General features: G+C 74.5%; 82 protein-coding genes and 2 pseudogenes (1 of these 84 only partly in view). 35 read left to right on the top strand and 49 right to left on the bottom strand.

The genetic code is table 11. From position 1 onward, the window contains the following. The 5 genes from ACF089_RS31165 to ACF089_RS31145 all read right to left on the bottom strand — a co-directional run. The coding region (locus ACF089_RS31165; RefSeq protein ID WP_392033922.1) for an amino acid adenylation domain-containing protein at nucleotides 1-5,567 on the bottom strand (5,567 nt) is incomplete at its 3' end. Between the two features lie 252 nt (nucleotides 5,568-5,819). Then, a complete protein-coding gene (locus ACF089_RS31160; protein WP_392033919.1) occupies nucleotides 5,820-6,845 on the bottom strand; it encodes an ABC transporter substrate-binding protein in 1,026 nt (341 codons plus the stop codon). A 79-nt stretch (nucleotides 6,846-6,924) separates the two neighbouring features. Beyond that, nucleotides 6,925-8,289, bottom strand: coding sequence for an enterobactin transporter EntS (gene entS / locus ACF089_RS31155; RefSeq protein WP_392033916.1), 1,365 nt, complete (start codon nucleotides 8,287-8,289; stop codon nucleotides 6,925-6,927). Further along, nucleotides 8,276-9,130, bottom strand: a complete 855-nt coding sequence (locus tag ACF089_RS31150) for an ABC transporter ATP-binding protein (RefSeq protein ID WP_392033913.1) — start codon at nucleotides 9,128-9,130, stop codon at nucleotides 8,276-8,278. The genes entS and ACF089_RS31150 overlap by 14 nt, the downstream gene beginning before the upstream one ends. Nucleotides 9,131-9,283: 153 nt before the next feature. Then, on the bottom strand, nucleotides 9,284-9,574 hold the full coding sequence (locus ACF089_RS31145) for a phosphopantetheine-binding protein (RefSeq protein ID WP_392033910.1): 291 nt from the start codon (nucleotides 9,572-9,574) through the stop codon (nucleotides 9,284-9,286). Between the two features lie 288 nt (nucleotides 9,575-9,862). On the opposite strand from ACF089_RS31145, the gene ACF089_RS31140 reads away from it, so the two are divergent. Then, a complete protein-coding gene (locus ACF089_RS31140; RefSeq protein ID WP_392033907.1) occupies nucleotides 9,863-10,384 on the top strand; it encodes a GNAT family N-acetyltransferase in 522 nt (173 codons plus the stop codon). Nucleotides 10,385-10,575: 191 nt separating this feature from the next. Here ACF089_RS31140 and ACF089_RS31135 read toward each other — a convergent pair whose 3' ends face one another. From ACF089_RS31135 to argC, 7 genes and pseudogenes are all read right to left on the bottom strand, one after another. Beyond that, the gene (locus tag ACF089_RS31135) at nucleotides 10,576-10,785 is read right to left on the bottom strand and encodes an MbtH family protein (RefSeq protein ID WP_392033905.1); all 210 of its coding nucleotides are present in this window, start codon (nucleotides 10,783-10,785) and stop codon (nucleotides 10,576-10,578) included. Continuing rightward, nucleotides 10,782-13,604, bottom strand: a complete 2,823-nt coding sequence (locus ACF089_RS31130; RefSeq protein ID WP_392033902.1) for a condensation domain-containing protein — start codon at nucleotides 13,602-13,604, stop codon at nucleotides 10,782-10,784. The genes ACF089_RS31135 and ACF089_RS31130 overlap by 4 nt, the downstream gene beginning before the upstream one ends. A gap of 13 nt (nucleotides 13,605-13,617) precedes the next feature. Beyond that, nucleotides 13,618-15,015 carry a lysine N(6)-hydroxylase/L-ornithine N(5)-oxygenase family protein gene (locus tag ACF089_RS31125; RefSeq protein WP_392033899.1) on the bottom strand — a complete coding sequence of 466 codons (1,398 nt, stop codon included), beginning with the start codon at nucleotides 15,013-15,015 and terminating at the stop codon, nucleotides 13,618-13,620. Nucleotides 15,016-15,092: 77 nt separating this feature from the next. Continuing rightward, the gene (locus ACF089_RS31120; RefSeq protein ID WP_392033896.1) at nucleotides 15,093-16,328 is read right to left on the bottom strand and encodes an acetylornithine transaminase; all 1,236 of its coding nucleotides are present in this window, start codon (nucleotides 16,326-16,328) and stop codon (nucleotides 15,093-15,095) included. A 263-nt stretch (nucleotides 16,329-16,591) separates the two neighbouring features. Then, nucleotides 16,592-17,431: pseudogene (argB, locus tag ACF089_RS31115) on the bottom strand (acetylglutamate kinase); the annotation flags it as partial. 101 nt (nucleotides 17,432-17,532) lie between these two features. Then, nucleotides 17,533-18,684 carry a bifunctional glutamate N-acetyltransferase/amino-acid acetyltransferase ArgJ gene (argJ, locus tag ACF089_RS31110; RefSeq protein WP_392033893.1) on the bottom strand — a complete coding sequence of 384 codons (1,152 nt, stop codon included), beginning with the start codon at nucleotides 18,682-18,684 and terminating at the stop codon, nucleotides 17,533-17,535. Beyond that, on the bottom strand, nucleotides 18,681-19,703 hold the full coding sequence (gene argC / locus ACF089_RS31105; RefSeq protein ID WP_392033890.1) for an N-acetyl-gamma-glutamyl-phosphate reductase: 1,023 nt from the start codon (nucleotides 19,701-19,703) through the stop codon (nucleotides 18,681-18,683). The genes argJ and argC overlap by 4 nt, the downstream gene beginning before the upstream one ends. Before the next feature lie 760 nt (nucleotides 19,704-20,463). Between argC and lanKC the strand changes: the two genes are divergently transcribed. From lanKC to ACF089_RS31085, 4 genes are all read left to right on the top strand, one after another. Further along, on the top strand, nucleotides 20,464-23,172 hold the full coding sequence (gene lanKC, locus ACF089_RS31100; protein ID WP_392033887.1) for a class III lanthionine synthetase LanKC: 2,709 nt from the start codon (nucleotides 20,464-20,466) through the stop codon (nucleotides 23,170-23,172). 30 nt (nucleotides 23,173-23,202) lie between these two features. Next, nucleotides 23,203-23,334 (top strand): SapB/AmfS family lanthipeptide, encoded by a 132-nt coding sequence (locus tag ACF089_RS31095; RefSeq protein WP_392033884.1) that lies wholly within the window; start codon nucleotides 23,203-23,205, stop codon nucleotides 23,332-23,334. Between the two features lie 132 nt (nucleotides 23,335-23,466). Continuing rightward, a complete protein-coding gene (locus tag ACF089_RS31090) occupies nucleotides 23,467-25,302 on the top strand; it encodes an ABC transporter ATP-binding protein (protein ID WP_392033881.1) in 1,836 nt (611 codons plus the stop codon). Then, entirely contained in the window at nucleotides 25,299-27,221 is a 1,923-nt protein-coding gene (locus ACF089_RS31085) for an ATP-binding cassette domain-containing protein (RefSeq protein ID WP_392033878.1), read from the top strand. The genes ACF089_RS31090 and ACF089_RS31085 overlap by 4 nt, the downstream gene beginning before the upstream one ends. A 209-nt stretch (nucleotides 27,222-27,430) precedes the next feature. Here the strand turns inward: ACF089_RS31085 and ACF089_RS31080 are convergent, their stop codons facing one another. The 6 genes from ACF089_RS31080 to ACF089_RS31055 form a co-directional block, all read right to left on the bottom strand. Next, on the bottom strand, nucleotides 27,431-28,030 hold the full coding sequence (locus tag ACF089_RS31080; RefSeq protein ID WP_392033875.1) for a LuxR C-terminal-related transcriptional regulator: 600 nt from the start codon (nucleotides 28,028-28,030) through the stop codon (nucleotides 27,431-27,433). Between the two features lie 422 nt (nucleotides 28,031-28,452). After that, the gene (locus ACF089_RS31075) at nucleotides 28,453-29,538 is read right to left on the bottom strand and encodes a trypsin-like serine peptidase (RefSeq protein ID WP_392033872.1); all 1,086 of its coding nucleotides are present in this window, start codon (nucleotides 29,536-29,538) and stop codon (nucleotides 28,453-28,455) included. Between the two features lie 26 nt (nucleotides 29,539-29,564). Beyond that, nucleotides 29,565-30,725 carry a trypsin-like peptidase domain-containing protein gene (locus ACF089_RS31070; RefSeq protein ID WP_392033869.1) on the bottom strand — a complete coding sequence of 387 codons (1,161 nt, stop codon included), beginning with the start codon at nucleotides 30,723-30,725 and terminating at the stop codon, nucleotides 29,565-29,567. Continuing rightward, nucleotides 30,722-33,820 carry an AAA family ATPase gene (locus ACF089_RS31065; protein ID WP_392033866.1) on the bottom strand — a complete coding sequence of 1,033 codons (3,099 nt, stop codon included), beginning with the start codon at nucleotides 33,818-33,820 and terminating at the stop codon, nucleotides 30,722-30,724. Before ACF089_RS31065 ends, ACF089_RS31070 begins: the two co-directional genes overlap by 4 nt. Continuing rightward, a complete protein-coding gene (locus tag ACF089_RS31060) occupies nucleotides 33,801-34,925 on the bottom strand; it encodes a DEAD/DEAH box helicase family protein (protein ID WP_392033863.1) in 1,125 nt (374 codons plus the stop codon). The genes ACF089_RS31065 and ACF089_RS31060 overlap by 20 nt, the downstream gene beginning before the upstream one ends. Nucleotides 34,926-34,963: 38 nt before the next feature. Continuing rightward, nucleotides 34,964-36,073, bottom strand: a complete 1,110-nt coding sequence (locus ACF089_RS31055; protein ID WP_392033860.1) for a hypothetical protein — start codon at nucleotides 36,071-36,073, stop codon at nucleotides 34,964-34,966. 284 nt (nucleotides 36,074-36,357) lie between these two features. On the opposite strand from ACF089_RS31055, the gene ACF089_RS31050 reads away from it, so the two are divergent. Further along, entirely contained in the window at nucleotides 36,358-37,158 is an 801-nt protein-coding gene (locus ACF089_RS31050) for a caspase domain-containing protein (RefSeq protein ID WP_392033857.1), read from the top strand. Between the two features lie 127 nt (nucleotides 37,159-37,285). Then, on the top strand, nucleotides 37,286-38,413 hold the full coding sequence (locus tag ACF089_RS31045) for a winged helix DNA-binding domain-containing protein (RefSeq protein ID WP_392033855.1): 1,128 nt from the start codon (nucleotides 37,286-37,288) through the stop codon (nucleotides 38,411-38,413). Between the two features lie 30 nt (nucleotides 38,414-38,443). On the opposite strand, the gene lysA is transcribed toward ACF089_RS31045, so the two are convergent. The 3 genes from lysA to ACF089_RS31030 form a co-directional block, all read right to left on the bottom strand. After that, nucleotides 38,444-39,781, bottom strand: a complete 1,338-nt coding sequence (gene lysA / locus ACF089_RS31040; RefSeq protein WP_392033853.1) for a diaminopimelate decarboxylase — start codon at nucleotides 39,779-39,781, stop codon at nucleotides 38,444-38,446. 2 nt (nucleotides 39,782-39,783) lie between these two features. Next, complete coding sequence (locus ACF089_RS31035) at nucleotides 39,784-40,146, bottom strand: SAV_915 family protein (RefSeq protein ID WP_392033850.1); 363 nt, start codon at nucleotides 40,144-40,146, stop codon at nucleotides 39,784-39,786. Nucleotides 40,147-40,311: 165 nt separating this feature from the next. Then, nucleotides 40,312-41,127 carry a response regulator transcription factor gene (locus tag ACF089_RS31030; RefSeq protein ID WP_392033937.1) on the bottom strand — a complete coding sequence of 272 codons (816 nt, stop codon included), beginning with the start codon at nucleotides 41,125-41,127 and terminating at the stop codon, nucleotides 40,312-40,314. 153 nt (nucleotides 41,128-41,280) lie between these two features. Here ACF089_RS31030 and ACF089_RS31025 point away from each other — a divergent pair, with 153 nt between their 5' ends. Together ACF089_RS31025 and ACF089_RS31020 are read left to right on the top strand one after the other, a co-directional pair. Then, nucleotides 41,281-42,957, top strand: coding sequence for an AMP-binding protein (locus tag ACF089_RS31025; RefSeq protein WP_392033848.1), 1,677 nt, complete (start codon nucleotides 41,281-41,283; stop codon nucleotides 42,955-42,957). Continuing rightward, nucleotides 42,954-44,585 (top strand): AMP-binding protein, encoded by a 1,632-nt coding sequence (locus tag ACF089_RS31020; protein ID WP_392033845.1) that lies wholly within the window; start codon nucleotides 42,954-42,956, stop codon nucleotides 44,583-44,585. Before ACF089_RS31025 ends, ACF089_RS31020 begins: the two co-directional genes overlap by 4 nt. 54 nt (nucleotides 44,586-44,639) lie before the next feature. Here ACF089_RS31020 and ACF089_RS31015 read toward each other — a convergent pair whose 3' ends face one another. Together ACF089_RS31015 and ACF089_RS31010 are read right to left on the bottom strand one after the other, a co-directional pair. Continuing rightward, nucleotides 44,640-45,221, bottom strand: a complete 582-nt coding sequence (locus tag ACF089_RS31015; protein WP_392033842.1) for a GNAT family N-acetyltransferase — start codon at nucleotides 45,219-45,221, stop codon at nucleotides 44,640-44,642. A 161-nt stretch (nucleotides 45,222-45,382) separates the two neighbouring features. Further along, nucleotides 45,383-46,177, bottom strand: coding sequence for a hypothetical protein (locus ACF089_RS31010; protein WP_392033840.1), 795 nt, complete (start codon nucleotides 46,175-46,177; stop codon nucleotides 45,383-45,385). A gap of 335 nt (nucleotides 46,178-46,512) precedes the next feature. Here ACF089_RS31010 and ACF089_RS31005 point away from each other — a divergent pair, with 335 nt between their 5' ends. The 8 genes from ACF089_RS31005 to ACF089_RS30970 all read left to right on the top strand — a co-directional run bounded on the left by ACF089_RS31005 (nucleotide 46,513) and on the right by ACF089_RS30970 (nucleotide 55,031). Further along, complete coding sequence (locus ACF089_RS31005; protein WP_392033837.1) at nucleotides 46,513-46,764, top strand: hypothetical protein; 252 nt, start codon at nucleotides 46,513-46,515, stop codon at nucleotides 46,762-46,764. Further along, nucleotides 46,761-47,138 carry a helix-turn-helix domain-containing protein gene (locus ACF089_RS31000; RefSeq protein ID WP_392033835.1) on the top strand — a complete coding sequence of 126 codons (378 nt, stop codon included), beginning with the start codon at nucleotides 46,761-46,763 and terminating at the stop codon, nucleotides 47,136-47,138. The genes ACF089_RS31005 and ACF089_RS31000 overlap by 4 nt, the downstream gene beginning before the upstream one ends. Before the next feature lie 182 nt (nucleotides 47,139-47,320). Continuing rightward, nucleotides 47,321-47,893, top strand: a complete 573-nt coding sequence (gene uraD, locus ACF089_RS30995) for a 2-oxo-4-hydroxy-4-carboxy-5-ureidoimidazoline decarboxylase (RefSeq protein WP_392033832.1) — start codon at nucleotides 47,321-47,323, stop codon at nucleotides 47,891-47,893. 37 nt (nucleotides 47,894-47,930) lie between these two features. Next, nucleotides 47,931-48,266: a hydroxyisourate hydrolase gene (locus ACF089_RS30990; RefSeq protein WP_392033829.1), complete on the top strand. Its 336-nt coding sequence runs from the start codon at nucleotides 47,931-47,933 to the stop codon at nucleotides 48,264-48,266. A 5-nt stretch (nucleotides 48,267-48,271) separates the two neighbouring features. Beyond that, entirely contained in the window at nucleotides 48,272-49,189 is a 918-nt protein-coding gene (gene pucL / locus ACF089_RS30985; protein WP_392033826.1) for a factor-independent urate hydroxylase, read from the top strand. 91 nt (nucleotides 49,190-49,280) lie between these two features. Then, nucleotides 49,281-50,657: an 8-oxoguanine deaminase gene (locus ACF089_RS30980; RefSeq protein ID WP_392033823.1), complete on the top strand. Its 1,377-nt coding sequence runs from the start codon at nucleotides 49,281-49,283 to the stop codon at nucleotides 50,655-50,657. A gap of 264 nt (nucleotides 50,658-50,921) precedes the next feature. Then, nucleotides 50,922-52,388 carry a nucleobase:cation symporter-2 family protein gene (locus tag ACF089_RS30975; RefSeq protein WP_392033820.1) on the top strand — a complete coding sequence of 489 codons (1,467 nt, stop codon included), beginning with the start codon at nucleotides 50,922-50,924 and terminating at the stop codon, nucleotides 52,386-52,388. A gap of 327 nt (nucleotides 52,389-52,715) precedes the next feature. Then, a complete protein-coding gene (locus tag ACF089_RS30970; RefSeq protein WP_392033817.1) occupies nucleotides 52,716-55,031 on the top strand; it encodes a HEAT repeat domain-containing protein in 2,316 nt (771 codons plus the stop codon). Between the two features lie 204 nt (nucleotides 55,032-55,235). Here ACF089_RS30970 and ACF089_RS30965 read toward each other — a convergent pair whose 3' ends face one another. After that, nucleotides 55,236-55,916 (bottom strand): TIGR03086 family metal-binding protein, encoded by a 681-nt coding sequence (locus ACF089_RS30965; RefSeq protein WP_392033814.1) that lies wholly within the window; start codon nucleotides 55,914-55,916, stop codon nucleotides 55,236-55,238. A 23-nt stretch (nucleotides 55,917-55,939) separates the two neighbouring features. Continuing rightward, entirely contained in the window at nucleotides 55,940-56,428 is a 489-nt protein-coding gene (locus ACF089_RS30960) for a beta-class carbonic anhydrase (RefSeq protein WP_392033934.1), read from the bottom strand. 268 nt (nucleotides 56,429-56,696) lie between these two features. Here ACF089_RS30960 and ACF089_RS30955 point away from each other — a divergent pair, with 268 nt between their 5' ends. Both ACF089_RS30955 and ACF089_RS30950 read left to right on the top strand, forming a co-directional pair. Then, entirely contained in the window at nucleotides 56,697-58,265 is a 1,569-nt protein-coding gene (locus tag ACF089_RS30955) for a YfcC family protein (protein ID WP_392033811.1), read from the top strand. A gap of 191 nt (nucleotides 58,266-58,456) precedes the next feature. Continuing rightward, nucleotides 58,457-59,404: a fibronectin type III domain-containing protein gene (locus tag ACF089_RS30950; RefSeq protein WP_392033808.1), complete on the top strand. Its 948-nt coding sequence runs from the start codon at nucleotides 58,457-58,459 to the stop codon at nucleotides 59,402-59,404. A 102-nt stretch (nucleotides 59,405-59,506) separates the two neighbouring features. Here the strand turns inward: ACF089_RS30950 and aceB are convergent, their stop codons facing one another. After that, nucleotides 59,507-61,132, bottom strand: a complete 1,626-nt coding sequence (gene aceB / locus ACF089_RS30945) for a malate synthase A (RefSeq protein WP_392033806.1) — start codon at nucleotides 61,130-61,132, stop codon at nucleotides 59,507-59,509. Nucleotides 61,133-61,377: 245 nt separating this feature from the next. Next, the gene (locus tag ACF089_RS30940) at nucleotides 61,378-61,983 is read right to left on the bottom strand and encodes an NTP transferase domain-containing protein (RefSeq protein WP_392033803.1); all 606 of its coding nucleotides are present in this window, start codon (nucleotides 61,981-61,983) and stop codon (nucleotides 61,378-61,380) included. 195 nt (nucleotides 61,984-62,178) lie between these two features. Between ACF089_RS30940 and ACF089_RS30935 the strand changes: the two genes are divergently transcribed. Continuing rightward, the gene (locus tag ACF089_RS30935; RefSeq protein WP_392033800.1) at nucleotides 62,179-62,514 is read left to right on the top strand and encodes a DUF5955 family protein; all 336 of its coding nucleotides are present in this window, start codon (nucleotides 62,179-62,181) and stop codon (nucleotides 62,512-62,514) included. 121 nt (nucleotides 62,515-62,635) lie between these two features. Further along, nucleotides 62,636-63,328, top strand: a complete 693-nt coding sequence (locus ACF089_RS30930; protein ID WP_392033797.1) for an alpha/beta hydrolase — start codon at nucleotides 62,636-62,638, stop codon at nucleotides 63,326-63,328. A gap of 93 nt (nucleotides 63,329-63,421) precedes the next feature. Here ACF089_RS30930 and ACF089_RS30925 read toward each other — a convergent pair whose 3' ends face one another. Next, nucleotides 63,422-64,231 (bottom strand): IclR family transcriptional regulator, encoded by an 810-nt coding sequence (locus ACF089_RS30925; RefSeq protein WP_392033795.1) that lies wholly within the window; start codon nucleotides 64,229-64,231, stop codon nucleotides 63,422-63,424. Nucleotides 64,232-64,791: 560 nt separating this feature from the next. Between ACF089_RS30925 and allB the strand changes: the two genes are divergently transcribed. After that, entirely contained in the window at nucleotides 64,792-66,156 is a 1,365-nt protein-coding gene (gene allB, locus ACF089_RS30920) for an allantoinase AllB (protein WP_392033792.1), read from the top strand. Nucleotide 66,157: 1 nt separating this feature from the next. Beyond that, the gene (gene alc / locus ACF089_RS30915) at nucleotides 66,158-67,360 is read left to right on the top strand and encodes an allantoicase (protein ID WP_392033789.1); all 1,203 of its coding nucleotides are present in this window, start codon (nucleotides 66,158-66,160) and stop codon (nucleotides 67,358-67,360) included. A gap of 390 nt (nucleotides 67,361-67,750) precedes the next feature. Here alc and ACF089_RS30910 read toward each other — a convergent pair whose 3' ends face one another. Further along, entirely contained in the window at nucleotides 67,751-68,479 is a 729-nt protein-coding gene (locus tag ACF089_RS30910; RefSeq protein ID WP_392033786.1) for an SDR family oxidoreductase, read from the bottom strand. Nucleotides 68,480-68,778: 299 nt separating this feature from the next. Here ACF089_RS30910 and ACF089_RS30905 point away from each other — a divergent pair, with 299 nt between their 5' ends. Further along, a complete protein-coding gene (locus tag ACF089_RS30905) occupies nucleotides 68,779-69,393 on the top strand; it encodes a dihydrofolate reductase family protein (RefSeq protein ID WP_392033784.1) in 615 nt (204 codons plus the stop codon). A gap of 12 nt (nucleotides 69,394-69,405) precedes the next feature. Here ACF089_RS30905 and ACF089_RS30900 read toward each other — a convergent pair whose 3' ends face one another. Beyond that, a complete protein-coding gene (locus ACF089_RS30900; protein WP_392033781.1) occupies nucleotides 69,406-69,618 on the bottom strand; it encodes a hypothetical protein in 213 nt (70 codons plus the stop codon). A 144-nt stretch (nucleotides 69,619-69,762) separates the two neighbouring features. On the opposite strand from ACF089_RS30900, the gene ACF089_RS30895 reads away from it, so the two are divergent. Together ACF089_RS30895 and ACF089_RS30890 are read left to right on the top strand one after the other, a co-directional pair. Then, on the top strand, nucleotides 69,763-71,022 hold the full coding sequence (locus ACF089_RS30895; protein WP_392033779.1) for a sensor histidine kinase: 1,260 nt from the start codon (nucleotides 69,763-69,765) through the stop codon (nucleotides 71,020-71,022). Beyond that, on the top strand, nucleotides 71,019-71,696 hold the full coding sequence (locus ACF089_RS30890) for a response regulator (protein ID WP_392033776.1): 678 nt from the start codon (nucleotides 71,019-71,021) through the stop codon (nucleotides 71,694-71,696). Before ACF089_RS30895 ends, ACF089_RS30890 begins: the two co-directional genes overlap by 4 nt. Nucleotides 71,697-71,764: 68 nt before the next feature. Here ACF089_RS30890 and ACF089_RS30885 read toward each other — a convergent pair whose 3' ends face one another. Further along, nucleotides 71,765-72,769 carry a Gfo/Idh/MocA family oxidoreductase gene (locus ACF089_RS30885; RefSeq protein WP_392033773.1) on the bottom strand — a complete coding sequence of 335 codons (1,005 nt, stop codon included), beginning with the start codon at nucleotides 72,767-72,769 and terminating at the stop codon, nucleotides 71,765-71,767. A 102-nt stretch (nucleotides 72,770-72,871) separates the two neighbouring features. Here ACF089_RS30885 and ACF089_RS30880 point away from each other — a divergent pair, with 102 nt between their 5' ends. The 4 genes from ACF089_RS30880 (at nucleotide 72,872) to ACF089_RS30865 (ending at nucleotide 77,008) form a co-directional block, all read left to right on the top strand. Continuing rightward, nucleotides 72,872-73,645: a GntR family transcriptional regulator gene (locus ACF089_RS30880; RefSeq protein WP_392033771.1), complete on the top strand. Its 774-nt coding sequence runs from the start codon at nucleotides 72,872-72,874 to the stop codon at nucleotides 73,643-73,645. Between the two features lie 500 nt (nucleotides 73,646-74,145). Continuing rightward, complete coding sequence (locus tag ACF089_RS30875) at nucleotides 74,146-75,162, top strand: sugar ABC transporter substrate-binding protein (protein ID WP_392033768.1); 1,017 nt, start codon at nucleotides 74,146-74,148, stop codon at nucleotides 75,160-75,162. Then, nucleotides 75,159-76,196, top strand: coding sequence for an ABC transporter permease (locus ACF089_RS30870; RefSeq protein ID WP_392033765.1), 1,038 nt, complete (start codon nucleotides 75,159-75,161; stop codon nucleotides 76,194-76,196). Before ACF089_RS30875 ends, ACF089_RS30870 begins: the two co-directional genes overlap by 4 nt. Next, complete coding sequence (locus ACF089_RS30865) at nucleotides 76,193-77,008, top strand: ATP-binding cassette domain-containing protein (RefSeq protein ID WP_392033763.1); 816 nt, start codon at nucleotides 76,193-76,195, stop codon at nucleotides 77,006-77,008. Before ACF089_RS30870 ends, ACF089_RS30865 begins: the two co-directional genes overlap by 4 nt. 140 nt (nucleotides 77,009-77,148) lie before the next feature. Here the strand turns inward: ACF089_RS30865 and ACF089_RS30860 are convergent, their stop codons facing one another. From ACF089_RS30860 to ACF089_RS30840, 5 genes are all read right to left on the bottom strand, one after another. Then, nucleotides 77,149-77,607 (bottom strand): S26 family signal peptidase, encoded by a 459-nt coding sequence (locus tag ACF089_RS30860; protein ID WP_392033761.1) that lies wholly within the window; start codon nucleotides 77,605-77,607, stop codon nucleotides 77,149-77,151. Between the two features lies 1 nt (nucleotide 77,608). Next, entirely contained in the window at nucleotides 77,609-78,268 is a 660-nt protein-coding gene (locus tag ACF089_RS30855) for an ABC transporter ATP-binding protein (protein WP_392033758.1), read from the bottom strand. Further along, a complete protein-coding gene (locus tag ACF089_RS30850) occupies nucleotides 78,262-80,133 on the bottom strand; it encodes an ABC transporter ATP-binding protein (RefSeq protein WP_392033755.1) in 1,872 nt (623 codons plus the stop codon). Before ACF089_RS30850 ends, ACF089_RS30855 begins: the two co-directional genes overlap by 7 nt. Then, nucleotides 80,130-80,660 (bottom strand): TlpA family protein disulfide reductase, encoded by a 531-nt coding sequence (locus ACF089_RS30845; RefSeq protein WP_392033753.1) that lies wholly within the window; start codon nucleotides 80,658-80,660, stop codon nucleotides 80,130-80,132. Before ACF089_RS30845 ends, ACF089_RS30850 begins: the two co-directional genes overlap by 4 nt. Nucleotides 80,661-80,761: 101 nt before the next feature. Next, nucleotides 80,762-83,407: an FtsX-like permease family protein gene (locus ACF089_RS30840; RefSeq protein ID WP_392033750.1), complete on the bottom strand. Its 2,646-nt coding sequence runs from the start codon at nucleotides 83,405-83,407 to the stop codon at nucleotides 80,762-80,764. 768 nt (nucleotides 83,408-84,175) lie between these two features. Here ACF089_RS30840 and ACF089_RS30835 point away from each other — a divergent pair. From ACF089_RS30835 to ACF089_RS30825, 3 genes and pseudogenes are all read left to right on the top strand, one after another. Then, nucleotides 84,176-85,339, top strand: a complete 1,164-nt coding sequence (locus ACF089_RS30835; protein ID WP_392033748.1) for an ROK family glucokinase — start codon at nucleotides 84,176-84,178, stop codon at nucleotides 85,337-85,339. A gap of 102 nt (nucleotides 85,340-85,441) precedes the next feature. Continuing rightward, nucleotides 85,442-86,020 carry a hypothetical protein gene (locus ACF089_RS30830; RefSeq protein WP_392033745.1) on the top strand — a complete coding sequence of 193 codons (579 nt, stop codon included), beginning with the start codon at nucleotides 85,442-85,444 and terminating at the stop codon, nucleotides 86,018-86,020. Between the two features lie 752 nt (nucleotides 86,021-86,772). Continuing rightward, nucleotides 86,773-87,402, top strand: a pseudogene (locus ACF089_RS30825) (histidine phosphatase family protein); the annotation flags it as partial. 57 nt (nucleotides 87,403-87,459) lie between these two features. On the opposite strand, the gene ACF089_RS30820 reads toward ACF089_RS30825, so the two are convergent. Together ACF089_RS30820 and ACF089_RS30815 are read right to left on the bottom strand one after the other, a co-directional pair. Then, nucleotides 87,460-90,288 carry an AAA family ATPase gene (locus ACF089_RS30820; RefSeq protein ID WP_392033742.1) on the bottom strand — a complete coding sequence of 943 codons (2,829 nt, stop codon included), beginning with the start codon at nucleotides 90,286-90,288 and terminating at the stop codon, nucleotides 87,460-87,462. A 62-nt stretch (nucleotides 90,289-90,350) separates the two neighbouring features. Continuing rightward, complete coding sequence (locus ACF089_RS30815; protein ID WP_392033739.1) at nucleotides 90,351-91,010, bottom strand: TetR/AcrR family transcriptional regulator; 660 nt, start codon at nucleotides 91,008-91,010, stop codon at nucleotides 90,351-90,353. Nucleotides 91,011-91,080: 70 nt separating this feature from the next. Here ACF089_RS30815 and ACF089_RS30810 point away from each other — a divergent pair, with 70 nt between their 5' ends. Together ACF089_RS30810 and ACF089_RS30805 are read left to right on the top strand one after the other, a co-directional pair. Further along, the gene (locus ACF089_RS30810; RefSeq protein WP_392033931.1) at nucleotides 91,081-92,553 is read left to right on the top strand and encodes an MFS transporter; all 1,473 of its coding nucleotides are present in this window, start codon (nucleotides 91,081-91,083) and stop codon (nucleotides 92,551-92,553) included. Nucleotides 92,554-92,704: 151 nt separating this feature from the next. Beyond that, a complete protein-coding gene (locus ACF089_RS30805) occupies nucleotides 92,705-93,304 on the top strand; it encodes an NAD(P)H-dependent oxidoreductase (RefSeq protein WP_392033736.1) in 600 nt (199 codons plus the stop codon). Between the two features lie 314 nt (nucleotides 93,305-93,618). Here ACF089_RS30805 and ACF089_RS30800 read toward each other — a convergent pair whose 3' ends face one another. From ACF089_RS30800 to ACF089_RS30750, 11 genes are all read right to left on the bottom strand, one after another. Further along, nucleotides 93,619-94,356 carry a class I SAM-dependent methyltransferase gene (locus ACF089_RS30800; protein ID WP_392033733.1) on the bottom strand — a complete coding sequence of 246 codons (738 nt, stop codon included), beginning with the start codon at nucleotides 94,354-94,356 and terminating at the stop codon, nucleotides 93,619-93,621. Next, nucleotides 94,250-95,578, bottom strand: a complete 1,329-nt coding sequence (locus ACF089_RS30795) for a flavodoxin family protein (protein ID WP_392033730.1) — start codon at nucleotides 95,576-95,578, stop codon at nucleotides 94,250-94,252. The genes ACF089_RS30800 and ACF089_RS30795 overlap by 107 nt, the downstream gene beginning before the upstream one ends. After that, nucleotides 95,575-96,648, bottom strand: a complete 1,074-nt coding sequence (gene ribD / locus ACF089_RS30790; RefSeq protein WP_392033928.1) for a bifunctional diaminohydroxyphosphoribosylaminopyrimidine deaminase/5-amino-6-(5-phosphoribosylamino)uracil reductase RibD — start codon at nucleotides 96,646-96,648, stop codon at nucleotides 95,575-95,577. The genes ACF089_RS30795 and ribD overlap by 4 nt, the downstream gene beginning before the upstream one ends. A 50-nt stretch (nucleotides 96,649-96,698) precedes the next feature. Then, on the bottom strand, nucleotides 96,699-97,691 hold the full coding sequence (locus ACF089_RS30785) for a formylglycine-generating enzyme family protein (RefSeq protein WP_392033727.1): 993 nt from the start codon (nucleotides 97,689-97,691) through the stop codon (nucleotides 96,699-96,701). Further along, the gene (locus tag ACF089_RS30780) at nucleotides 97,688-99,070 is read right to left on the bottom strand and encodes an SGNH/GDSL hydrolase family protein (RefSeq protein WP_392033723.1); all 1,383 of its coding nucleotides are present in this window, start codon (nucleotides 99,068-99,070) and stop codon (nucleotides 97,688-97,690) included. Before ACF089_RS30780 ends, ACF089_RS30785 begins: the two co-directional genes overlap by 4 nt. Beyond that, nucleotides 99,067-99,768 (bottom strand): SAM-dependent methyltransferase, encoded by a 702-nt coding sequence (locus ACF089_RS30775; protein WP_392033720.1) that lies wholly within the window; start codon nucleotides 99,766-99,768, stop codon nucleotides 99,067-99,069. The genes ACF089_RS30780 and ACF089_RS30775 overlap by 4 nt, the downstream gene beginning before the upstream one ends. 156 nt (nucleotides 99,769-99,924) lie before the next feature. Continuing rightward, nucleotides 99,925-101,607, bottom strand: a complete 1,683-nt coding sequence (locus ACF089_RS30770) for a WD40 repeat domain-containing protein (protein ID WP_392033718.1) — start codon at nucleotides 101,605-101,607, stop codon at nucleotides 99,925-99,927. Beyond that, on the bottom strand, nucleotides 101,604-102,272 hold the full coding sequence (ribA, locus tag ACF089_RS30765) for a GTP cyclohydrolase II (RefSeq protein ID WP_392033715.1): 669 nt from the start codon (nucleotides 102,270-102,272) through the stop codon (nucleotides 101,604-101,606). The genes ACF089_RS30770 and ribA overlap by 4 nt, the downstream gene beginning before the upstream one ends. 319 nt (nucleotides 102,273-102,591) lie before the next feature. After that, nucleotides 102,592-103,995: an NAD(P)/FAD-dependent oxidoreductase gene (locus tag ACF089_RS30760; protein WP_392033712.1), complete on the bottom strand. Its 1,404-nt coding sequence runs from the start codon at nucleotides 103,993-103,995 to the stop codon at nucleotides 102,592-102,594. A 386-nt stretch (nucleotides 103,996-104,381) separates the two neighbouring features. After that, nucleotides 104,382-105,803, bottom strand: coding sequence for an FAD-dependent oxidoreductase (locus ACF089_RS30755; RefSeq protein ID WP_392033709.1), 1,422 nt, complete (start codon nucleotides 105,801-105,803; stop codon nucleotides 104,382-104,384). Next, on the bottom strand, nucleotides 105,800-106,937 hold the 3' portion of the coding sequence (locus tag ACF089_RS30750; RefSeq protein ID WP_392033706.1) for an MAB_1171c family putative transporter. 44 nt of this gene lie beyond the right edge of the window; the window shows 1,138 of its 1,182 coding nt (coding positions 45-1,182); its start codon lies off the right edge, out of view; its stop codon occupies nucleotides 105,800-105,802. Before ACF089_RS30750 ends, ACF089_RS30755 begins: the two co-directional genes overlap by 4 nt.

Genomic DNA, 106,937 nt, shown 5'->3' with positions numbered 1-106,937 from the left:
GGAGTGTCGCAGTCGTCGGTGCGTGCGACGAGGGCGTCGACGGTGAATTCGGTGGGGCCGTAGTAGTTGACGGTCTCGGTGTCGGGTATGGCGCGCAGTTCGGTCCAGAGGGCGGGGGGTACGGCTTCGCCGCCGAGGAGGAAGAGTGGGGGCTTCCAGTCGCCGGTGAGGAGTCCGGCGTCGAGGAGCTGGCGTGCGTAGGAGGGGGTGACGTCGAGGGTGTCGATGCGGTGGCGGCGGACGTGGGCGACGACGGCTTCGGCGTCGCGTCGTTCGTACTCGTCCAGGATGTGGAGTTCGTGTCCGGCGACGAGCCAGAGGAGCTGTTCCCAGGAGGAGTCGAAGGAGAAGGACGCGGTGTGCAGGGCGCGGACGCGTCGGCCGAGGCGCTGGGCGACGGGGGTGTACAGCTCGCGTTCGTGATCCCGGTAGAGATGGGTGAGCCCGGCGTGGGTGAGGACCACGCCCTTGGGACGGCCCGTGGAACCGGATGTGTAGATCACATACGCGGCATGCTCCGGATCAATCGATTCCGCGCTGAGCGGCTCGGCGGACAGCTCCGCCTCCGCGGGCTCCGCCGTCGTCTCAGGGGCGTCCATGACGAGCAGGGGGTGGTCGCCGGGGAGTTCGGGTGTGGCGGCGGTGGTGATGACGCAGGCGGGTGCGGCGTCGGTGAGCATGTACGCGAGGCGTTCGGCCGGGTGGTCGAGGTCGAGGGGGAGGTAGGCGGCGCCGGCGGTGAGGACGGCGAAGGTGGCGACGACGGCGTCGGCGGACCGGGGTATCGCCAGGGCGACGATGTCGTCGGGTCCCACCCCGCGTCGGACGAGCCGGCGGGCCAGCCGATCGGTACGGTCCCGGAGTTCGGCGAAGGTGAGCCGGACGTCTCCGGCGACGACGGCGAGGGCGTCGGGGGTGGCGGCGGCCTGATCGGCCAGGACGCGGACGATGGTGGTGTCCGGGACGGTCCGGCGGGTGTCGTTCCAGACGGCGAGCCGCGCGTGCTCGGCGCTGTCCAGCAGTTCCAGGTCGGCGACGGGCCGGGCGGGGTCGGCCACGGCCCGCTCCAGCAGCCGCAGCAGCCGCTCCGCCAGCGTCTCCACCGTCGCCCGGTCGAAGAGATCGGCGGCGTAGAAGACCTCCAGATCGAGATCCTCGCTGTGCGCCGTGTCGGAGAAGGTGATGTCCAGATCGAACTTGGCGACGCCCGGATCGACCCGGTCCACCTCGGCGGCCAGCCCGAAGAGCGTACGGATGTCCTGGGTGACCGTGCTGTGGGACACCATCGTCTGGAAGAGCGGGTGGCGGGTCGGCGAGCGCTCCGGGTTGACCGCCTCCACCACGCTGTCGAAGGGCAGATCGGTGTGGTCCAGCGCGGCGAGGTCGGTGGCGCGGATCCGCTCCAGCAGTTCGGCGAAGGTGGGGTCGCCGGAGAGGTCGGCGCGCAGTACGACGGTGTTGACGAAGAAGCCGACCAGTTCGTCGAGGGCGGTCTCGCCCCGGCCCGCGACCGGGCTGCCGAGGGGGATGTCGTCGCCCGCGCCGAGCCGGTGCAGCAGGGCCGCCACCGCCGCGTGCACCACCATGAAGACGCTGCTGCCGCTCTCGCGGGCCAGCCGCCGCACCCCGGCCGCCAGTTCGGCGGGGACCGTCCGGTGCACCATGCCGCCCGCGTCGCTCGGGACGGCCGGACGCGGCCGGTCGGCGGGGAGGCTCAGCTCCTCGGGCAGCCCGGCCAGCGCGGTGCGCCAGTGGGCTGACTGGCGGGCGGCGAGCGAGGTCTCGTCGGCCGGGTCGCCGAGCAGCACGCGCTGCCAGCGGGCGTAGTCGGCGTACTGCACCGCCGGCGTGCCGAGCCCCGGCTCCGCGCCGTCGCGATGGGCCGCGTACGCCTGCTCCAGCCCGCTCAGGAACGGTCCCATGGACCACTCGTCGCTCGCGATGTGATGAAGCAGCACGACCAGCGCGTGCGCCCCCGTCGCCGGGTCCCGCAGCACGGTCACCCGCAGCGGCGGCTCGGCGGCCAGATCGAAGAGATGGCCGAGCGCGGACTCCGCCTCCGCGTCGAAACGGCTCTCGGGGACGTCCAGGACCCGCAGCGGCACGGACGCCGCCGCCGGGTCGAGCACCCGCTGATACGGCTCCCCGTCGACCTCGCCGAAGACGGTGCGCAGCGCCTCGTGGCGGGCGACGACGGCGTCCACCGCGACCCGCAGGGCTCCGGTGTCCAGCGGTTCGGCGAACCGGGCCGTGAACGGGATGTTGTACACGGCGCTCGGTCCGTGCATCTGGTGCAGGAACCAGAGCCGCCGCTGCGCGTACGACAGGGGCGACGGCGCCCCGCCGTCGCCGTCGTCGGCGGCGGTCAGCGCGGGCCGTTCGGCGGCGGCGGAGCGGGAGCCCAGCCGGGCGGTGAGGGCGGCGACCGTGCGGGCCTCGAAGACATCGCCGATCGTGCACTCCGCGCCCAGCGCGGCGCGGACCCGGGCCACGACCCGGGCGCCGAGCAGCGAGTGCCCGCCGAGCGAGAAGAAGTCGTCGTCGGGGCCGACCGAGTCCAGCCCGAGGACGCCGGCGAAGATCCCGGCGACGATCTCCTCCCGGGCGTCGCGCGGGGCGCGGCCCCCGGCGGTGTCCGGGCCGGTGTCGGGAGCGGGCAGCGACCGGCGGTCGATCTTGCCGTTGGCGGTCAGCGGGAAGGCGTCGAGCACCACGACGACCGTCGGCACCATGTACTCGGGCACCCGGTCGGCCACGCTCTGCCGCAGCCCGGCCGGATCCAGCGCCGGCCGTGCGTCCGCCCCGGAGGGCCGTGCGCCGGCCTCGGCGGACGGCCGCACCGCCGGGGTGACATAGCCGACGAGGTGCCGCACCCCGGGGCGGTCCTCGCGGACCAGCACCACCGCCCGTCCCACGTCCTCCCGCGCGGTCAGGGCGCTCTCGATCTCGCCCAGCTCGATCCGGAACCCGCGCACCTTCACCTGGTCGTCCGCGCGGCCGATGAACTCGATCCGCCCGTCGGGGCGGCGGCGCACCAGATCGCCCGTGCGGTACATCCGCTCGCCCGCCGCCGAGAACGGGTCGGCGACGAACCGCTCGGCGGTCAGCGCGTACCGGCCCAGATACCCCCGGGCCAGCTGCGCCCCCGCGAGATACAGCTCGCCCGGCCGCCCGGCCGGGGCGGGGCGCAGCGAGCCGTCGAGCACGTACGCCCGGGTGTTCCAGAACGGTCCGCCGATGTCGGGGACGCCGGTGTGGCCGGGGTCGAGCGCGGCGGAGGTCGCCCAGACGGTGACCTCGGTGGGGCCGTACACATTGGTCACGGACTTCGCGGCGCGGGCGAGCCGTTCCGCGAGGTCGGCGGGGAGCGCCTCGCCGCCGACGAGCACGGCCGTCCCGCCGAGCGAGCGGGGGCGGCCGTCCTCCAGCAGGGCGTGCCACAGCGAGGGGGTGGCCTGCATGACGGCGGGCCGGTGGGCGTCCACGAGCGAGGCGAGCGCGGCCGGGTCGCGCACGGTGTCGCGGTCGGCGAGGACCACGGCCGCGCCGCTGATCAGCGGGGTGTGGATCTCCAGCGCGGCGATGTCGAAGGAGACGGTGGTGACGGCGAGCAGCCGGTCGCCCGGCGCGAGCCCCAGCTCGGCGCGCTGCATCTCCAGGAAGTTGGCGAGGGCCGCGTGCGGGACGACGACGCCCTTGGGGCGGCCGGTGGAGCCCGAGGTGTAGATGACGTACGCCGGGTTCGCGCCGTCGGGGGCGGCGCCGAGCGGCTCCCCGGACAGATCGGCGAGCGCGGCGAGGGTGTCCGGGGCGTCCAGGACGACGGTCTCCACCCCGCGTACGTCGGGCGCGGCGGCCGCCGAGTCCAGGGTGGTGAGGGTGCACACCGGGCGGGCGTCCGCGACCATGAACTCCAGCCGGTCGGCCGGGTAGTCCAGATCCAGCGGCAGATACGCGCCGCCCGTCTTGAGCACGGCGAGCAGCGCGACGAGCAGCTCGGCTGAGCGGGGCAGGGCGAGGCCGACGATCTTCTCGGGTCCCGCCCCCCGGGCGGCGAGCAGCCGGGCCAGCCGGCTCGCGCGGTCGTCGAGTTCGGCGTAGGAGAGGGTCCCGGCCGAGGTGATCACGGCCGGGAGGTCGCCGTGGGCGCGGGCCCGCCGTTCGAAGGCGTCGACGACGCTCTCGCCCGAGACCTCGTGCGCGGTGTCGTTCCCGTCCTGGAGCAGGGCCCGGCGGGTCTCGGCCGGCAGCAGATCGAGCCGGCCGGCCGGGGCGGCGGGACCCGCGGCGGCGGCCTCGGCGAGGAAGTGCGCGAACTCGGCGGAGCGGGCCGCCAGCGTCCCGGCGTCGTACGCGCGCGGATTGCCGTCGAACTCGAAGCGGATCCGCCCGCTGCCCGCGTCGTGGTAGAGACCGAGGGTGAGATCGTCCACCGGTCCGGCGGCGACATTGTGGACCGTGCCCGGGGAGCCGGCGAAGTCGAGGGCGTTGTCGAACGCCTTGACATTGACCATGGGGCCCAGCAGGCCCTGTTCGCGGCCGACGAGCCCGAGGTCGCGGCGGATGTCCTCGGCGCGGTAGCGCTGATGGCGGCGGAGGTCGCGAACATGGCGGGCGACGTCGGCGGTCAGCTCGGCGAGCGGGGCGCCGGGGTGGACGGCGACCCGCAGCGGCAGCACATTGACGACCATCGCGGGCACGTTCAGCGCGGCGGAGCCGAGGCGGGCCATGGCGGGCAGCGACAGCAGGACGTCGCGGCTGCCGGTGGACCGGTGGAGATAGGCGGCGAACGCGGCGGTCACCGCGTCGGCCCAGCTGGCGCGGGCGGCGCGGGCGAGCGCGAACAGCCCGGCGGTGGTCTCCGCGGAGAGGGTGACGCCCTCGCGGAGGAAGGTGTGGGAGGCGGGGAAGGAGGCCCCGCCGAGCGGCTCCGGCTCCGGCCGGTCGGCGAGCCGCTCCAGCCAGTACGCGCGGTCCTCGGCCCAGCGCTCGGACGCGCGGTAGACGCGCTCCTCCTCGACGACGGAGGCGAGCGAGCCGAAGGCGCGGGGCGCGGGCTCCGCGCCGAGCGCGAGCGCGGAGTAGATCTCGGCGGTGCGCCGCGACAGCAGCGAGAAGCTGTAGGCGTCGAAGGCGATGTGGTGGGCGCGCTGGTACCAGAGGGTGCGGCCGGGGCCGACGGTGTGCAGGGCGAAGGCGAACAGCGGCTCGGCGGCCGGGTCGGCCGCCCGGTCCATGTCGGCGCGCATCGCGGCCAGCGCGCAGGCGCGCGGGTCGGGGGCGGCGCCGTGGTCGGTGACCGAGAGCGCGGGCCCGTCGCCGAGGGGTCCGCCGGTCAGCTGGACCGGCTCGCCGTTCTCGTCCTCCTCGAACCGCACGGTGAGCGCGTCGGCCTCGGCGACGGCCCGCCGCAGCGCCCGCGCGAACAGCTCCAGGTCGAGCGGTCCGTCGACCTCGACGTACTGGCCGACGTTGTAGACCGGGGACGCCGGGTCGAGCCGCTGGCCGTACCAGACGCCCGTCTGGGCCCCGGTGAGGGGAAGACGCTGGGAAGCACGCTCGGTCATGGGATCTTGCTCCAGGGTTCGGACGCGACGGCACGGGGTGTCGGCGGGCGGGGGTCGCGGGGAGCCGGTGGGGGAGAGGCGCGGTACGGGAGCGGGGCGCCGCCCCCGTACCGCCGGTGTCGGTGACGGCGGCGGTGGACGGAGGCGGTACCCGCACGGAACGCGCCGGTCCTGGGGCCTGGCGGACGCGGCGCGCCCCGCGGTCGGGTGTCCGGCCCCGGGAAGCGCCTTCCGGGGCCGGAGGGGCGGACGCTAGGGGAGGTCCTTGAGGATCTGCTCGAACTGGTCGAGGATCTTGACGCCCTCGGGGTAGCGGCTGATGAAGAAGCCGGGCACCGGGTGCACCTGCTTCTTCTTCGCGGCGGGCAGCTCCGACCAGTTCTTCTGCTCCGTCAGCGAGACGGTCTCGGCGACCGGCGCGCCGTTCTCGCCGTCGCCGTCGACCAGGATGACGTCGGCGTCCTTCAGCTTGCCGATCTGCTCGAAGGACAGGTCGTAGGAGAACTCGCCCTCGGGCGCGCCCGCGACCGGCGCGAACTTCAGCCCGGCGTCCTTGGCGACGGCGCCGAGCCAGGAGGTCTCGGTGTAGACGGAGAACTTCCCGGCCTCACCGGAGTTGACGATGGCCCAGTCGGTACGGGCGATCTTGTCGGCGTAGTCGCTCTTGAGGCCGGCCAGCTTGTCGTCGTACGCCTTCTTGAACTCCGCGCCCTCCTCGGCCGCGCCCGCCGCGTCGAGCACGCTGAGCGAGGCGGGCAGCAGCTCGGTCGGCTTGCCGATGCCGTACGAGAGCACGGGGGCGATCGGCTTGAGCTTCTCGATGTTGAACGGGACGTGCTTGGGGGCGGAGATGACGATCAGGTCGGGCTTGAGCGAGAGGATCTTCTCGAAGTTCAGCTCGTTGCCCTCGCCGACGATCGTCATCTTCTCGACGGCGGCCTTCTGGTCGGCGCTCAGCGCACCGGAGTCGATGTCGGTGACGCCCACCATCGGCACTCCGGCGTCCAGCATCCACGCGGAGGCGTAGGAGAGGCCGATGATGCGCTGGGGGTCGGCGGGTATCTTCACCGGCCCGTCGGGCGTCTGGACGGTCCGGGTGCCCGAGGCGCCGTCCTTCTTCTTCTCGCCGCCGCCCGAGCCGTCCGTGGTCGTGGAGCAGGACGCGGTGAGGGTGACCGCGACGGCGGCGACCAGTCCGGCGGCGGCCCTGCGCAGCCGGGCGGTACGGATTCCCGGGGTACGCGCGGCGCTCGTCGCGTGCGCACGGGTTCGGAGCATGGGGGTTCTGCCTCTCTCGGTCCGCCGGGGCGGCGGACGGTGTTCTGGAACGGGGTCTCGGGGCTTGGGGCGGCCTGGATCAGGCGGTCGGGACGGGGCTCTTCTCCGGCGCGGACCCGCCGGCGGCGGGACCCGCTCCGGCGTCGTCCTCCTCCTCGTCCTCGTCGTCGTCCCAGCCCGCCGGGAGGGTCGCCTTGCGGAGCGCGGGCACCGCGACCGCGACGACGACCGCCGCCAGCGCGCAGATCGTGCCGTTGACGATGGCGGCTCCGGCCGGGCTGAACCACTTGGCGACCAGGGCCGCTTCGACGTCGCCGACGAGATCGCCGGCGGTGTCCTGGGTGGTGCTGACGCTGACGATCCGGCCGCGCAGCCGGTCGGGGGTGTTGTGCTGGATGAGCGCGTACTCGAGGATCTCGTACACCGTGCCCGCGCCGCCCGCCACCGCCAGCATGATCAGGGCGAAGCCCAGATGGCCGACGACGCCGAGGTCGAGCAGTCCGCTCACGCCGAAGCCGATGGTGGCGACGCCGCCGGTGAAGGCGGCCGTCAGCAGCACCTTGCCGGGCCGGGAGGTCCGGGTGAGCCATCCGCTGCCGGCCGAGACGATGACCGAGCCGATCGCCGGGGCCGTGTAGAGCAGTCCGAGGATCACCTCGCTGTCGCCGAACTCCTTGTCGACCATCTCGGGGAAGAGCACGACCGGCATGGTGAACAGCGCGGTCACGCCGCCGAGGGAGAGCAGTCCGCCGACGACCTTGTTGCGCCAGGCGTACTTGAAGGCGACCAGCAGCGAGCCGCTGTCCTCCTCGCCCTCGTCATCGTCGTCGTCGGCCGCGCCGGGCGGCAGCGAGCGGATGCGGGAGATGAGAAAGGTGGTGATCATGGTGGTGACGGCGGCGAGGGTGTAGACCGGGCCGGGTCCCCACAGGGCGAGCAGCACACCGCCCAGCAGCGGCGCGCCGATGGAGCCGATCTCCCCGGTGAGGGAGATCAGCGCGCCGGCGGCGGGCAGCTGGTCGGAGCGTACGAGGGTGGGGGCGACCGCCATCAGCGCGGTGACGCTGACACCGGTGGCGAGACCGTCCCAGGCGATGCAGACCAGGATCGCCCACAACTGGGGGTCCGGCTGGAAGGCGTTGACGGCGAGTCCGGCGAAGGCGAGCGCGGCGGCTCCCCGGGCGAAGACGATGATTCCGCGCCGGTCCATCCGGTCGGCCATCACCCCGCCCGCGAGCGAGCCGAGGAGCACCGTCACGCTCATGACCGTGCCGGCCACGGCGACCTGGAAGGTCGACCTGGTCAGGTCGTAGACCTGGTCGCTGAGCGCCACGGTCGCCATGCCGAGGCCCACCAGGGACACCACGCGCGCGACGAAGATGGCGCGGAAGTCCTTGCTGTCGCGCAGGGGCGATATGTCGATGAGGTGGTCACGCAGTGGCACGGGACTCCCCTGTCGTCGCTCTTCCGCCGGTCGCGGCGGGGCCGAGACCGGCCCGGGACGCGCGGGCCAGCGGCAGCACCAGCGGGGTGTCCGTCTCGGGGTCGACGATGATCCGGCAGCGCAGCCCGAAGACCTCCTCCACCAGCTCGGCGGTGACGATCTCGGAGGGCGGGCCCTGCGCCATGACCTTGCCGTCGCGCATGGCGATCAGATGGGTGGCGTAGCGGCAGGCGTGGTTGAGGTCGTGCAGCACCGCGACCACGGTCCGCCGCTGCTCCTCGCGGAGTTCGGCGCAGAGGTCGAGCACATCGACCTGGTGGGCGATGTCGAGGAAGGTGGTGGGCTCGTCCAGCAGCAGGATCGGGGTCTCCTGGGCGAGGGCCATGGCGAGCCAGACGCGCTGGCGCTGGCCGCCGGACAGCTCGTCCACCAGCCGGTGGGCGAGTTCGGCGACCCCGGTGGCGCGCATCGCCGACAGCACGGCCGTGTCGTCCTCGGCCGACCACTGGCGCAGCAGCTTCCGGTACGGGAACCGGCCGCGCGCCACCAGGTCCGCGACGGTGATGCCGTCGGGCGTGGTGGGGGACTGGGGCAGCAGTCCCAGGTGCTGGGCGAGCGTCTTCGGCGACATCGAGGCGATGGGGCGGCCGTCGAGGACGACCGCGCCCTCCTGCGGTTTGATGATCCGGGCCAGGGCGTGCAGCAAGGTGGACTTGCCGCAGGCGTTGGGGCCGACGATCACCGTCAGCGATCCGTCGGGAATGCCGATGCCGAGGTGCTCGGCCACGACGCGCCGGTCGTAGGCCAGGGTCAGGCCGTCGGCCCGCAGCCTCTCGCCCATGAGTGTCTTCCTCCGTTGATTTCTGTGCGCCGGCCGGCCGCCGGGAGCGGCTCGGGGCCCGGGGCCCGGGCGGCGGGTGCGCCGGCCGGCCGGGGGCCGCGGCCTCGGGCCGCGGCGCCGGGGCCGGGTGGCGCCGTATGCCGTACGCGGCCCTCAGGCCGGGGCGTTCAGCAGGGCCGCCCACTCCTGGAGGGTGGGCCGCTCGGCGAGTTCGACGAAGCTGATCCGGGCGCCGTCGGTGCGCCAGTTCTCCACCAGGGTCATCAGACGGATCGAGTCCAGACCCTGATCGAGGAGGCTTTCCGCCACATCGACGTCCTCGGGCTCGACATAGAGCATCTCGGCGACGTCGCGGACGAGTCGCTCCAGCGCGAAGGCGTCGTGCGTGGGGGCGTCCGGTGCGGAGCCGTCCGCCGCGGACGGCTCCTGGGCCGTTTCGGCCATCGTCTGTCTTCCTCTCCCTGACGGGACTCCCCGACTCTGTGGCGGAGATTAGGTAAGGCTCACCTAACTATCTGGGATCGCCTCACGTCAAGCCGGAGGACGGCACGCGTCCGATACCTCCCGATCCAGCCAACTTCCCCCGGTCGCCCCGATGGTGGTCCGGCGATCACCGTGTCGTACTGTAGCCCTTGATAAGGCAAGCCTTGCCTAAGTGGTGCGGTCATGCTCACCGGTGCCGCGTGCGCTCGGCGCGCCGCGCACCCAGTGGGACCGAGGAGAGGGAACCCATTGACCACGGCCGCGCCCCGTTCCGCCGTGCCGCGCCCCGCCGCACCCCCGCGCACCTCGGTGCGCCGGGCCCGGGACGACGACGCCGAGGCCCTCCACGCGCTGTCCCGGCACTTCTTCCGCTGCGGCGCGCTCCGTGAGCGCCCCCTCGCCCTGTACGCCGCCGACGCGGCCGACTTCCTCGTCGCGGAACGCGCCGGCGGCGGCCTCGCGGGCTGTCTGGGGCTGCGCGTCCACCCCCGGGGGCCCGACGGACCCCGGGGCGTGCTCTACAACTTCTGTGTCGCGCCCGACAGTCAGGGCCGCGGGGTGGGTTCGGCGCTGCTGCGGGCCGCGCTGGCGGAGGGCTCGGCGCGCTCGCTGCGGTCGGTGTTCACGGCCACCGGAGGCGGCGGGGAGCTGTTCCTGCGGCACGGATTCGCGCCCGCGGCCGCCGGGCTCGCCCCCGAGGAGTGGGCGAACGCCCTCGATCCCCGGCGCGGCTCCCGGGTGCTCGCCCGCGCCCTCACGGCCCGGGGCTGACCGCACGGGACCGGCCGGGGGCCGACCACACGGACCGGCCCGGGACCGCCTCGTGTCCGCTCCCGGGCCGGGACCGTCGCGCAACGGACCGGGAAACGCCGGGGGCCGGAAGACGCCGCGGCCGGGAAACGCCGCGGCCGGAAGACGCCGGGGGCCGGACCGGGAGACCCGGTCCGGCCCCCGGCCGTCGTTCAGGACTTGGCGATCAGACTCGCCGGACGCATATCGGTCCAGTGCGTCTCGACGTACTCCGCGCACGCCTGCCGCGAGTCCTCGCCGTGCACCACGGTCCAGCCCGCGGGGACCTCGGCGAACACCGGCCACAGAGAGTGCTGGTTCTCGGCGTTGACCAGCACGTAGTACTGGGCGTCGTCGTCCTCGAAGGGGTTGGTGGCGGTCATGGTGATGTCTCCTCTGATGTGTCGTGTCCGGTCACAAGGGTCGTGATCGTCGTGGTGATACGGGCGGTCAGCGCCCGGGCCTCGTCATCGGTGAACAGCCTGCCCGCCCAGCGCCACCGCAGAACCGGACCGCCGCGATCACCCGCGACGACGCTCAGTTCGAGCGCCCCGCACACCGGCGGCTCGGCCCCCGGCAGGGCGGCCAGCGCGGTCCGCAGCGCCGCGCGCTCCCGCGCCGGGGCCGGCGTCCAGCCCGCCGGGCCGGTCCACCGGTGCGCGGAACCGTACCGCGTGTAGCGGACGGCCGGGCGCGCCGCGGCGGCCAGGACGGACGCCGCCTGCGGATGGAGATGGCGCAACTGCTCGTGGCCCCGGCCCAGATCGGGCACGGCGAGCGCCCCCGTCGCGGCGACCCGCACGGGATGCGCGGGCGTCAGATTCCCGACCGTGCGCTCCGGCCGGGGCGCGCCCGGCAGCTCCAGCTCCACCAGCAGCCCGCCGCCGTCCGCCCGCAGCCTCGGCTCGTCCGCCGCCGCGAGCGCCAGCGCGCCGAGCACGGCCCGGTCCAGCAGCGCGGGATCGGTTCCGGCCGGCAGCGCCGCCCCGGTGACCCGCTCCGGTCCCGGCGGCCCGTACGGGACCGTCCCCGCACCGCCCGCACCGCCCAGCAGCTCCCGCCAGTAGGGCAGCTCGGCCACCCGGCCGGGGTCCTGGGCCTGGGCCGACAGCTCGGCCGCCCAGCTCCGCAGCCCGCCGGCCGCGCTCTCCTCCGGCGGCTCGCGCCCCTCGGACAGCGCGGCGACGAGCACCGCCAGCCGCTCGGTGATCAGCGGCCAGGAGGCGTCGTCCACGGCCAGCCGGTGGGCGGCGAGCAGCAGCCGGCCCGGATCGTCCGGGCCCGCGTCGAACCAGACCGCGCGCAGCACCCTGCCCGCGACCGGATCCAGCGCCCGTACCGCCGACCGGGCCGCGTGCGCGATCCGGTCGGCCAGCTCCTCGCCGCCCGTCCCGCGTACGTCCACCCGGCGCAGGGTGTCCCGGTCGACCACGGCGGGCGCCACGGCGGACGGCAGGATCTCCGTCGCCCAGACCCCGTCCAGCCGGTGCAGCCGCAGCCGCAGGGCCGCGTGCGCGCGGGCCAGCAGGGCCAGCGCCCGGCGCAGCGGCCCGGCGGAGAGTCCGGGCTCCACCGTCAGCAGCAGGGACTCCTGGAGCCGTTCGACGGGCGCGCCCGTCTCCCGCAGCCGGTGCGCGGACGGCAGCAGCGGCAGCGGTCCCTCCTCCTCACCCGCCGGTTCGAAACCGCTTCCCGCCCGGTCCGCACTGCTCCCGGCCCGGTCGAAACCGCTTCCGTCCGGCCCGGGGCCGCTCCCCGCGCCGGGCGCGGGGGCCGCCAGGGCCGCCGCGACCCCGGCCTCGTCGAGCGGCGGGAAGTCCGCGAGCGGCCGGCTGGGCTCCGCGCACAGCCGCCGCAGCAGATCCGTGTACCGCGCGGCGTGCCCGTCCAGCGTCCGGGCGTCGTAGAGCGCCGGATTGGCGTCGAAGTCGAGCCGCAGCCCGCCGTCCGGGTTCCGGACCACGGAGAGCGAGAGATCGTCCACCGGGCCCGAGGCGAGCGTCACCACATGTCCGGGCGTCCCCGCGAAGTCCAGCTCGGTGTCGAAGGGCCGCAGATTCAGCAGCGGCCCCGGCAGCCGCCGCGCCCCGCCCGGCCACAGCTCACGGGCGATCTCCTCGCCCCGGAACAGCTGGTGGGCGCGGACGGCGGCCAGCTCCCGGCCGGCCCGCCCGAGCACCTCGGCGAAGGTGTCCCGGCCCGTCACCGGCAGCCGTACGGGCAGGGTGTTCACGGCCATGCCGGGCACCCGCAGCGTGCCCGGCGCGGTGCGGGCCATCGCGTACAGCGCGAGCACCGGCTCCGCCGCGCCCGTCTCCCGGTGGAGCTGGGCGGCGAGCGCGGCGCTCACCGCCTCCGCCCAGGTGACCCGGGCGGACCGGGCCGCGCCGGCGACCGCCGCGCCCGCCCGGCGGTCCAGCACCGCCGTACGCCGCAGCGCGGTGTCCGACGGCGGGGCGGAGCCCGTCGCGAAGGAGGTGGCCGCGGGGCCGTCGGCGTAACGGGCCGCCCAGTGGGCCCGGTCGTCGGCGTACCGCGCCGAGTCGCGGTAGGCGCGCTCCGCCGCCGCCAGGACGGCCACGGGGGCGAACGGCGAGGCGGGCGCCGCGCCGCCGCGCAGTCTCGCCGTGTAGACCTCGGCGATCCGGCGGGTGAGCAGCGAGACTCCGTAGCCGTCCACGGCCAGATGGTGGAAGAACTGGAAGAGCAGATGGCGGCGCGGGCCCACCGTCACCAGCACCGCCCCGGTGAGCGGGGGCGCGGTGCCGCCGGCCGCCGGATCGCCGGACGCGAACAGCAGATCCAGCCGGGGCGGGCAGGCGAGCTGCTCGCGGACCAGCTCCACGGCGGCGGCCGTGGGATCGCCCGCGCCCGAGGTGTCCAGCCGGGGCAGCGTCCGGCGCCCGGCGTCGAAGGCGGCCGGCTCCTGGTACAGCCGCCCGCCGGCCTCCCGCACCCGGAAGTGCAGCCCGGCCGCCTCGGCGAGGGTGTGCCGTACGGCCTCTTCCAGCGCGGCGGCGTCGAGCGGACCGGTCAGCTCGATGTACTGGCCCACGTTGTAGGCGGCGTTGTCGGGCGCCGCGCGCTGGGCGGCGAGCACCTCGGCCTGGGCCGAGGTGAGTTCCGGCGGCCCGGCCGCGCCCATGCGGTCCCGGGGGTCCCGGCCGACCGGCGCGGGCCCCTGGAGGATGGCCTCTGACATCGCGTTCGCCGCCTCAGCCGCTGTGCGCGGCGACACTGTCCGCGGCGGTGTCCAGCTCGGCCTCCAGCAGGTCCAGTCCGCCCTGTCCGGCGCGGCGGAGCAGCAGCGAGTCGCGGATCTCCCCCGAGCGCACGGCGAGCGTGGACAGCAGCGACGAGGTGATCCCGTGGGTGTGCTCGGTGCCCGCGCCCTGGAGATAGACGCCCGCGCGCACCCGGTCCGACATCCGCAGCCGGTGGTCGCGGTCGATGCGCAGCCTGCCCTGGCCGTCCGTCAGACACTCGTCGGCGAGCGCGCCGAGCAGCTCGCGCGGGTCGGCGGGGCGGTAGCCGGTGGCCAGGACCACCGCGTCGGAGTCGAGGGTGACGCGCTCGCCCGTGGTGAGGGAGGCCACCACCGCGCGGGCGCCGTCGGGCAGCTCCTCGACGCCGGTCAGCGCACAGGTGTTGAGGATGCGCAGCCGCTGGGTCCCGGCCACCTTCTCCTGGTAGACCGTCCGGTAGAGCTGGGCGATGAGATCGCCGTCGACCACCGAGTAGTTGGTGTTGCCGTGGTAGTCGAGGAGGGCCCGCTTGACGTCCTCGGGGGCGTCGTAGAAGTCGTCCACGGCCGACGGGTCGAAGATCCGGTTGGCGAAGGGGCTGTCGTCCGCCGGGCTGTAGCCGTACCGGGTGAAGACGGCGCAGATCTCGGCGTCGGGGAAGGTGCGGTGGAGATAGTCGGCGGTCTCGGCCGCCGACTGGCCCGCGCCCACCACCGTGAACCTGCGGTGGGGCCGCGCCGTCAGACCGGGCGCGCGGAAGAGCAGGTCCCGGTTGTGCCAGACATGCGCCCCGGCGGTGACGCCCTCGGGGAACTGGGGGCGCAGCCCGGTGCCCAGCACCACGTCGCGGGCGCGCACCGTCCGCTCGTCGCCGGGGCCGCCGCCGGCCGGGCGGCTGACCACGTCGAGGCTCTCCACCAGCCCGTCGCGCTCGACGGGACGGACGGCGACCACGTCCCGGCCGTACGAGACCCGGTCCGCGAAGGACGCGGCGCACCAGTTCAGATAGTCGTGGAACTCGACCCGGGTGGGGAAGAAGCTCTTCTGGTTGATGAAGTCGGCGAGCCGGTCGCGGTCGTGGAGGTAGCGCAGAAAGGTGAAGCGGCTGCCCGGGTCGCGCATGGTGGCGAGATCCTTGAGGAACGACACCTGCATGGTGGCGCCCTCCAGCAGCATGCCCTGGTGCCAGCCGAAGTCGCCCTGGCGTTCCACGAACGCCGAGCGGATCGTCCGGTCGGGGGCGCACTGGCCGTTGTGCTCAGCGATGGCTATGGCCAGTGCGAGATTGGCCGGGCCGAAGCCTATGCCCACCAGATCCTCGGTGGGGATGCTCTCCTGCTGTGCGGTGCTCGCGTGCCCTGCCGACATGCTCGTCCTTACTGGTGGGGGGCTGGCTCGGGGGTGTTGAGCCAGTGGATGGTGGATGTTCCGCGGGTACGGTGGCCTCAGCCGAGGACGGCGGGCAGCGCCGCCAGGAACGCGTCGGCCTCCTCCGCGGTCACGGTGAGCGGCGGTGCGAGGCGCACCAGGTCCGGGCCGGTCGCGTTCACCAGGAATCCGGCCTGCCGGGCGGCGAGTTGGACCTCGGCGGCGACCGGTTCGGCGAGCACGACGCCGAGCAGCAGCCCCTCGCCGCGCACCGCGCTCACCCGGGGGTGGCCGATCCGCCGGACGCCGTGGGCCAGCCGGTCGCCGATCCGCCGGACATGGTCGAGCAGGCCCTCGGTCTCGATGGTGTCGAGCACCGCGAGGGCGGCGGCGCACGCCACCGGGTTGCCGCCGAAGGTGGATCCGTGCTGGCCCGGGGTCAGCAGTTCGCCCGCCGCCCCGAAGGCGACGGCGGCGCCGATCGGCAGCCCGCCGCCCAGCCCCTTGGCGAGGGTGATCACGTCGGGCGCGATCAGCGGGTCCGACCGGTGCGCGAACCAGCGGCCGGTGCGGCCGATCCCGGTCTGGACCTCGTCCAGCATCAGCAGCGCCCCGGCGGCGCGGGTGATCTCGCGGGCCGCCCGGAGATAGCCCTCGGGGGCCGGGATCACCCCCGCCTCGCCCTGGACCGGCTCGATCAGCACCGCGGCCGTCTCCTCGGTGACGGCGGCGCGCAGCGCGTCCGGGTCGCCGAACGGCACATGGACGACCTCGCCGGGCAGCGGCAGGAACGGCGCGCGTTTGGCGGGCTGTCCGGTCAGCGCCAGGGCGCCCAGGGTGCGGCCGTGGAAGCCGCCCTCGGCGGCGACGACGCGGGGCCGGCCGGTGCGCCGGGCGATCTTGAAGGCGGCCTCGTTGGCCTCCGCGCCCGAGTTGGCGAGGAAGACCCGGCCGGGCCGGTCGCCCGCGAGCCGCAGCAGCCGTTCGGCGAGGGCGATCGGGGGCTCGGCCGCGTAGAGGTTGGAGACATGGCCCAGCCGTCCGATCTGGGCGGTCACCGCGGCGACCACCGCCGGATGGGCGTGGCCCAGCGCGTTGACCGCGATGCCGCCGGTGAAGTCGAGATAGGCGGCGCCGTCCGCGTCCCACACGGTCGTGCCCTCGCCCCGGACCAGCGCCAGCGGGGGAGTGCCGTAGGAGTCCATCATCACGGCCCGCCAGCGCGCGGTCAGTTCGGCGCCGCCGCCGGTCCGGGACCCGGCGTCCTCGCCGGGGCGCGCGGCGGCCGCCGGATGTGCGGTGCTGCTGGTCATCTGCCGTCCTCTGGTTCGGGGAAGCCGACGCCGGGGGAGCCGCCCGCGGGGGTGTGCGGTACGGGGGTGTGCGGTACGGGCCCGTCGGGTGCGGGTGCGGGTGCGGGTGCGGGTGCGTCCGGTACGCGTGCGTCGGGTACGAGGGCGTTCCGTACGGGGGCGTTCGGCGCGGGCGCTTCGGGGCGGGGGGCTCGCGGGGCGGTCAGGCCGGCCGTGTCCCGGTCGTCCCGGCTGCCCGTGACCCGGTCGTCCCGGTGCGGCGGGGCGTCGGGGACCACCCGGGTGCCGGTGTGGTCGTCGGTGAAGACCTCCAGCAGCAGGGAGTGGGGCACCCGGCCGTCCAGCACATGCGCCATCCGGACCCCGCCGTCGCGCACCGCCCGCAGACAGCCCTCCATCTTGGGGACCATCCCGCTGGCCAGCCCCGGCAGCAGCTTCTCCAGCTCGCTCGCCGTCAGCCGCTCGATCACCTCGGCGCTGTGCGGCCAGTCGGCGTACAGCCCCTCGACGTCGGTGAGCATCACCAGCTTCTCCGCGTCCAGCGCCACGGCCAGCGCGGAGGCCGCCAGGTCGGCGTTGATGTTGTAGATCTGCCCGTCCTCGCCGCGCGCGACGGGGGAGACCACCGGGATCCGGCCCCGGTCGAGCAGCGCCCGCAGGGTGTGCGGATCGACCCGCACCACCTCGCCGACCAGCCCGATGTCCACCGGTTCGCCGTCCACCCACGCCGGCCGGCGCACCGCCGTCATGGTGTGCGCGTCCTCGCCGGTGAGCCCGACGGCGAACGGCCCGTGCGCGTTGATCAGTCCGACGATCTCCCGCTGCACCTGGCCCGCGAGGACCATCCGTACGACGTCCATGATCTCGGGCGTGGTCACCCGCAGCCCGGCGGCGAACCGGACCTCCAGGTCGAGCCGGCCCAGCAGGGCGCTGATCTGCGGCCCGCCGCCGTGCACGACGACCGGGCGGAGCCCCGCGTACCGCAGCGAGACCACGTCCTGGGCGAACGCCGCCTTCAGCTCCTCGTCCACCATCGCGTTGCCGCCGAACTTGATGACGACGACCCGGTCGCGGAAGGTCTCCAGCCAGGGCAGCGCCTCGATGACCGTGCGGGCGCGGTCCCGGGCCCGCGCCCCCCGGTCCCGGGAGCCGGGTGCGCGGGAGGCCGGTTTGGCCGGGTCGGCGGGGAGCGGGCGCGGCGCGCTCACGAGCTGTACGCGCTGTTCTCGTGGACGTACTCGGCCGTCAGATCGTTGGTCCAGACGACCGCGGACTCCCGGCCGGCCCGCAGATCGACGGTGAGCGTGATGTGGCGGCCGGAGAGATCGACCTTCTCGCGGGCCTCGCCCGGCGCTCCGTCCCGGCAGACCCATACGCCGTTGATCGCCACATCGAGCCGGTCGGGGTCGAAGACGGCGTCCGTGGTCCCGACGGCCGAGAGCACCCGGCCCCAGTTCGGATCCTCGCCGTGCAGCGCGCACTTGAGGAGGTTGTTCCGGGCGACCGACCGGCCGACGGCGACCGCGTCCCGCTCGGAGGCCGCGCCGACGACCTCCACCTCGATCTCCTTGGACGCGCCCTCGGCGTCGGCGACGAGCTGACGCGCCAGATCGAGGCAGACCGTGTGGACCGCCCCGGCGAAGGCGTCCGGGGCCGGGACGACGCCCGACGCTCCCGAGGCCATGAGCAGCACGGTGTCGTTGGTCGACATACAGCCGTCGGAGTCGACCCGGTCGAAGGTGGTGCGGACCGCGTCCCGCAGCGCCGTGTCCAGCGCGGCGGCGTCGACGTCGGCGTCGGTGGTGAGGACCACCAGCATGGTGGCGAGCCCGGGGGCGAGCATGCCCGCGCCCTTGGCCATCCCGCCGACCGTCCAGCCGCCGGAGGCGACCGAGGCCGTCTTGGGCGTCGAGTCGGTGGTCATGATGGCCACGGCCGCGTCGTCGCCGCCGTCCGGGGCGAGCCGGTCCGCGGCGGCGTCGACGCCCGCGGTGAGGCGGTCCATCGGCAGCCGCACCCCGATCAGCCCGGTGGAGCACACGGCCACCTCGTCGGGGCTCACGCCGGTCGCCCGGGCCGTCCGCTCGGCGGTCAGCCGGGTGTCCTCCTGGCCGGGCCGTCCCGTGCAGGCGTTGGCCCCGCCGGAGTTGAGGACGACGGCGGTGAGCCCGCCGTCCGCCAGCACCCGGCGCGACCAGCGCACGGGGGCGGCCTGGACCCGGTTGGAGGTGAACACCCCGGCCGCCGCCCGCGACGGGCCGGCGTTCACCACCAGCGCGACGTCCGGGGCGCCGGACTCCTTGATCCCGGCGGCGACCCCGCTCGCGAGGAATCCCTGGGCAGCGGTCACACTCACGGAGCCACTCCATTCATGGGAAGGCCCAGGGTCTCCGGCAGCCCCAGGGCGATGTTCATGCTCTGCACGGCGCCGCCCGCGGTGCCCTTGGTGAGGTTGTCGATCGCGCTCACGGCGACGATCCGCCGGGCGTTCTCGTCCAGCGCCACCTGCACCTGGGCGGTGTTGGAACCGAGCACGGCGGCGGTGGACGGCCACTGCCCCTCGGGGAGCAGCCGGACGAACGGCTCGTAGGCGAAGGCCTTCTCGTACGCGGCGCGAAGGTCGTGGACGCCGTCCCGGAGCCGCGCCGAGCAGGTGGCGAGGATGCCCCGGGACATGGGCGCGAGGGTCGGGGTGAAGGAGACGGTCACCGGTTCGCCCGCGGCGGCGGAGAGGTTCTGCGCCAGCTCGGGGGTGTGCCGGTGGCCGCCGCCGACCCCGTACGGCGTCATCGAGCCCATCACCTCGGAGCCGAGCAGCTGCGGTCTGAGCGAGCGGCCCGCGCCCGAGGTGCCGCTGGCGGCGACGATCACCGCCTCGGGCTCGACCAGACCGGCGGCGAACGCGGGGAAGAGGGCGAGCGTCACGGCGGTCGGATAGCAGCCGGGCACGGCGATCCGGCGCGCGCCGCGCAAGGCGTCGCGGCCGCCCGGGAGTTCGGGGAGGCCGTACGGCCAGGTCCCGGCGTGCGGCGTGCCGTAGAAGGTCTCCCACGCCGCCGCGTCCCGCAGCCGGAAGTCCGCGCCGCAGTCCACCACGAGCGTGTCCCCGCCGAGCCGCCCGGCCAGCTCCGCGGACTGCCCGTGGGGCAGCGCGAGGAACACGACGTCGTGCCCGGCCAGCGAGGCGGCGGAGGTCTCCACCAGCAAACGGTTGTGGAGGGAGCCCAGTTGGGGCTGCGCCTCGCTCAGGGGGCGGCCCGCGCTGCTGTGGGCGGTCATGGTGCCGATCTCCACCTCGGGGTGGGCCGAGAGCAGACGCAGGATCTCACCTCCGGCGTAACCACTCGCGCCCGCAACAGCCACGCCGAAGGTCATCTCAGGAATCTTCTCTTTCGATCGCTGGTGACACGCGGTGAGCACCAACCCGCCGACAGGAACTTAGCTTAGCCTAACCTAAGGCTGCCCCCCTGTCGGTGTGACCATCCCGACCCTCCACCCCCACCCCCTCGTTGCCCCACTCCCCGGTGCGCGCCTCAACCGCCGAGGGGTGACTCCGTCGTGGGGCATGGGGTGTTTCCGCCCGTCCGGCGTTTGGGGACACGCCTCCGGGCGGGGGGATTTTCAGCCTGCCCGGCGTTTGAGGACGGACCCGCGGGGCGTGGGGTCTGTCGCGGCGCGGGGGGGAAATCTCAGCCCGTCCGGCGTTTGAGGACGGACCCGCGGGTGGAGAGCGGGTCTGTCGCGGGGCGGGGGGAATTCCAGCCTGTCCGGCGTTTGAGGACGGACTTGGAGGTGGGGGCCGGGTCTGTGGCGGGTGCTCGGCTCTCGTGTGCGCCTCAATCGCCGGCGGGGCTGGAATGGGGCTCTTCGGGCCGGGCCGTTGTCGCGTGCGGCGCCCGGTGCGCGCCTCAATCGCCGGCGGGGCTGGGATGCGCGCCGGCGAAGCCGGCATGCGCGGCGGACGGGCGGGTGTGTGAGGCGTGCATGGTGAGGGGCGGTGGGACGGCGTGCGCCGGGGCGTGCGATTCGCACATGACGCCGTACACCGGAGAGGTGACAGCGACGACTGTCACCCCGCCCCGCCGCCGTGAGAGCTTCCTCCCATACCGCACCGGAACCGAGCGAGGGAGCACGGGTGAACCCTGAGTACGCCGCGTACTGCCAAGCGGACCGCGACTTCTACGACGCGCCGCACCGCTCCCCGGGCGGTGCCGCCGCCGCCGAGGACTCGCTGTACGCCGCTGCTCGCACCCCGGCCCCCGACGGCTGGGAGACCTCTCGCCGAGGCGACTGGCTCTCGTACACGCCGCTGGGCCTCACCCTCCCCCAGCAGGGCTGGAAGATCCACGTCTCGGCGGGCCTCGACAACGCCGAATCGATCCTGCGGCGCGTGCTCGACCACTGCCTCGCCCGGCGCATCCCGCTGAAGTTCGTCCCCGCCCCCACGCTCCTGCTGCTCCGCAACGCCAAGTACGCGGACCGCGCCGGCAGCGGCAAGTTCATCACGGTCTACCCGCACTCCGAGGAGATGTTCCCCGAGCTCTGCGCCGACCTGGTCGCGCTGCTCGAGGGCGAGCACGGCCCGTACATCCTCAGCGATCTGCGCTGCGGCGACGGACCGGTGCACGTACGGTACGGGGCCTTCGCCTCACGCTTCTGCACCGGCCCGGACGGACGGCTCGTCCCCGCCATCGCGGACCCGACGGGCGCCCTCGTGCCCGACCCGCGCGGCCCCTCGCTGAACATCCCCGACTGGGTGACGCCCCCCGAGATCCTCCGCCCCCATCTGGAGGCCCGCCGGTCCGTCGGCCTCAGCGACATGCCGTACGAGATCCAGGGCGCGCTCCACTTCTCCAACGGCGGCGGCGTCTACCGGGCCCGCGACACCCGCACCGGAGAGGACGTCGTCCTCAAGGAGGCCCGGCCGCACGCCGGCCTCGCCGCCGACGGGGCCGACGCCGTCGCCCGGCTGGAGCGCGAGCGCACCGCGCTCGAACAGCTCGCCGGACTCGACTGCGTACCCCGCGTCCTCGGGACCTTCGAGGTCGGCGAACACCACTTCCTGGTGCTGGAGCACATCCCCGGCACCACCCTCAACACCGTCTTCGCCCGCCGCTTCCCCCTCTCCTCCTCCGCCCCCGACGCCGCACGGCTCGCCGAGCACGCCGAGTGGGCCCGCCACATGTACGCCGAGGTGGAGCGCGCGGTGCACGCCGTGCACGAACGCGGCATCGTCATCAGCGATCTGCACATGAGCAATGTCATGGTCTCCCCCGACGAGTCGCGAATCGTGCTGCTGGACTTCGAGGCCGCCTTCCCGGCCGCCGAGGACCGCCGCCAGGTCGTCGCCAACCCGGCCTTCGTCGCCCCGCGCGACCGCCGGGGCGCCGACATCGACCGCTACGCCCTCGCCTGTCTGCGCCTGGCCCTGCTGCTCCCGCTGACCACGCTCCTCTACATCGACCGAGCGGCCGCGACCCGGCTGGCCCGGGACATCGCCCGCGTCTTCCCGGTGACGGAGGAGGAGCTGCGCCCGGCGGTGACCGAGATCCTCCGCGACATCCCCGACGGCACACGCGACCCCGACGGCACGGACAGCGCGGACGCCACGGACAGCGCGGACGGCGCAGACCGCACGGACGGCCGCCGCCCGCCCGCCACCGCCGCCCCGCGTGCCGCCGCCGACCCCGGACAGGACCCGCCCGAGCCGTCCCGGTGGCCGCTCAGCCGCGACTCCATGGCCCGCGCCATCGCCGCCTCCCTCACCCCCGAGCGCGACGACCGCTGCTTCCCGGGAGACATCGCCCAGTTCGCCTCCCCGGCCGGCGGCCAGTCCTTCGGCCACGGCGCGGCCGGAGTGCTCTACGCCCTCCACGCGACCGGCGCGCCCCCCTGCCCCGAAGCCGTCGAATGGCTCCTGACCAAGGTCAAGGAACCCGCCTCCGGCACCCCCACCGGCTTCTACGACGGCCTCGCCGGAATCGCCTGGACCCTGAATCTCCTGGGCCACACCGACCGGGCCGCCGAACTCGCCCAGCTGGTCGCCCGGCAGCCGCTCGACGGCCTCACCTCCGATCTGCACGGCGGCCACGCGGGCATCGCCCTCGCCCTCGACGATCTCGCCGCGTCCGCCGACGGCGCCGAGGCCACCGCGCTGCGCCGGGCCGCCGACCGCTGCACCGCCCTCGCGGCCCGCGCCCTCGTCTCCGGCCCGCCGTCCTCCCGCACCGGGCTGCTGCACGGCGCCACCGGACTCGCGCTCCTGTTCGTACGCCGCTACGAGACCACCGGCGACCCCGCCTTCCTCGACCTCGCCGCCACCGGGCTCCAGCGCGATCTGGCCCGCTGCCGCACCGGCGCGGAGGGCGCGCTCCTGGTCGTCGAGAACAAACGGACCATGCCCTACCTCGGCGCCGGCAGCGCCGGACTGGCGATGGTGCTGGACGACTATCTGGCCCACCGCGAGGACGCGGCCCTCGCCTCCGCGCGCGAGGCGATCCAGCCCGGCCTCCGCTCGGCCTTCTACATCCAGCCGGGACTCTTCCGGGGGGTGGCCGGGCTGATCCTCCAGCTCGCCCGAACCCCCTTCGGCGACCCCGGCGAACGACGGCGCGTCATCGACCGCCACACCGAACTCCTCGGCCGACAGGCCACCCCCTACGCGGGTGAACTGGCCTTCCCCGGAGAGCAGCTGATGCGCCGGTCCATGGACCTGGCCACCGGCACCGCCGGATGTCTGCTCGCCCTCGGCGGCGTGCGACGGCCCGACCGGGCCGCGCTGCCGTTCCTCTCGCCCCGCGAGAGCCCCCAGACCCGGCCCCAGCCAGGGGCCGTGCACCAATGAGGAAAACCGTCCCCAAGGAAGGAATTCATCATGGCTCTTCTCGACCTTCAGGCTCTGGAGACCCCCGCCGAGGAAGCGTTCGGCGACGTGGAAGGCGGCTCACAGATCAGCCTGCTCATCTGTGAGCACAGCTCGCTGAGCGTCGTCGCCTGCACCCCGTGACGCCGCGCCGGGGGGCGGGACGGTGAACAACCGCACCGGCCCGCCCCCCGGCCCCCGGCCGGTCCCGTGGCCACTCGGCCCGGGACCGGTCGTGCTGTCCGGCGCCCGGCCGACCCCGGAGGGATCGTGAGTGTGACGAGCAGCCGTCCGTCGGCGAAGTCCTCCCCGCCGCGGGCGCGCGCCCCCCGGCCGCCGGGCGCCGGGCGGCTCTCCCTCGCCGTCGTCGTCCTCTGCTCCACCGGCTCGGCCCTCGCCGCCCTCGCCCTGCCCGCCGCCCTCGGCGTCACCCTGGACGAACTGATCTCCACCCGCCGCGTCCCCCGGTCCGGCCTGCTGCTCTGCGCCGCGCTCACCGCCGCCGAAGTCGTCCTGGACGCGATCGTCGCCCTCGTCGGCGGCACCACCACCGCCCGGCTCACCGCCCGGCTGCGCACCCGCGTCCTGGAGCGCCTGATCCGCGCCGAGCCGCGCCACGGCGCCGAGACCGCCCCCGGCGACCTCACCACCCGGCTCACCGCCAACGCCGCCGAGGCCGCCGCCGTGCCCGTCACCGCCGCCAACGCCGCCGCCGTCGTCCTGCTCCCGCTCGGCGCGGCGGCCGCGCTCCTGGCCGTCGACCCGTGGTCCGCCCTCGCCCTGCTCCTCGGAGCCCCCGCCTTCGTCCTGCTGCTGCGCGCCCTCATCCGCCGCACCGCCGACGTCTCCGCCGACTACCAGCGCGAACAGGCCCTGATCGCCACCCGGCTGACCGAGACGCTGGACGGGATCGACACCGTACGGGCGGCCCACACCGCCACCCGCGAGCACGCCCGGATCACCGCCCCGCTCACCGCGCTCGCCGTCCACGGACACCGCGTCTGGGAGATCCAGGGCCGGGCCGTCGGGGGCAGCGCGGTGCTGCTGCCCCTGCTCACCATTCTGGTGCTGGCCGTCGCCGGGCTGCGGATGTCGTCCGGCGCGATCAGCGTGGGCGACCTCTTCGCCGTCTCCCGCTACGCCGTCCTCGCGGTGGGGCTCGGCGCGCTGACCGGCGCGCTCGCCGCGATCTCCCGGGGCCGCACGGCCGCCCGCCGCCTCCAGCCCCTGCTGGACCTCCCGCCCGTGCCCCACCGCTCCCTCGCCCTGCCGCCCGGCGGACCGGGCACGGTCGAGCTGCGCGGCGTCGGCGTCGTACGGGACGGGCGCCAGGTGCTGCGCGAGGTCAGCCTCACCGTGCCCGGCGGCGCCTCGATCGCGGTCGTCGGACGCTCGGGCTCGGGGAAGTCGACGCTGGCGGCCGTGGCGGGCCGGCTCACCGACCCCGACTCCGGGACCGTCACCCTGGACGGAGTGCCGCTGGACGGCGTCGACCCGGTACGGCTGCGGGACGAGGTGGCCTACGCGTTCGCCCGGCCCGCGCTGCTCGGCGACACGGTCGGGGACACCATCGCCCTCGGCGCGAGCACCCCCCCGCCCGACCGGGTGCGGGCGGCCGCCGAGGCTGCCTCCGCCGACGGGTTCGTCGCCCTGCTCCCGCTCGGCTACCGCACCCCGCTGGAGCGCGCCCCGCTCTCCGGCGGCGAGTGCCAGCGCCTCGGTCTGGCCCGGGCGTTCGCCCACGCCGGCCGGCTGCTGATCCTCGATGACGCCACCTCCAGCCTCGACACCGTCACCGAGGCCCAGGTCCAGCGGGCGCTGGCCCGCCGCGCCGGAGCCGGCACCCGGATCGTCGTCGCCCACCGCGTCTCCTCGGCCGCCGAGGCCGACCGCGTGGTGTGGCTGGAGGACGGCGCGGTCCGCGCCGTCGGCCGTCACCACGACCTCTGGTCCGATCCCTCCTACCGCGCCGTCTTCCACCCGCCGGACGACACCGGGTCGCCGCGGGACGTGCGGGACGAGCCGGATGAGAACGATGCGAACGGCACGGGCGGTACGGAACACCCGGCCGCCCCCGGGCCCTCCCCGCGCCCGGACGGGAGCCCCGCGTGACCGCCGAACCCGCGCCCGCGCCCGCCGCCGCCCCGGCCCCCGGCGACCGGACCCCGCCGCCCGGCCCGCGACCCGCGCCCGCCCCCGTACCCCCGCCGTCCGAACCGGCGGCGGAGCCGAGGACCGCGTTCGGACGCGTCGTACGGGAGGGACGGCCGTTTCTCCGCGCCCGCCGGGGCGTGATGCTGCGGCTGGGCGGCTGGTCGCTGCTGGAGTTCGCGCAGACCTTCCTCGGGGGGTTCGCCATCGCCCGCGCGATCGACCGGGGCTTCCTGGCCGGTTCGGCGGCCACCGGACTGCTCTGGCTCGCGGTGGCCGCCGTCGCCACCCTCCCCGCCGCCCTCGCCACCCGAGGCGTCTTCGGCCGGCTCGCGGATCTGGTCGAGCCGGTCCGCGACGGACTCGTGCGCCGGGCCGCCGCCCGCGCGATCGGCGCCGCGCTCGCCGGGCCCGCCGCCGCCTCCTCCCGCTCGGTCTCCCAGGTCACCCACCAGAGCGAGATCGCCCGCGACGGCTGGGCCGGACTCGTGCTCTCCCTGCGCTCCTTCGTCTTCACCGCCGCCGGGGCGCTCGCCGGAATGGCGGTCCTCTCCCCCCGGCTGCTGCTCGTGGTCCTGCCCCCGCTCCTGCTGGGCCTCGGGCTCTTCCTCGCCACGCTCTTCCCCATGGCCGCCCGCCAGCGCGCCTACCTCGGCGCCGACGAGGCGTTCGCCGCCCACGCCGGGCAGACCGCCGCCGCGCTCCGCGACATCGCGGCGGCGGGCGCGGCCGCCGGCACCGTCGCCCGCGCCGAACGGCTCGTCGGCGAACAGGCCGCGCAGGCCCGCGCCCTGGCCCGGTGGGCCGCCGTACGGGTCCTCGCGCTCGCCGTCTGCGGACGGGTGCCGCCGCTCCTCCTGCTGCTCGCCGCGCCCTGGCTGATGCGGCACGGGCTGACCAGCGGCGCGCTGGTGGGGGCGTTCACCTATCTGACGTACTCGCTCGCCCCGGCCCTGCACGCCCTGCTGAGCATGCTCGGCACCGCCGGCGGCCGGCTCGTCGTCGTCCTCGACCGCTTCACCGGCCCCGCCCCGCTCCCGCCCCCGCCCTCCGCCCACCCCGAGCACCGCCCGGAGCACCGCCCGGAGCACCTCCCCGAGCCCTCAGAGCACCGCCCCGAGCCTCGCGGGCGCGGGCGGTCCGGCCCCGGTCCCGCCGGACGCGCCGGTCACCCCACCGCCGAACTGCGCGGCGTCGCCTTCGCCTACGGGCCCGAGGCCCGGCCGGTGTTCGAGGGGCTCGATCTGCGGCTGGAGGCGGGCGGCCGGCTCGCCGTGGTCGGACCGAGCGGGAGCGGGAAGTCGACCCTGGCGGCCGTCCTCGCCGGCGTGGCCGCGCCGACGGCGGGCGAGGTCCGCTGGCTGGGGCGGCCCGCCGCCGGGCAGGAGCCGACCTCCGTACGCACCCTCCTGCCCCAGCGGGCGTATGTCTTCAGCGGCACCCTCCGCGACAACCTCCGCTATCTCCGGCCCGCTGCACGGGACCTCGAAGTGGCCGCCGCCGTCGAGGCGGTCGGCCTCCAGCGGCTGACGGAACGGCTCGGCGGACCGGACGCCCCGCTGGACCCGGGCCGGCTCACCCTGGGCGAGCGCCAGCTCATCGCGCTGGGCAGGGCCCACCTCACCACCGCGCCGCTGCTCATCCTGGACGAGGCGACCAGCCATCTGGACCCGGCCGCCGAGGCCCTCGCCGAACGCGCGCTCGCCGAGCGGGCGGGGACGCTGGTGGTCATCGCCCACCGGCTGACGTCGGCGGCGCGCGCCGAACGCGTCCTGGTGATGGACGGTACGCGGACGGAGACCGGCACCCCGTCCGAACTGCTCGCCGGGTCCGCGCTCTACCGCGATCTGGCCGGCCACTGGGCCGGTGCCCCGCGCTGACGGCCCCGGGGCGGCTAGGGTCTTTCTTTTGGATCAGGCCGGATCAGGGAGCGGGGCCTGGTGCCGTGCATCGCAAGGCGGAGGAATGAGTCCATGCGGTGGGGGTACCTCCCGCGCCGCCAGGCGCAGGGGGCCATCGGCGATTGACGACAACGCGGCGAGGTGCGGTGCCAGGGCACGCGAGCCCGGCAAGATCCGAAAGAGAGGCCCTAGAGCCAGCCGAACTCCCGGGAGAGGCGGATCGCGTCGAGGCGGTTCCGCGCCCCCGTCTTGCGGATCGCCGCGGCCAGATAGTTCCGTACGGTCCCGCTGGCCAGATGCAGTGCGCTGGCTATCGACGACACGGATTCCCCCTCCGCCGCGAGAGCCAGCACTCGTAACTCGCGAGGCGACAGCGGCACATCGCTCGCCTGGAGCAGACCGAAGGCGAGCGACTGATCGATGTGACGGCCCCCGGCCGCGACCTTCCGCACCACTTCGCTCAGATTGTCCACCGGGCCGAACTTGTCGATGTAGCCCCTGGCCCCGGCGTCGGAGGCTCTGCGCAGATCTCCCGCCCGGTCGCCGCGCGCGAGCACCACCAGGGCGGTGCCGGCCGGATGCCGTAACGACTCGATGTACGAGAGGACTTCCGCGGAATCCGGACAGTCGAGGTCGGTGACCAGTATGTCCGCCGCGCTCTCCGCCATCGCGGAGCGCACCCCGCCCTTGTCCGTGGTGCGCACATGGAGGCCCTGATCCCTGCCGAGCAGGCACGCCAACGAGGCGCGCCACAGAGCCACCGCGTGTACCAAGAGAACCGATGTCATGGGCTGCTCCTCAACTCTCTCTCACTTGCTGTCTTCACGACTTCTCTCAGGGGGCGCATGGTTCGAGTTGGTTCTGCGCGCAACTACCACTAGTTCACCGCAGACGACGTGCGTATCACTGACGAACTGCCTAATACCCGCGACGGGCGGACGCTCGGGGGGCGTGGGAGCGCACGCGGTGACCATCGGTGTGCCCCAGTTGACCAAGCTCCGCGCCCGCGCGCGGGTTTGAGCGGGGGAGCGCTCGGTGCCGCGGACGGGACGGCCGCGCCGGAGGTACGGCCGGGGATCTCCTTCCCTGCGTCCGGGGAACCAGTCGCGTCCCGGCCGGACCCGTCCGAAGGTTGTCCCCGGACGGGTCCGGGAACGCGGCCCGGGGCGGGCTCGCGCGGACCGGGCGGGGCTTCCGTTCGCCCCCCGGGTCAGACGAAGTTGACCTCGGCGCGGCGCAGCAGCGGATCGTCCACCATGCTCCACAGGGGTACCGCGTAGTTGCCCACGCCGTACCGGCCGCCGAAGTGGAGTCCGAGGACCCGGTGGTCGGTCAGGTCGATGACCGGGGAGCCGCTGTTGCCGCCCAGGGTCGAGCAGTCGTGCGTCAGCACGGACCGCTCGGGGACCAGTTCGGTCGCCGTGCCCGGCTGGAGCCGTTTGACGTTGTACACGTCCATGAAGATGCGGCTCATCGCGGCGGGCTCGTTGCGGCGGCCGTCGTACGCGGGGTAGCCGACGCAGTACACCGGGCGGCCCGGCAGATCGGCCGGGGCGTCCGCGGCGACGGCGAGCGCGGTCGGCGTCGGTTCGCCGGAGCCGGCCGGGGCGATCCTGAGCAGGGCCAGATCGGCGTCCGGGTGGATGCCGAGGATGTCGGTGACCTCGTACGCCCCGGCGGTTCCCGGCGGGGGCGGGCCGTCGTACTTCTCGGCGGTGTTCAGCCCGGCCCCCATGCCCTGCCGGAAGATCCAGCCCGCGTCCCGCTCACGGGCGAACTCCACGGCGACATGGCGGTTGGTCATCACCACGTCGGGGCCGACGGCGAAGGCGGTGCCGAGCCAGTCCAGTCCGGCGTGGCCGGAGACGACGACGCGGCCGACCCGGGCGATCGAGGCGCGGATCGCCTCGCGGTGGCCGTCGAGCACCGCCCAGTCGCCCTCCTGCGGGGGGAAGTCCTGGTTCTCGACCAGGAGCGCGGGTCTGCCCTCCAGCAGGACGATGGCCTCCATGCCGAAGGACTCGTCCTCGCCGATCTCGTCGCCCCGGCCCTCGGCCAGCTTCTCCAGTCCCGCCGCCCCGGCGAGCAGCACCCGGTCCCGCTCCTGCCGGGCGGCGCGTTCGTCGGCGGCCCGTTCGGCGGACGCCCGCTCGCCGGGGGCGTGGCCGCCCGGCGGCTCGGCCGTGGACTCGGGCAGCTCCTCCAGTCGGTCGCGGACCCGCCGCGCGACCTCGCGCGGATCGCTGAAGATCTGTTCGGGGCCGGTGGCCACCGGTGATCCGGTGCGCTCGCCCATGGCGTACTCCTCAGTCGCGTGGTGCCTCAGTCGTGCTGTGCCGCGTCGATCTCGGCGCGGACGTCCGGACTCTTCGTCTCCAGATCGCGCATGACCTGGCTGATCTGGGTGCCGACATTGACGAACGCGGTCGTGCGGCCCTGGAAGGTCACGTCCTCCACCCGGCGGGCGCCCCGGTGCAGCGCGACCACCCGCCAGTCGTCGTCGAGGACGGGGGAGCCGGAGGACCCTCCCCGGGTGTCGGTGAAGTAGCGCACATCGCGTTCGTCCGCCGCGTAGACCAGGTTGTTGCGCAGGGCGACCCGCTTGGGCCGGCCGCCGGGGTGCTGGATGATGTTGACGGCGACCGTCTCGCCGTCGGCGACGGTCAGCGGCTCCCGCGCGAGCCGGAGCGCCGGGCGGCCGGGGTCGGCGGCCAGCCGCAGGATCGCGTAGTCGAGATCGGCGTCGGCGGCGACCAGTTCGGCGGCCGGGGCGTCCCCGGCCGTCCCGGCCCCCTCGGCCTCCGCCGCCTCCGCGGCTTCTTCGTCGGAGCACTCGAAGTCGAACCGGGCCCGGGTGTGCCGGGCCTGGAGCGCCAGATCCGCCGGGTCGGCCCGCGGCCGGCGCCCGTCCGTCGCGGAACGGGCGTTGACCACGTGGTGGTTGGTGACCAGGAGGGTCGGCGCGATGAGCCAGCCCGTGCCCGCGTGCGGGAAGCCGTTCGGCGTGAGCGGCGCGCCGTCCCGGTACGGGGGGACCTTGAGGCGCGCGACCGACAGACCGGCCGTGTCGCCGCCGCGCAGGAAGCCGAAGGGGACGGTGTCGTCGCGGTGGACGATCTCCTCCTTGATCTCCCGGCCGGGGGCGAACGCCGCCACGTCGGGCTCGCCGCCCGCCGTGCGCGCCACATCGTCGAGGGCGCGCTGCAACAGCGAGAGCGGATCCGCCGCGGTGGTCTGGGCGATCGCGTTGCGCAGCCAGATCTCCAGCGGCACCGAGCCGTCCACGAGCCGCTCGACCCGGTTCATCTCATTGAGGTCGGAGTGCAGCTGCCGTCCGGGGGCCGGGATCATCGGCAGGGTGCCCCGGTATCTCGGCATGATCCCGTCGAGGAGCAGCGGCCGGACCATGGGGTCGGCGAGCCCGGTCTCCAGGGCGGCGTCCCGGATCCGGAGGATCGTCTCGGGCGGCAGATAGGCGGTCATGGCCCCGCCGGTCCGGGCCGCACCAGCCCGGTCCCGTCCTTTCCGCGATCCGGTCGCGCGACCCGGGGCCCGGGGGGCCGGGGGGCCGCGCCGGGGGCCCGTTCGGGCGGCGGCGCGGCGGGCCGGAGGCGTCCGTCGGTGCCCGCGCCCATGGCGGCGGCCACCGCCGAGGTGATCTCCCCGCTGCGGTCGGGCACCGCCAGCAGCCGCCGGGCGACGGTGTCGAGGGCGCCCCGGTCGCGGGCGAGCCGCAGAATGCCGGTGGTGCTGGAGGGGCCCGTTCCGTGCTGCGGCCGGGCGGGTCCCGCCGCGTCCCGCAGAATCCCCATGAGCGGGCCGAGGAGCGTCGGCTGCCGGCTGGCGGCGCCCTGGATCGCGGCGCCGAGGGTCTCCAGCGCCTCGTCGTCGGACGGCAGCCCCACGACCTCCACCGCGTGTTCGAGCGCGTCGGGGTCGCGCGCGTACACCTGCGAGGCCACGGCCCGCACCAGCGCGGGCTGGTCCGCGAGGACGGCGTCGGGCACCAGCCGCAGCTTGTCGGCGAGCCGGCCCGCGGCGTCCGTCCCGGAGCCCTCGGGGGTCTCCGCGCCGTGGGTGGTTCCGGCGGTCCCGGCGTTTGCGGTGCTTTCGGTGCTTTCGGTGCTTCCCGGGGGCCCGGAGCGGGCGGCGAGCCGGGCCCGGGCCAGCAGCGCGCCCATCGCCTCCAGATCCTGTCCGAGGCCGACGGCGATGTCCTCCGCCCGCCGGAGATCGCCGTCCGCGCCCGCGAGGTCGCCCGCGTCCTCCGCCAGCCGGGCGGAGAGCAGCAGCAGTTCGAGCCGGCGCCCGGCGCAGCCCGCGCTCTCCGCCGCGACGACCGCGTCGGACACCGTGCGGCGGGCCTCCCCGCTCCGCCCGAGCCGGTTCAGCGTCTCCGCCAGCAGGGCGTGCAGGGGGCCGCAGGGCTGCCAGGGCCGCCGCTCCCCGAGCCGGACGAGGGCCGCCTCGGCGAAGCCCTGGGCGAGCAGGTCCTCGATCTCGCGGGCGGCGATCCGCTCCCAGTCCTCCTGGTCGGCGCCGGTCATGACCTGGCGGGGGGCGTCGCCGCCGAGCCGTGCGGTGAGCAGCCCGGCGGCCCGGTGCGGCAGGTCCCGTTCCGCGCCGCTCAGCAGCCGGTCCACGCCGGGCAGCCAGCGCTTCTCCACGTCCCGGGGGTTCTGGTCGAGCCGGAGCCGGTGGTAGATCTCCTCCGCGCGCGCGTCGAGCCCCTCGCGGGCGGCGTAGTAGGCGACCGCGCGGCGCTCCACGGCGCGCATCGCCTCCGTGCGGTCGCCGCCCGGCAGCCGGAGCATGATGGCGCGGATGTCGCCCCGGTGCCGTACGGCGCCGGGACCGGCCGGCTCCATCAGATCGAGCCGGGACAGCTCGTCGAAGAGCCGCCGGGCCCGGGCCGTGCTCTCCACCCGCAGCCCGCAGGGCTCCGCCAGCACCTCCTTGATGATCTCGGGGGTGATGATCCGCAGCACCAGGCCCGGACGGGCGAGCCGGCGGACGTCCCGGTCGGCGATGTGGTGCAGGACGCGGTCGTACAGAATGCCCTGGACCAGCATCCGGTCCACCTCCCGGAAGAAGGCGTCCCGGCGGGCGGGCAGACTGCGGATCAGCTCGGCGGCCCCGTCCGCCTCCCCGCCGGCGAGGACGGCCGCCCGGGCGGCGAGTCTCAGGCTGAGCGGATGGCCGCCGACCCGGTCCGCGAGCACCCGGGCGACCTCGGGGTCGCGTACCCCCGAGGAGGTGAGCAGGGCGACGGCGGCGGGCTGGTCGAGTTCGGTCAGCTCGATCTCGCGGGAGGTCCGGACGCGCATGGGGTGTTCGACGCGGGCGCGCCCGGAGACGACCACCCGCAGCCGGGGGCAGACGGTCTGGAGCGAGAGGAACATCGCCCAGAGCCGGCCGAGCACCGGCGACCCTCGGTACTGGATCTCCTCGAAGGAGTCGACGACCACCAGGAACGGAGCGTCGGCCTGGCCCGCCTCCCCGGTGGCGCGCAGCAGCACCTCGGCGGTCCGCCGGATCAGCCCGGTCTCCCGCTCGGTCGCCAGCAGCTGGAACTCCTGCGACGAACCGCGCCCCAGCAGCGACCGGGTGGTCGCCAGCCGGTGCAGCTGGGTGACCCGCTCCTCGCCCTCGCGCTGGCTGCGGGCCGTCCGCCGGCACTCGTCCACCAGGGCGGTCAGCTCCTCCTGGTGGGCGGGGTACTGGATGCCGAGCTGCCGTGCCATCTCGGCGACCAGGGTGACCGGTTCGCGGATCGAGAGGGTGGGCCGCTCGAAGTCGATGTACGCGAAGGGGAAGCCGGGGTCCCGGTCCCCGATGCTGTCCAGGAGGAACTTGGCGACCAGGGTGCTCTTGCCCATGCCGCCGGGGCCGTGGATCACCAGCGGCGGGGCCGGCCCGCTCGCGCCGCCCGGGCTCCCCGGGCCGTCCTCGCCGTGCACATGGCGGCGCACCTCGGCGAGTTCGCGGGCGCGTCCCTGGAAGGGGCGGCGTACGAGCCGCTCCAGGGGCTGGAGCAGTCTGGCCCGCTCCAGGGCGTGCTGGAGGGCGGCCGGGTCGGGCAGTCCGCCGACGCCGGGCACCCGGGAGAGCCACAGCACCGCCGTGAGGGTGTCGGTCAGTTCACGCGGGCTCAGCCCCGTCGCGGGCGGCCGCTCGCCGTCGAGCAGGGAGAGACAGATCCGCTCGGGCCCGGGACCGTCCCGGACCGCGCCGAGATTGCGCTCCAGCGACCGCCGGGCGGCCCCGGGCCCGGCCAGATTCCGCAGCGTCGTCTCGCGCACCTCGGCCTTGAGGGTCCAGACGGCCCGGTCCTCCATGCCGACGGTGGTGCAGTCGTCCAGCAGTTCGAGGACCGCGCCGCCGCCGGGGCGCTCCTCGCCCTCCCGCGTCAGCAGCATCGGGTCGAAGCGGGTGAGCAGACAGGCCGCCTCCCGATAGCCCCTGCGGGCGTCCGGCACGGCGGCGGCCGGGGCCTCGTCGGCGCGCAGCTCCCGGCGGAGCCGTTCGGCGAAGTCCCTGATCCGGTCGGAGTGCCGGTCAGAGCGTCCGGTAGACACGGACCGCCCCCTCCGTCGCCGAGCAGAGCCTGCGCATGTACCCCTCGCCGCCGTCCGGGGTCCCGACCGCCCGCAGCACCTCCTCGACGGCCGCGTCCACGAGGGCGGCGAGGGTGTCCTCCTCGGGCCGGCCGGGGTCGAGGAAGGAGGGGGGCGACTCGTGGAAGTACCCGTCGAAGAAGGCCCGCAGATCGTCGGGTCCGGCGACCTCGGCCGTATCCCTCAGCAGGCTTCCTCGCAGGTCGTACGGGAGTTGGCGCATCTCGGAGCCATAGCCGAGGAGCACCAGCCGGGGGGCCTCGGGGCCGCGTACGGCGGTGTGCTCGTAGATGGCGAGGGCGAGTTGGCCGATGAAGTCCCAGACGTCCGAGCCGGGGTCGAGCCGGTCGCACTCGTCCAGGACCAGCCAGAGCCGCTCGTCCATCGCGGTCGCCCTGCCGACCACCCAGTGCACGGCGTCGTCGATCGACGGCAGGAGGTCGTTCAGCTCGGTGGGGTTGAGCGGCGCGGCCCCCGCGCGCGGATCGGCGACGAAGTCCGCGAGCCGCCGGACGACCTGCTCGGCGGTGGAGGCCCGGCACAGGGTGACGCGCGCCGGCCGGAAGCCGTGGTGCTGGCCTATGTGACGGATGAGGCTGTACGTGTACGACCTGCCGCTGCCGGGTTCGCCGTCGACCAGCAGCACCGACTTCTCGGGGTCGTCGACGAAGCGGCGCAGCGTCTCCCGCAGCCGGCGGCGGTCGATGAAGACCTCGGCGCCGTTCTTCAGGACCCGGGTCTGGAAGTTGTCCCGGGAGAGATGCGCCCGTCGGTCCTCGCGGAGCCGGCTCCGGAACTCCTCGGCCTTGACCGTCTCCGGCAGCACCGCGAGCCGGTCCTCGGCGACGAGGACCTCCACGAGCCGCAGCTGCCGGTCGATGTCCTTGCGTGAGGCCGCCACCAGGGCGCGGGCGTTCTCGGAGGCCACGGCCGTCAGCCGGAGGGCCGCGACGAACTCCGCCGGGAATCCGCACATGACCAGCCGGCTGTGCGGATCGGTGGTGTCAAGGAGGTACTCTCGCGCCCAGAGGGTGACGAGGTCCCACTCCGTTTCGGCCAATGGCATGCCGCACCCAACTCCCACTCCTCATGATTCCACCCGGCTCATTCCTCCGCAATTCCCGCCGTCAGCGCCCGGATCGGTTCCCCGACTCGTCGATTCTTCAAATACTCGACGATTCCATGGTGGTTTCCGCTGGAATTGGTCACCAGGAGATCCGTGATCCGTTCCACCGGCCGGAAATCGGGCCGCAGGGTGTGGTCCAGGGCCACCAGGTCCCGCAGGTCCGAGGCGTTGCGCCAGGACCGCACGCACGCGGGGACGGCGGGCGGCCCCGCCAGCAGCTCCTGGAACTCGGTGACCGCGAGCGGCGAGCCCACCGTGCAGAACAGCTCGACCTCGCTCTCCCGCCCGGCCAGCACCTCGTAGGCGATCACGGAGCCGAGGCTGTGCCCGACGACGGCGACCCGGGAGCCCTCCAGGCCCTGGAGCGCCTCGCGGACCACCGCGCGCATCGCCTCGCCCACGCCGCCGAAGAAGTAGGCGTGGACATCCTTGAAGGTGCGCTCGACCAGCAGCCGGAAGACGGTTCTGCGGACCGGTCCCGGCAGCGGGAGCGCCTCTTGGCCGCACTCCGCCGGTCTGCCCTCGGCACGGGCCGGTGCGTCTTCCGCCCCGGCAGGTCCGCCCTTCACGCCGGCCGGGGCGTCCCCGCCCGCCGGGTGGCTCGCGGGAGCCGAGGCGTCCGCGAGGACCGGGGTGTCCGTGAGGGCCGGGGTGTCCGTGAGGGCCGGGACGTCCGCCCCGGCCAGGGTGTCCGCGAGGAAGGTCATCTCCCGGAGCCAGCCGCCGAGCGCGCCGTCGGCGCCCTCCGGCCCGGCCGGATCCGCGCCGCCGCCCGCGTCCCGGCCCTCCGGGGGAATTCCCCCGGCCGCGTTCCGTGCGCGCGCCTCGCCGAGAACGCGCGCGATGAAAGCGTCGGCGGATTCGGCACGGCCGGGAGCGGGAATTCCCTCGTCGATTTCCGGGCCGTCCGCCGGGAATTCCGGGGAGCCGTCCGGCAGCGGCGCCGGATGCCGGAGCGGGGCCCAGTACGCCATCCGGGAGACCTCGGCCATGTCCCTTCCGAACAGCGCCGTGTCCCACTGCCGCTTCAGCGATTCGGCGCGGATCTTGTTCCCGATGCCGTGCACATAGACGACCCTGGGCTGCATCGCGCCTCCCGACACGGCACTCACGCCGGTCACTGCCAGTATCGGCCGACCGCGGGACCGCCGCCATTCGGGCCCGGAGCGGGGCGGAGCCGTGACGCGCCGCCCGTACCGGGAGCGCGGGCCGGGCGGCGGCGGACCGGGGGACGCTCCCGGCTCGCGGCGGTCCCGTGCCGGGAGCGCCGAGGGGCGGGACCGTTCAGGCGGTTGGCCCCGGCTCGGGATTGAGACCGCCGGGGCCCATGGAACGCATCCCTGCGAGCACCCCTTCCAGCACAGGAGCCCCCATGGCCACCGGCCTCTCCCTCCACATCGGACTGAACACCGTCGACCCGGCCAAGTACGGCGGCTGGGACGGCCGGCTCGTCGCCTGCGAGAACGACGCCCACGACCTGGCCCGGATCGCGGGCGACGCCGGATTCGAGACCTCGGTCGTGCTCACCGCCGACGGCACCGTCAAGAACATCACCTCGGAGCTGCGCAAGGCCGCCGAACGCCTGGTGCGCGACGACATCCTGCTGTTCACCTACTCGGGCCACGGCGGCCAGGTGCCCGACACCACCGGCCCGGACGACGAACCCGACCGCCGCGACGAGACCCTCGTCCTCTACGACCGGGAGTTCCTCGACGACGAACTCCGCCGGGAGTTCGCCCGCTTCGCCGACGGCGTGCGGATCCTGGTGTTCCTCGACTCCTGCCACAGCGGCAGCGCCGTCGAACTCGCCCCCGGCGCCGGAGCCGCGGTGCGGGCCATGCCCGACGACAAACAGCGGGAGATCTACGAACGGGACCGCGACTTCTTCCAGGGCCTCCAGCGGCGGCTCCGCGAGGACAGGGGCCGCGAGGAGCCCGCGAGCGCGCTGCTGATCTCCGCCTGCCAGGACGATCAGACCGCCTCCGACGGACCGGTCAACGGACTCTTCACGGAGACCCTGCTCAAGGTCTGGAACCACGGCGCGTTCACCGAGGACTACCGCACCTTCCACGAGGACATCGTGAACCGCATGCCGAGGAACCAGACCCCGAATCTGTACCTCCTCGGCAGCCCGGGCGAGGACTTCCTCGCCCAGCGGCCGTTCACCGTCTGACCGGCCCGCCGACGCCGACGCCCCCTCACGGCCCGGCCCGCCGCCGGGGGGATCGCCTGCGCCGGACGGCCGATCGCGGCCCGATCGAGGACAGGAACCGTCCGCGATCCTCCGTACCGTGCACACCATGGCAACCACGACCACCCCTCCCGTGCTCGGCCCCCGCGCCCTCGGCCGGGCCACCCTCGCCCGGCAGCTGCTGCTGCGCCGGACGCCCCGGAGCGAGCTGTCCGTCAAGGGAGCGGTGGAGCATCTCGTCGGACTCCAGGCGCAGAACGTCACACCCCCGTACCACGCCCTCGCCGCCCGGCTCGCGGACTTCGACCCCGGTGAGCTGTCCGCGCTGATGGCCTCCCGCGACGTCGCCCGCCTCGTCACCCTGCGCTCCACCCTCCACACCCACTCGGCCGACGACTGCCTCGCCCTGCGCCCGCTGCTCCAGCCGGGCGCGCCCGACCGCGAGCTGCGCGCCTTCCGCTCCGGGCTCACCGGCGTCGACCTCGACAGGCTGCGCGTTCGCGCCCGGGAGCTGGTCGAGGCGGAGCCGAGGACGATGAAGCAGCTCCGCGAGGAGCTGGGCGCCGCATGGCCGCACGCCGACCCGTTCGCGCTCTCCGTGGCCGCGCGCTGTGTGCTCCCGCTGGTGCAGATCACCCCGCGCGGACTGTGGGGCCGGAGCGGACAGGTCGCCCTCACCACCGCCGAGCACTGGTTCGGCCGCCCCGCCGGGCCCGCCGCCGCGCCGGAGGATCTTCTGCGCCGCTATCTGGCCGCCTTCGGACCCGCGTCCGTGAAGGATCTCCAGACCTGGTCCGGACTGACCCGGACCCGGGAGGTCTTCGAGCGCCTCCGCCCCGAACTGGCCGTCTTCCAGGACGAGCGGGGCGTCGAACTCTTCGATCTGCCCGACGCGCCGAGGCCCCCGGAGGACACCCCCGCGCCGCCGCGCCTGCTGCCCGAGTACGACAATCTGCTGCTCTCGCACGCCGACCGCTCCCGGGTGGTCGCCGACCACCGGCACCGGGCCCTCACCTGGCGCGGCAATCAGTCCTTCCCCACCCTCCTGGTCGACGGTCTGCTCGCGGGGGTCTGGCGGCTGACCGGGACCGGGGCGCGGGCGATCCTGACCGTGTCGCCCTTCGGCCCCCTGAGCCGGGCCGTGCGCGAGGAGGTGGCCGCGGAGGCCGAGCTGACGCTCACCCGGCTCTCCGCGGCCGCCTCGTACGACATCCGCTTCGGCCCGCTGCCCGAGTGACCCGAGCGAACCGGCCGCCCGGCGGCGGGATCAGAGGCCGACATCCCGCCCGAGGTGGTCCTCGAACGCCTCCCGCCGCATCAGCAGCCGCGAGCGCCCGCCGGCGACCGCCACCACCGGCGGCCGCCCGGTCAGGTTGTAGCCCGACGCCATCGACACCTGGTACGCGCCCGACGCGGGCACCGCCAGCACATCGCCCGGCCGCAGATCCTCCGGCAGCTCCACCGACTCCGCGAGCACATCGCCCGCCTCGCAGTGCCGGCCGACCACCGAGGTCGCCCGCATCGGCGCGTCCGCCGACCGGCCCACCATGCGCACCGTGTACCGGGCCCCGTACAGCGCGGGCCGGGGATTGTCGCTCATCCCGCCGTCGACGGCGGCGAAGACCCGCCCGCCGGTGCGCTTGACCGACAGCACCCGGTAGAGCGCGACCCCGGCGGCCGCGACGATCGAGCGGCCCGGCTCCACGGTCAGCCGGGGCCGCGGGAGGTCGAACTCCGCGCAGGCGCGCACCAGCGCGTCGTTAATCCGCCTGCCGTACGCGGCCGGCGCGGGCGCCGGATCGCCGGGCAGCTGGGCCGCCGCGAAGCCGCCGCCCAGATCGAGTTCGGGCAGAGTGATCCCGTAACGGTCCCGGATGCGCGCCATGAACGCGATCACCCGCCGCACCGCGCGCGTGTACGGCTCCGGGGAGGCGATCTGGGACCCCAGATGCGTGTGCAGCCCCGTCAGCTCCAGGCGCGGCTGGCCGAGGATCCGGGCCACCGCGTCCTCCGCGTCGCCCTCCGCGATGGAGAGGCCGAACTTCTGTCCCTCCGCGCCGGTACGGATCTTGCGATGGCCGCCGGCCTCGATCCCCGGCAGCACCCGCACCATCACCTGCTGGGCCTCCGGGCCCGGCACATGCGCCGCGAGCCGGGCGATCTCGCACTCCGAGTCGATGACGATCCGCCCCACGCCCAGCCGCAGCGCGGTCCGCAGATCGTGCGGCGACTTCGCGTTGCCGTGCAGCACGATCCGGTCGGCGGGAAAGCCCCGGGAGGCGGCCAGCTCCAGCTCGCCCGCCGAGCAGACGTCGAGGCCGAGGCCCTCCTCCTCCATCCAGTCCACCATGGCCCGGCACAGGAACGCCTTGGCCGCGTAGACCACCTCGGCGTCCGGCAGCGCCCGCCGCCAGGCGGCGGCCCGGGCGCGCACCTCGGCCTCGTCCACGACATAGGCCGGGGTGCCGTACCGCCCGGCGAGTTCGGTGAGCGACACCCCGCCCACCGAGACGTCGCCGCCCGGCGCGGCGACGGCGGACGCGGGCCACACCGAGGGCGCGGCCGGCACGGGGAACGACAGCGGGGTCGTCGAGAGCGCGGTCATCCTCACACCTCGGTTCGGGAGAGCCGGCGCGCGCAGGGCCGGGCCGGGGCCCCCGTGCCGCGGGCGGCGGGGGAGGGGGCGGTGAGCCGGGGGTCCACCGTCACCACGGTCACCCCCAGAGGTTCGGCGAGAGACCGCAGCGCCGGCTCCGCGAGCCTGATCCACGGCTGGCCCGCGCCCATGACGCGGACGAGACGTTCACGGCTGGTGAACCCGACGGCGGTGCGCGTCCCGAGCGGGGTGCGCAGGAAGCGCAGTCGGCGTCCTCCGGCGGAGCCGAGCCGAACCGGCACGTACAGGAGCCCCGCCGGGCGGGGTTCGTCGGGGTCGGCGGTCTCGGTGTCCTCATGGGCGAGGGTCTTCACGGTGTCCTCCGCAGGGGGGAAGCCGACGCGGGCGCCGGCCGGCGGGAGGCCCCGCCGGTCCTCCGAAAGCTATGCCCGTGCCCCGCCCCCGCGGCCCTTCCCTGACGCCCCGCTGACCGTCCCGCCCCGCTCTTTGACGCCCTCTTGTCGGCGACCGCGCCCCGCTCAGGGCAGCAGCCCCGCCCGCCGGGCCGCCACCACCGCCTCCAGACGGGTGTGCGCCCCCAGCTTCCGCATCGCCGCGCGCAGATACCCCTTCACCGTCTCGGGGCGCAGCCCCAGCCTCTCCGCCGCCGCCGCGTTGGTCGAACCCGCCGCCACACACGCCAGCACATCCACCTCGCGGGGGGCCAGCGCGACCGACCCGGCCCCGCCCGGCGCGTCCGCCGGCGCGCCCCCGCCGGCCGCCGCCAGCCGGCCGCACACCCTGAGCAACTGCTCCCGCAGCACCGCGTCGGCGATCTGCGGGGCCAGCGCCCGCAGCACCCCGTGCACCTCGCGCACCTCCTCCCACGCGCCGAGGCCCGCCACCGGCTCCCGGGCCAGCGCCAGCAGCCCCCGCACCTCGTCCCGGACCACCAGCGCCTGCTCCACGTCCCGCGCCGCCGCCACCGCCGCGTCGAAGGTCCGGTCGCCCAGCGGCACCGGCCGCCGCAGCGCCCCGTACAGCACCCCGCGCACCTTCCGGCGCACCACCACCGGCACCGCGAGCACCGAGCGCAGCCCCTCCGCCGAGACCGCCGCGTCGTACTCGTGACTGATGTGGCGCGCCTCGCTGTAGTCGGTCACCGCGCACGGCCGGGACAGCGCCATCGACTTCCCGCCGAGCCCGTTGCCCGCGCAGATCGACAGCCCGTGCAGGGCGTTGGTCCGCGCCCCGCTGATCTCGGCGATCCGCAGCCGCCGGGCGTCGTCCGACAACCCCCCGAAAGTGATCGGAATCCCGGTCGCCCGGCGCAGCCGCACCAGCGCGGCGCGCATCTCCACCGCCTCGGCAGGCTCGGACACCGCTTCCCTCCCTCCCGTACTCCCACTGCGGGCATCCCGCGGGGGGTCACCCCCCGATCGGGGGTGGTGAGACGTACGTCACTGATTACACGATGCTACTGAGTGGTGAGGCAATGAGGAGGGCACATGACCGCAAGCGGCGCTACCGAGGAGTTCCGGCAGGCCCGGGACTTCCTGCTGCGACACCGGGAGGACTACCGGCGCGCGTACGACGGATTCGTGTGGCCCCGGCCCGAGCGGTTCAACTGGGCACTCGACTGGTTCGACGCCGTCGCGGACGGAAACGACCGCACCGCGCTCCACATCGTGGAGGAGGACGGGGCCGAGACCCGGCTCTCCTTCGCCGAGCTGTCCGCCCGCTCCGACCGGGTCGCCAACTGGCTGCGCGCCCACGGCGTCCGGGCCGGGGACCGGCTCGTCGTGATGCTCGGCAATCAGCACGAGCTGTGGGAGACCGCCCTCGCCGCCATCAAGCTCCGCGCCGTCGTCATCCCCGCCACCCCGCTCCTCGGCCCTCTCGACCTGCGCGACCGCGTCGAGCGGGGCGGGGCCGCCCATGTCCTCGTACGCTCCGAGGACACGCCCAAGTTCGCGGACGTCCCCGGCGGCTACACCCGGATCGCCGTCGGCGACCCCGTCCCGGGCTGGCTGTCGTACGCCGAGACCGCCACCGCCGACAGCGGCTTCAGCCCCGACGGGATCACCCGATCCGACGACCCGCTGATGCTCTACTTCACCTCGGGCACCACCGACCGCCCCAAGCTCGTGGAGCACACCCACACGTCCTACCCCATCGGCCATCTCGCCACGATGTACTGGATCGGGCTCCGGCCGGGCGATGTGCACCTCAACATCTCCTCGCCGGGCTGGGCCAAACACGCCTGGTCCAACCTCTTCGCGCCGTGGAACGCCGAGGCCACCGTCTTCATCCACAACTACACCCGCTTCGACCCGGCCCGGCTGATGCGCGAGATGGACCGCGCCGGGGTCACCAGCTTCTGCGCACCGCCCACGGTCTGGCGGATGCTGATCCAGTCCGACCTCGCCCAGCTGCGCGTCCCGCCGCGCGAGGCGGTCGCGGCCGGCGAGCCGCTGAACCCCGAGGTCATCGAGACCGTGCGCCGCGAGTGGGGCGTCGCCATCCGGGACGGATTCGGACAGACCGAGACCGCCGTCCAGGTCGCCAACACCCCCGGCCAGCTCCTCAAGGCCGGCTCGATGGGCCGCCCCAGCCCCGGCTACCGGGTCGAACTGCTCGACCCGGTCACCGGTGAACCCGGCGCGGCGGAGGGCGAGATCGCCCTCGACCTCTCCGCCGCGCCGGTCGGACTGATGACCGGCTACCGGGGAGACCCGGAGCGCACCGCCGAGTCCATGGCGGACGGCCACTACCGCACCGGCGACATCGGCGCGCGCGACGCCGACGGATACATCACCTACATCGGCCGCTCCGACGACGTCTTCAAGGCCTCCGACTACAAGATCTCGCCGTTCGAGCTGGAGAGCGCCCTCCTCGAACACGAGGCCGTCGCGGAGGCCGCGGTGGTGCCCGCGCCGGACCCGCTGCGCCTCGCCGTGCCGAAGGCGTACATCGTGCTGGCCGACGGCTGGCGGCCGGGGCCCGAGACCGCCCGGCTGCTCTTCGCGCACTCGCGCTCCGTCCTCGCGCCCTACAAACGGGTGCGGCGCATCGAGTTCGCCGAACTCCCCAAAACCGTCTCCGGCAAGATCCGCCGGATCGAACTGCGCGAACGCACCGCGAAGGGCTCGGCCGCCGAGTACGACGAAGGGGACCTGCGATGACCACCGTGACCCGCACCCGTCTCTCCTACGACCACGGCACCGGATCCACCCCCCTCCTCGGCGACACCGTCGGGGAGAACCTCGACCGGGCGATCGCCGCCCACCCGGACCGCGACGCGCTGGTGGTGGCGGACGGCCCGCGCTACACCTACGCCGAGTTCGGAGCCGCCGTCGACCGGCTCGCCCGCGCCTTCCTCGGCATCGGCGTCGACCGGGGCGACCGGGTCGGGATCTGGGCCGTCAACTGCGCGGAATGGGTGCTGGTGCAGTACGCCACCGCCCGGATCGGCGCGATCATGGTGAACATCAACCCCGCCTACCGCGTCCACGAACTGGAGTACGTGCTCAATCAGTCCGGGGTCTCGGTGCTCTGCGCCTCCCTCGGCCACCGCACCGCCGACTACCGCGCCATGGTCGACCGGGTGCGCCCCGGCTGCCCCGCGCTGCGCTCCGTCCACTACATCGGGGACGGCTCCTGGGACGCCCTCCTGGACGCCGCCCGGCCGGTCCCCGCCGAGCGGCTCGCCGAGCGCGCGGCCCTGGTCTCCTGCGACGACCCCGTCAACATCCAGTACACCTCCGGCACCACCGGCTTCCCCAAGGGAGCCACCCTCTCCCACCACAACATCCTCAACAACGGCTACTTCGTCGGGGAACTGCTCGGCTACACCGAACGGGACCGCATATGCATACCCGTGCCCTTCTACCACTGCTTCGGCATGGTGATGGGCAATCTCGCGGCCACCTCGCACGCCGCCTGCGTGGTGGTGCCCGCGCCCTCCTTCGACCCGGCGGCCACCCTCCGCGCCGTCGCCGCCGAGCGCTGCACCTCGCTCTACGGGGTGCCCACGATGTTCATCGCCGAACTCGGCCTGCCCGACTTCGCCTCCTACGACCTCACCTCGCTGCGCACCGGCATCATGGCCGGCTCGCCCTGCCCGGAGGAGGTGATGAAACGGGTCGTCGCCGAGATGCACATGGCGGAGGTCTCGATCTGCTACGGCATGACGGAGACCTCCCCGGTCTCCACCCAGACCCGCCGCGACGACGATCTGGAGCGCCGCACCGGCACGGTCGGCCGGGTGCTCCCCCACGTCGAGATCAAGATCGTCGACCCGGCCACCGGGGTGACCCTGCCCCGGGGCTCGGCCGGTGAGCTGTGCACCCGGGGATACAGCGTGATGGCGGGGTACTGGGGCGAGCCCGAGCGGACCTCGGAGGCGGTCGACCCGGGCCGCTGGATGCACACCGGCGATCTCGCGGAGATGCGCGAGGACGGCTGTGTGCGGATCGTCGGCCGGATCAAGGACATGATCATCAGGGGCGGGGAGAACGTCTACCCGAGGGAGATCGAGGAGTTCCTCCACACCCACCCCGGGGTGTCCGACGTCCAGGTCGTCGGCGTCCCCGACCCGCGCTACGGCGAGGAGATCCTCGCCTGCGTCATCCCCCGCGACCCCGCCGATCCGCCGACCCTGGACGACATCGCCGCCTTCTGCCGCGAACGGCTCGCGCACTACAAGATCCCGCGCAGGCTGGAGATCCTCGACGCCTTCCCCATGACGGTGAGCGGGAAGGTGCGCAAGGTGGAGCTGAGGGAGCGGTACGGGGAGGCCGGGGCCCGCTGAACCGCGCGGGCGCGGCGGCCGTACGGCGGCGGTCCGCGCCGTACGGCCGCCGCCTCAGAGTTCGCGGCGCATGCAGACCCGCGGCCAGCGGTCCAGGCCGATCTCCCGCTCCGTACGTCTGATCTCCCGCAGCCCCTCGGTGAGTTCCGCCTCGCCGAGGACGCGGAAGCCCAGCCGGGCGTAGTAGGGGGCGTTCCACGGGACCTCGGCGAACGTCGTCAGCGTCAGCGCCGCGAGCCCGTCGGCGCGCGCCCGGTCGGCGAGCCGGTCGATCAGCTCCCGGCCCAGCCCCCGGCGTCCGGCCGACGGGCGGACCGAGACCTGTTCGACGTGGGCCGCGCCGTCCACCTCCTCGTGGAGCAGATACGCCAGCGGCGTGCCGGCGCCGGTGCGGGGGCCCGTTCCGGCTGCGGCCCCGGCCGCGGTCTTGTCACCGCCGGCCGGGTCCCGGTCCGGCTCCTCGTCCACGACGACCCAGGCCCCGCCCTCGGCGCGGAAACGCTCCAGCACCGTGAGCGGGGGCGGCTCGTCGTCGGCGATCTCCGCCATCCCCAGCGCCCGGAACGCCTCCCCGGCGGCCCGTTCGATGTCCTGAAGCAGTGGCAGGTCGGCGGCGGTCGCCCTTCGTACGCGCATACGGGAATTATGACCCGGCCCGGGTGAGGGCGTGCGGGCGTACCGGATGCCCAGGGGCGTGCGGGCGTACGGGCATACCGGACGCGCGTGTACCGGCCGCCCGGGTGAGGGCTTGCGGGCGTACCGGCCGCCCGGCTGGGCGCGCGCGGGCGCGCCGGCCCTCACGCCCCCGTGTCCACCAGCTCCTCCGCCGCCCCGTTCAGCGGCTGCGGGCTCCCCGTGAGGTCCATCACGAAGAGCGGCACGCGCAGATCGTCGGCCCGCGCCCGGGCGTCCCGCGCGTACCCCGCGAGGGAGAAGAACGCGGTCGACACGGACGCCGCCAGCCCGTTCAGCCACAGACACTCCACATCCCGCAGCGTCGCCGGCCGGGTCGAGGGATCCACCTGCGCGATCAGCCCCGCCGCGCGCAGATCCACGGCGGCCGAGGCGGTCCGCACCTCCGGCGGGCCCTCCGGATGAGTCCTCGGCGGGCCCTCCGGCCGGGCCTCCGCCGGATGCACCTCCTGCTGGACCACATCGTGGAACCCGAGCCACCGCAGATACAGCGCGGCCACGCTCACCGCGTCCCGCGCGGTCCTTATGGTGACCGGCCGGAAGGCGGGGCGCGCCGAGGCGTCCACGGCGCGCGGCGGCGGAACGCGCGGCGGCGGCGAGGCCGGGAGGTCCCGCCCGCCCCCGCCCCGCGCGGAATCCGTCCGCTGCACCGGCAGCCGCAGCAGCGTCCCGCACGGGCAGCCCAGCTCCGGCTGCGGCCAGTGGTCCTGCCGCCCGCACGCCCCGCAGCGCACCACCACCCAGTCCTCGGCCCAGGTGCGGCGGACGACCGGCTCGGGCGGCGCGCCGGGCAGCAGCGGGGTGGCCAGCGGAGCGCCGCACGCGCACGGGTACACCGGCGAAGCGAACAGATGGTCCCGCAGACAGGAAGGACACCGCACCGGCACCGCGTCGGCCATCGCTCACACACCCCCACACTCGGTCGGCCCCCATCGTCCACCAAGGGACCGCGATCGGGCGAGAGGATCCGGGCCCCGGCTCCGTACCGGCCGCCGAACTCCGGCGGCCGGACCGGATATCACCCGGGTGATCCACGTCGGACGTCCAGGCCCCGGCCCGGGACGCCCCCGTGCGGCCCGCCGCCCGGGGGCGTCGGCGGGCCGGGGATCCCCGGCGGGTCCGCGCATCCGCGCCGATCGCCGCGCCCGGGTCCGTTAGGGTTCGTGTCCCAGGACCGGGGCACGCCGATGCGGTGAGAGAACGCGCACGTCAGCGTGGACGCGATGGGGGCGCAGTGCGATTGCGAGTGGAGTTCACGACCGAGCCCTTCGATCTGGAGGAGCCGCCCGATCACGCGGTCGCCGCCCGTGACGCGGTCCGCGCCGCCGAGCTGGACGCCGTCGACGTCGGACCCTTCGGCACCACGGCCGAGGGCGGGGCCGACGCCGTGCTCGCCGCCGTGGACGCGCTGCTGCGCCGCTCCCTGCACGTCGGAGCCACCCGGATCACGCTCCAGGTCAATGTGGTCGAGGAGGCCGGGACATGACCGGCCCGGGGGACCATCCGCTCGCCCGCGCCGTCGGTCCGCTGATCGACGCGCTGGGAGCCGAGGTCGTCGCTCCCGGACAGGCCGGGCCCGACGACGTGGTGCTCGCCTGGGAGGGCGAGAACGTCCTCGCCGTACGGCTGCCCCAGCTCTCCGACGCGCTCGACCGGCTGCTGCTCTCGCTGGAGCGCCGGCACGGCATGCCGCTGTCCGAACTCGACCGCAGGACCAAGCAGACGGTCGTACGGAGTCTGGAGGCGCGCGGCGCGTTCTCCGTACGGCACGGGGTGGAGACGGTCGCCGGGGCGCTCGGCGTCAGCCGATTCACCATCTACAACTACCTGAACAGGGAGAACGCGGCGAACGACGGCTGAGCCGACCGGTCGTGGCGGCCGCCGTCCACCGGGGCCCGCAACTCCCGCCCAGGGAGCGGAGTTCCCGATTCTTCAACAAAGTGTTGACGCTCGGCGGGTGAGGGCGTTAGCTGTGCCCAGCCCGTTCGCATTCCGCCCGCGGCCCGTGCGCGCCGCCGCGACGAACAGCCACGGAGGCACCCGTGACGCCGAGTCCACCGCCCTCCCCGCCCAGGACCGCCGGCCCGCCCGCCGGCCTCGCCCGCTTCAACGCCTCGGCCCGGCCCGACGCCGCCGCCGCGCTCCACGAGGTGTGCGTCTGCCCGGAGTGGGCCGGCGGAGTGCTCGCCGGACGCCCCTACCCCGACGCCGAGGCCCTGCTCGCCGCGAGCGACCGCGCCGTGGCCGCGCTGACGCCGGAGCAGCTGGCCCGGGCCGTCGCCGGACACCCGCCCATCGGCCGCCCGCGCCCCGGAGATCCGGTCTCCGCCGGGGAACAGCGCGGGATGACCGGGGCCGCCGCCGGACTGCGGGCCGAGATGCTCGAACTCAACCTGGCCTACCAGCGGCGGTTCGGCCATGTCTTCCTGATCTGCGCCACCGGTCTCACGGCCGAGCGGATGCGCGACGCCGTCCGGCTGCGCATCGGCAACCCGCCCGAACGCGAACAGGAGATCGTCCGCACCGAACTGGCCGGCATCAACCGCCTCCGCCTGGCCCGGCTCCTGACCGCCGCCCCCGGCCCGGCCGGCCGCCCCCGGGAGGAGCGCGCATGAGCCCCCGGCCCGGCCCACCCCTCCGCGAGGAGCGCGCATGAGCACCCGGACCGCCGCCTCGGTCTCCACCCACGTCCTGGACACCGCCGCCGGCCGCCCCGCCGCCGGCCTCCCCGTCCGCCTCTCGGTCCGCGCCGGAACCGCCGACGCCCCCTGGGTCCCGCTCGGCGGCTCCACGACCGGCGCGGACGGACGCTGCACCGACCTGCCGCCCCTGCCCGAAGGCGCCGCGCACGCCCGCCTCGACTTCCGGCCCGACGGCCCCGCCTTCTTCCCGGAGATCTCGGTCGCCTTCACCGTCACCCCCGGCGAGCACTTCCACGTACCGCTGCTCCTGAGCCCGTTCGGCTACTCCGTATACCGAGGGAGTTAGCGCCCATGACCACCATTCTGGGACAGAACCAGTACGGCAAGGCGGAGAACCGCGTCGTCAGAATCGTCCGCGACGGCCCCACCCACCACATCAAGGACCTCCGGGTGTCGATCGCCCTCTCCGGCGACATGGACGAGGTCCACTACTCGGGCTCCAACGCCAGCGTCCTGCCGACCGACACCGCCAAGAACACGGTGTACGCGTTCGCCAAGGAGCACGGAATCGAGTCCGCCGAGCAGTTCGGCATCCTGCTCGCCCGCCACTTCGTCACCACCCAGGAACGCATCCACCGCGCGCGCGTCCGCATCGAGGAGTACGCCTGGGGGCGCATCGCGGCCACCGGCCCCGGGGCCCGTGCCGACGCCGACCACGGGCACTCGTTCGTCCGCACCGGAGGCGAGACCCGGGTCAGCCACATCCATTACGACGGGGCCCGCTGGGAGGTCGTCTCCGGGCTCACCGGCCTCACGGTGCTCAACTCGACGGATTCCGAATTCCGGGGATACGCCAAGGATCGCTACACCACCCTGGAGGAGACGCACGACCGCGTCCTCGCCACCGAGATCACCGCCCGCTGGCGCTACCGGTGGGACCGCGAGGACCTCCCCGCGCCCGACTGGGACCAGGCGTACGAGCGGGCCAGACAGAACATCCTCCAGGCCTTCGCGGACACCTACTCGCGCTCCCTCCAGCAGACGCTTTACCAGATGGGCGCACGGGTCATCGAGGACAGCGCGGAGATAGACGAGATCCGGTTCTCCCTGCCGAACAAGCATCACTTCCTGGTGGATCTGGAGCCCTTCGGCCTGCGGAACGACGACGAGGTCTATCTCGCCGCCGACCGCCCCTACGGACTCATCGAGGCCACCGTGCTCCGCGACGGGGCCCCGGCGCGCATCCCGGCCGACCCGGCCGGCTCCTGATTCCGCTTCCCGCGCCGGACCGGGATCGTGGAGGATCTTGGGGCCGACAGCCGACCGGGCGGACGCCCGCGCACCGAATGGAGGTCCCGTCATGCCGGTCTCGCGCACCGTGATAGAGAACTGCGCCGTCGCCACCGTGGACGCGAACGACACCGAGTACGCCGTCGGCCATCTCGTCCTCGCGGACCATCTGATCGAGTCCGTCGGCGCGGGACCCGCGCCCCGGGACCTGGAGCGGGTCGTCCGCCGCGTCGACGCCACCGGGCATCTCGCGACTCCCGGCCTGGTCAACACCCACCACCACTTCTACCAGTGGATCACGCGCGGACTCGCCACCGACCACAGTCTCTTCGACTGGCTCGTCGCGCTCTACCCCGTCTGGGCCAGGATCGACGAGCCGATGGTCCGCGCGGCGGCCCAGGGCTCCCTCGCGATGATGGCCCGGGGCGGCGTCACCACCGCCGTGGACCACCACTACGTCCACCCGCGCGGCTCCGGCGACCTGTCCGGCGCGATCGTCGGGGCGGCCCGCGAGACGGGCGTCCGCCTCACCCTCGCCCGGGGCTCCATGGACCTCGGGACCTCGCGCGGCGGACTGCCCCCGGACTTCGCCGTGGAGACGCTCGACGGCGCGCTCGCCGCCACCGAGGAGACCGTCGACGCCCACCACGACCCCGCGCCCGACGCCATGACCCAGGTGGCCGTCGCCCCCTGCTCGCCCTTCTCCGTCTCCACCGAACTGCTTCGCCAGGGAGCCGAACTGGCGCGCCGCAAGGGCGTACGGCTCCATACGCACGGCTCGGAGACCGTCGAGGAGGAACGGTTCTGTGAGCAGCGGTTCGGCATGGGCCCCACCGACTATCTGGCCTCCGTCGGATGGCTCGGACCCGATGTCTGGATGGCCCACTGCGTGCACATGCGGGACGAGGACATCGCCGCCTTCGCCCGCACCGGCACCGGAGTCGCGCACTGCCCCTCCTCCAACGCCCGGCTCGCGGCGGGCATCGCCCGCGTCCCCGACCTGGTGAGGGCCGGCGTCCCCGTCGGCCTCGGCGTCGACGGAACCGCCTCCAACGAATCCGGCGAACTCCACACCGAACTCCGCAACGCCCTGCTCATCAGCCGCCTCGGCCCCCACCGCCAACACGCGCTGAACGCCCGGCAGGCGCTGCGCCTGGGCACCCACGGCGGCGCCCGGGTACTGGGCCGCGCGGACCGGATCGGCTCCCTGGAACCGGGCAAACTGGCCGATCTCGTGCTCTGGAAGCTGGACACGCTCGCGCACGCCTCCATCGCCGACCCGGTGGCCGCGCTCGTCCTCGGCGCGGCCGCGCCCGTGAGCCTGTCGTTCGTCCACGGCCGGACGGTGGTCGAGGACAACCGGCTGATCACGGTGAACGAGGACGCGATCGCCCGCACCACCCGCGACCAGGCGCGGCGACTCGCGCGCATCGCCGCCGGGGACTGAACCGACCCGTACCCCGGCGGGGACCGTTCGGACCCCGCCGCACCTTCCGCACGCCCGCACGCCCGCGCGCCTGTACGTCCGTACGTCCGCACGCCCTGACGCGCGTCCGTACGCCCCGGCGCGCGCACCGCTTCGTCACGCGCACCGCCCCCGCCCGTCCGCGCGCCGTCTCGCCCGCGCGCGCACCGCTCCGTACCGCCTCCCCTCGTACCGCCCCTGACGCCTACGTCCCCCAGCGACGCGCAACCGACCGGAGGAACCGCCGTGGACGCACAGCCCGGGACCAGCCGAGACGCCGATCCGGCCGCGGGGGAGGATCCGGCCGCGAAGGAGGATCCGGCGGCGGGGGAGAAGCCGGCCGCGGGGGAGGCCCCGGCCGCCCCCGCCGCTCCGGAGCCGGCCAAACACCCCGTCGACCAGACCCTGCCGCCCCTGAAACTCCTCACCAGCGGCCTCCAGCACGTCGCCGCGATGTACGCGGGCGTGGTGGCCCCGCCCATGATCGTGGGGCCCGCCGTGGGCCTCGACGCCCGGGACACCGCCTTTCTGATGGGCGCGAGCCTGTTCACCGCGGGCATCGCCACCCTGCTCCAGACCCTCGGGCTCTGGAAGTTCGGCGCGCGGCTCCCGTTCGTCAACGGAGTCTCCTTCGCGGGCGTCACCCCGATGGTCGCCATCGGCCGGGACCGCGGCGCGGAGGGCATGGCCGTCATCTTCGGCGCGGTCATCGTCGCCGGGCTGCTGGGCCTGCTGCTCACCCCGTACTTCTCCCGGCTCGTCCGCTTCTTCCCGCCCGTGGTCACCGGCACCGTGATCACGCTCATCGGGCTCTCCCTGCTGCCGGTGGCCTTCACCTGGTCCCGGGGCGGCGCCGCCGCGGCCGGCCACGGCTCGATGAGGAACATCGGACTGGCCGCCCTCACCCTGGTCGTCGTGCTGACCCTGCGCCGGGTGCTGCGCGGCTTCCTCCGGCAGATCGCCGTACTCCTCGGACTGGCCGTCGGGACCGCCGTCGCCGCCGCCCTCGGGATGACGGACTTCGCCGCGGTGGGGGACGCGGACGCGCTCGGCTTCCCGACGCCGTTCCACTTCGGCGCACCTCAGTTCGAGCTGGCCGCGATCGTCTCGATGTGCGTGGTCATGCTGGTCTGCATGACCGAGTCCACCGCCGACATGCTCGCCCTCGGCCGGATCGTCGGCCGCCCGGCGGACGAACGCACCATCCGCGGCGGACTGAGCGCCGACACCCTCGGCAGCGCGCTCAGCCCCCTCTTCAACGGCTTCATGTGCAGCGCCTTCGCGCAGAACGTCGGCCTCGTCGCCATGACGGGCGTACGCAGCCGCTTCGTCGTCGCCGCGGGCGGCGGGATCCTGGTGCTGCTGGGGCTCATACCCGTCGCCGCCTCCGTCATCGCCCTCGTACCGCTGCCGGTCCTCGGCGGCGCGGGCATCGTCCTCTTCGGCACGGTCGCCGCCGCCGGCATCCAGACCCTGGCCGCGGCGGCGCTGGAGAAGGGCGAGAACGCGCTCATCGTCGCCGCCTCGGTCGGCGTGGGCCTGATCCCGATCGCCTCGCCCGACTTCTACCACGGCTTCCCGCAGGACACCCTGGTCGTCCTCGACTCCGGCATCTCCACCGGATGCGTCGTGGCCATCGCCCTCAACCTGGCCTTCAACCACCTCGGGGCGGGTGCGGCGGGCCGCCGGGGACCGAGGCGGGCGCGGTCGTGAGGGTGTGACGGGCGAGGCGGGGGCGTTCGGTCGCGGCGGGGGTGTCTGGGCGCGAGGGTTCGGGGCCGGTCCGGGGCGGGGCTGTGCGGTCGCGGGGGAAGGGTGTGGGGCGCGCCGGTCGCCCCAGACGGCCCGGGGCCGTCGCCCGTGTCTCCTCACGGCCGTCGGGCGGCCTGGGCGTCGGGCGGCTTGGACGTCGCTCGCGGCGGCGCGAGCAGGGGAAACCGGCGCGCGGGCGGCCGAACGAGCCTGGGAACGAAGGGGGTTCGGGAGCGGGGAGGGGTGGAGCGCGGGGCGTTGTCAGACCCTCGTGGCATGCTCTGAGGCATGGATCTTGAGCGGCTTCTCGTTGACCTCGACGGCGTGCGCTGGGCCGATGTCGACCACGCCTACGGCGAGGCGGACGATCTGCCCGGCATGCTGCGCGCGCTCGCGGGCGACGAGGAGCGGGCGCGTGAGGCCCTGGACGAGCTGTGGAGCAGCATCCTCCACCAGGGCACGGTGTACTCCGCGACGGTGACGGCCGTGCCGTTCCTCGCCCGGCTCGCCGCCGCCGGGGTGCGGAGCGACGATCTGCTGGTCCTCCTCGGCGGCATAGCCGACAGCCGGGACGAATACGGACTGCCCGCGCCGGGCGCGTGCCGTTCGGCGGTCGCCGATCAACTGCCCCTGATCCTGCCGCTGTTCGCGTCGGAGGACCCGGAGGTGCGCCGGGCCGCCGTCTGGGCCGCCGGACGCACCGGGGCGACGGCCGCGCTCCCGGCGCTGCGCCGCCACTGGGACGGCGGCCGGGAAGAGCCCGCCGTCCGGGCCGAGCTGCTCGCCGCGCTGGCCAGGATCGACCCGTCGGTCGGCGCGGAGGCGGCCGCGGGAGTGCTCGCTCCCGGGCCGGACGCTTCCGAGGGGCCGGACGCGCCGGCCGGTCCGGCAGCCGCTTCCCGTGCGGACGCCTCGGTCGAGCACACCGGGCCAGCCGGTCCCACCGCGTCCGCCGGGCGCATTGAGCCTGCCGGGCCCGCTGGTCCCACGGCGTCCGCCGGGCGCACCGGCTCCGCCGAGCCCGCCGCCGTGGTGCGGATCGTCGCCGTGCTCACCTGCCTTGACCTGGGGCTGCCGTGGACGTCGGCGCACCGCGACGCGCTGGTGTCGCTGCTGCCCGCCGGACCGAGGGTCGCGGACCTCTTCGACCCGTCGCGCGCCGAGCCGCTCCACTACGCGGTGGACGCGCTGCTGCTCCGCGACACCGGCCAGGACCGGGAGGCGGCCCATCGGCTGATCGAGGCCGCGCTGCGGCTGCCCGACCCGGAGGCGCGCCGGGAGGCGCTCTGGGCGGCCGAGCACGCGTGCGTGATCTCCCGGGGCGCGCCGCTCCGGCTGGCTCCCGCGCTGCTCGCCCTGCTGGCCGATCCGACGTTCACCGACCCCGCGCCGATGCTCCCGGTCCTCGCGGCGCTCGGCCGCCACGCCGCCCCGGCCGCCCCGGTGCTGACGGCGCTCGCCGAGTCGGCCGGCGAGCGGGCCGACCGCGCGCTCGAAGTGCTGCTGCGGATCGCCCCCGAGCAGGCCGGCCCGCTGCTCGCCCGCGATCTGGACGGCAGGCCGCGCACGCTGCGGGCGGTGACCGGGCTCCCCGGCCGCCGCCCGGCCCTCCCGGTGCCCTACGCACCCGAGCTGCTCAACGCGATCCGCATCCGGCTCAGCGGCATCGCGGGCCAGGACGACTCCCTGGCGGACTGTCCCGCCGCGCTGCTGGAGCTGTTGCTGAGCTGGGGCCCCAGGGCCTCGGCCGCCCTGCCCGAGCTGGCCGCCGCCTTCGAGCGGCGGCCCGCCCGGATCGCCCCGGCGCTCGCCGCGGTCTGCCCGCCCGAGAGCCGGGAGAGGACGGCCGGTCTGCTGCGGCGGGCGGCCGAGTCGGCGGAGGGCGACACGGCGGGCCGTTTCGCCGCCGCGCGGGCGCTGCGGACGCTCACCGGCGAGAGCGACCCGCTGGTCGGAGTCCTCCAGGAGGCCCTGACGTCGGAGGACGCGGACCCGGAGCTGCCGAGGGCGGCGGGGGAGCTGGGCTGCGACGGCGAGGTGCTGATACCCCGGCTGCGCGAGGCCCTCACCCCTCAGGGAGCCGGGCGCACCGTCGCCGATCTCCGGGCCGATCTGGAGACCGCCCTGGCCCTGTGGCGGCTGACCGGTGAGGCGGCCGAGCCGGTGAAGGTGCTCGAAGGAGTGATCGCCGAGGCTGCGGACGGCGAGTGGACCCGTCTGCCCCTCACCGAGGCGGTCCGGGCCGCCGCCCTGATCGGCCCGGCGGCGGCCGCGCTCGCCCCCGCGCTCGAAGCGCTGCTCGACCGCCCCGACCAGGCCCCGTGCGCCCTGCTCGCCCTGAGCGCCGTGGGACGGGCGGCGGACCGGACCCGGGCGGCGGAGCTGCTCCTCACCTCGGCGGAGCACGCCCTGGAGTGGTCCACCGCGCTGGACGCCCTCGCGGCCCTCGGCCCCGAGGCGCTGACCCACGAGACGACCGCCCGGCTGACCGCCCTCGCCGACGGCGACCTCAGGGTCGTCGCCTCGGGCCCCGGGCCGGATCTCATCGACGCCGACGAACGTCTGCGCGCCCGGGCCCGGGAGGTGCTGACCGCCGCCCGCTGAACCTTCCGTACGGGGCCCGGATCCGGCCGTCGGCGGTGTACGAGGGCGGGGGGCGGCCCCCGGCCGTCGGGGGCGGAGGGAGCGGGCGGCCCGGCCGCCCGGGGCGTACGGCCAGGTCTCCCGGGCGGGCGGCCGTGTTCCGGGCAGGCGGGGGTGTTTCGGGGGACCGGCGGACCGGTGTTCCGGTGTTCCGGCGGCGGTCGTTCAGTCCCCGGGCCGCCAGTCGGGTCGCCGCCCGCTGAGCCCGACCACGCGGTCGAGCAGCGGAGCGCTCCCGGGGACCTCGACCGGCGGCCCGAACAGATCCGCCCGGGCCGGTCCGTCCGCCGGGGCCAGCAGTTCGTACGAGACCTGGAGGCTCGCCGCGTCGGGCGCGTACGGCTGTCCGGTGGCGCGGGCCAGATCCCAGCCGTGGAGGAGGAGTTCGTTCAGGGCCACCTGCCCCGCGACCGCGCCGGGCAGCGGGACACCGCCGGCCCGGGTCTCCCCCTGCCACGCCTCCGGCCGCTCCCACGCCGCCGCCAGTTCGTCGAGCCGGGCCGGCAGCAGGGACCGCCAGTCGTCGTCCAGCAGGGGCAGCCGGGCCCCGGGATCGGTGCCGGTCGTGGGGCCGAGATCCTTGCGCGCCGCGTCCCGGAAGGCGGTCGCGAGCCCGACGAGATGCCCGAGCAGCTCCCGTACCGCGTAGTCGGGACAGGGCGTGGGATCGCCGAGCCGCTCGTCCCCGACGGCGTCGAGAAGCCGGGCCACACCGTCGGCGGCGGGCCGGAGGGACGGGCTTTCCGGCCCGGGCCCCGCACTCGCGGCGGACGGCGGGGGCGTCGGGCGGGGGTTCGATGAAGTGGAGTCCATGGAGTGCAGACCGTTCCGTCGTCGAGAAGTCATCGCTCACCACCCGCGCCCCGGGCTCATTTCACCTCGGTCAGCCGGCCGTCGTCCACGTCGAAGACGAATCCGCGCATCGAGCCGGTGTGCGGAATGAAGGGGTTGACCCGAATGCGGCGCATGGACTGGAGAACGTCGTCCTCCAGGTGTTTGAAGGATTCCGGGGACCATGGCGGTCGAATTTGCGTATCCTCTTCGATCTCTTGTTTGAATTCATCGTCGGTGAAAGTGAGCATTCCGCAGTCCGTGTGATGGATCAGCATGATCTTCCGGGTGCCCAGCAGACGCTGACTGATGGCCAGCGAGCGCACGGTGTCATCGGTGACCACGCCTCCCGCGTTGCGGAGGACATGCGCGTCTCCCCGGCGGAGCCCCAGGATCGCGTAGATGTCCATACGCGCGTCCATGCAGGTGACGACCGCCAGCCGGCGGGCCGGCGGCAGCGCGAGCGGCCCCGAGAATGTCGCCGCGTACGCCTCGTTGTTCGACAAATACTCTTCAGTCGTGGACATGACTACCTCACGATTGGCTTGCTCGGCCGAGTTCCCCGGGATCACTCTGCCGGAAAGGTAGCGATCGGCAATTCGAAAACGGAAGAACCAGGCCCCCGCGCGCCAGGGAGAGAGTTCCCGATCGGCCATCGGGCCCCGGCCGATGTGCGACCGCACCGCCCCTGTGATCCATTGTTCTCAGCGACACCGGCACCGATCACACCGATCACCGATCAGACCGATCACACGGACCGAACCGGCCGCGCCGGCCGCGAACGGGGGTTCAGCGATGGATCCGGGACCCAGGGACGGCGAACCGGCGGCCGCACACGGGCCCGCACACGGGCCCGCCTCCGCCTCCGACGAGCCCCCGGACCGTAAGCGCCTCGCCTTCCCCAGCGCGCTGACCGTCCTGGTCCTGGTCACCCTCGCCGTCTGGGCGCTGGCCTTCCTCATCCCGCCGGGGGCGTACGACCTCGACGAGAACGGCGCGCCCGTCGAGGGCACCTACCACCGGGTGGACAGCGGACAGAGCCTCACCGACCGCCTCAACGATCTCTTCCTCGCCCCGGTCAACGGGCTCTACGGCATCCAGGACCCGCGCACCGGCGAGGTCGGCCCCGAACTAGCCGGCGAACTCTACGGCAGCGCGGGCGTCTTCCTCTTCGTCCTCGCCATCGGCGCCTTCATCACCGTCGTCTTCGCCACCGGCGCGCTCGACCGGGGCATCGCCCGCCTCGCCCACCGGCTGCGCGACCGCGGCCCGCTGCTGATCGCCGGGGTGATGCTGGTCTTTTCCCTCCTCGGCACCGTCGAGGGCTTCGCGGAGGAGACCCTCGGCTTCTACGGGCTGATCGTGCCCCTGATGCTCGCCCTCGGCTACGACCGGATGGTGGCGACCGGCACGATCATCCTGGGCGCCGGCGTCGGCGTCCTCTGCTCGACGGTGAACCCGTTCTCCACCGGAGTGGCCTCCTCTGCGGCGGACATCTCCCTCGGCGACGGGATCGCGCTGCGCGCCGTGATGTGGGTGGTGCTGACGGCGGTGACCATCGGCTACGTCGTCCGCTACGCGCGACGCGTCCGCCGGGACCCGGACCGCTCGCTCTCCGGCTTCCTCCCCGGCGACCGGGACCACACGGTCGCCGACGCCGACGAACCCCCCGAGCTGACCGCCCTGCACCGGACGGTGCTCGCCGTCGTCACCCTGGTCTTCGCCTTCATGATCTTCTCGGTCGTCCCCTGGGCGAGCGCGCTGAGCGGCGACGCGGACGCGAAGCCGTACGGCTTCGAACTCGGCTGGTCCTTCCCCGAGCTGGCGGCGATGTTCCTGGTGGCGGCCGTGCTGGTGGGCCTGATCGCCCGCTTCGGCGAACAGCGGCTCAGCGCCACCGTGGTGCGGGGCGCGGCGGACTTCATCTCGCCCGCCCTGGTGATCGTCCTCGCCCGGGGAGTCACGGTGATCATGAACAACTCGAAGGTCACCGACACCGTGCTGCACTCCATCGAGGGCGTGGTGCGGGGCGCTTCCTCCGGTCTCTTCGCCGTCATCGTCTTCGTCGTCAATCTCCCGCTGGCCTTCCTCATCCCCTCCACCTCGGGCCACGCCACCCTGGCGATGCCGATCCTGGCCCCGCTCGCCGACTTCGCGGGGGTGTCGCGGGCGCTGGTGGTGACGGCCTGGCAGGCGGCCAGCGGCTGGATGAACCTCTGGGTGCCGACGACCGCGGTCACCATCGGCGGTGTGGCGCTCGCGAAGGTGGGCTACGACAGATATCTGCGGTTCGTCTGGCCGCTGCTGGCCCTGCTCGCGGTCCTGATCTGCGGATTCCTGGTGGTCGGCGCGGCCGTCGGCTGACCGGCGCGGCCGGCCCGCGCCAACGGGCGGGCGCGTCGCCGCCCTTGGCGCGGGGGACCGCCAAGACCCCTCGGCGGCGGGCATGTACGCCATCACACACCGGGGCAATCCCCCGTCAGGTCTTGCTGATCGCTCACACTCTGTGTCATATAGGTCTGGACCATTCTCGTCCGCTTGCGGAGGTCCCACCCGTGCAACGTCCCCCCACACTCCTCGCGCTGACCGCTCTGGCCGCGCTCACGCTCACCGCCTGCGGAGGTGACGACAAGGACACCGAGGCCCCCACCACTCCGTCCGGAGTCACCGCACAGGCGGGCAGCGCCACCTCCGTCCACGTCATGTGGGAGCCCTCCACCGACGACAAGGCCGTGACCGGCTACGAGGTCTTCCAGAAGGGCGCCAAGGTCAAGACCCTGCCCGGCACCAAGACCATGGTCGACGTCGACGGCCTCAAGCCCAGCACCGCGTACAGCTTCACCGTCCGGGCCCGCGACGCGGCCGGCAATCTCTCCGAGCCCAGCCCCGCGAAGGCGGTGACCACCCCCGCGCCCACCCCCGAGGACAAGAAGGCCCCCACACGTCCCTCCGGGCTCCGCGGCGAGGTCGAAGGGCAGCGCGCCGTCACCCTCCAGTGGCGGCCGGCCGCCGACAACACGGCGGTGACCTCCTACGACATCTACCAGGAGGACTCCCGCATCCACACCGTCACCGGCGCCGAGACCAGCGCCAAGGTCACCGGCCTGCGCCCGGGCACCGTCTACAGCTTCACCGTCCGGGCCCGCGACGCCGCCGACAACTCCTCGCCCGACAGCGAGACGGTCGACCTCACCACCCCCGCGGCCTCCGGCGAGGGCCCCAGCACCGCCCCGACCGATCTGACGGCCACCGTCCACAAGGGCAGCATCGATCTCTCCTGGTCGCCCCCGAAGGCCGACGGCGACATCGAGTCCCACGAGCTGTTCCTCAACGGCAAGCCCGCCACCACCATCGTCTGGGGCACCATGCCGACCGGGAAGGCGAAGTACACCATGACCGTCACCGACCCGCCCGGCACCCGCTACAGCATCAAACTCCGCGCCAAGCTCCCCGACGGCAAATGGGGCGACTTCTCCGCCCAGCGCACCGTCATCGTCCGCTGACCCACCCCCGTCGGCCCCCACCCGGGCCGGCGGGCCCCCGGCCGCCCGCTTACGGTCGCCACACCGCCAGGTGTCCCGGCGACCGGGCGCGGGGCCAGTCGGTCAGTCGGGCAGGTGGTCGTAGGCGGGGAGGGTGAGGAAGTCCTCGTAGGTCTCGTCGAGGGCGACTCGCAGCAGCAGGTCGTGGGCCTGCTGCCACTTGCCCGCGGTGAAGGCGGCCTCGCCGGTCTCGGCCCGGACGGCGGCGAGTTCTTCGGCGGCCGTGCGGCGGACCAGGTCGGCGGTGGCTCGTTCGCCGTTCTCGAAGACCACTCCGGCGTTGATCCACTGCCAGATCTGGGAGCGGGAGATCTCGGCGGTGGCCGCGTCCTCCATCAGATGGAAGATGGCGACCGCGCCGATCCCGCGCAGCCAGGACTCGATGTAACGGATGCCGACCTGGACCGCGTTGCGCAGCCCGGCGGAGGTCGGCGCCGCGTCCAGCGAGTCGACGGCGAGCAGTTGGGCGGCGGTGACCGAGACGTCCTCGCGCAGCCGGTCCTTCTGGTGCGGGCGGTCGCCGAGGACCGCGTCGAAGGAGGCGGCGGCGACGGGGACCAGGTCCGGGTGGGCCACCCAGGAGCCGTCGAAGCCGTCGGCCGCCTCCCGGTCCTTGTCCGCGCGCACCTTCTCGAAGGCGGCCCGGTTGACCTCGGGGTCCGTACGGGAGGGGATGAAGGCGGCCATTCCGCCGATCGCGTGCGCGCCGCGCTTGTGACAGGTGCGGACCAGGAGTTCGGTGTAGGCGCGCATGAAGGGCGCGGTCATGGTGACCGCGTTGCGGTCGGGGAGGACGAACGCGGGTCCGGCGTCGCGGAAGTTCTTGACGAGGGAGAAGAGATAGTCCCAGCGGCCGGCGTTGAGCCCGGAGGCGTGGTCGCGCAGCTCGTAGAGGATCTCCTCCATCTCGAAGGCCGCGGTGATCGTCTCGATCAGGACGGTCGCGCGGACCGTCCCGGGGGGCAGGCCCGTGTACTCCTGCGCGAAGACGAAGACGTCGTTCCAGAGGCGGGCCTCCAGATACGACTCGGTCTTGGGGAGGTAGAAGTACGGGCCCCGGCCGAGGTCCAGCAGCCGCCGGGCGTTGTGGAAGAAGTAGAGGCCGAAGTCGACGAGCGCGCCGGGCACCGCGGCGCCGTCGGGGGCCCGCAGATGGCGCTCCGGCAGATGCCAGCCGCGCGGGCGCATCACGACCGTGGCGAGTTCCGCCTCGGGCCGCAGGGCGTACGACTTTCCGGTCCGCGCGTCGGTGAAGTCGATGTCGCGGCGGTGGGCGTCGATCAGACAGAGCTGGCCGAGGACCACGTTCTCCCAGGTGGGCGCGGAGGCGTCCTCGAAGTCGGCGAGCCAGACCCGGGCCCCCGAGTTGAGCGCGTTGACCGTCATCCGCCGCTCGGCCGGGCCGGTGATCTCGACCCGGCGGTCGGTGAGCGCCGAGGGAGCGGGCGCGACCCGCCAGGAGTCGTCGGCGCGGATCGCGGCCGTCTCGGGGAGGAAGTCCAGCACGGGGGTACGGGCGATCGCGGCCCGGCGTTCGGCGCGGCGGGCGAGCAGCTCGTCGCGGCGCGGGGTGAAGCGCCGGTGGAGTTCGGCGACGAAGACGAGCGCCGCCTCGGAGAGCACCTCCTCCTGCCGGGGCAGCGGTTCGGCCGAGACGACGGCCGGCGGGGACGGCGCCGGTGCGGACATGGGCGTTCACTTCCTTCGGCGGGCGGCGGGCGGTGCGCTTGGCGGGCTCGGTGACGCGGTGGACGCTGGGCGGTGGACGCGGTGGACGCGGTGGACGCGGTGGACGCGGTGGACGGTGCCGGGCGGGCGGAAGTCGGGGCCCGGCGGGCGGCGGGGCGGACCGAGGGGAACCACTGATCGATGGATGTTAGTTTCCTCATGGTGGAAGAACAAGGCGCTCCACGGCCGGAAAGCGCTCCGCCGGACTACTCCAGAAGGCGCAGATCCGCCGCCGTGTCGATGTCATGAGCCTCGGCGACGTCCCCGCACTCCACCAGCACGAGCGAGGACGCCCGCTCCCGCAGCAGCGCGCGGGCCCCCAGATCGCCCACCGCGCCCTCCGCCGCAGCCCGCCAGTGCTCCGCGCCCAGCAGTACGGGATGCCCGCGCCCGCCGCCGTACGAGGCCGCCGCCAGCGTCCCGCGCGAGCGGTACGCGGCACGGACCCGGGCGACCGCCGCCGCCCCCACGCCCGGCTGGTCCACCAGACAGACCAGCACGGCGTCGGCCGCCGTCCCGGCGAGAGCGGCCAGCCCGGCGCGCAGGGAGGAGCCCATGCCCTCCTCCCACCCCCGGTTCTCGACCAGGACGCAGCCGGTGAGATCCGCCTCCGCCCGGACCCGGCCGGCCGCCGCGCCCAGGACCGCGTACACCGGATCACAGCCGCCCTCGCGCAGGGCCCGTACGGCGTGCTCCGCCAGCGGCGCGCCGCGGTGGCGCAGCAGGGCCTTCGGACGGCCGCCGAGCCGCCGCCCGCCGCCCGCGGCCAGCAGAAGTCCCGCGACGATCGGGGGTTGGGAAGGGGAGGTCATGGAGACACTCTGTCCGACGGCCCGCGGACGCGCCCCGCCCGGCGGCCGTCGCGCGCCGGGGCCGTCGGACGTGAATTCCGTCCGCGGAGTGGCGCGTACCGCACGTAATGGCGTTAACTTGCCCGCAACTCTGGGTGGTTGACCGTCGACTGACGGTCGTGGGGACCGGTTCCAGGGGGTGCGAGGGGGAGAGCTTTGTTGCGGAGCGTGGGGCAGACGCCGGTGACAGGGAGCGGGAAGGACCCGAGGGCGGCGGCGCTGGCCGCGGCGGTCTCCCGGCTGCGGCGCGAACTGGCCGGACACCCGGGAAAGTTTCCCGACCGGGGCATCGCGGAGGACGAGTTGGCCGCGCTCGCGGCGATGGTGACCGGCGGGCAGCCCGAGGTCGCGCGGATGCGGCGCTCGCTGCTGCTGATCGCGGGGGCGATCGGGTCGGTCAGCGCGCTCGGGGCCGCGCTGATGCAGGTGCGGCAGGCGGTGGACCTCTTCGGCGAGGGGCCCGCGCGGCCGCCGATGCGGCCGCCGGGGTAGTCGTCGGCGCTTCCGCCCAGGTCGTCCCCGTGGGGGCGGCAGCGGTGGCAGCTCCCGGACGGTCGTTTTAGCGTGGGGAGGAAAGCGTCAAAACGACCGTCGAGAACCAAGGGAAGCTCATATGGCCGACAAGCCCGCAGTCGTTCTGGTCCACGGGTTCTGGGGAGGCGCGGCCCACTGGGGGAAGGTCATCACGGAGCTGAGGAGCCGTGGATACGGCTCTCTGCACGCGGTGGAGAACCCGCTGACCTCGCTCGCCGAGGACGCCGAACGCACCCGCAAGATGGTCAAGCAGATCGACGGTCCCGTCGTGCTCGTGGGGCACTCCTACGGCGGCGCGGTCATCACCGAGGCCGGCGACCTGCCCAATGTCGTCGGACTGGTCTTCGTCGCGGCCTTCGCGCCGGACGCCGGGGAGAGCCCGGGGCAGATCAGCCAGGAGCTTCCGCCGGCGGCGTTCGAGAATCTCGCGCCCGACTCCGACGGCTATCTGTGGATCAAGCAGGACAAGTACCACTGGAGCTTCGGCCAGGATCTGAACGAGGACGAGGCGTTCGTCATGGCCGTCACCCAGAAGGCCCCGCTCGCCTCCACCTTCGGCGACAACGTCACCGCCCCGGCCTGGCGGAAGAAGCCCACCTGGTACCAGGTGTCGACCGACGACCGCATGATCCACCCGGACAACGAGCGGAAGATGGCGGCGCGGATGTCCCCGCGCAAGACCATCGAACTCGCCGCCAGTCACGCGTCGCTGGCCTCGCACCCCAAGGACATCTCCGACCTGATCGACGAGGCGGCCGCCGAGGCCGGCTGAGCGCGCGGGTCCGCCGGGGCCCCGGCTCCGGTACCCCGACCGTCCCCCGGCCGGCTGCGCAGAGCGCCGCGCCCGGGTACGTCCCCCGGCTCCTCAGCCGGGGGACGTACCGCTGCCCGCGCTGGTCAGCGTCCGGGACAGCTCCCGGGCGACCTCCTGGAGCAGCGGCACGATCCGCACCGTGGCCGCGTCCGTCACCCGGCCCGCCGGGCCGGAGATGGAGATCGCCGCCGCCGTCGGCGAGTCGGGCACCGGCACGGCGAGGCAGCGCACCCCGATCTCCTGCTCGTTGTCGTCCACCGCGTACCCGTGGTGGCGCACCAGCTCCAGCGCCTGGAGGAACGCCTCGGGCGTGGTGATCGTCCGATCGGTCGCGGCGGGCATCCCGGTCCTGCGCAGCAGCGCCCGTACGTCGTCCGGGGCCGAGCCCGCGAGCAGCGCCTTGCCGACTCCCGTGGAGTGGGGCAGCACCCGCCGCCCGACCTCGGTGAACATCCGCATGGAGTGCTTGGACGGCACCTGGGCCACATACACGATCTCGTCGCCGTCGAGCAGCGCCATGTTCGCCGTCTCGCCGGTCTCCTCGACCAGCCGGGCGAGATGGGGGCGCGCCCAGGTGCCGAGCAGCCGGGACGCCGACTCGCCGAGCCGGATCAGCCGAGGGCCCAGCGCATAGCGCCGGTTGGGCTGCTGGCGGACGTAACCGCAGGCCACCAGGGTGCGCATCAGCCGGTGGATGGTCGGCAGCGGAAGTCCGCTGCTCGCGGAGAGTTCGCTCAGCCCGACCTCGCCGCCCGCGTCGGCCATTCTTTCGAGCAGATCGAAGGCGCGCTCCAGCGACTGCACGCCGCCGCTGCTGGCGGACTTGGCGGCGTCGGATGCGCTGGCGCTGGACGTCGGCACGAGTGGCGGTCCTTTCATGCTGGCGGACAAGGGAGCAGCCTACCGGGCGGACGTCCGGCCCCTCGCGCTCCCGGCCGGGTATCGACGCCGGTCAGACGGCATCGGGCGGTCGCCGGGGGGTGTTGGGCGGGGGGTTCGGCCGAGTGCCGGGCCGCCCTCCCCGCGGGGCTCAGGGCCGCCCCTCCTGGCCGGGCGCCGCGAGGGCGGGCGTCGCGACGGCGGCGGGCGGGCGTGGTGCGCGCGCCGGCCGGACCTCGGCCGGACCTCGGCCGGACCTCGTGCGGGCTTCCGTCGGGCCTCGCACGGCGCGGGTTCGACCAATACAGGACATGCGGTACGGGACATGCGGTACGGGACGCGCGGCGCGGGTTCGACCGGTACGGGCATGTGCGGCTCGGGCATGTGCCTTCTCGGTCTCGGGCGGTACGGGTTCGGGCGTCGCGCGGGTTCGGGCGTCGCGCGGGTTCGGGCGTCGCGCACCCGCCGGGGAGCCCCCGCCTTCTTGACGGGCGGCCCGCCCGGGTGAAGACTCCTTCAACAGTTCGTTGAATTTCGCTCAGATGTGCGCGGAAGGAGAACGGGTGGCCGAAGGCGATGCGCGTCTGGTGCTGCGCTCCACCCGGGTGGTCACCCCGGAAGGGACCCGTCCGGCCTCGGTCGCCGTCACGGACGGCCGCATCGCGGCGGTGCTCCCGTACGGCTCCGGTGACGGGGACGGGCCCGGCGTCCGGGTCGAGGACGTCGGCGACGATGTCGTACTCCCCGGTCTGGTCGACACGCACGTCCATGTCAACGCCCCGGGCCGCACCGCCTGGGAGGGCTTCTGGAGCGCCACCCGGGCCGCGGCGGCGGGCGGCGTCACCACCCTCGTCGACATGCCCCTCAACTCCCTCCCGCCGACCACCACCGTCGCCGCGCTGCGGACCAAACGGTCGGCGGCGCGCCCCGAGGCGCACATCGACACCGGATTCTGGGGCGGCGCGGTGCCGGACAACGCCGCCGAGCTGCGCGCGCTGCACGAGGCCGGGGTCTTTGGCTTCAAATGCTTCCTGTCGCCGTCCGGGGTCGAGGAGTTCCCCGCGCTCGGCCCGGACGACCTGGCGCGCTCGATGGCGGAGATCGCCGGATTCGGCGGACTGCTGATCGTCCACGCGGAGGAGCCCGGTCATCTGACGCCCCAGCAGCCGAGCGGCCGGTACGCGGACTTCCTCGCCTCCCGCCCGAGGGAGGCGGAGCACTCCGCGATAGGGCGCGTGATCGCGCTGGCCCGGCGGTTCGGCTCGCGGGCGCACATCCTCCATCTCTCCTCGTGCGGCGCGCTCCCGGCGATCGCGGCGGCGAAGGCGGACGGCGTGCGGATCTCCGTCGAGACCTGTCCGCACTTCCTCGCCCTCACCGCCGAGGAAGTCCCCGACGGCGCCACCGAGTTCAAGTGCTGTCCGCCGATCCGCGAGGCCGCCAACCGGGACGCGCTGTGGGCGGGTCTCGCCGACGGCACGATCGACTGCGTCGTCTCCGACCACTCGCCCTGCACCCCCGATCTCAAGACCCCGGACTTCGCCTCCGCCTGGGGCGGCGTCTCCTCGCTCCAGCTGGGCCTGCCGGTGATCTGGACCGAGGCCCGCCGCCGCGGTCACTCCCTCGACGACGTGGCCCGCTGGATGTCCCGGGGCCCGGCCCGGCTCGCCGGACTGACGCACAAGGGCGCGATCGCGGTCGGGTACGACGCCGACTTCGCCGTCCTCGCCCCCGACGAGACCTTCACCGTCGACCCCGCCCGGCTCCACCACCGCAACCCGGTCACCGCGTACGCGGGCAGAACGCTGTACGGAGTCGTCCGCTCCACCTGGCTGCGCGGCGAGCGGATCGCCGTCGGCGGGGAGCCGGGCGCGCCGACCGGACGGCTGATCGAAAGGAACGGCTGACATGTCCCGCCCGCCGATCACGGACTCCGCCGCGGACCATCCGCCGGAGGCCCCCGCCGGTCATCCCCCCGACACGGCCGCGGACCGCCTCGCGGACACCGCCTTCACGGGGGCCGCCCGGCCGTACGCCGGAGGCGACCCGTACGCCGACTACCGCACGGCCGGCGAACCGCCCTCCCCGCACTGGGCCGACCTCGCCGACCGGCGGCTCGGGGCCTCGGTCATCGCCGCGAACGACGAGTTCTTCGCCCATCGCGAGCGGCTGCTGCTGCCGGGGCGGGCCGAGTTCCACCCCGACCGGTTCGGCCCCAAGGGCAAGATCATGGACGGCTGGGAGACCCGCCGCCGGCGGGGGGAGTCGGCCGAGCGGCCCCATCCGGCCGACGACGACCACGACTGGGCGCTGATCCGGCTCGGCGCGCCCGGAGTGGTGCGCGCGGTCCTGGTCGACACCGCGCACTTCCGCGGCAACCATCCGGCGGCGGTCTCGGTGGAGGCCGCCTCGGTGGCCGGTACGCCGTCCCCGGCCGAACTCCGGGGCCCCGGCGTCACCTGGACGACGCTGGTCCCCCGTACCGCCGTCGGCGGACACGCGGCGAACCGCTTCACCGTCCGCCGCGAGCGCCGCTTCACCCATCTCCGGCTCAACCAGCACCCGGACGGGGGCGTCGCCCGGCTGCGGGTGTACGGGGAGGTCGCGCCGGACCCGGAGTGGCTCGGGACGCTGGGCGTCTTCGACCTGGTCGCGCTGGAGAACGGCGGCCGGGTGGAGGACGCGTCCGACCTCTTCTACTCACCCGCCGTCCACACCATCGGGCCCGGCCGCCCGGGGCGGATGGACGACGGCTGGGAGACCCGCCGCCGCCGGGACCGGGGCCACGACTGGATCCGCTACCGGCTGGCGGAGCGGGCCCGGGTCCGGGCGGTGGAGATCGACACCGCGTATCTCGTGGGGAACAGCGCGGGCTGGGCGGCGGTCTCGCTGCGGGACGGCCCCGGCGCGCGGTGGACGGAGATCCTCCCGAGGACCCGGCTGCAGCCGGACACCCTCCACCGCTTCCGGCTGCCGGAGCCGGCGGCCGGGAGCGAGGCGCGTATCGACATTCACCCGGACGGGGGTATCGCCCGCCTCCGCCTCTTCGGCGAACTCACCCCGGACGGCGCGTCCCGCCTCGCGGCCCGCCACCGCGAACTGGGCGGCTGAACGGACGCCGGGGCCCGGGCCTCTCGGGTCCGGTGCCGCGGTGCCGGGCGACGAGAGGCCCCCGGGCCCAGGCGGTGCGGTGCCGCAGCGCCCGGTCAGGACCCGCTCCGGCGCGCCGGGACGATGACCCGGGCGCGGGTCCGGTGCCGGACCTGTTCGGGCACACGGGGTACGGCCGCCGGATGCCGGCGCGGGGCCGCGTGGGGACCGCGCCCCGGGCGATGCGCCGCCGCGGCCCGTCCTCCCGGACGCCGCCCCGGCGCACCCGGCGCCCGGATCCGTGCCGGATGCTCCCGCGTACCGACCCCGGCGGGATCCCGGGGCCGCCCACAGGAGCCGCCCGGACCGCCGCTCCCGGCCCGGCCCCGCCCGCCCGGCCCCGCCCCCGGTTCAGGCCGCGTGCCCCCCGTCCACCGAGAACTCGGCGCCGGTCACATACGCCGCCTCGTCCCCCGCCAGGAACGCCACCATCGCCGCGACCTCCTCCGGACGGCCGTAGCGGCCGACCGCCGTGCCCGCCCGCTGGGCGTCGGCGTGCGGGCCGTCCGCCGGGTTCATCGCGGTGTCCACGGGGCCCGGGTGGACCACGTTCGCGGTGATGCCCCGCTCGCCCAGCTCGCGGGCGAGCGCCTTCGTGAGGCCGGTCAGCGCCGACTTGCTCATCGCGTAGAGGGTCGCGCCGGGGCCGGGCACCCGCTGGGTGACGCAACTGCCGATCGAGACGATCCGGCCGCCGCGCTCCATCCGGCCCGCGGCCGCCTGCGAGGCGAGGAACACCCCCCGGACGTTCACCGCGAGCACCCGGTCCACCTCGTCGAGCGTCAGCCCGTCGAGCGGGCCGAGCACCCCGACGCCCGCGTTGTTGACCAGGACGTCCAGCCGCCCGAGGCCCTCGGCCGCGAGTCCGACGGCCTCGGCGCAGGCCGCCGCGTCCGCCGCGTCCGCGCGGAGCGCCAGGCCCCGCCGCCCGGTCGCCTCGATCTTCCGCACCACGTCCCGGGCGGCCTCCCCGTCCCGCGCGTAGGTGATCGCCACATCCGCCCCCTCCCGGGCGAGCCGGAGCGCGACCGCCGCGCCGATACCGCGGCTGCCACCGGTCACCAGAGCTGTCCTGGACATATGTCTCCCCTTGACTGAATCGGTCGGATCGCACGGGCCGACCGCGCGGCCGAAGGCGGCCGGACGACTTGCACCCGGGGTGCTTCCGCACCCGCCGCCCCGGCCCGGGCGGTGATCCCGCGAGGCCGTGCCGGGGGCGGCGGAACCAAGCAAAGCCGCCCCGGTCCGGTCATGCTGGCGGCAATCGGACAGGGAGGTCGGAGCGGACCCCGTACCGCCCGGCCGATGAGTTCCGGCCCCCGGCCGGGTCACCCCTGATGACCGCGAAAACACTCGTCCCACGGAAGCAGGCGGCCCCCATGACTCAGCTCGCCCTCACCACCTTCCTCACCCTCGACGGCGTCATGCAGGCCCCCGGCGGCCGCGACGAGGACCGCAGCGACGGCTTCGACCAGGGCGGCTGGTCCGTTCCCTACGGGGACGAGGACTTCGGCCGGTTCGTGACCGAGGCCTTCGAACGGGCCGGAGCGTTTCTGCTGGGGCGGCGGACCTACGAGATCTTCGCCGGATACTGGCCGAAGGTGACCGACCCCGACCATCTGATCGCCTCCCGGCTCAACTCCCTCCCCAAGTACGTGGCGTCGACCACGCTCACCCGCGCCGACTGGCACAACACCACCGTCATCGGCGGCGACCTGACCGAGGAGGTCACCGCGATCAAGGAGCGCACGGACGGCGAACTCCAGATCCACGGCAGCGGCCGGCTCGCCCAGTCGCTCCTGGCGCGCGATCTGATCGACACCCTGCGTCTGCTGGTCTTCCCGGTGGTCGTCGGCGAGGGCCTGCGGCTCTTCGCCGAGGGCGCGAAGCCCACCGCCTTCCGCCTCCTCGACTCCCGCACCACCGCATCCGGCGTCGCCATCCACACCTACGAGCGGGCCGGCCGCCCCGAGTACGGCACGTACGAACTCTGACGCCCGGGCGGTCTACCCGACCCGGTCCGAGATCATCAGGACCGCGAAGCCCACCACCGCGATCACGATATTGGTGAAAATCGCCCGGTCGTCCAGGAAACCGACGTTCTCCGTGAGGAAACGGGTGAACCCCAGCAGATGGAACCATCCCGTCAGTTCATGGACGATCCCGCTCCCGCCCCCGAGCACCAACAGCGCGCCGACGCCTTCGAGAATCTTCTTCATACGCCGATCCTGGAAGCCGCCGCGCCCCCGCCGCTTCGGTCCTCCGGATGGGCCGCGCGGCCGAAAGTCTCCGGTCCCGCGACTTTGGTACCCGCTTCCCCGCCGGACGGGACCCGGACCCGACGCTCTGCTTACGTTGGTCCCATGACGCGTACGGAATACCCCTGGCTGCTCCCCTCGGCCATGGCGGACCCCCACGACCCGGAGCTGCCGGCCGACCCGCCGCCCCCCGGGTCCGGCGGGACCGGCCGCCCCCGGGGCGCGAGGCCGCGGCGGACCGTGCGCGACTGGGTCATCGACACCCTGCTCTTCGTCTGCGCGGCCGCCGTGGGACTGGCCGCAGCCGAGGCCAGCCATCAGATGAACGAGAACCAGGCGCTCGTCGCCTTCGACCAGCTGCTCGGCGCGGCGGCCTGCTGCGCCCTGTGGCTGCGGCGGCGCTGGCCCGTCCGCCTCGCCGTGGCCCTGGTGTTCGTCGGGCTGCTCTCGCCGGTCGCCGGCGGGGCGTTCGTCGCCAGCCTGTTCAGCGTGGCGGTGCACCGGCCGTTCCGCCCCGTCGCCCTCATCGGCGCGCTGGCGCTGGCGTCCAGCCTCGTACAGCCCCTGCTGCGCGCCGACCCCACCAGCGGACTCCTCGTCTCGATCGTCGCCGGGATCGTCATGGTGCTGCTCGCGATGGGCTGGGGCATGCTCGTACGGGCCCGCCGGCAGCTCGTCGTCGTTCTGCGCGAGCGCGCCCACCGGGCCGAGGCCGAGGCCGAACTCCGGGCGGAGCAGGCGCAGCGGCTGGCCCGGGAGGCCATCGCCCGGGAGATGCACGATGTGCTCGCCCACCGGCTCACCCTGCTGAGCGTGCACGCGGGCGCGCTGGAGTTCCGGCCCGACGCACCGCCCGCCGAGGTCGCCCGCGCCGCCGGAGTGATCCGCGACAGCGCGCACGAGGCGCTCCAGGACCTGCGCCAGATCATCGGGGTGCTGCGCACCCCCGGCGAGGGGGAGGGCGACCGGCCGCAGCCGACGCTCGCCACCCTGGACGCGCTCGTCGAGGAGTCCCGCGAGGCCGGGATGAGCGTCGTCCTCGACAACCGCATCCCGGAGCCGGCCGCCGTCCCCGCCGCCATCGGGCGCACCGTCTACCGCATCGCCCAGGAGGCCCTGACCAACGCCCGCAAACACGCGCCGGGCGCCGAGGTCACGGTCGCCGTCCGGGGCGGCCCGGGCGACGGCGTCACCGTGGAGGTCGGCAATCCGCCGCCCGTCGGCGAGCCCGGCGAGGTGCCGGGATCCGGCCAGGGGCTGATCGGGCTCACCGAACGCGCCACCCTCGCCGGGGGCGCCCTGCGGCACGGCCGGACGGGTGACGGCGGATTCCGGGTGCGGGCCTGGCTACCGTGGGCGGCATGACTATCCGGTTGCTGGTCGTCGACGACGACGCGTTGGTCCGGGCGGGCCTCTCCTTCATGCTCGGCGGGGCCGACGACCTGGAGATCGTGGGGGAGGGGGCGGACGGCTCCGAGGTGCCGTCGCTGATCGACCGGCACGCGCCCGACGTGGTGCTGATGGACATCAGAATGCCCCGGGTGGACGGGCTCACCGCCACCGAGGAGCTGCGCCGCAGACCCGCCGCCCCCGAGGTCCTGGTGCTCACCACCTTCCACGCCGACGAGCAGGTGCTGAAGGCGCTGCGCGCCGGGGCCGCCGGATTCGTGCTGAAGGACACCCCGCCCGCCCAGATCGTGGAGGCGGTACGGAGGGTGGCGGCGGGCGATCCGGTGCTCTCGCCCGCCGTGACCCGGCAGCTGATGTCCCATGTGGCGGGCCGGGAGCAGGAGCGCGCCCAGGACGTCCGCGGCCGGACGGCGGCGGCGCGGCTGGAGACGCTGGCCGAGCGGGAGCGCGAGGTGGCGATCGCGGTGGGCCGGGGCCAGTCCAACGCGGAGATCGCGGCGGCGCTCTACATGAGCGTGCCGACCGTCAAGACCCATGTCTCGCGCGTCCTCGCCAAGCTGGGGCTGAACAACCGGGTGCAGATAGCGCTCCTGGTCCATGACGCGGGGCTGCTCGACGGGGACGGCTGACCCGCGCGGGCCGGGAGGCCCGGCCGGGAGGGGCCCGCGGTCTCCGCGACGCGCACCGGCCGGGAGGCTCAGCCGCCCGGGATCTCCTCGATCCGCACCGGCCGGCGCTCGGCCCTCGACAGCTCGCAGGCCTCGGCGATCCGCAGCGCCGCCAGCGCCTCCCGCCCGTCGCACGGGTTCTCCGCCTCGCCGAGCACCAGCCGGACGAAGGCGTCCAGCTCGGCCTCGTAGGCGGGCGCGAACCGCTCCAGGAAGCCGGGCCACGGCTTGTCGGCGGGCGGCGGGCCCTGCGCCTCCGTGGAGGTGATCGGCGTACGGTCGTCCCATCCCACCGCGATCTGGTCCAGCTCGCCCGCCAGCTCCATCCGCACGTCGTACCCCGCGCCGTTGCACCGGGTCGCGGTCGCGGTCGCCAGCGTGCCGTCGTCCAGGGTGAGCACCGCCGCCGCCGTGTCCACGTCGCCCGCCGCGCGGAACATCGCCGGGCCCGCGTCCGAACCGGTCGCGTACACCTCCACGACCTCCCGCCCGGTCACCCAGCGCACCATGTCGAAGTCGTGCACCAGACAGTCCCGGAACAGACCGCCGGAGAGCGGCAGATACGCGGCGGGCGGCGGCGCGGGGTCCGAGGTGATCGCCCGTACGGTGTGCAGCCGGCCCAGCCGCCCGGTCCGCAGCAGCTCCCGGGCACGGACGTACCCGGCGTCGAAACGGCGCATGAAGCCCAGCTGGAGCGCGGTCCCCGCCGACTCCGCCTCGCCGAGCGCGGCGAGGGTGCCCGGCAGATCCGCCGCCATGGGCTTCTCGCAGAAGGCCGGCAGACCGGCCCGGGCCGCGCGGCCGATCAGCTCGGCGTGCGAGGCGGTCGCCGAGGCGATCACCACCGCGTCCACGCCCCAGGAGAAGATCTCGCGCGCGCTCGGGGCCGCCGTGGCCCCCGTGCGCTCCGCGACCGCCGTCGCCCTCGCCGGATCCGTGTCCGCCACGACCAGGGAACCGACCTCCCGGTGGCGGCTCAGGACGCCCGCGTGGAAGGAGCCGATACGTCCCGTTCCGATGAGTCCGATGCGCATGGGCTCAAAATGGGGCCGGGCCCGCCGCCGTGTCAAGACTATGTCCTGACAACCGAACCGCATGGCTTCCCGTCCCCAGGGGCGGCGACTACGCTCGCCCCCGTGCCCAAGCAGCCCAGACACGTGACGGACCCGTCCCTGTCGCTCCAGCTCGGAGTGGACCGCACCAGTCCGGTCCCGCTCTACTTCCAGCTGGCCCAGCAGCTCGAAGCGGCCATCGAGAGAGGTGTCCTCACCCCCGGCAGTCTGCTCGGCAATGAGATAGAGCTGGCCCGGCGCGTGGGGCTGTCCCGCCCCACCGTGCGGCAGGCCATCCAGTCCCTGGTCGACAAGGGGCTGCTGGTGCGCCGCCGGGGCGTGGGCACCCAGGTCGTGCACAGCAAGGTCAAGCGGCCGCTGGAGCTGAGCAGCCTCTACGACGATCTGGAGGCGGCCGGTCAGCGGCCCGCGACCGAGGTGCTGCGCAACACCTCCGAGGCGGCGAACGCCCAGGTCGCGGCCGCCCTCGGGATCGCCGAGCGCAGCGAGGTCCGCCGGATCGACCGGCTGCGCTACGCCCACGGCGAGCCGATGGCCCTGCTGACCAACCACCTCCCCGCCGGGCTGCTCGACTGCGACACGGACGGGCTGGAGGCCACCGGCCTCTACCGGATGATGCGGGCCGCCGGAATCACCCTCCACAGCGCCCGCCAGTCGGTCGGCGCGCGCGCCCTCGGCGAGGAGGAGGCGCCGCTGCTCGCCGAGGAGCCGGGCGGACCCGTGCTGACCATGGAGCGCACCACCTTCGACGACACCGGACGCGCCGTCGAGTACGGCTCGCACATCTACCGCGCCTCGCGGTACTCCTTCGAGTTCCAGCTCCTGGTCCGCTCCTGACCGGCCCGGGCCGCCCGAGCCGCAGGTCTTGTCGGCGCCGACCGGGCCCCGAGCCCCGAGCCCCCTGGGCCCGGGGCGCGCCGGGCCCGCCGGAGCGCCCGCCCGCCCCTCGTACCGGCGACGCCCGCCCGCCCTCGCGTCAGAATGTTCGGACAAAGCCTTGACGGCGTCGCCCCGCCGCCGTAAAAACCTCCCCAGCCGCAACCGGGCGGCACGGGAGAGAAGGCGGATCCACCATGCGCACCCCTCCTCGCACGGCCCGCACCCCCGCCCCGCCCCGCTCCCCGACGGCCGCCGGGGCCGCCGGGCGGGCCGCCGAGACCCGCCGTACGGCCCCGGACGCCGGCCTCCCGGCCGCCCGCGAGGGACGCGGGGCGATCCACCCGGCGTACCCGATGCCCACCCTCCGACCTGCCGTGACCCATACTTGGGCGGCTGGGGCGCGACAAAACGCCCCCCGGTCGCACCGGGAAGCAGTACGGCAAGAAGGGCACGGCGTCGTGGCAAGGGCAAGGACAGGGGTACGCGCACTCGGCGCGCTGCTGGCGGTGGTGCTCGGAGCAGCGTCCCTCGCGGGATGCAGCAGCACCGGCGGCAAGCGCGCCGAGGACGCCCGCAAGGCCCAGGCCGCGGCAGGCAAGGCGGCGGTGACGACCCCCCGCTGGACTTTCGCCATGGTCACCCACTCGGGTGATGGCGACACCTTCTGGGACATCGTCCAGAAGGGCGCGGAGGAAGCCGCGGCCAAGGACAACATCAACTTCATCTACTCCAAGAACGACGAGGCCCAGCAGCAGGCCCAGCTCGTCCAGACCGCGATCGACAAGAAGGTCGACGGGCTGATCGTCACCCTCGCCAAGCCGGACGCCATGAAGGCCGTCGTCCGCAAGGCCGTCGACGCGGGCATCCCGGTGGTCACCGTCAACTCGGGATCCGAGCAGTCCAAGGCGTACGGCGCGCTCACCCACATCGGCCAGGACGAGACCGTCGCGGGCGAGGCCGTCGGCGACGAGCTGAACGCGCGGGGCAAGAAGAAGGCCGTCTGCGTCCTCCACGAGCAGGGCAACGTCGGCCACGAGCAGCGCTGCGCCGGAGCGAAGAAGACCTTCGACGGCGATCTGCGGAACCTCTATGTCGACGGCACCAACATGCCCGACGTCCAGGCGTCCATCGAGGCCAAGCTCCAGACCGACCGCTCCATCGACGCCGTCGTCACCCTGGGCGCGCCCTTCGCCGACACCGCCGTCAAGGCCAAGGAGTCCGCGGGCAGCAAGGCCGAGATCGTCACCTTCGACCTCAACGCCAAGGTCGCGAGCGCCCTCAAGAGCGGCACGCTCGGCTTCGCCGTCGACCAGCAGCCCTACCTCCAGGGGTACGAGGCGGTCGACCTGCTCTGGCTCTACCGCTACAACGCCGACGTCCTCGGCGGCGGCCGGCCCGTGCTGACCGGACCCCAGATCATCACCAAAACCGACGCCGCCGCGCTGGAGGACTACACCAGGCGGGGCACCCGATGACCGCCGCCGCGCCCCCCGCCGACGAGCGGCTGCTGCGCACCTCCCCGCTGCGCGGGCTGCTGGGCAGACCGGAGCTGGGCTCGGTCGTCGGAGCCGTCGCCGTCTTCCTCTTCTTCGCCGTCGTCGCGGACTCCTTCCTGCGCGCCGCCAGCCTCTCCACCGTGCTCTACGCGGCCTCCACCATCGGGATCATGGCGGTCCCGGTCGCCATGCTGATGATCGGCGGCGAGTTCGACCTCTCGGCCGGCGTCCTGGTGACCAGCTCCGCGCTGATCTCCTCGATGTTCAGCTACCAGATGACGGCGAACGTCTGGGTCGGGGTGCTGGTCTCCCTGCTGGTCACCCTGGCGATCGGAGTCTTCAACGGGCTGATGCTCACCCGTACCGCGCTGCCCAGCTTCATCATCACGCTCGGCACCTTCCTGATGCTGACCGGACTCAATCTCGGCTTCACCAAGCTGATCAGCGGCACGGTCTCCACCAAGTCCATCGCCGACATGGAGGGCTTCGCCTCCGCCAAGGCGCTCTTCGCCTCCGAGTTCGCCGTCGGCGACGTCACCGTCAAGGTGACCATCCTGTGGTGGATGGGGCTCGTCGCGCTGGCCACCTGGATTCTGCTGCGCACCCGGTTCGGGAACTGGATCTTCGCCGTCGGCGGCGGCGCGGACGCGGCCCGCGCGGTCGGCGTCCCGGTCGTCAAGACGAAGATCGGCCTCTACATGGGCGTCGCCTTCGCCGCCTGGATCTCGGGCCAGCACCTGCTCTTCTCCTTCGACGTGGTGCAGTCCGGCGAGGGCGTCGGCAATGAGCTGATCTACATCATCGCGGCCGTCATCGGCGGCTGTCTGATCACCGGCGGCTACGGCTCCGCGATCGGTTCGGCGGTCGGCGCGATCATCTTCGGCATGACCAGCAAGGGCATCGTGTACGCGGAGTGGAACCCGGACTGGTTCAAGTTCTTCCTCGGGGCGATGCTCCTTCTGGCCACCCTGCTGAACGCATGGGTCCGCAAGCGTGCGGAGGCGACACGATGACGGAACCCGCTCTGATCGAGCTGGACCACGTCAGCAAGCACTACGGCAACATCCGGGCCCTGGAGGGGGTGTCGCTGGAGGTCCACGCCGGGGAGATCACGTGCGTCCTCGGGGACAACGGCGCCGGCAAGTCCACCCTCATCAAGATCATCGCGGGGCTGCACCAGCACGACGCCGGCTCCTTCTCCATCGAGGGCGAGCAGATCCGCCTGGCCAACCCCCGGGCCGCCCTGGACCGGGGCATCGCCACGGTCTACCAGGACCTGGCCGTCGTGCCGCTGATGCCGGTCTGGCGGAACTTCTTCCTCGGCTCCGAGCCGACCAAGGGGGCCGGCCCCTTCAAACGGCTCGACGTCCAGCTGATGCGCGAGACGACCCGGGCCGAGCTGCTCCGGATGGGCATCGACCTCCGCGACGTCGACCAGCCCATCGGCACCCTCTCCGGCGGCGAGCGCCAGTGCGTCGCCATCGCCCGCGCCGTGCACTTCGGCGCCAAGGTGCTCGTCCTGGACGAGCCCACCGCCGCGCTCGGCGTCAAACAGTCCGGTGTGGTGCTCAAGTACGTCGCGGCCGCCCGTGACGCGGGCCTCGGCGTGGTCCTGATCACGCACAACCCCCACCACGCCTATCTGGTCGGCGACCGGTTCGTCCTCCTCAAGCGCGGAGCCATGTCCGGCAGCCACACCAAGGACTCGGTCACCCTCGACGAACTCACCCGCCAGATGGCCGGCGGCAGCGAACTCGACGACCTCCGCCACGAGCTGGAACGCGCCCCCGCCCCCCGGCTCCTCGGCGGCCCCGACTCCGTCTGAGCCCCGGGCGGCGGCGCACCCGCCTCCCGGTCCCGCACCGCCGCCCGCCCGAGCCCGGTCCCGCACCCGCACCCGTCGCCCGCCCGCCCGGTTCCGGCCCCGCACCCGCCGCGCGGTCCCGGTCCCGGTCCGGACAGGTCCTACAGGCGGCGCACCATCACGCCCAGGATCTGCCCCTCGGGGCAGGGGCCGTACTGCTTGGAGTCATGGCTCAGCGGATAGTCCCCGATCACCACCACATGCCCGGCGGGCACCCGCCCCGCGCCGCCCGCCACCCGCGACGGCATCGGATCACCCGCCACCGCCACCACCCGCTTGATGTTCCAGGACACCGCGTCCAGATCGCGCCCCACCGGCTCCCGGCCGCGCCAGGCGGTCGCCGGATCGGGATCCGGCGGGGCGATCACCGCGATCCGGCCCCGGCGCAGCGCGCCCGTACCGCGCCGGATCAGCACCCGGCTGCCCGGCAGCAGCGTCGGCGACATGCTCGTCCCGACCACCGTGATCGCCACATAGCGCCGGCGCACCAGCCACGCGGCCCCCGCCGCCGCCAGCGAGCCCGCCACCACGGCCGGGGCCCGGCGTCCGCGGCGCGCCATCTCAGACCACCTTCCCGTCCCGCAGCTCCACCGCGCGGTCGCAGCGGTCCACCATCGAGGGGTCGTGGGTGGCCATCACGACCGTCGAGCCGAACGTCTCCCGCAGACTCAGCAGCACCTCCATGACCTCGGCCCCGGTGCGTGAGTCGAGATTGCCGGTCGGCTCGTCCGCCAGCACCAGCGAGGGGCGGTTGATCAGCGCCCGGGCTATCGCCACCCGCTGCTGCTGGCCGCCGGACAGCTTCGACGGCAGCGCGCCCGCGCGCTCCTCCAGCCCCACCGCGTCCAGCAGCTCACGCGCCCGCGCCCGCTTGTCGAACGAGGTCCGGTACGGCAGGAGCGGGGCCATCACATTGTCGAGCGCGGTGAGCGTGGGCAGCAGATGGAAACGCTGGAAGACGAAGCCCACCCCGCGCCGGTACTCCGCCAGCGCACGCCGCCCGAGCCCGGTGACCGTGACGCCGTCGACCTCGATGGTCCCCGAGTCCGGCACGTCCAGCGCCCCGATGAGATGCAGCAGGGTGGACTTGCCCGAGCCGGAGGGACCGGTCAGGGCCACCACCTCGCCGCGGCTCGCCGTCACCCCCACCCGGTCGCACGCGCGCAACGGCGTCCCGGAGTCCGCCTGATAGGTCTTGCACAGTTCGCTGACGGTCAGCAACGCTTCTGAGCCTCCTCGTCCTCGGTGTAGCCGGAGGCCTGGATGCTGAAGAGCCGCGCGTAGGCGCCCCCGTCCCGCATCAGCTCCGCGTGGGTGCCCGCCTCGGTGATCCTGCCCCCGTCGAGCACCACGATCTCATCGGCCCGCCGGACCGCGCCCAGCCGGTGCGAGATCAGCAGACTGGTGGTGTCCCCCCGGTGGGCGCGCAGCCGCCGGTGGACCCGCTCCTCGGCCGCCGCGTCCAGACCCGCGCTCGGCTCGTCCAGGATCAGCAGATCCCGGCCCTCCCGCATCATGGCGCGGGCCAGCGCGAGACGCTGCCACTGGCCGCCGGAGAGCGTCACCCCGGCCTCCGCCTCGCCGTCGGCCCCCTCGCTCTCCTCGGCGAAGATCCGCGAGAGCAGCGTCTCGTACCCCCGGGGCAGCGCCTCGATCAGCTCGTCGGCCCCCGACCGGCGCGCCGCCGCGGCCACGCGCCCCCGGTCCTCCCGGTGCGCCAGATCGCCGAGACCGATGTTGTCGGCGACGGAGAAGTCGTACTCCACATAGTCCTGGAACACCGCGCTGATCCGGTCCCGCAGCCGCTCGGGGTCCATGTCCCGCAGGTCCACCCCGTCCCAGCGGATCGTGCCCCGCACCGGGTCGTAGAGCCGGCACAACAGCTTGACCAGGGTGGACTTGCCCGCGCCGTTGAGCCCCACCAGCGCGAGCGAGGAGCCGTGCGCGATCGTCAGGGTGACCCCGCGCAGCACCCAGGGGCTGTTCTCGCCGTACCGGAACCAGACGTCCTCGAAGGTGACGGCGGACCGCAGCGGCGCGGTGGGGCTCGGCTCGGCGGGCACCGGCAGATCGGGGCCGGCCGAGGTGACGTCGGTGAAGTGTCCGAGCAGCAGCAGCGCGTGGTACGCCCCGGTGCACTGGAGAAGCAGGGCGATGAGCGCGCCCTGCACCCCGGAGACGGAGGCGATGAAGGCCGAGACGTCGCCCGCGGTGAACTCGCCCCGCACCGCCGCCATGATCATCCAGGCCAGTCCGCCGGCGGCGATGAGCGTGCCCAGCGCGGTGAGCGGGGTCTGGCGCAGCAGCGAGCGCCGGTCGAGGCGCTCCTCGGCCGCGTTGATCAGCCGGGTCTCGTCGTTCATCCGCCGCAGCAGAAAGCCGCCGAGCCCGAAGAGCCGGATCTCCTTCACCGCGGCCAGATCCAGCAGCATCCGCTGGTAGAACAGCTGCCGCCGGTTCCGCGGGCTGAGCGAGAACATCACCCGGGCCCGCTCGCGGCTGAGCGAGATCTCCACCAGCAGCACGGGCAGCGCGGCGGCGGCCGTCACCACCGTCATCAGCGGCGAGACGGCGAAGAGCACCGCGATCAGCCCGGCCGCCGTGAGGAACTGCTGGACGATCGCGAAGAGCGAGGTGGTGATCCGCTCGGGCGCGCTGTACGCGGCCTCCTGCGCCAGCCGCAGCCGGTCCAGGAAGGTCGGCGACTCGAACCGGGCCATGCCGGTGAACCGGTTGACCGTCCCGTACAGCCGGTCCTGGACGACCAGCACGATGCCGCGCTGGAGCCGCGAGCGCGCGTACTCCGAGAGCGGCGGCAGCAGCGCGTACGACGTCGTCAGCAGGCCCAGCCCGGCCACCAGGAGCAGCGGCTCGGGGCCGGGGGCGCCCTCGCCGTGCTGGATCCGGTCGAGGAGCCACTTGGTCAGCAGGGCGATGCCCGCGGGCAGCAGCCCCTGGACGACCGCGAGGAGCGCGTACGACAGACAGCTCAGCGGTCCCGCCCGCCAGGTCAGGGCCAGCGCTTCGGCGGTACGGCGGAGGAGTTCCCGCGCGCCGCCCGCCCGGCCCGGCCCGGCTCCGCTCACGCGGAGGCCAGGGAGGGGAGCGCGTGGGCGCCCGCCTCCGCGTGGGCGACCCGGCCGTCCGCGCCGGCGATGACGGTGGTCGGCGTCCCGACGATGGAGAACGCCGCGCTCAGCTCGCCGGGGAAGGGCTGCACCACGATCGTGGCGATGTCCCGCAGCGGCTCGATCAGCTCGGCGGCCTCCGACTCCTCGCCGGTGATGACCACGATCGTCTGCTCGGGGGAGAGGCCGGCGGTCCCGGCGTGCTCGACGAGGTGGGGTATCGCGGCCGGGCAGGCCGGGCAGCCCGTCGACATGAAGGTGAACACGGCGGGCCGGCCCGCCAGCGCCTCCCGCGACACGGCGCGTCCGGAGAGGGCGACCGCGGAGAACGCGGGCAGCTCCTCGCCGACGACCGGGCCGCTGCGCATCGACTCGGCGCGCTCCTCCTCCTGCCGGCGCAGCCGCCGGATGACAGCGGTGATCAGCAGCAGATTCAGCAGGCCGATCGCTCCGACGAGCACAAGACCGGCGACCAGGAAGGCCATCTCTCACTCCAGTGTCAGATCGGTGGTGAAGGCGGCGGCGGAGTGCGCCGGGACGTCGTGGACCGTCCTCGGTCGCGCTCCGGCGCGGGGGGAACGGATGGTCATGCGCGCGCCAGCAGAAGCGCGGTCGGCTGCCGCCGCAGGGCGGCCACCGGGACGGCGCAGCCGAGCACGGCGAGCAGGGTGCCCGCGACGACGGCGCCCGAGGCGGCCGTCAGCACCGGCTCGGTCATGCCGCCGGGCGCGAGCCGGGCGGTGAGCCCGGCGGCGAGCGCGGCCCCGGCGAGCGAACCGGCCAGCCCCAGCACCGCCCCCTCGGTCAGCACCAGCCGGGCGAGCGTGCGGTCGGTCCAGCCGGTGGCCCGCAGGGTGGCGAACTCGCCGGCCCGGTCCCGGATGTTGAGGTACATGACATCGCCGACGGCGACCGTGGCCAGCAGCGCCATCAGGGCCACGGCGGCGATGTCCGTGCCCCGGACCCGCACCGAGACCACCTCGCCCAGCAGCGATCCGGCGAGCGCGCCGTCGAAGGTGCGCACCGCCGCGACCAGCAGCGTGACCGATCCGGCCGCGATCGCCGAGGCGGCGACGCCCAGCAGGGCGCGGGCCCTGGCCCGGGTCAGATTCACCAGCGCGAGGCGGCCGACGCCGCCCACCGACCGGGCCCGGCGGCCGGTGGTCACGGCGGGCCGCAGGGCCTCCAGGGGCGCGGCGCGGGACGCCCGCCAGGCCGGCAGCAGCCCGCTGAGCACGGCGACCGCGATCGCGCCGGGCACGGAGAGCAGGGCGTACGCGGTGCTCACGCCGATGTCCAGGACCGCGGCGGCGGCCAGCGCGACGCCCACGCCCAGCACTCCGGCGGCCGTTCCGAGCACCGCCAGCTCGGCGAGGACGGCGGTGAACAGCCGCCGGGCGCTCCAGCCGACGGCGGAGAGCAGTCCGAGTTCCTCGCGCCGGGCGCGCACGGAGGCGGCGGTGGCGTTGCCTATGAACAGACAGCACACGGTCAGCATCAGCACCAGCAGCACCACGGACTTGCGGTCCACCGCCTCGGAGATCACGGCCACCACGTTCTTCTTGCTCCACCACTCCTCCAGCCGCAGCCCGGGGCGGCCGAACTCGCCCGCGGGCAGCTCCACCGTCCGCGGGGCGGGCGAGGAGCCGAGCACGATGTCGACCTCCAGGCCGGTGCGCCGGGCGATGGACTCGGCCGCCGCCCGCACCCGCTCCCGGGAGACCGCGTCCGCGCCGGTGGCGCCGGTGACGGAGACGCGCACGGCGGAGACGGGGGCCCGGGTCTGGTGGTCGGTGAGATAGCCCGCCCGGCCGAGCCAGCCGGCGGCTTCGAGGGTGGTGAGCATGAGCGGCGGCTGCTGGAGATAGCCGGTGGGGGAGACGGCGGGCAGCAGCGGCCCGCCCCCGAGCAGCTTCCGGGAGGAGTCGTCCGCGCCCACCAGCCCCGGGGCGGTGTACGCGCCCATCGGGACCCGGGCGGCGGCCTCGTAGGCGGGCAGCCGTGCCGGGTCGAAGGTCCCGACGTTCCGGCCGTGGACGGCGTGGCGCTCGATGGCGGAGGTCCGGGGCAGCAGCGGGCGGAACCAGAGGTCGCGTCCGTCCAGGGGCAGCTCGGCGGAGCGCGGCACGGTCCGCGGCCGCAGTGTGCCGTCCCCGGCCGTGGTGTACCGCACGGGACCGGCCGCGACGAGGTCGCCGACGGGGCTGAGGGTGCCGGGCGCGCTGTCGCGCAGGGTGTCGGTCGTCCGCAGCTCGGCCCGGTGGACGGTCTCGCCGTCGCTCCGCCGCCGGACCTCGGTCCGTACGGTCAGCCCGGTGCCGCTCCCCCCGGTGCGCAGCAGGGGGAGTTCGGCGGAGTCCGCGTACCCCTCGCCGCGGTCCACCGTCCTCGGGGGCCCGGGGGTGAGATAGCGGCCCGCGGTCAGCGCCCGGTCGAGCCCGAACAGCTTCGCCTCGGCCGCCGGGTCGACTCCGGCGATGACGTACGAGGCGGGGAAGGTGAAGACGGCGACGGTCGGCGCGAGGTCGTTCTCGGCGGGGCCCGTGCCCTCATGGGTGACGCCCGCCCAGGAGAGGCAGAGGACGGGCTCTTCCGAGGAGTGGAGGTTGCGGGCCGTCGGCGGCTCGTGCCGTCCCTCGCAGACCTCGGTCTCGCCGCCCGACGGCAGCCGTTCCAGATAGCGGTTGGTGACCCGCCGGTGGCCTCCGTCGAGCTTCACCGTCGGGCCCCGCCGTACGGTGATCGGATTCGGGGTGATGTAGACCCGGCGGCTGCTCTGCCGGACCGTCGACAGGCCCCGGTCGTAGGTCCAGTCGCGGGTGATCTCGAAGGAGCCCCGGGTGCCCTTCGGCAGGAAGTCGGCGAGGTCGAGGGTGGCGCGCCCGGCCGTCTGCGCGAAGCCGAGCACGGCGATCGGGGCGGCGACGCGCACGCCGCCGGTCGCGCGGATCCGGGCCAGCTGGCCGGTGGTGATGCCGCCGTAGACGTCCGACACCGCGTTGGGCCGCACCAGGCTCTGCCGTGCCTCGACCGCTCCGGCGGCGCCCTCGGGGCGCACCAGGATGTCGTACGCGCCCCGGGTGCGGGAGAGGGCGCCGAGCACATCGAGCCGGGAGGACTCCGTCGTGGCGGAGAGCACCACGAAGGAGGAGACGGCCACCAGCAGGCCCAGCAGCAGCGCCAGTGATCGGAGCAGTCGCCCCGCCAGTTGCCGCCGGACGAAGAGCAACACCCGGTCCCCTCCCGATCTCCGCGTGCTTTCGTGCTGTCGCCGGGGCCCGCCCGGTGGGGGCCGGGCGGACAGTGCCGCTCCAGCTGATCGCCCGGGCCCCGGTCCGGGGTGCCGCCGTGCTCGGAAGGGTGTCGCCGAACTTCCCGAGGGCGTTCACGGGATCCCTTCCGGTGGTCGCGCCGTTCCTCGAACGACCGGTCCCGCCCGGTGGGGGCGGGACCGGTCACTTCGGCCGCTCAGCAGAACTGGCGGGTGAACACCCATTCCCCGCAGTAGGCGTGCAGGCAGGCCGGGGGCCTGGCCATGTAGCAGCACCGCTCATGCAGGCGGTTCACGATGCACTTGTACTCCTTGTGGGAAGGGCACGCCGTTCCACAGGTGATGGCTTCGGCACTGGCCTCGGGGACCAGCTTCCGCAGTAACGCATCGCCGACTTTCCGCAGGGCGTTCATACGCTCCCTTTCTCCATCGGGGATGAAGCGGGCTGAAGTCGATCACTGGTATGGACCAGCCCGCAACGGAGTGTTCATCAATGTGATTCAGCTCACATGGGTGCGCCGGCGGGGTCCGGCCGGCCCCTCCCCGTCCCCGGCCGCCCCCCACGCCCCTCAGCAGTGGGGGTGGCAGAATCGCCCGTGGCGGGCGACGTCCGCCGCCGGCCCGGGGTGATCGACCGCATCACGTGATGGCCGGCCCGACGACACCAGGGACGACGCGAGCCGTGCGAGCACCCGCCCCCACCCGTTCCGCCGCTGTGGACCACGCCCGGTGAGCACCTACCGCGACTTCGCCCACCGGGGTTCCGCCCGCGCCACCGTCCTGCGCACCGTCGGCACCCGTGAGCGGCGCTCCCACCTCACCGCGCCCCGCGTGCCCACCGTCGGAATCGACATCGGCGGCACGAAGGTGATGGCCGGGGTCGTCGACGCCGACGGGGTCATCCTGGAGAAGGTCCGCACCGAGACCCCGGACAAGTCCAAGAGCCCCAAGGTGGTCGAGGACACCATCTGCGAACTCGTCCTCGACCTCTCCGACCGCCACGACGTCCACGCGGTGGGCATCGGCGCGGCCGGCTGGGTCGACGCCGACCGCTCCACCGTCCTCTTCGCCCCCCATCTGGCCTGGCGCAACGAGCCGCTGCGCGACGCGCTCTCCGCCCGCCTCGCCGTCCCCGTGCTCGTCGACAACGACGCCAACACCGCAGCCTGGGCCGAGTGGCGCTTCGGCGCCGGACGCGGCGAGGACCATCTGGTGATGATCACCCTCGGCACCGGCATCGGCGGCGCGATCCTGGAGGACGGCCAGGTCAAACGGGGCAAGTACGGGGTCGCCGGCGAATTCGGCCATATGCAGGTGGTGCCCGGCGGGCACCGCTGCCCCTGCGGCAACCGCGGCTGCTGGGAGCAGTACAGCTCCGGCAACGCGCTCGTCCGCGAGGCCCGGGAGCTGGCCGCCGCCGAGTCCCCGGTGGCACACAGCCTCATCGACCGCGTCGGCGGAAACGTCTCGGACATCACCGGGCCGCTCATCACCGAGCTGGCCCGCGAGGGCGACGCCATGTGCGTCGAGCTGTTCCAGGACATCGGGCAGTGGCTCGGCGTCGGCATCGCCAATCTCGCCGCCGCCCTCGACCCCTCCTGCTTCGTCATCGGCGGCGGGGTCAGCGCCGCGGACGACCTCCTCATCGGGCCCGCGCGGGACGCCTTCCGCCGCCATCTCACCGGCCGCGGCTACCGGCCCGAGGCCAGAATCGCCAAGGCCCAGCTCGGCCCCGAGGCCGGCATGGTCGGCGCCGCCGACCTCGCCCGCCTGGTCGCCCGCCGCTTCCGGCGCACCAACCGCCGCCGGGTCGAACGCCATGAGCGGTACGAGCGCTACGCCCAGGCGCTCCGGAACTCGGCCTCGCCCCGCAGCACCGCCCAGGAGCCGTAGACCACAGCCCCCGGGCCGGGCGGGTCCGGCCCGCCGGGCCCGGCGGAACCGTACACTTCGGTTCAGACCGTCCCCCGGAACCGCCCAGGAAACCCCGCAGTCATGACCGTGCCGCGCCAGTCCGCCCCGACGGACGAGAGATTCCGTCCCCCCGAGGGCCGACGGAGGATGATCGTCCGCCGCTGGCTCACCGCGATCATCATCGTCCTTCTCGTCGGCATCCCGGCCGGCTATCTGGTGATCTCCGCCGAGCAGAGCCGCGAGAGCGGCCGGCACAAGGCGAGGGAGTCCTCCGCGAGCGGGCTGCGCGACAAATGGCCGTCCCAGATGAAACGGCGCGTCTTCGAGGTGCCCATCCCGATGAAGTCGACCGACGTCGCCTACTTCGAGACCAGCAACTGGAAGACCAGCAGGCTGTACGTGCAGTTCACCACCACGGCCGCCGGGCTCGACGGCTTCCTCGAAGGAGTGGGATCCGGACGCGGGGAGCTGACCGACGGCGAGATCACCGTCGATCCGCGGGACGCCGACACCGTCGGCTGGGACTTCACGGCGGACGGCGTCTCCTGGACGGCCACCCGCCAGACGAACCCCCGCCCCCGCCCCAGCCAGGACATCACCGTCGACCTCACCGACCCGGCCCGGCCCACGGTGTACGTCGTCTCCACCGCCAACCCCTGAGCCGGCCGGGCCCGCGCGGCGGTCGGCGCTCCGGGGGATTCCCGTACGCTCCGCCGAGCGGTTCCCGCCGCTCGTGAACGGCGGGACGCTCCGGACGGCTCCGTCCATTCCTCCGGCCGTGAATTCCTCGCGGTCTCCCGGGGGTACGGACACCGAAGTCTTATGTCCCCGCCACCGAAGTATTGAGGGAATTCCTCGCCCGGCGGATCGCCGCTGCGGCATGATGTGGCCCATGAGCGTCCGCACCGGGCGCCTTCGACGGACGCTTTTACCGAGCCCTTTCACCGAGCCCTTTTACCGATCCCCTTTCACCGGGCCCTTTCAGCGGGTGCTCTCACCGGCCGAGAACGGGCTCGGGGGGCGTCCGCCGCGGCATCGCGGCGGGCCGGTCCGCCGCCCGGAGCAGCGGGAGAATCCCGCTGAGCGGCCCTGCGCGAGGGCAATGACGGCATTCGGCCGCCGCCCGCGCCCAGAGGAACGTGCGCCTGTACACAAACGCGCCCGCGTGAAATGGATCGCCTGCGGAGCGATCGCGTTCACGTCCGGAAAAAGAATGCACCGGCCCTTCCCGAGAGCGCTCCGCCGCCGAAGCGCCGTCCGGCTGCGCGAAAAGAGCCACGGGAACGGACGAGCGGACCCGAGGAGGAATCTCCATGACGCAGCCGAGCCCCACCGCCCACGCCGGCGGACCGGACATCCGGAGCGACGCGCACGGCACGGCCGCCCCGGCCACCGGCTGGGGCGCGTCCGATCCAGCGGGCGCGCCCGCGACGACGTTCTTCCTGCTGCGGCACGGGGAGACCGCGCTGACGCCCGAGAAGCGCTTCTCCGGCAGCGGCGGCTCCAACCCCCCGCTCTCCCCGGCCGGACAGCGCCAGGCCCGGGGCGCGGCCCTCGCCTTCGCGGCGCGGGGCACGATCCAGGCCGTCGTCAGCTCGCCCCTGCTGCGGTGCCGGCAGACCGCCGCGGCGGTGGCGGGCCCGCTCGGCCTGGAGGTCCGGGTGGAGGACGGGCTGCGCGAGGCCGACTTCGGGGCGTGGGAGGGGCTGACCTTCGCCGAGGTGCGCGAGCGCCACCCCGAGGACCTCGACGCCTGGCTGGGCTCCGCCGACGCCGCGCCCACCGGCGGTGAGACCTTCGCCTCCGTCGCCCGCCGCGTCGGCGCGGCCCGCGACCGGCTGATCGCCCGGTACGCGGGCCGGACCGTCCTGCTGGTCAGCCATGTGGCGCCGATCAAGACCCTGGTCCGGCTCGCCCTGGACGCCCCGCCGAACGCGCTGTTCCGTATGGAGCTGTCCGCCGCGTCCGTGTCCGAGGTGTCCTACTTCCCCGACGGCCGGACGTCCCTGCGCCTGCTGAACGACACCTCGCACCTGAACTGACCCGCCCGCCGGGCGCCCGCCGTCCGGGCCGGCCCGGCGGTCCGCCGCGCCGGCCCGCTACGACGAACAGGGCATACGGTCGCCTCCCGTGTCCGAGCGGACGCGCGCGGACGGGGGCGGGGCGGCCGCGCCGCCCGTCACCAGCGAGAGATCGCGGCGATTCGAGATCGACAGCTTCCGGTAGACCCGGCTCAGATGCATCTCCACGGTGCGCCGGGTGACGTACCTGCGGTTCGCGATCTCCTTGTTGGTGAGGCCCTCGGCCGCGAGCAGAGCGGTGCGGCGCTCGGCCGGGGTGAGGGACTCCAGCCCGATCTCCGTGTCGCGCCGCGGTCTCGCGCCCGCCTCCGCCAGATCCTGGCCCAGCTCACGGACGAGCGCACGGGCCCCGCACTTCTCGGCCAGCGCCATGGCCGCGCGCAGACACTCCCGCGCCTGCCGGGCCTTTCTGGTGCGCAGCAGCTCGCGGCCGAGATCGCGCGAGGCGCGGGCCTCGTCCAGGGCGGCGCCCGCCTCCCGGAGGAGGTCGACCGCCTCGCCGAGGACGGCCGCCCGCCGCTCGCCGCGCGTCAGCAGCCCCTGTACCCGCAGAGCCCTGCCGATGGGGTGCGGCGCGCCCCAGCCGCGCGCCAGGACGAGTTCCTCCTCCACCAGCCGCTCGGCGACGGCGTGGTCGCCGAGATGGGCGTGGATCAGGGCGGCTTCGGAGCGCCAGGGGTACGCGGCGGGGTTCGACCAGTCGCGCGCCCGCAGCCGACGGCCGCACTCCTCCAGATCGGCCAGCCCCGCCTCGGCCCGCCCCGTCGCGAACCGCAGCCGCCCCCGGTGGAACAGCAGCGCGGGAACCAGCGCCTCCGGGAGGGGAGTCCGGTCCTCCAGGAGCAGCCGCCGGGCGCCGTCGAGATCGCCGGATTCGAGCAGGACGCCGCCCAGCGCGCAGCGGGCCAGCGCGGAGCCCAGCCACTCGCGGCCGGGGGCGAACTCCCCGGCCGCGCGCGCCGCCTCCTCGGCCTCCCGGAGGCGGCCCATCCGTACGGCGCACTCCGCGAACACCGCGCGGGCCAGCGCCGCCATGCTTCCGGAGCCCTCGGCCGTCGCCTGCTCCAGGATCGCGCCGCACGCCTGCGCCGCCTCCTCGTACTCGCCGGCGTGCGACAGCGTGAGCGCCAGAAGGAGGCGTACCCCCGCGTGCGCGTCGACGGACTCGACCGGTTCGCCGAGGCCGAGCCGGGCGAAGCGCACCGACTCCTCGCGGCGCTCCGCGGCTCCCTGGGCCTGCACGGCCGACAGGGCGGCCCGGGCGCGCCGGATCCAGGGGGCGGCGGCGGCCTCCGTGAGCGCCGTCGTGGGCGGGACCGGCGCGCGTCTGCCGTCGAGGAGGGCGAGCAGACCGCGTACGGCGTCGGTGCCGGCCCGTCTCGCGGGCTCCGCCGAGGCGGGCTCGCCGGCCGCGGTCTCGTGCTCCACGACCCGCAGGGCCTCCGCGGCGTCGCCGGTCAGCCCGATGGCCTGGACCAGGTCGACGAGCGCGGCCGACCGCCGTTCGCCGGGCTCCCGGGCGAGGTCCAGGGCGCGGCGGAACACGGCGACCGCGGCGGCGGGGTCCTCGGCGAGTTCGATGCGGCCGAGCCGCCGCAGCAGTCCCGGCTCCTCTCCCGGTCCGCACTCGTCCAGGCAGCGTTCCAGACAGGCTCTGGCGCTCGCCGTGTCGCCCTCGGCGAGCGCGGCGTCGGCCGCGTCGAGCAGCAGCCGGCAGGACCAGGTGCCGGCCACCGGCTTGGCGCGGAGCAGATGCGCGACGATCTCGTGCCGGGGGGCGGCCAGGTCGTGCAGGGTCTTGGCGGCCTGGGCGTGCAGCCGGGACCGCTCGCTGGGAGGCATCGCGGTGAGGAACGAGGCCCGGATCATCGGCCGGCAGAATCCGATGTGGTCCGGGGTCTCGTCCAGGACCCCGCAGCGCACGAGCGTGTGGAGCACGTCGGCGGCCGTCGCGCAGGGGATGCCGAGAAGATCGGCGACCACCTGGGGCGATTCGACACGGCTCATGATCGCGATGATGTCGAGCACCCGGCCGGCCCCGGGGAGCCACTCCTCGAAGCGGGCGACCATCATCTCGGCGATCTCCGCCGTGCCGATCTCGGCGACCCGCCCGGCGGACAGCTCGGCGGGGCCCACGCCGGTCCGCCGCATCTCCCGCAGCAGCGCCCGCACCAGCAGCGGGTTGCCGCCGGTGGCGTCGTGGCAGGCCCGGGCGAACTCCGTGCTCGCCGGGGAGCCGAAGGTGGACGCCAGCAGATAGCCGACGCTGTCGACGTTCAGCCCCTGGAGCACCTCGCGCCGGTGGAACTCGGAGGCCACCTGGGCCAGCGGGGCCGTGCCGGGCAGCCGCTGATCGGCCTCCTTCACCTCGGAGTGGTCCCACGCCAGCGTCGAGACCAGGGCGACGGGCTGTCCCTCCAGGCTGTTCATCAGCTGGCCGAGCCAGTGCAGCGAGTACGGGTCGGTCCAGTGCAGATCGTCCACGACCATCAGCACCGGAGCCCGCGCGGTCAACTCCGCGACCAGCAGCTGCGCCTGGACCGGGGCGGCCTCGGCGGCCTCCTCCGCGCCGCCGGCCCCGCCCCGCGCGCGGGCCGCCCCGACGGCGTCCGGGAGCTGGTCGTGGACCTGCCGCAACAGGCTGTACGGAAGGGTCCGTTCGGACTGGCGGGCACGGGCGAAGATCACCTCGAATCCTCTGCTCCGGGCCGCTCTCAGGGTGGATCGCGCCAGATGGGACTTGCCGGCGCCGACGGCTCCCTCCAGCAGGAGACTGGCCCCCACTCCGAAAGCCGCGGAGGCCAGAACCTTTTCCAGGGCGTGCAGTTCGAAATCTCGGCTGAGCAAAGCACCACTTCCTCGCCTCGTAGCCGGGGATGAACCCGGCGCGCCCGAACGTTGACCCGCGATCAGATGCTGTCCGCGCCCCCGTTCCGGGAGCGCCACTGCTCGGTGGCCACCCCCGCCAGGACCACCTCGACCACATCCTCCGCGAGCGTGGCCGTGACGGGAAGGTGGGCGAAGAGCACCCGGTAATAGGTGGTCGAGGCCAGCATGTCCAGCAGCAGATCGATGTCGGCGTCGGCGCGGATGTCCCCCCGGCGGATCCCGCGCCGCAGGGCCTCGGCCGTGGAGGCGCGGCGCGGGTGGAAGAACTCGTCGAGGAAGGCCGACTCCAGTTCCGGGTCGTCGGCGAGGTCCGCGACGAGGGCGGGCAGGGTGCGCCGGCCGACGGTGGTGGTGAACGCCTGGCTCAGGGTGCCGATCCCGGCGATGAGGTCGCAGTGGGTGCACCCGGTGTCCGGGGTGGGCTGGGTGCCGATCGTGGTGGCGAGCGCGTCCACGACGAGATGCTGCCGCGACTGCCAGCGGCGGCGCAGGGCCGGCTTGCTCGTGCCGGCCCGGGCGGCGACCGCCTCCAGCGTCAGATTGGCGTAGCCCGTCTCGCTCAGGATCTCCATCACGGCGCGCGGCACCGCCGCGTCGATGCGTTCGTCCCGGGGCCTTCCCGTGCGCTGCCGTGCGGCCGGTCGCGTGGCGGCCGGGGCGCCGCTCGGGGTGTTCACCATCACACCAGTATAGGTATGCTTCCGTTCCGTGCCACAACGGAACGTAAATATCCCTTGAGGAGTGACCACCATGTCCCAGGACGTCCACGAGACGACGGAAGGCCCCGGCGGATTACCCGCACCGCCGGACGCCGCCGAACCGAACCCGGCGGAGAGCGTCTTCGGCGGCCGGTACCGGGCGCTCACGCTGGGCGTCATCCTGTCGGTCGGCATGGTCGCGTTCGAGTCGCTCGGCGTGGCCACCGTGCTGCCCGACATCGCCCAGAAGCTGAACGGCCTGGGAGCCTACGGCTGGGGCCTCTCCGCGCTCATGCTCGCCAACATCATCGGCACCGTCATGGCGGGACGCTCCGCCGACCGGGTCGGCCCCTGGCGCGCGGCGATGGTCGGCATGGCCGTCTTCGCCGCGGGCTGCGCCGTGGCCGGAGCCGCCGCCTCCTGGCCGCTGTTCCTGCTGGGCCGGTTCCTCCAGGGCCTCGGCGTCGGAGCCGTCATGGCCATGGCGTACACGGTGATCGGACTGGCCTACCCCCAGCATCTGCGGGCGCGGATGTTCGCGCTGCTCTCCTCCGCGTGGACCATCCCGTCCCTCATCGGACCGGTCCTCGCCGGAACGCTCTCCGACCACACCACCTGGCGCGCGGTCTTCCTGCTCATGCTGCCGCTCATCGTGGTCGCGGCCGTGCTGACCCTCCCCGGGCTGCGCAAGCTCGACCGCCCCCGGGACACCGCCGCCCGGCCGGCCGACGCCCCCGCCCAGCCCTGGTGGAAGGGGCCGCTGGCCAACGCCGTCCTGCTCACCGCGGGCACCGGCCTCCTCCTCCAGGCGCTGCTGCTGAAGAACATCGCCCTGCTCATCCCGCTCGCCCTCGCGGGCCTCGTCATCGCCGTGCCCGCACTGCGCCAGGTCACGCCCAAGGGCACCCTCGGCGCGCGCCCCGGACTCGGCGCGGGCATCGTGATCCGCGGCCTCCTGTGCGGCGTCTACTTCGGCAGCGAGGCGTTCCTGCCCCTCGGCCTGCAGGAACTGCACGGCGTGAGCGCCGCCCAGGCCGGCCTCGGACTCTCCGCAGGCGCGATCACCTGGGTGGTGGGCTCCGCCTATCAGGCCAAGCGGAGCGGCCGGAACCCGGGCAGCCACACCGGCAGCGTCGCCCTCGGATTCATCATCCTGCTCGCCGGCGTCGCGATCATCACCCTGACCATCCTCCTCGACGCCGTCCCGCCCTGGATCGCCGTCGTGGGCTGGGGAATCGGCGGCTTCGGCATGGGCATCGCCTTCAACGCCGCGACCACCGAGACCATGGGACAGGCGCCCGCCGAGCGACAGGGCGAGGTCAGCGGAGCGCTCCAGCTCGCCCAGACCCTCGCCACCGGGCTGATCGCCGGTCTCGGCGGCGCGGCCATCGCCATCTCCCAGCACTACGACGCCGGCATCCGCACCGCCCTCTTCGGAGTCTTCGCCCTCACCGGAGTACTCGCCCTGGCCGGAGTCCTCCTCGCCCGGCGGCTGCGCCCCGCCTCCGGCGCCGCCGACGCCTAGCGGGCGGTCCGACCGGCGGGCGCCGACGGCACACGGCGCCCGCCCGGTCTCCACGGGGGCGGGACGGGGGAACCGGATCCCCCGTCCCGCCCCGGCGGCGGAGCGCCCGCCGCCACCGTCCGACCGCACGGGTGACGAGGAGGACAACGCCGTGAACGTCGTACACATGCTGGGTCTCTGCGCCCCGGCCCCGGCCGATCCCTTCGGCGAGACACTGCTGCGCGCGCTCGTCGCGCCCGGTCTCACCGGCCTGCGGCTGGAGATCTGCCCGGCCCCGCCCGATCTGCCGCCGCACCGCGAGGTCCCGCCCTCCGCGCTGCCGCCCGGGGCGCGGGCGCTGCGCCGGAAGGCGGCCGACGCGGACGCGCTGCTGCTGGCCGTGCCCGAGTCGCAGTCCCTGCCGCCCGAGCCGCTGCTCACGGCCCTGGACTGGCTGGCCCGGCCGAGAGCCGGATCGCCGCTGATCGGCAAGCCGGTCTCGGTGCTGACCACCACACCGGACGCCGCCGGACACCCTCCGCCGCCGACCGAGACCGAGCGGATCCTGCTCGGCACCGGATGCGAGATCGTCGGGCCGCGCACGGTCACGGCCCACGCCGGGGCGGTCCTGCGGAGGCGGGCGGGCGGCGGCGTGTTCATCGCCGATCCCGCCTCGGCCATGCGCCTGCTTCTGCACATCCGCCGCACCTCGGCGGCGGCCCGCGCCGCTTCGTACCCCCTGTCCGGGGAGGATTTCCGCCCCTGGTCCTAGCCGCGGGTACGGATCCCTCGGCGGCGCGGTGCTCCCGTACGGGTGACCCGCGCCGGATTTCGCGGTGGGCGGCGGCGCTCGTACGGGCGCCCGGGCGCTCCCGCCGTGCGGGGTCCCGGCGGCGACGGCGCGCGCACGAGCCTACGCGCGCACGCGCCTCCGAGCGTCCGGGCGCGCGGCCGTCCAGGCCCACGGCTCTCCCGGCGCGCGCGGAGGCGCGTCCCCCGCTCCGAAGCGGAGGGACACGCCCGGCTCGCATTTTGGCGAACGCCCGTCCGCCGGGGAGCCGGACCGGCTCCCCGGCGGACGGGCGTTCAGGCGCGGCAGCGCAGCATCACCAGGGGCGGGTTGGCGAGGAAGTCGGCCCAGAACTCGCTCCCCAGCTCCCGTACGCCCTCGTCCGGGACCTCCAGCGGCACCCAGGTCACCGGGCCGAAGCCGGCCGCCCGCAGCGCGTCCTCGTAGACCTCGGCGCGCGGGTAGTTGGTGATGAACTCGACCGGAGGGTCGAGCAGCGCCGTGATCCGCACCCGGGGACCGATCCGGCCCTCGCCCACCGGCTCGTAGCGGAATCCGTACGGGCTCGTGGGCGGCCCGTCGAAGCGGAAGCCGGGCGCCTGGGTCAGGACGAAGAACTCCGCGCCCGGGGCCAGGCTCCGGTGCACGCTGCGGCACATCCGCTCCATCGCGGCCGCGTCGTCGGCGTAGTTGAGCAGATAGACCGCGGTCGCGAGGTCGAAGGGGCGCTCGGGCGGCGGCAGTTCCGCCGCGTCGGCGACGGCGTAGCGGACGCCGAGCGGGGCGCGCGCCTCGATGCCCCGGGCCGCGGCCACCATCTCGCCCGAGACGTCGACCCCCAGCACCTCCGCCGCGCCCAGCCGTTTGATCTGCCGGGTGTAGAAGCCCGTTCCGCAGGCCAGATCGAGCACCGACCTGCCCCGCACATCACCGAGCATCCGCAGGAAGCTGCCCCGCTCCGGGTAGCGCGCCATGGGCAGGGTCTTGAATCCCTCGTAGGACTCGCCGATCTCGTCGTACTGCAGCTGACTCATCCCTCAGCCCTCCCAGGCTCTCGTCGAGGCGGTCGTCCACGACCGCCCGGTGGTCGTCGACGGCCGCGCGCCGCGCCGGGCCCGCCGCCGGCCGGCGCAGCAGATCGCCCGCGAGCGCCGTCCGGCGGCCCTGGTACGCGACCGCCGCCAGGGCCTCCCGGGTCGGCAGGGCCCCGGCGGTCATCGGGTGCGAGGTGCCGTAGGGGTTCCCGCCCGCCTCGAAGACGACCGGGTCCGTGAAGCCCGGCGGCACCACCACGGCCCCGCTGTGCAGCAGCGCGTGATGGAAGGCCAGCAGCGCCGACTCGCCGCCCGAGTGGGCGCGCGCGGCCGTCACGAAACCCGACGCGGGCTTCCCGGACAGCGGCCCCGGCCGGTCGCCGGAGTCCAGCGACTGGACGAAGCGCAGCAGCGACGCCGCCATACCGCCCAGCCGGGCCGGCGCGCCGAACACCACCGCGTCCGCCCAGGCCACGTCCTCGGCGGTGGCGACGGCCGCCGCGCGCGCCGGACGCCGCTCCGAGGCGACCCGTCTCAGCCGCACCCGCGCGCCCACGGACCGCGCGCCCGCCGCGCACTCCTGCGCCAGGAGCCGCGCCGGCTCCTCGTCGGCGCAGTGCACCACGGTGACCCGGACGGGCCGCTCCTCGGCGGCCGCCGCGTGCCCCCGGTGCACGCGGGCGGTGAGCCCGGTCAGCCGATGGCCCAGGAGCCGCGCGGCGTCGCGTTCGGCGCCGTCCGGACCGTCCGGCCGGCTGTCGACGGACAGACCGTACGGATTGCCCCCCGACCGCCCGAAGGCCGGGGCGAACGGATCGGCCCCGACCACCCAGGAGCCCCAGTGGTACGCGGTCTGATGGAGCGACAGCAAGGTCGCCTCACGCCCGCCGTGGGTGCAGGTGGAGGAGGTCATACCGGTCACCACCCGGTCCGACAGCAGCCGCCGCCGCCACAGCGGACTGGTGGAGTCCAGGAACCGCTTGAAGGGAGCGGACACATTGCCGAAGTACGTCGGGGTCGCCAGCACCAGCCCGTTCGCCCAGAGCACGTCGTCCGGCCCGGCGACGCGCTCCGGCCACTCGACGCCCGCCGCCTCCTCGTCCGCCACCCGCAGCAGCCGCACCTCGCCGCCGGCCGCCCGCACGCCCTCGGCGGCCGCCCGCGCGAGCGTCCGCATGGAGCCCCGGCGGCTGTGGTGGACGACCGCGATCCGCGGCCTCACTCCGTCCCCCCGGGCAGCCGCCCGGTGCGCAGGACCAGACGCACGTCGTCGCCGACGCGCCGTACCTCGTCCAGTTCCAGCCGCAGCCCCTCGCCCAGCGTCCGGGCCCCGAACCCGTCGAGCACCGGCCGCCCGCCCGCGCCCAGCAGCAGCGGGGCCACATAGGCGACCACCCGGTCGAGCAGACCCCGGGCGGCGAAGGCGGCCGCCAGCCGGGCGCCGCCCTCCAGCAGCACCGAGCGCAGCCCCCGCGCGTACAGCTCGTCCAGCAGCCCCGCGATGTCCAACAGGCCGTCCACGACGGCTGCTTCCAGCACCTCGTGACGGTCGGGCAGCTCCGGCTTCGGCGCGCCCCGGCCGACGACCACGAGGGTGCGGGCCGCGTCGTCCAGGACGCGCGCGCCGGACGGGACGGAGCCGGTGCGGTCCAGCACCACCCGCAGCGGCGGGCGGCCCGGGACCCCGTGCCGCAGACCGAGATGCGGGTCGTCGGCGCGCAGGGTCCCGGAGCCCACGAGCACGGCGTCGTGGGCCGCGCGCAGCGTGTGCGCGTCCTCCCGCGCCGCCCGGCCGGTGATCCACCGGGACGTTCCGTCCGGCGCCGCCGACCTGCCGTCGAGACTGCCGCCGAACTTCCAGGTCACACACGGCCGGCCGCGGCGGATCGCGGTCAGCCACAGCTCGTTGCCGCGCTCCGCCTCCGCGCGGAGCACCCCGGGGACGACCTCGACGCCGGCCTCGCGCAACCGCCGCGCCCCGCCCGCGGCGTCGGGATTCGGGTCGGGCACCGCGTACACCACCCGTGCGACGCCCGCGCCGAGCAGCGCCTCGACGCAGGGGCCGGTACGCCCCTGGTGCGCGCACGGCTCCAGGGTGACCACGGCGGTCGCGCCGCGGGCCCGGCCGCCCGCGACGGCCAGGGCCTCGACCTCCGCGTGCATGTGCCCGGCTCCCCGGTGGAAGCCCTCGCCCACCGGATTGCCCGCCGGGTCGAGGACGACACAGCCCACGACGGGGTTGGGGCCGGTGCGGCCGAGCGCGTTGGCCGCGAGCGCGACCGCCCGGCGCATGGCGGCCTCCTCGGCGGGCGACGCCGTCGTCGTGTCGTCGCTTGGGCCCGTCACGGCGTCTCCGCCAGCCGGAAGCCCATCGCGTAGATGTCGCGCTCGTACCAGCCGTGCCGCCGGCGGCAGCGCGCGAGGTCCCCGAAGCGGGTGAAGCTGCCGCCGCGGGCGATCCGGTACGCGCCCCGGGTGAGCGCGAGATCGTCGGCGACGTCCACCCCGCCGGGGTACGGACGGTAGTCGTCCGCGGTGAACTCCTCGACGTTGCCCGCCATGTCGTGCACGCCGAACGGCGAACGCCCCGCCGGGTGCACGCCGATGGGGGTGGTGGCCAGCGGGCCGTGCTCGACCGTGTTGGCGCGGTCGGCCCCGAACGCGTCGCCCCACGGGAACTCCCGCCCGCCGGGGCCCGCCGCCGCGTACTCCCACTCCGCCTCGGTCGGCAGCCGGAAACGCCGGCCCGTACGGCCCGAGAGCCAGTCGGCGTACGCGTCGGCCGCCTCGGCGGACACCGTCCACACGGGGTGGTTGCCGAGCTGCTCCGGAAAGCTCCCGAACCGCCAGGAGGTGGGCAGCGGGGTGCTGCCGGTGTCCTCGGCGAAGCGCCGGTACTCGGCGTTGGTGACCGGGTGGAGCGCGATGCGGAAGGCGGCCAGCTCCGTCTCGTACACGGGGCACTCCTTGGCGATCCACTCCTCCTCCACGCCCGCGTGCCGCCAGCGGGCGGCGACCTCCCCGGCCAGGCCGGGAGGGAGGCCGAGCCGGACCCGGGCGGCCGGGACGTCGGCCATGGGCGGGTCGTCCGGGCGGATGCGCGGATCGCCGACGAGACCGAGCACGGCACCGGCGGCGCAGCGCCGGGAGAAGGACTGCTCGGGGTCCTCCGCCACCGAGACGAGGGTGCCGGGAGGGGCTCCGAGGAGGTCGCGGTGTTCCCGCAGCGGCCAGGGGTCGCCGCGGCCCACGAAGGAGTCGGGCAGTCCCATCGCCGCTCGGTCGGAGAGGGTGTTGGGGTTGGCCAGGACGGTGGTCGGCGGGCTCGCGGTCACCTGTGCCTCCGGGCGTCGGTCGGGACGGGGTCCGCGGACAGCGCCCCGGTGGGCACGGCGTCGGCCAGGGCGCGATGGCCCGCGTCGTTGAGGTGGATGTGGTCCCCGGCGTCGAAGCCCGCCCGGACGCGCTGCGGGTCGGCCGGGTCCCGGACGGCCAGGTCGAAGTCGGCCACGGCGTCGAAGTCGGGGGAGGCGCGCAGCGCCGTGTTGAGCTCGGTGCGGGCCCGCTCGGCGTCGGCGGTCCACAGCGGCGAGTCCTTGAACGGGGTCAGCGTGCCGACCACCACATGGACGCCCCGCGCGCGCAGCCGTCCGGCCAGGGTGCGCAGTCCGCGCAGCACCTCGTCGGCGCTCGCGCGCGGTGTGAGCTGTAGGTCGTTGACGCCTTCGTAGAGCACGGCGGCGCGCACCCCGGACTGGTGGATCACATCGCGGTCCAGCCGCCCGAGGGCGCTGGTGCCGCGCTGCGGCCGGTCGGTCTCCGAGCCGTCGCGCAGCACCCGGTTGCCGCCGAGTCCCTTGTTGACCACGCCGAGGCCGCGCGTCGCGGGGTCCAGGGCGAGCCGGCGGGCGAAGGCGTCGGTCCAGCGGGCGTTGCCGTCCTGCGTGGTGCCCGATCCGTCGGTCTGCGAGTCGCCGAGCGCGACGACGGATCCCCGGTTCCGCGGCCCCTGGACGTCCACTCCGGTGAGGAAGAACCACGAGGTCTCGGTACGGGAGAAGGCGGTCCCGGCCGGGTCCGCCGCGTGGTCGCCGTGCCCGGAGACGTACGAGCGCTGCTGGGCCAGCCAGTGCCAGCTGGCGGGCCCGGTCGGCTTCGGGAGATGGACGCTGACGAGCAGATTCGCTCCGGCGGGCACGGGGAAGGGCACCGGGTCGCTGATCTTCTCCGTCCCGGCGGGCAGCGTGGTCGCGGCGGCGCCGCCGTCGAAGGTGACCGGCCGCAGACTGCCGGGCGCGGCCGCCGGCGAGGACCCGGACGCGGGCAGGGCGACGGTGGTGCGGCCGACGGCCAGGGGCTGTGCTCCGTACGCGTTGGACAGCCGCAGGCGCAGGCCGTCGCCGCCGATGGAGGTGTGCACCACCATGCGTACGGTCCGGTTGTCGAAGCCCTCCCGGGAGAGGCCGTCGGGGGCGGCGGGCGCGGGTGCGGTGCCCCAGGAGCCGGCCCAGCCGGCCGTGGCGGGCCCGCTTCCGGCGGCCGTCGCGGACCCGCTGTCGGCGGTCGCGGAGGACGGCAGGAGCAGGGCCGCCGCGGAGATCAGGGCGAGCGCTCCGGCGGCCGCGCTCCGGCGGCGGACGGTGCGCCCGGGCCGTGTACCGCCGCCGGCCGGGGCGGGGGACGGCGGGAGCCGGCGCGGGCGGGCGGCGCTCATCGGGCGTCGCCCGGCGCGGTGGCGCGGAAGGTGCCGACCAGGTATTCGAGGCCGGCCGTGCCGCGCGGCACCGGCCGCAGATCGACCGTCTCGAAGCCGCGCTCGGTGACCAGGCCGGTCAGCTCCCCGGCGGTGAACTCCCGGTAGAGACGGCTGCCGCCGTTGACGTAGAGCCGGCCCGCGTCCGTCGCCGACCGGAAGACGGAGACGGTGAAGAGACCGCCGGGCCGCAGCAGGGCGTGGATCCGGTCCAGATAGCCGGGGTAGCTGTCGGGGTGCTGATGGTGCAGACAGCCGTTGTCCAGCACGGCGTCGTACTCCGCGACGCCCGTCAGCTCCGTCGCCGAGGCGGTGAGGAACCGTGCCCGGCCGGGTCTGCGCGCGGTGATCGCGCCCCACTCGGGGGAGGCGACGAGGTCGATCCCGGTGACGCGGTGCCCCCGGTCGAGGAGGATCTCGGCGTCGAGACCGCGTCCGGTCCCGATGTCCAGAACATGCGCGTCCGGGGTCGCGCCGAGCGCCCCGAGCAGACACAGCGGGGTCTCCCGCATCGCCCGCTCGTCGGTCCACACGTCGCGTCCGCGGGCGTAGTGGTCCTGGAAGTCGAAGAGGAGCGCGGCCTCGTAGGCGGCCACGTCGAGCGGCGGGGTCTGCGCGGGAACGATCGTGTACTGGTCGGCGATGCGATGACTTTCCATACGGTCCTTCAGTCCTGTCCTCGGTGAGAGGGCGGCGGGAGACGACGGGCCCGGACGGGGGCGGCACGGCCGGGGCGGGGCACGGCGGAGCCGCGCACGGGTGCGGGCACGGCGCCGAGGGGGCGAGGCGGTCGCGCTCCCCCCGGCGCCCGCGGCTCAGCCGCCGACCGTGTACACCTGTCCGTCGTAGGACGCGGCGGCGAACACCTTGCGCTCCGCGTCGTACGCGAGCGAGGAGATGCCGGCCGTGGTGGGCCGGACCTCGGTCCAGGCGCGGTTCACCCGGTCGTACAGCGCGACCCGGCCGTTGTAGCTGCCGGTGGCCACCAGCCGGCCGTCGTCGGACGCCGCGACGCACTTGATGGAGTGGGTGTGCGGCGTCTCCAGGGTCTCGGCGCGCTGCTCCGGGTCCCAGATGCGCAGGGTCAGATCGCGGCTGACGCTGGCGAACCAGCCGTCGCCCAGGCCCGCGCACCCATTGGCGATCTTGTCGTGCACGTCCTCCAGGGCGGCGACCTTCTCCAGGGTGGAGATCCGGTACCAGGTGGCGGAGGCGTCGGCGGCCACCGAGAAGATGAGATCGCCGGAGACCGCGACGCCCTTGACGGCGTTGACGTGCAGCGGGAGATCCTCGATGTGCTCGGCGCCGTCGCCGCCGAGCCGCAGCAGCAGCCCTTCCCCGGTGTAGGTGCCCACGACCGCGTACCGCTCCCCGTCCCTCTCGAAGGCGGCTCCGCAGTTCAGCGGCGACCGGTGCTGGTACAGCTCGCGCCCGGTCAGCGCGTCGAAGACCTTGCCGAGCTGTCCGCCGGAGAGGACCAGCGGGCCCAGCGGGGTGAGGAAGTTGCAGAGGCTGCCGGTCCGGGCGATCAGTTCGCCGTCGCGCCGCACCAGCCCCGCGTCGCCGACGGTGAGCGTGGTGCCGTCCGCGCCGGGCAGCACGGCGTTGACGCCGATGGTGGCCGCGACCTCGGCGGTGTCCCAGGCCCGGGCCTCGTAGTCGTACCCCCGGTAGCTGGCGCCGAAGGTGGCGAAGACCAGCCGCGAGCCCCCGGCGAACGCGCAGGAGCGGGGCCACACATCGTCCGGCAGCGCCGTGGTGTCGCGCAGCTCCGGCTTCCCGGAGGAGACGTTCCACAGCCGCATGGTCCGGTCGTAGCTGAGGCTGACCAGCAGATCGCGGGCGCCGTCGAGCACCAGGCGCTTGATGCCCGCCTCGTGCGCGGGGACGACGGTCCGCCCGTCGGGCTCGACGACGATGATCTGTCCCTCGTCGTTGCCCGCGAAGATGGTCCCGCTGCCGGAGATGGCGATGGTGTCCGTCTCCACGCCGCCCATGTCCAGATCGGCGATCATGCCGCCGGTCTCCAGGGACCAGCGCTTGATGGTGCCGTCGTCGCTGGAGGAGATCAGCTCGTCCGCGCCGCGCGCCCACTCGACGGAGATGACGTCCGCCGTGTGCCCGGCGAAGGTGGTGACGAGCCGGCCGGTGAAGTCGTAGACCCTCACCCGCCGGTCCCGGGACGCGGTCGCGATCAGCTCCTTCGTCGGATGGAAGACCGACATCTCCACGTCGTCCTCCTGGTCCGCGAAGACCGCGACCAGACGCAGATCGGGGACCGTCCACAGCCGGGCCGTGTAGTCGCTGGAGGAGGTCAGCAGACGGCGTCCGTCCGGCGAGAACAGGCACTGGTTGGCCAGATGGTCGTGGAAGGCCCGGGCCAGCGCCCGGCCGGTGCCCTGGTCCCAGCAGATCACCTGGTTGTCGTACCCGGCGGTGGCGACATACTCGGCCCGCCAGGCGGCTATGCCGCTGATGGGCCCTCGGTGCTGGATCATATGGACTCTCCCACGAGCTGGATGGTGTGCCCGCTGAACTCGACCTTGGCGCTGAGATAGCCCTGGTTGCGCTCGGTCCGGAAGATCCCGGTGGGGATGACCTCCTCGACGGAGACGCCGTAGGAGGCCATCTGGTCGACCTTGTCCGGGTTGTTGGTGAGCAGGCCGATACGGGTCACGTCGAGCGCGTGGAGCATCTGGGCGGCGGCGCGGTAGTCGCGCAGATCGTCGGAGAAGTCCAGCTCGCGATTTGCCGCGAAGGTGTCGAGCCCCAGCTCGTCCTGCACCCGGTAGGCGTCGAGCTTGTTGTAGAGGCCGATGCCGCGCCCCTCCTGACGGAGGTAGAGCAGAATGCCGCCGGACTCCGCGGTCAGCCGCAGCGACTCGCCGAGCTGGGGTCCGCAGTCGCAGCGGGTGGAGCCGAACACATCGCCGGTCAGGCACTCCGAGTGGAGGCGCACCAGCGGGACGGAGAGCAGGGGCGCGAAGACGACGGCGATGTGTTCCAGCCCGTCGCAGAGCCCGGAGAACGTGATCATTTCAGCGGTGCGGCTCGTACCGTCCGCCAGGTAGACGGGCACCTCGACCCGGGCCCGGATGTGGCCCGGAGGGTCCGATGCTTCGGGGATCGACGGCTGGTTCCCGCCAGTGGGCGTATTGAGCACTGGGTTCGTCCTCCCGTGGAAATGGCGCGCCATGTCAGCTGGTAGCGCCATGCATGAGCGACAGCTTGCACGGAGGCGACCGGCGGCACAGCACGGTCCGGACCGATACCAGGACCGAAATGTTTTGCCGCGCCGACCGAATACACACGGGGGTACGGTCCGGGCCTTCACGGCGTCGGGCGGCTGCCCGTCCACGGCGCCCGGCGCCTGCTCCACCAGGGGGTTTCCACAGTTCTGGGCCGGGCGGCGACCCGGCCGCGGGCCGCCGCCGGGCGGCCGGTGCGGTCGGTGCGGCCGGACGGCGGGGCGGACGATCCGGTCAGGGAGCGGCGGTCTTCCGCTCGGCGTCGCTGAGGGGAGGGCCGGAAAGGGGCGGCCGACGCGGCCCGAACAGCATGGGCGCCAGCATGTCGAGCGGTGAGAAGAGCCGGCTCGGCGGCTTCTCCAGGCTCATCACGTCCAGCAGCGCCCCGAGCGCCCTCGGGTTCCCCGCGCCCGTCGCGACACAGCGGTCGACGTAGCGGGCGAGCAGCAGTTCGGTCCTTCTGGGCGGGGTGTCGACGGCCCCCGGGTACAGGGCGTCCTGACCGATGGCGAGACCCCAGGCCGCCGACACGGGCCGGGCGGCGGCCCGTTGCAGCCGGCGGGCCGTGCCGGGCGCGGCGAGCGGGTGGGAGCGCAGCACATCGCGCACGGCGAGCGCGCACTGCGCGGCGACGGTGAGGCCGTGCCCGTAGACGGGGTTGTAGGCGGCCGCGGCGTCGCCGAGGACGGCGAATCCGCCGGGCCAGGTCCGCGATTTCTCGTAGTAGTGACGCTGGTTGGAGGTCGTGCGGGTGGTGAGGACGCCGCCGAGGGGCTCGGCGTGTTCGAGGAGTTCCCCGATGACGGGGTCGGCCAGCGCGCGGGCGAAGCCGAGGAAGGCCGCGCTGTCGCCGGAGGGCTCGCCGCCGCGGGTGCCGGCCAGGGTGACGATCCAGCGGCCGCCCTCGATGGGCAGGATGATGCCGCCCCGGCCGGGCGGCGACGCGGGGTTCGCCTGGACGTTGACGACCGGGAAGCCGGTCGCGGCGGTGGTCCCCGGCGCCCGGTAGAGGCGGGTGGCGTAGGCGAGGCCCGCGTCGACCTCTCGTGCGGCGACGCTGGGGAGGCCCAGTTCGCGGAGCCAGTGCGGGGCGCGCGAGCCGCGCCCGGAGGCGTCGACGACGAGGTCCGCGGCGAGCGTGCGCTCCCGGCCGCCGCCGGTGTCCACCCGGACGCCGGTGACCCGGGCCGGGCCGCCCTCCAGCCCGGCGGCGACGGCGCCCTCCAGGAGCGTGATCCGGGCGTCGGCGAGGACGCGGGCCCTCAGGACGGCGTCGAGGAGGTCCCGGGAGCAGGTCAGATTGCGGTGGCGGGTTCGGGTGAACCGGCGGAACCACACCTCGTTGGGGGCGCGGCTGACCATGTCGCCCATGATGTGGAGCAGATGCCCGCCCCGGGCGACGATGTCGCCGACGACGCCGGGCAGCAGCTCGTCCAGGGCGGCCACGCCGCCGGACCACACGATGTGCGCGTGCCGGGCCTGGGGGACCCCGCGCCGGGGCTCGGGACCGGCCGGCAGCACATCGCGCTCCACGACGGTGACATCGGCGAACTCGGCGAGGGCCGCCGCCGCGCAGAGACCGGCGGCGGAGGCTCCGAGGACCACCGCGGTGGGTCCGCGTCCGGTGGTGTCAGACATGGATCACGCTTTCTGTGGCTGCCGCGGGCGCTGGGGCAGCGCCGGGACGGCGGCGACGTGGTCATGGGTACGGGTGGGTGCTGCTGAGGCTGTGGGTGCAGGGGTGTGCGGATGTACGGGTGTACGGGGACGGGCGTGTGCCGGGCGCCGGTCGCGGCGCCCGGGTGCTTCCCGCGCGGTGCGGACACGGTCGGCCCCGGACGCCGAAGGTCCGGACGTCGAAGGTCCGGATGCCATGGACCCGACGCCGAAGGTCCGGAGGTCGTCGGCCGGGACGCCGAAGGTCCGGATGTCGTCGGCCGGGACGCCGAAGGTCCGGACGCCGTCGGCCCGGACGCCGAAGGTCCGGATGTCGCGGGCCCGGGTCCGGACCCGGCCGAGCCCGGCTACCGGCTCGGCCGCGCGGCCCCGCGCGCCCCCTCCAGCAGCTCGCGCTCCGCCCGGGTGAACTGGGGCCCGTCGAGCCGCGGCCGCAGCGGACCGGTCAGGGCCGTCAGCAGCACACTGGGTCTGGCCAGGGAGCCGGGAGTGGCCTGCAGGGCCAGTACGTCGGTCAGCGCCGTGGCGGCGCGGAAGGAGCCGGTCGCCGTGTGGGACAGCCGGCTGACGCAGTGCCTCAGCGCGCGCTCGGCGAGGTTCGGGTCCTCGCCCGTGGTGGTGGAGAAGTGGATGTCCTGCCCCACGGCGAGGGTCCACGCGGTGTCGACGGGTCGGGCGATGGCCCGCTGGGCGCGGCGGGCCAGATCCGGCGTCGGACCGGCCGGGATCAGCGCGCGCAGCGCGACGGCGCCCTGCGCGGCCACCGACATGCCCTGCGCGTAGACGGGGTTGAACGCCGCCACGGAGTCCCCCAGCGCCACCAGCCCCTCGGGCCAGCGGGCGAGCCGCTCGTAGTAGTGGCGGCGGTTGGCCGTGCTGTGGCTGACGCTCACATCGGTGAGAGGTTCGGCGAGCGCGATCAGATCGGCCAGGACGGGATGGCGCAGGGTGCGCGCGAACGGTTCGAAGGCGTCCGGGTCACGGGTGGGCTGCCCGCCGGGAGCGCCCATCAGGCTCACGTGCCAGCGCTCGCCCTCGACCGGCAGGATGCCGCCGGAGTTGCCGGGCCGGGGCAGCCGGGAGTCCGCCTGCACCCCGACCATGGGCCAGTCGCGGGTGGGGACCGGAGCGCGGTAGAAACGGCTCGCGTAGACGAACCCCGAGTCGACATGGGCGGTGGGAAGACCGGAGACGCCCAGCTGGGCGAGCCAGCGCGGAGTGCGGGTCGCCCGGCCGGACGCGTCGATGACGAGATCGGCGCGGAGTTCCGTCTCCGCGCTGCCGGCCGCGTGCACCCGGACGCCCGTGACCGTACGGCGGTCGCCCAGGAATCCGATGGCCCTGGTGTTCGTCCGCAATCTGACGCGGGGGTCCTTCAGGACCTGCTCCCGGACGACGAAGTCGATCAGGTCCCGGCTCGCCGAGATGAGGAAGTGGGTGCTGCGCCGCCAGCGCCGGTACCAGCCCTCGGGGGAGTAGATGACCATGTTGGTGGTCATCGGTATCCGGTTGGCGCCCGCCGCCAGCAGCGCGTCGACGGCCCCGGGCAGCAGGCTGTCGATGGCCTCCGCCCCGCCCTGGTGCAGCAGATGGATGTGGGCGGCCTGGGGGACGCCGGCGCGCGCGCCGGGGCCCGAGGCCGGCCCATGGGCCTCGACGATCTCCACGGAGCCGACATGGTCCTTGACCGCGGCGGCCGCCAGCATGCCGGCGACGCTGCCGCCGATGACGACGGCATGGGTGGGTCTCCGGCGCGGGTGGTCGGTCATGACGGGCTGCTTTCTGCCGGGGCAAGGTAGTGCTCGTGGTCGCGGACGACGGGCGAGGCCAGCGCCAGCGAGAGCGGAACGAGGTCCTTCGAGCGCCAGGCCGAGGCCGGCGCGGCCGTCCGCCGGTCGTCGGGTGCGCCGAGCTGCCGTGCGCGGGCGGCGAGGATCATGGCCGCGTCCGCGGCCACCGAGGCCGAGTGCTCGTCGTGGCCGTCGCGGAGCGCCGCGCGGTGGGCGGCGTCGCGGACGGCGGGGTCGCAGTACGGGGTCAGCGCGTGGATGGCGTCGTACAGGGCCGTCTTCCGCCCGGTCAGGGCCACCGCCGGGGACGTCCGCCACCACGGCAGCGAAGTGCGGATCGCGCCCGGGGTCGGCACCTGCTGGAGGGCCCGCCACAGCGGGGTGAGCTGCCGCAGCTGCCGTACGGCCCGGGCGGTCTGCGCCACCCGGGGGCCGGCCAGGGGCAGGGCGAATCCGACGGAGCCGAGCACGGAGGAGTAGGCGGCGAACTGGACGGAGAGCGGGATGAGGTGGTCCAGGTCGTGCCCCGTCCACCGGGCCGTCACCGCGGTGAGCCGGAGGATGTCGTAGAACACGATGGCCAGATAGGCGGGGGCGAGGATCCGCAGACCGGCCCGGAGCGAGCCGTGGACCTCTCTGCTCCACCGCCAGCACAGCGTGCACGTCGTCATCATGGCCACGCCCTGCGCGATCAGATAGGTGAGGATCATCTCCCGGATGTAGGGGGTGTTCGCGTAGACGACGTCGAACAGGGCGACCTCCTCCACGGGAGCGTCGCCGGCCCAGAACAGGACGAAGATGGCGAGGGTGGCCAGACTGTACGCGGCCACACACCGGCGCGACGCCCGCCGGGTCTGCTCCGGGGGCCCCGACCGCCAGTTGACGATCAGCAGCAGGCTCACCCCGCCGAACGCGGTCGTCATCCCGTACACCACCGGCGCGGCCGCGTTGGTGACGCCGGTGAACCGGTTGAGCGCGGCGATGGCGTCCGGCGCGCCGAAGATCATCGTCCAGCCGCCGATGAAGAGCAGCAGGCAGACGGTGCGCAGCAGGGTGTCGTGGGGCCTTCGGATCAGCGCGGGGAGCTTCAGCGCGCAGACCAGGAAGAGGGCG

The sequence above is a fragment of the Streptomyces sp. NPDC014894 genome, assembly GCF_043080985.1.
Lineage (GTDB): Bacteria > Actinomycetota > Actinomycetes > Streptomycetales > Streptomycetaceae > Streptomyces.
The sequence above is the reverse complement of the archived record's forward strand: the minus strand, read 5'-3'. Positions and strand labels throughout refer to the sequence as shown.

Bases quoted from the DNA above. Each gene is read 5' to 3' on its own strand.
- ACF089_RS30755 (WP_392033709.1), bottom strand. From the start codon at position 105,803: ATGACCGACCACCCGCGCCGGAGACCCACCCATGCCGTCGTCATCGGC.
- ACF089_RS30990 (WP_392033829.1), top strand. From the start codon at position 47,931: ATGAGCACCCGGACCGCCGCCTCGGTCTCCACCCACGTCCTGGACACC.
- ACF089_RS30770 (WP_392033718.1), bottom strand. From the start codon at position 101,607: ATGATCCAGCACCGAGGGCCCATCAGCGGCATAGCCGCCTGGCGGGCC.
- ACF089_RS30810 (WP_392033931.1), top strand. From the start codon at position 91,081: ATGTCCCAGGACGTCCACGAGACGACGGAAGGCCCCGGCGGATTACCC.
- ACF089_RS30910 (WP_392033786.1), bottom strand. From the start codon at position 68,479: ATGTCCAGGACAGCTCTGGTGACCGGTGGCAGCCGCGGTATCGGCGCG.
- ACF089_RS31150 (WP_392033913.1), bottom strand. From the start codon at position 9,130: ATGGGCGAGAGGCTGCGGGCCGACGGCCTGACCCTGGCCTACGACCGG.
- allB (WP_392033792.1), top strand. From the start codon at position 64,792: ATGTGCGCGGAAGGAGAACGGGTGGCCGAAGGCGATGCGCGTCTGGTG.
- ACF089_RS30955 (WP_392033811.1), top strand. From the start codon at position 56,697: ATGGATCCGGGACCCAGGGACGGCGAACCGGCGGCCGCACACGGGCCC.
- ACF089_RS30940 (WP_392033803.1), bottom strand. From the start codon at position 61,983: ATGACCTCCCCTTCCCAACCCCCGATCGTCGCGGGACTTCTGCTGGCC.
- ACF089_RS30965 (WP_392033814.1), bottom strand. From the start codon at position 55,916: ATGACTTCTCGACGACGGAACGGTCTGCACTCCATGGACTCCACTTCA.
- ACF089_RS31145 (WP_392033910.1), bottom strand. From the start codon at position 9,574: ATGGCCGAAACGGCCCAGGAGCCGTCCGCGGCGGACGGCTCCGCACCG.
- ACF089_RS31080 (WP_392033875.1), bottom strand. From the start codon at position 28,030: ATGACATCGGTTCTCTTGGTACACGCGGTGGCTCTGTGGCGCGCCTCG.
- ACF089_RS30970 (WP_392033817.1), top strand. From the start codon at position 52,716: ATGGATCTTGAGCGGCTTCTCGTTGACCTCGACGGCGTGCGCTGGGCC.
- lysA (WP_392033853.1), bottom strand. From the start codon at position 39,781: ATGACCGCGCTCTCGACGACCCCGCTGTCGTTCCCCGTGCCGGCCGCG.
- ACF089_RS30845 (WP_392033753.1), bottom strand. From the start codon at position 80,660: ATGGCCTTCCTGGTCGCCGGTCTTGTGCTCGTCGGAGCGATCGGCCTG.
- ACF089_RS31055 (WP_392033860.1), bottom strand. From the start codon at position 36,073: ATGCAGCCCAGGGTCGTCTATGTGCACGGCATCGGGAACAAGATCCGC.
- ACF089_RS30800 (WP_392033733.1), bottom strand. From the start codon at position 94,356: ATGAGTCAGCTGCAGTACGACGAGATCGGCGAGTCCTACGAGGGATTC.
- ACF089_RS31075 (WP_392033872.1), bottom strand. From the start codon at position 29,538: ATGGGCGAGCGCACCGGATCACCGGTGGCCACCGGCCCCGAACAGATC.
- ACF089_RS30960 (WP_392033934.1), bottom strand. From the start codon at position 56,428: ATGTCCACGACTGAAGAGTATTTGTCGAACAACGAGGCGTACGCGGCG.
- ACF089_RS30900 (WP_392033781.1), bottom strand. From the start codon at position 69,618: ATGAAGAAGATTCTCGAAGGCGTCGGCGCGCTGTTGGTGCTCGGGGGC.
- ACF089_RS30895 (WP_392033779.1), top strand. From the start codon at position 69,763: ATGACGCGTACGGAATACCCCTGGCTGCTCCCCTCGGCCATGGCGGAC.
- ACF089_RS31010 (WP_392033840.1), bottom strand. From the start codon at position 46,177: ATGGCCGACGCGGTGCCGGTGCGGTGTCCTTCCTGTCTGCGGGACCAT.
- ACF089_RS30775 (WP_392033720.1), bottom strand. From the start codon at position 99,768: ATGGAAAGTCATCGCATCGCCGACCAGTACACGATCGTTCCCGCGCAG.
- ACF089_RS31000 (WP_392033835.1), top strand. From the start codon at position 46,761: ATGACCGGCCCGGGGGACCATCCGCTCGCCCGCGCCGTCGGTCCGCTG.
- ACF089_RS31160 (WP_392033919.1), bottom strand. From the start codon at position 6,845: ATGCTCCGAACCCGTGCGCACGCGACGAGCGCCGCGCGTACCCCGGGA.
- argC (WP_392033890.1), bottom strand. From the start codon at position 19,703: ATGACCTTCGGCGTGGCTGTTGCGGGCGCGAGTGGTTACGCCGGAGGT.
- ACF089_RS31050 (WP_392033857.1), top strand. From the start codon at position 36,358: ATGGCCACCGGCCTCTCCCTCCACATCGGACTGAACACCGTCGACCCG.
- ACF089_RS31135 (WP_392033905.1), bottom strand. From the start codon at position 10,785: ATGACCGCCACCAACCCCTTCGAGGACGACGACGCCCAGTACTACGTG.
- ACF089_RS31130 (WP_392033902.1), bottom strand. From the start codon at position 13,604: ATGTCAGAGGCCATCCTCCAGGGGCCCGCGCCGGTCGGCCGGGACCCC.
- ACF089_RS30890 (WP_392033776.1), top strand. From the start codon at position 71,019: ATGACTATCCGGTTGCTGGTCGTCGACGACGACGCGTTGGTCCGGGCG.
- ACF089_RS31030 (WP_392033937.1), bottom strand. From the start codon at position 41,127: ATGCGCGCCGCGCTGGTGCGGCTGCGCCGGGCGACCGGGATTCCGATC.
- ACF089_RS31045 (WP_392033855.1), top strand. From the start codon at position 37,286: ATGGCAACCACGACCACCCCTCCCGTGCTCGGCCCCCGCGCCCTCGGC.
- alc (WP_392033789.1), top strand. From the start codon at position 66,158: ATGTCCCGCCCGCCGATCACGGACTCCGCCGCGGACCATCCGCCGGAG.
- ACF089_RS31070 (WP_392033869.1), bottom strand. From the start codon at position 30,725: ATGACCGCCTATCTGCCGCCCGAGACGATCCTCCGGATCCGGGACGCC.
- ACF089_RS31015 (WP_392033842.1), bottom strand. From the start codon at position 45,221: ATGCGCGTACGAAGGGCGACCGCCGCCGACCTGCCACTGCTTCAGGAC.
- ribD (WP_392033928.1), bottom strand. From the start codon at position 96,648: ATGCGCCGGGCGGTCGCGCTCGCGGCCAACGCGCTCGGCCGCACCGGC.
- ACF089_RS30760 (WP_392033712.1), bottom strand. From the start codon at position 103,995: ATGTCTGACACCACCGGACGCGGACCCACCGCGGTGGTCCTCGGAGCC.
- ACF089_RS30865 (WP_392033763.1), top strand. From the start codon at position 76,193: ATGACGGAACCCGCTCTGATCGAGCTGGACCACGTCAGCAAGCACTAC.
- ACF089_RS30780 (WP_392033723.1), bottom strand. From the start codon at position 99,070: ATGAGCGCCGCCCGCCCGCGCCGGCTCCCGCCGTCCCCCGCCCCGGCC.
- aceB (WP_392033806.1), bottom strand. From the start codon at position 61,132: ATGTCCGCACCGGCGCCGTCCCCGCCGGCCGTCGTCTCGGCCGAACCG.
- ACF089_RS30905 (WP_392033784.1), top strand. From the start codon at position 68,779: ATGACTCAGCTCGCCCTCACCACCTTCCTCACCCTCGACGGCGTCATG.
- ACF089_RS30815 (WP_392033739.1), bottom strand. From the start codon at position 91,010: ATGGTGAACACCCCGAGCGGCGCCCCGGCCGCCACGCGACCGGCCGCA.
- ACF089_RS31125 (WP_392033899.1), bottom strand. From the start codon at position 15,015: ATGTCGGCAGGGCACGCGAGCACCGCACAGCAGGAGAGCATCCCCACC.
- ACF089_RS30980 (WP_392033823.1), top strand. From the start codon at position 49,281: ATGCCGGTCTCGCGCACCGTGATAGAGAACTGCGCCGTCGCCACCGTG.
- ACF089_RS31025 (WP_392033848.1), top strand. From the start codon at position 41,281: ATGACCGCAAGCGGCGCTACCGAGGAGTTCCGGCAGGCCCGGGACTTC.
- ACF089_RS31095 (WP_392033884.1), top strand. From the start codon at position 23,203: ATGGCTCTTCTCGACCTTCAGGCTCTGGAGACCCCCGCCGAGGAAGCG.
- ACF089_RS31020 (WP_392033845.1), top strand. From the start codon at position 42,954: ATGACCACCGTGACCCGCACCCGTCTCTCCTACGACCACGGCACCGGA.
- ACF089_RS30830 (WP_392033745.1), top strand. From the start codon at position 85,442: ATGACCGTGCCGCGCCAGTCCGCCCCGACGGACGAGAGATTCCGTCCC.
- ACF089_RS31120 (WP_392033896.1), bottom strand. From the start codon at position 16,328: ATGACCAGCAGCACCGCACATCCGGCGGCCGCCGCGCGCCCCGGCGAG.
- ACF089_RS31060 (WP_392033863.1), bottom strand. From the start codon at position 34,925: ATGCCATTGGCCGAAACGGAGTGGGACCTCGTCACCCTCTGGGCGCGA.
- ACF089_RS30860 (WP_392033761.1), bottom strand. From the start codon at position 77,607: ATGGCGCGCCGCGGACGCCGGGCCCCGGCCGTGGTGGCGGGCTCGCTG.
- ACF089_RS30930 (WP_392033797.1), top strand. From the start codon at position 62,636: ATGGCCGACAAGCCCGCAGTCGTTCTGGTCCACGGGTTCTGGGGAGGC.
- pucL (WP_392033826.1), top strand. From the start codon at position 48,272: ATGACCACCATTCTGGGACAGAACCAGTACGGCAAGGCGGAGAACCGC.
- ACF089_RS30885 (WP_392033773.1), bottom strand. From the start codon at position 72,769: ATGCGCATCGGACTCATCGGAACGGGACGTATCGGCTCCTTCCACGCG.
- ACF089_RS30870 (WP_392033765.1), top strand. From the start codon at position 75,159: ATGACCGCCGCCGCGCCCCCCGCCGACGAGCGGCTGCTGCGCACCTCC.